This is a genomic window from Enterobacter sp. UPMP2060, assembly GCF_053709655.1.
This window is the reverse complement of sequence record NZ_JBSKJQ010000001.1, coordinates 1-112,245: the sequence shown is the minus strand read 5'-3', so window position 1 is coordinate 112,245 and position 112,245 is coordinate 1. Positions and strand designations below refer to the sequence as shown.

General features: G+C 57.2%; 114 protein-coding genes and 1 pseudogene (1 of these 115 only partly in view). 71 read left to right on the top strand and 44 right to left on the bottom strand.

The window, feature by feature from the left end; translation table 11 throughout:
* The 6 genes from lnt to rihA all read left to right on the top strand — a co-directional run.
* A protein-coding gene (gene lnt / locus ACWKXN_RS00575; RefSeq protein ID WP_039261266.1) for an apolipoprotein N-acyltransferase crosses the window boundary here: on the top strand, positions 1-1,178 show its 3' portion. Its footprint begins 361 nt before the window's first position; only the last 1,178 of its 1,539 coding nucleotides appear in the window; its start codon lies beyond the left edge, outside the window; the stop codon is at positions 1,176-1,178.
* 352 nt (positions 1,179-1,530) lie between these two features.
* On the top strand, positions 1,531-2,436 hold the full coding sequence (locus ACWKXN_RS00570) for an amino acid ABC transporter substrate-binding protein (RefSeq protein ID WP_008501049.1): 906 nt from the start codon (positions 1,531-1,533) through the stop codon (positions 2,434-2,436).
* Positions 2,437-2,591: 155 nt separating this feature from the next.
* The gene (locus tag ACWKXN_RS00565) at positions 2,592-3,332 is read left to right on the top strand and encodes an amino acid ABC transporter permease (protein ID WP_023310756.1); all 741 of its coding nucleotides are present in this window, start codon (positions 2,592-2,594) and stop codon (positions 3,330-3,332) included.
* Entirely contained in the window at positions 3,332-4,006 is a 675-nt protein-coding gene (gene gltK, locus ACWKXN_RS00560; protein WP_014883002.1) for a glutamate/aspartate ABC transporter permease GltK, read from the top strand. The genes ACWKXN_RS00565 and gltK overlap by 1 nt, the downstream gene beginning before the upstream one ends.
* A complete protein-coding gene (locus ACWKXN_RS00555; protein ID WP_014883001.1) occupies positions 4,006-4,731 on the top strand; it encodes an amino acid ABC transporter ATP-binding protein in 726 nt (241 codons plus the stop codon). The genes gltK and ACWKXN_RS00555 overlap by 1 nt, the downstream gene beginning before the upstream one ends.
* Positions 4,732-4,851: 120 nt before the next feature.
* Complete coding sequence (rihA, locus tag ACWKXN_RS00550) at positions 4,852-5,793, top strand: pyrimidine-specific ribonucleoside hydrolase RihA (RefSeq protein WP_454543179.1); 942 nt, start codon at positions 4,852-4,854, stop codon at positions 5,791-5,793.
* Between the two features lie 56 nt (positions 5,794-5,849).
* On the opposite strand, the gene ACWKXN_RS00545 is transcribed toward rihA, so the two are convergent.
* Positions 5,850-6,332, bottom strand: coding sequence for a zinc ribbon-containing protein (locus tag ACWKXN_RS00545; RefSeq protein ID WP_032661386.1), 483 nt, complete (start codon positions 6,330-6,332; stop codon positions 5,850-5,852).
* 214 nt (positions 6,333-6,546) lie between these two features.
* Between ACWKXN_RS00545 and leuS the strand changes: the two genes are divergently transcribed.
* The 14 genes from leuS to lipA all read left to right on the top strand — a co-directional run bounded on the left by leuS (position 6,547) and on the right by lipA (position 21,510).
* Positions 6,547-9,129: a leucine--tRNA ligase gene (gene leuS / locus ACWKXN_RS00540; RefSeq protein WP_454543178.1), complete on the top strand. Its 2,583-nt coding sequence runs from the start codon at positions 6,547-6,549 to the stop codon at positions 9,127-9,129.
* Between the two features lie 14 nt (positions 9,130-9,143).
* Positions 9,144-9,713 (top strand): LPS assembly lipoprotein LptE, encoded by a 570-nt coding sequence (lptE, locus tag ACWKXN_RS00535; protein ID WP_039261260.1) that lies wholly within the window; start codon positions 9,144-9,146, stop codon positions 9,711-9,713.
* Positions 9,713-10,744, top strand: coding sequence for a DNA polymerase III subunit delta (gene holA / locus ACWKXN_RS00530; protein ID WP_064673642.1), 1,032 nt, complete (start codon positions 9,713-9,715; stop codon positions 10,742-10,744). The genes lptE and holA overlap by 1 nt, the downstream gene beginning before the upstream one ends.
* Complete coding sequence (nadD, locus tag ACWKXN_RS00525) at positions 10,737-11,402, top strand: nicotinate-nucleotide adenylyltransferase (protein ID WP_454543177.1); 666 nt, start codon at positions 10,737-10,739, stop codon at positions 11,400-11,402. Before holA ends, nadD begins: the two co-directional genes overlap by 8 nt.
* Before the next feature lie 269 nt (positions 11,403-11,671).
* Positions 11,672-11,989: a ribosome silencing factor gene (gene rsfS / locus ACWKXN_RS00520; RefSeq protein WP_023334893.1), complete on the top strand. Its 318-nt coding sequence runs from the start codon at positions 11,672-11,674 to the stop codon at positions 11,987-11,989.
* Between the two features lie 3 nt (positions 11,990-11,992).
* Positions 11,993-12,460 carry a 23S rRNA (pseudouridine(1915)-N(3))-methyltransferase RlmH gene (gene rlmH / locus ACWKXN_RS00515; protein ID WP_023310748.1) on the top strand — a complete coding sequence of 156 codons (468 nt, stop codon included), beginning with the start codon at positions 11,993-11,995 and terminating at the stop codon, positions 12,458-12,460.
* Between the two features lie 28 nt (positions 12,461-12,488).
* Positions 12,489-14,390: a peptidoglycan DD-transpeptidase MrdA gene (gene mrdA, locus ACWKXN_RS00510; protein ID WP_032638848.1), complete on the top strand. Its 1,902-nt coding sequence runs from the start codon at positions 12,489-12,491 to the stop codon at positions 14,388-14,390.
* Positions 14,391-14,392: 2 nt separating this feature from the next.
* Positions 14,393-15,505, top strand: coding sequence for a peptidoglycan glycosyltransferase MrdB (mrdB, locus tag ACWKXN_RS00505; RefSeq protein ID WP_023310746.1), 1,113 nt, complete (start codon positions 14,393-14,395; stop codon positions 15,503-15,505).
* A gap of 16 nt (positions 15,506-15,521) precedes the next feature.
* Positions 15,522-16,634 (top strand): endolytic peptidoglycan transglycosylase RlpA, encoded by a 1,113-nt coding sequence (gene rlpA, locus ACWKXN_RS00500; RefSeq protein WP_143347388.1) that lies wholly within the window; start codon positions 15,522-15,524, stop codon positions 16,632-16,634.
* Between the two features lie 139 nt (positions 16,635-16,773).
* The gene (dacA, locus tag ACWKXN_RS00495) at positions 16,774-17,985 is read left to right on the top strand and encodes a D-alanyl-D-alanine carboxypeptidase DacA (RefSeq protein WP_032638844.1); all 1,212 of its coding nucleotides are present in this window, start codon (positions 16,774-16,776) and stop codon (positions 17,983-17,985) included.
* Between the two features lie 106 nt (positions 17,986-18,091).
* The gene (ybeD, locus tag ACWKXN_RS00490) at positions 18,092-18,355 is read left to right on the top strand and encodes a DUF493 family protein YbeD (protein ID WP_006177135.1); all 264 of its coding nucleotides are present in this window, start codon (positions 18,092-18,094) and stop codon (positions 18,353-18,355) included.
* A 95-nt stretch (positions 18,356-18,450) separates the two neighbouring features.
* Positions 18,451-19,092, top strand: coding sequence for a lipoyl(octanoyl) transferase LipB (lipB, locus tag ACWKXN_RS00485; protein WP_033144925.1), 642 nt, complete (start codon positions 18,451-18,453; stop codon positions 19,090-19,092).
* 291 nt (positions 19,093-19,383) lie between these two features.
* A complete protein-coding gene (locus tag ACWKXN_RS00480; protein WP_032665064.1) occupies positions 19,384-20,337 on the top strand; it encodes a YbeF family transcriptional regulator in 954 nt (317 codons plus the stop codon).
* A 207-nt stretch (positions 20,338-20,544) separates the two neighbouring features.
* Entirely contained in the window at positions 20,545-21,510 is a 966-nt protein-coding gene (lipA, locus tag ACWKXN_RS00475; RefSeq protein ID WP_013097595.1) for a lipoyl synthase, read from the top strand.
* Positions 21,511-21,591: 81 nt separating this feature from the next.
* Here the strand turns inward: lipA and tatE are convergent, their stop codons facing one another.
* The gene (gene tatE / locus ACWKXN_RS00470; protein WP_023310742.1) at positions 21,592-21,795 is read right to left on the bottom strand and encodes a twin-arginine translocase subunit TatE; all 204 of its coding nucleotides are present in this window, start codon (positions 21,793-21,795) and stop codon (positions 21,592-21,594) included.
* Between the two features lie 125 nt (positions 21,796-21,920).
* Positions 21,921-22,709 (bottom strand): deaminated glutathione amidase, encoded by a 789-nt coding sequence (locus ACWKXN_RS00465; RefSeq protein WP_048980745.1) that lies wholly within the window; start codon positions 22,707-22,709, stop codon positions 21,921-21,923.
* Between the two features lie 67 nt (positions 22,710-22,776).
* Between ACWKXN_RS00465 and crcB the strand changes: the two genes are divergently transcribed.
* Positions 22,777-23,160: a fluoride efflux transporter CrcB gene (crcB, locus tag ACWKXN_RS00460; protein WP_033144922.1), complete on the top strand. Its 384-nt coding sequence runs from the start codon at positions 22,777-22,779 to the stop codon at positions 23,158-23,160.
* Between the two features lie 219 nt (positions 23,161-23,379).
* Here the strand turns inward: crcB and cspE are convergent, their stop codons facing one another.
* Both cspE and pagP read right to left on the bottom strand, forming a co-directional pair.
* A complete protein-coding gene (gene cspE, locus ACWKXN_RS00455; RefSeq protein WP_002439184.1) occupies positions 23,380-23,589 on the bottom strand; it encodes a transcription antiterminator/RNA stability regulator CspE in 210 nt (69 codons plus the stop codon).
* A 190-nt stretch (positions 23,590-23,779) separates the two neighbouring features.
* Positions 23,780-24,397: a lipid IV(A) palmitoyltransferase PagP gene (pagP, locus tag ACWKXN_RS00450; protein WP_454543176.1), complete on the bottom strand. Its 618-nt coding sequence runs from the start codon at positions 24,395-24,397 to the stop codon at positions 23,780-23,782.
* A gap of 392 nt (positions 24,398-24,789) precedes the next feature.
* Between pagP and dcuC the strand changes: the two genes are divergently transcribed.
* Positions 24,790-26,157, top strand: a complete 1,368-nt coding sequence (dcuC, locus tag ACWKXN_RS00445; RefSeq protein WP_023310737.1) for an anaerobic C4-dicarboxylate transporter DcuC — start codon at positions 24,790-24,792, stop codon at positions 26,155-26,157.
* Between the two features lie 94 nt (positions 26,158-26,251).
* A complete protein-coding gene (gene rna / locus ACWKXN_RS00440; protein WP_045887730.1) occupies positions 26,252-27,061 on the top strand; it encodes a ribonuclease I in 810 nt (269 codons plus the stop codon).
* On the opposite strand, the gene ACWKXN_RS00435 is transcribed toward rna, so the two are convergent.
* Entirely contained in the window at positions 27,055-27,672 is a 618-nt protein-coding gene (locus tag ACWKXN_RS00435) for a flavin reductase family protein (RefSeq protein WP_454543175.1), read from the bottom strand. The two genes, rna and ACWKXN_RS00435, sit on opposite strands and share 7 nt — an antisense overlap.
* A 267-nt stretch (positions 27,673-27,939) precedes the next feature.
* On the opposite strand from ACWKXN_RS00435, the gene rnk reads away from it, so the two are divergent.
* Together rnk and yldA are read left to right on the top strand one after the other, a co-directional pair.
* A complete protein-coding gene (gene rnk, locus ACWKXN_RS00430) occupies positions 27,940-28,350 on the top strand; it encodes a nucleoside diphosphate kinase regulator (RefSeq protein WP_033144918.1) in 411 nt (136 codons plus the stop codon).
* Between the two features lie 139 nt (positions 28,351-28,489).
* Positions 28,490-28,579: a small membrane protein YldA gene (gene yldA, locus ACWKXN_RS00425; RefSeq protein ID WP_272481390.1), complete on the top strand. Its 90-nt coding sequence runs from the start codon at positions 28,490-28,492 to the stop codon at positions 28,577-28,579.
* Positions 28,580-28,587: 8 nt separating this feature from the next.
* Here the strand turns inward: yldA and ACWKXN_RS00420 are convergent, their stop codons facing one another.
* On the bottom strand, positions 28,588-29,826 hold the full coding sequence (locus tag ACWKXN_RS00420) for a zinc-dependent alcohol dehydrogenase (protein WP_032661072.1): 1,239 nt from the start codon (positions 29,824-29,826) through the stop codon (positions 28,588-28,590).
* 180 nt (positions 29,827-30,006) lie between these two features.
* On the opposite strand from ACWKXN_RS00420, the gene uspG reads away from it, so the two are divergent.
* Entirely contained in the window at positions 30,007-30,435 is a 429-nt protein-coding gene (gene uspG / locus ACWKXN_RS00415; RefSeq protein ID WP_023310731.1) for a universal stress protein UspG, read from the top strand.
* 60 nt (positions 30,436-30,495) lie between these two features.
* Here uspG and ahpF read toward each other — a convergent pair whose 3' ends face one another.
* Both ahpF and ahpC read right to left on the bottom strand, forming a co-directional pair.
* Positions 30,496-32,061, bottom strand: a complete 1,566-nt coding sequence (ahpF, locus tag ACWKXN_RS00410; protein WP_048980748.1) for an alkyl hydroperoxide reductase subunit F — start codon at positions 32,059-32,061, stop codon at positions 30,496-30,498.
* A gap of 127 nt (positions 32,062-32,188) precedes the next feature.
* Entirely contained in the window at positions 32,189-32,752 is a 564-nt protein-coding gene (gene ahpC, locus ACWKXN_RS00405) for an alkyl hydroperoxide reductase subunit C (protein ID WP_008501015.1), read from the bottom strand.
* 622 nt (positions 32,753-33,374) lie between these two features.
* Between ahpC and citR the strand changes: the two genes are divergently transcribed.
* From citR to ACWKXN_RS00390, 3 genes are all read left to right on the top strand, one after another.
* Positions 33,375-34,274, top strand: coding sequence for a DNA-binding transcriptional repressor CitR (gene citR, locus ACWKXN_RS00400; RefSeq protein ID WP_454543174.1), 900 nt, complete (start codon positions 33,375-33,377; stop codon positions 34,272-34,274).
* A gap of 172 nt (positions 34,275-34,446) precedes the next feature.
* The gene (locus ACWKXN_RS00395; protein ID WP_454543173.1) at positions 34,447-35,670 is read left to right on the top strand and encodes a phosphoadenosine phosphosulfate reductase; all 1,224 of its coding nucleotides are present in this window, start codon (positions 34,447-34,449) and stop codon (positions 35,668-35,670) included.
* Complete coding sequence (locus ACWKXN_RS00390) at positions 35,655-36,281, top strand: IbrB-like domain-containing protein (RefSeq protein WP_454543172.1); 627 nt, start codon at positions 35,655-35,657, stop codon at positions 36,279-36,281. The genes ACWKXN_RS00395 and ACWKXN_RS00390 overlap by 16 nt, the downstream gene beginning before the upstream one ends.
* On the opposite strand, the gene ACWKXN_RS00385 is transcribed toward ACWKXN_RS00390, so the two are convergent.
* Entirely contained in the window at positions 36,282-37,442 is a 1,161-nt protein-coding gene (locus ACWKXN_RS00385) for a pyridoxal phosphate-dependent aminotransferase (RefSeq protein ID WP_454543171.1), read from the bottom strand.
* 122 nt (positions 37,443-37,564) lie between these two features.
* On the opposite strand from ACWKXN_RS00385, the gene ACWKXN_RS00380 reads away from it, so the two are divergent.
* From ACWKXN_RS00380 to ACWKXN_RS00370, 3 genes are read left to right on the top strand one after another with little or no spacing between them, the layout of a single operon-like run.
* Entirely contained in the window at positions 37,565-38,179 is a 615-nt protein-coding gene (locus tag ACWKXN_RS00380) for a methylthioribulose 1-phosphate dehydratase (protein WP_033144913.1), read from the top strand.
* Positions 38,176-38,865, top strand: coding sequence for an acireductone synthase (gene mtnC, locus ACWKXN_RS00375; protein WP_454543170.1), 690 nt, complete (start codon positions 38,176-38,178; stop codon positions 38,863-38,865). The genes ACWKXN_RS00380 and mtnC overlap by 4 nt, the downstream gene beginning before the upstream one ends.
* On the top strand, positions 38,862-39,404 hold the full coding sequence (locus ACWKXN_RS00370; protein WP_248233878.1) for a 1,2-dihydroxy-3-keto-5-methylthiopentene dioxygenase: 543 nt from the start codon (positions 38,862-38,864) through the stop codon (positions 39,402-39,404). Before mtnC ends, ACWKXN_RS00370 begins: the two co-directional genes overlap by 4 nt.
* A gap of 96 nt (positions 39,405-39,500) precedes the next feature.
* Here the strand turns inward: ACWKXN_RS00370 and ACWKXN_RS00365 are convergent, their stop codons facing one another.
* Together ACWKXN_RS00365 and mtnA are read right to left on the bottom strand one after the other, a co-directional pair.
* On the bottom strand, positions 39,501-39,971 hold the full coding sequence (locus tag ACWKXN_RS00365) for an SRPBCC family protein (protein ID WP_033144910.1): 471 nt from the start codon (positions 39,969-39,971) through the stop codon (positions 39,501-39,503).
* Positions 39,972-40,013: 42 nt separating this feature from the next.
* Positions 40,014-41,030 (bottom strand): S-methyl-5-thioribose-1-phosphate isomerase, encoded by a 1,017-nt coding sequence (mtnA, locus tag ACWKXN_RS00360; protein WP_048975890.1) that lies wholly within the window; start codon positions 41,028-41,030, stop codon positions 40,014-40,016.
* A gap of 104 nt (positions 41,031-41,134) precedes the next feature.
* Between mtnA and mtnK the strand changes: the two genes are divergently transcribed.
* Entirely contained in the window at positions 41,135-42,334 is a 1,200-nt protein-coding gene (gene mtnK, locus ACWKXN_RS00355; RefSeq protein WP_033144908.1) for an S-methyl-5-thioribose kinase, read from the top strand.
* Between the two features lie 62 nt (positions 42,335-42,396).
* Here the strand turns inward: mtnK and ACWKXN_RS00350 are convergent, their stop codons facing one another.
* The 4 genes from ACWKXN_RS00350 to ACWKXN_RS00335 form a co-directional block, all read right to left on the bottom strand.
* Positions 42,397-43,638, bottom strand: a complete 1,242-nt coding sequence (locus tag ACWKXN_RS00350) for an LVIVD repeat-containing protein (protein ID WP_033144907.1) — start codon at positions 43,636-43,638, stop codon at positions 42,397-42,399.
* Positions 43,639-43,727: 89 nt separating this feature from the next.
* Positions 43,728-44,792 (bottom strand): sugar ABC transporter substrate-binding protein, encoded by a 1,065-nt coding sequence (locus tag ACWKXN_RS00345; protein WP_023310718.1) that lies wholly within the window; start codon positions 44,790-44,792, stop codon positions 43,728-43,730.
* Positions 44,793-44,812: 20 nt separating this feature from the next.
* Positions 44,813-45,808: an ABC transporter permease gene (locus ACWKXN_RS00340; protein ID WP_023334863.1), complete on the bottom strand. Its 996-nt coding sequence runs from the start codon at positions 45,806-45,808 to the stop codon at positions 44,813-44,815.
* A complete protein-coding gene (locus tag ACWKXN_RS00335) occupies positions 45,805-47,307 on the bottom strand; it encodes a sugar ABC transporter ATP-binding protein (protein WP_454543169.1) in 1,503 nt (500 codons plus the stop codon). The genes ACWKXN_RS00340 and ACWKXN_RS00335 overlap by 4 nt, the downstream gene beginning before the upstream one ends.
* A gap of 159 nt (positions 47,308-47,466) precedes the next feature.
* On the opposite strand from ACWKXN_RS00335, the gene ACWKXN_RS00330 reads away from it, so the two are divergent.
* From ACWKXN_RS00330 to ACWKXN_RS00315, 4 genes are all read left to right on the top strand, one after another.
* Positions 47,467-48,555 carry an oxidoreductase gene (locus tag ACWKXN_RS00330; RefSeq protein WP_454543168.1) on the top strand — a complete coding sequence of 363 codons (1,089 nt, stop codon included), beginning with the start codon at positions 47,467-47,469 and terminating at the stop codon, positions 48,553-48,555.
* A gap of 57 nt (positions 48,556-48,612) precedes the next feature.
* Positions 48,613-49,356 carry an SDR family NAD(P)-dependent oxidoreductase gene (locus tag ACWKXN_RS00325; protein WP_032661029.1) on the top strand — a complete coding sequence of 248 codons (744 nt, stop codon included), beginning with the start codon at positions 48,613-48,615 and terminating at the stop codon, positions 49,354-49,356.
* A 183-nt stretch (positions 49,357-49,539) separates the two neighbouring features.
* The gene (locus ACWKXN_RS00320; protein WP_182072401.1) at positions 49,540-49,845 is read left to right on the top strand and encodes a type II toxin-antitoxin system RelE family toxin; all 306 of its coding nucleotides are present in this window, start codon (positions 49,540-49,542) and stop codon (positions 49,843-49,845) included.
* Positions 49,817-50,221, top strand: coding sequence for a helix-turn-helix domain-containing protein (locus ACWKXN_RS00315; protein ID WP_029740113.1), 405 nt, complete (start codon positions 49,817-49,819; stop codon positions 50,219-50,221). Before ACWKXN_RS00320 ends, ACWKXN_RS00315 begins: the two co-directional genes overlap by 29 nt.
* Here the strand turns inward: ACWKXN_RS00315 and ACWKXN_RS00310 are convergent.
* From ACWKXN_RS00310 to entC, 7 genes are all read right to left on the bottom strand, one after another.
* Positions 50,218-50,415, bottom strand: coding sequence for a YbdD/YjiX family protein (locus tag ACWKXN_RS00310; RefSeq protein WP_006809671.1), 198 nt, complete (start codon positions 50,413-50,415; stop codon positions 50,218-50,220). The two genes, ACWKXN_RS00315 and ACWKXN_RS00310, sit on opposite strands and share 4 nt — an antisense overlap.
* Before the next feature lie 96 nt (positions 50,416-50,511).
* Positions 50,512-52,617 (bottom strand): pyruvate/proton symporter CstA, encoded by a 2,106-nt coding sequence (gene cstA / locus ACWKXN_RS00305; RefSeq protein ID WP_048975902.1) that lies wholly within the window; start codon positions 52,615-52,617, stop codon positions 50,512-50,514.
* 149 nt (positions 52,618-52,766) lie between these two features.
* Positions 52,767-53,180 (bottom strand): proofreading thioesterase EntH, encoded by a 414-nt coding sequence (gene entH / locus ACWKXN_RS00300; protein ID WP_023310710.1) that lies wholly within the window; start codon positions 53,178-53,180, stop codon positions 52,767-52,769.
* A gap of 1 nt (position 53,181) precedes the next feature.
* Complete coding sequence (entA, locus tag ACWKXN_RS00295; protein WP_033144899.1) at positions 53,182-53,937, bottom strand: 2,3-dihydro-2,3-dihydroxybenzoate dehydrogenase EntA; 756 nt, start codon at positions 53,935-53,937, stop codon at positions 53,182-53,184.
* Positions 53,934-54,788, bottom strand: coding sequence for an isochorismatase (locus ACWKXN_RS00290; RefSeq protein WP_182072397.1), 855 nt, complete (start codon positions 54,786-54,788; stop codon positions 53,934-53,936). The genes entA and ACWKXN_RS00290 overlap by 4 nt, the downstream gene beginning before the upstream one ends.
* A 10-nt stretch (positions 54,789-54,798) precedes the next feature.
* Entirely contained in the window at positions 54,799-56,409 is a 1,611-nt protein-coding gene (gene entE / locus ACWKXN_RS00285; protein WP_047061321.1) for a (2,3-dihydroxybenzoyl)adenylate synthase EntE, read from the bottom strand.
* Between the two features lie 9 nt (positions 56,410-56,418).
* Complete coding sequence (gene entC / locus ACWKXN_RS00280; protein WP_182931620.1) at positions 56,419-57,594, bottom strand: isochorismate synthase EntC; 1,176 nt, start codon at positions 57,592-57,594, stop codon at positions 56,419-56,421.
* 188 nt (positions 57,595-57,782) lie between these two features.
* On the opposite strand from entC, the gene fepB reads away from it, so the two are divergent.
* Positions 57,783-58,742, top strand: coding sequence for a Fe2+-enterobactin ABC transporter substrate-binding protein (gene fepB, locus ACWKXN_RS00275; protein WP_454543167.1), 960 nt, complete (start codon positions 57,783-57,785; stop codon positions 58,740-58,742).
* A gap of 83 nt (positions 58,743-58,825) precedes the next feature.
* Here the strand turns inward: fepB and entS are convergent, their stop codons facing one another.
* The gene (gene entS, locus ACWKXN_RS00270; RefSeq protein ID WP_454543166.1) at positions 58,826-60,061 is read right to left on the bottom strand and encodes an enterobactin transporter EntS; all 1,236 of its coding nucleotides are present in this window, start codon (positions 60,059-60,061) and stop codon (positions 58,826-58,828) included.
* 108 nt (positions 60,062-60,169) lie between these two features.
* On the opposite strand from entS, the gene fepD reads away from it, so the two are divergent.
* From fepD to fepC, 3 genes are read left to right on the top strand one after another with little or no spacing between them, the layout of a single operon-like run.
* Positions 60,170-61,174: a Fe(3+)-siderophore ABC transporter permease gene (fepD, locus tag ACWKXN_RS00265; protein WP_454543165.1), complete on the top strand. Its 1,005-nt coding sequence runs from the start codon at positions 60,170-60,172 to the stop codon at positions 61,172-61,174.
* Positions 61,174-62,163 carry an iron-enterobactin ABC transporter permease gene (fepG, locus tag ACWKXN_RS00260; protein ID WP_454543437.1) on the top strand — a complete coding sequence of 330 codons (990 nt, stop codon included), beginning with the start codon at positions 61,174-61,176 and terminating at the stop codon, positions 62,161-62,163. Before fepD ends, fepG begins: the two co-directional genes overlap by 1 nt.
* Positions 62,160-62,960, top strand: a complete 801-nt coding sequence (gene fepC, locus ACWKXN_RS00255) for an iron-enterobactin ABC transporter ATP-binding protein (RefSeq protein ID WP_048980776.1) — start codon at positions 62,160-62,162, stop codon at positions 62,958-62,960. The genes fepG and fepC overlap by 4 nt, the downstream gene beginning before the upstream one ends.
* An 88-nt stretch (positions 62,961-63,048) precedes the next feature.
* Here the strand turns inward: fepC and entF are convergent, their stop codons facing one another.
* The 3 genes from entF to fes are packed head-to-tail and all read right to left on the bottom strand — an operon-like array spanning position 63,049 to position 68,325.
* Positions 63,049-66,906, bottom strand: a complete 3,858-nt coding sequence (gene entF / locus ACWKXN_RS00250; protein ID WP_454543164.1) for an enterobactin non-ribosomal peptide synthetase EntF — start codon at positions 66,904-66,906, stop codon at positions 63,049-63,051.
* Positions 66,903-67,115 carry an MbtH family protein gene (locus ACWKXN_RS00245; RefSeq protein ID WP_048980779.1) on the bottom strand — a complete coding sequence of 71 codons (213 nt, stop codon included), beginning with the start codon at positions 67,113-67,115 and terminating at the stop codon, positions 66,903-66,905. The genes entF and ACWKXN_RS00245 overlap by 4 nt, the downstream gene beginning before the upstream one ends.
* 10 nt (positions 67,116-67,125) lie before the next feature.
* Positions 67,126-68,325 (bottom strand): enterochelin esterase, encoded by a 1,200-nt coding sequence (fes, locus tag ACWKXN_RS00240; protein ID WP_454543163.1) that lies wholly within the window; start codon positions 68,323-68,325, stop codon positions 67,126-67,128.
* Positions 68,326-68,471: 146 nt separating this feature from the next.
* Between fes and ACWKXN_RS00235 the strand changes: the two genes are divergently transcribed.
* The 5 genes from ACWKXN_RS00235 to ACWKXN_RS00215 all read left to right on the top strand — a co-directional run bounded on the left by ACWKXN_RS00235 (position 68,472) and on the right by ACWKXN_RS00215 (position 73,016).
* Positions 68,472-70,712, top strand: a complete 2,241-nt coding sequence (locus tag ACWKXN_RS00235) for a TonB-dependent siderophore receptor (RefSeq protein WP_320709064.1) — start codon at positions 68,472-68,474, stop codon at positions 70,710-70,712.
* 81 nt (positions 70,713-70,793) lie between these two features.
* Entirely contained in the window at positions 70,794-71,444 is a 651-nt protein-coding gene (gene entD / locus ACWKXN_RS00230) for an enterobactin synthase subunit EntD (RefSeq protein WP_331396036.1), read from the top strand.
* A 158-nt stretch (positions 71,445-71,602) separates the two neighbouring features.
* Positions 71,603-72,163 (top strand): type IV secretion protein Rhs, encoded by a 561-nt coding sequence (locus ACWKXN_RS00225; RefSeq protein WP_094934415.1) that lies wholly within the window; start codon positions 71,603-71,605, stop codon positions 72,161-72,163.
* Positions 72,160-72,513 carry a putative T6SS immunity periplasmic lipoprotein gene (locus tag ACWKXN_RS00220; RefSeq protein ID WP_211437731.1) on the top strand — a complete coding sequence of 118 codons (354 nt, stop codon included), beginning with the start codon at positions 72,160-72,162 and terminating at the stop codon, positions 72,511-72,513. Before ACWKXN_RS00225 ends, ACWKXN_RS00220 begins: the two co-directional genes overlap by 4 nt.
* A gap of 2 nt (positions 72,514-72,515) precedes the next feature.
* The gene (locus ACWKXN_RS00215; protein WP_094934417.1) at positions 72,516-73,016 is read left to right on the top strand and encodes an Hcp family type VI secretion system effector; all 501 of its coding nucleotides are present in this window, start codon (positions 72,516-72,518) and stop codon (positions 73,014-73,016) included.
* Between the two features lie 84 nt (positions 73,017-73,100).
* Here ACWKXN_RS00215 and ACWKXN_RS00210 read toward each other — a convergent pair whose 3' ends face one another.
* Positions 73,101-73,556 carry a SymE family type I addiction module toxin gene (locus ACWKXN_RS00210; protein ID WP_075203913.1) on the bottom strand — a complete coding sequence of 152 codons (456 nt, stop codon included), beginning with the start codon at positions 73,554-73,556 and terminating at the stop codon, positions 73,101-73,103.
* A gap of 895 nt (positions 73,557-74,451) precedes the next feature.
* Complete coding sequence (gene betT / locus ACWKXN_RS00205; RefSeq protein WP_029741651.1) at positions 74,452-76,485, bottom strand: choline BCCT transporter BetT; 2,034 nt, start codon at positions 76,483-76,485, stop codon at positions 74,452-74,454.
* Positions 76,486-76,613: 128 nt separating this feature from the next.
* Between betT and betI the strand changes: the two genes are divergently transcribed.
* The 3 genes from betI to betA are packed head-to-tail and all read left to right on the top strand — an operon-like array spanning position 76,614 to position 80,365.
* Positions 76,614-77,201, top strand: coding sequence for a transcriptional regulator BetI (gene betI / locus ACWKXN_RS00200; protein WP_032662864.1), 588 nt, complete (start codon positions 76,614-76,616; stop codon positions 77,199-77,201).
* A gap of 13 nt (positions 77,202-77,214) precedes the next feature.
* Entirely contained in the window at positions 77,215-78,687 is a 1,473-nt protein-coding gene (gene betB, locus ACWKXN_RS00195) for a betaine-aldehyde dehydrogenase (RefSeq protein WP_033144883.1), read from the top strand.
* Between the two features lie 13 nt (positions 78,688-78,700).
* A complete protein-coding gene (gene betA, locus ACWKXN_RS00190) occupies positions 78,701-80,365 on the top strand; it encodes a choline dehydrogenase (RefSeq protein ID WP_454543162.1) in 1,665 nt (554 codons plus the stop codon).
* Between the two features lie 88 nt (positions 80,366-80,453).
* On the opposite strand, the gene ACWKXN_RS00185 is transcribed toward betA, so the two are convergent.
* A complete protein-coding gene (locus tag ACWKXN_RS00185; RefSeq protein ID WP_454543161.1) occupies positions 80,454-81,581 on the bottom strand; it encodes a T6SS immunity protein Tli4 family protein in 1,128 nt (375 codons plus the stop codon).
* Positions 81,578-83,107 carry a lipase family alpha/beta hydrolase gene (locus tag ACWKXN_RS00180; RefSeq protein ID WP_454543160.1) on the bottom strand — a complete coding sequence of 510 codons (1,530 nt, stop codon included), beginning with the start codon at positions 83,105-83,107 and terminating at the stop codon, positions 81,578-81,580. The genes ACWKXN_RS00185 and ACWKXN_RS00180 overlap by 4 nt, the downstream gene beginning before the upstream one ends.
* Positions 83,108-83,307: 200 nt before the next feature.
* Between ACWKXN_RS00180 and ACWKXN_RS00175 the strand changes: the two genes are divergently transcribed.
* The 5 genes from ACWKXN_RS00175 to ACWKXN_RS00155 all read left to right on the top strand — a co-directional run bounded on the left by ACWKXN_RS00175 (position 83,308) and on the right by ACWKXN_RS00155 (position 87,857).
* On the top strand, positions 83,308-83,871 hold the full coding sequence (locus ACWKXN_RS00175) for a fasciclin domain-containing protein (protein WP_454543436.1): 564 nt from the start codon (positions 83,308-83,310) through the stop codon (positions 83,869-83,871).
* A 43-nt stretch (positions 83,872-83,914) separates the two neighbouring features.
* Positions 83,915-84,469 (top strand): RNA polymerase sigma factor, encoded by a 555-nt coding sequence (locus ACWKXN_RS00170; protein ID WP_454543159.1) that lies wholly within the window; start codon positions 83,915-83,917, stop codon positions 84,467-84,469.
* The gene (locus ACWKXN_RS00165; protein ID WP_454543158.1) at positions 84,466-85,113 is read left to right on the top strand and encodes an anti-sigma factor; all 648 of its coding nucleotides are present in this window, start codon (positions 84,466-84,468) and stop codon (positions 85,111-85,113) included. Before ACWKXN_RS00170 ends, ACWKXN_RS00165 begins: the two co-directional genes overlap by 4 nt.
* A 275-nt stretch (positions 85,114-85,388) precedes the next feature.
* Positions 85,389-86,129, top strand: coding sequence for an SDR family oxidoreductase (locus ACWKXN_RS00160; protein WP_033144879.1), 741 nt, complete (start codon positions 85,389-85,391; stop codon positions 86,127-86,129).
* 33 nt (positions 86,130-86,162) lie between these two features.
* A complete protein-coding gene (locus tag ACWKXN_RS00155; RefSeq protein ID WP_454543157.1) occupies positions 86,163-87,857 on the top strand; it encodes a thiamine pyrophosphate-binding protein in 1,695 nt (564 codons plus the stop codon).
* 33 nt (positions 87,858-87,890) lie between these two features.
* On the opposite strand, the gene ACWKXN_RS00150 is transcribed toward ACWKXN_RS00155, so the two are convergent.
* Complete coding sequence (locus ACWKXN_RS00150) at positions 87,891-88,589, bottom strand: GNAT family N-acetyltransferase (protein ID WP_039264051.1); 699 nt, start codon at positions 88,587-88,589, stop codon at positions 87,891-87,893.
* A gap of 201 nt (positions 88,590-88,790) precedes the next feature.
* On the opposite strand from ACWKXN_RS00150, the gene ACWKXN_RS00145 reads away from it, so the two are divergent.
* The 5 genes from ACWKXN_RS00145 (at position 88,791) to ACWKXN_RS00125 (ending at position 93,871) form a co-directional block, all read left to right on the top strand.
* Positions 88,791-90,359 (top strand): ABC transporter substrate-binding protein, encoded by a 1,569-nt coding sequence (locus ACWKXN_RS00145; protein WP_454543156.1) that lies wholly within the window; start codon positions 88,791-88,793, stop codon positions 90,357-90,359.
* A 145-nt stretch (positions 90,360-90,504) separates the two neighbouring features.
* Positions 90,505-91,518 carry an ABC transporter permease gene (locus tag ACWKXN_RS00140; RefSeq protein ID WP_033144875.1) on the top strand — a complete coding sequence of 338 codons (1,014 nt, stop codon included), beginning with the start codon at positions 90,505-90,507 and terminating at the stop codon, positions 91,516-91,518.
* Positions 91,518-92,351 (top strand): ABC transporter permease, encoded by an 834-nt coding sequence (locus tag ACWKXN_RS00135; RefSeq protein WP_096149769.1) that lies wholly within the window; start codon positions 91,518-91,520, stop codon positions 92,349-92,351. Before ACWKXN_RS00140 ends, ACWKXN_RS00135 begins: the two co-directional genes overlap by 1 nt.
* Positions 92,344-93,180, top strand: coding sequence for an ABC transporter ATP-binding protein (locus tag ACWKXN_RS00130; RefSeq protein WP_454543155.1), 837 nt, complete (start codon positions 92,344-92,346; stop codon positions 93,178-93,180). Before ACWKXN_RS00135 ends, ACWKXN_RS00130 begins: the two co-directional genes overlap by 8 nt.
* A complete protein-coding gene (locus ACWKXN_RS00125) occupies positions 93,167-93,871 on the top strand; it encodes an ABC transporter ATP-binding protein (RefSeq protein ID WP_447754117.1) in 705 nt (234 codons plus the stop codon). Before ACWKXN_RS00130 ends, ACWKXN_RS00125 begins: the two co-directional genes overlap by 14 nt.
* Before the next feature lie 71 nt (positions 93,872-93,942).
* Here the strand turns inward: ACWKXN_RS00125 and ACWKXN_RS00120 are convergent, their stop codons facing one another.
* The 4 genes from ACWKXN_RS00120 to budA form a co-directional block, all read right to left on the bottom strand.
* Positions 93,943-94,416 (bottom strand): cold-shock protein, encoded by a 474-nt coding sequence (locus ACWKXN_RS00120; RefSeq protein WP_023310683.1) that lies wholly within the window; start codon positions 94,414-94,416, stop codon positions 93,943-93,945.
* Positions 94,417-94,672: 256 nt separating this feature from the next.
* Entirely contained in the window at positions 94,673-95,443 is a 771-nt protein-coding gene (locus tag ACWKXN_RS00115) for a (S)-acetoin forming diacetyl reductase (RefSeq protein ID WP_024906954.1), read from the bottom strand.
* A gap of 20 nt (positions 95,444-95,463) precedes the next feature.
* Positions 95,464-97,185 (bottom strand): acetolactate synthase AlsS, encoded by a 1,722-nt coding sequence (alsS, locus tag ACWKXN_RS00110; protein WP_198922085.1) that lies wholly within the window; start codon positions 97,183-97,185, stop codon positions 95,464-95,466.
* Positions 97,157-97,936 (bottom strand): acetolactate decarboxylase, encoded by a 780-nt coding sequence (budA, locus tag ACWKXN_RS00105; RefSeq protein WP_196354725.1) that lies wholly within the window; start codon positions 97,934-97,936, stop codon positions 97,157-97,159. The genes alsS and budA overlap by 29 nt, the downstream gene beginning before the upstream one ends.
* A 105-nt stretch (positions 97,937-98,041) precedes the next feature.
* On the opposite strand from budA, the gene ACWKXN_RS00100 reads away from it, so the two are divergent.
* Both ACWKXN_RS00100 and ACWKXN_RS00095 read left to right on the top strand, forming a co-directional pair.
* A complete protein-coding gene (locus ACWKXN_RS00100) occupies positions 98,042-98,923 on the top strand; it encodes a LysR family transcriptional regulator (RefSeq protein WP_038417608.1) in 882 nt (293 codons plus the stop codon).
* A 248-nt stretch (positions 98,924-99,171) separates the two neighbouring features.
* Positions 99,172-99,438, top strand: coding sequence for a hypothetical protein (locus ACWKXN_RS00095; protein ID WP_446490044.1), 267 nt, complete (start codon positions 99,172-99,174; stop codon positions 99,436-99,438).
* A gap of 81 nt (positions 99,439-99,519) precedes the next feature.
* Here the strand turns inward: ACWKXN_RS00095 and gstA are convergent, their stop codons facing one another.
* The gene (gene gstA / locus ACWKXN_RS00090; protein WP_454543154.1) at positions 99,520-100,125 is read right to left on the bottom strand and encodes a glutathione transferase GstA; all 606 of its coding nucleotides are present in this window, start codon (positions 100,123-100,125) and stop codon (positions 99,520-99,522) included.
* A gap of 109 nt (positions 100,126-100,234) precedes the next feature.
* Between gstA and ACWKXN_RS00085 the strand changes: the two genes are divergently transcribed.
* The 3 genes from ACWKXN_RS00085 to ACWKXN_RS00075 all read left to right on the top strand — a co-directional run bounded on the left by ACWKXN_RS00085 (position 100,235) and on the right by ACWKXN_RS00075 (position 102,335).
* Positions 100,235-101,119 carry a LysR family transcriptional regulator gene (locus ACWKXN_RS00085; RefSeq protein ID WP_033144866.1) on the top strand — a complete coding sequence of 295 codons (885 nt, stop codon included), beginning with the start codon at positions 100,235-100,237 and terminating at the stop codon, positions 101,117-101,119.
* A gap of 291 nt (positions 101,120-101,410) precedes the next feature.
* Entirely contained in the window at positions 101,411-101,866 is a 456-nt protein-coding gene (locus ACWKXN_RS00080) for a hypothetical protein (RefSeq protein WP_240609207.1), read from the top strand.
* Between the two features lie 169 nt (positions 101,867-102,035).
* Positions 102,036-102,335 carry a hypothetical protein gene (locus ACWKXN_RS00075; RefSeq protein WP_240609208.1) on the top strand — a complete coding sequence of 100 codons (300 nt, stop codon included), beginning with the start codon at positions 102,036-102,038 and terminating at the stop codon, positions 102,333-102,335.
* Positions 102,336-102,444: 109 nt separating this feature from the next.
* Here the strand turns inward: ACWKXN_RS00075 and ACWKXN_RS00070 are convergent, their stop codons facing one another.
* Together ACWKXN_RS00070 and ACWKXN_RS00065 are read right to left on the bottom strand one after the other, a co-directional pair.
* Positions 102,445-102,777, bottom strand: a complete 333-nt coding sequence (locus ACWKXN_RS00070) for a DUF6678 family protein (protein ID WP_340674080.1) — start codon at positions 102,775-102,777, stop codon at positions 102,445-102,447.
* Positions 102,778-102,863: 86 nt separating this feature from the next.
* Positions 102,864-103,439, bottom strand: a complete 576-nt coding sequence (locus tag ACWKXN_RS00065; protein WP_240609210.1) for a hypothetical protein — start codon at positions 103,437-103,439, stop codon at positions 102,864-102,866.
* A 332-nt stretch (positions 103,440-103,771) separates the two neighbouring features.
* Between ACWKXN_RS00065 and ACWKXN_RS00060 the strand changes: the two are divergent.
* The 5 genes and pseudogenes from ACWKXN_RS00060 (at position 103,772) to ACWKXN_RS00040 (ending at position 106,110) form a co-directional block, all read left to right on the top strand.
* Positions 103,772-104,082: pseudogene (locus ACWKXN_RS00060) on the top strand (type II toxin-antitoxin system HigB family toxin).
* Positions 104,079-104,498, top strand: coding sequence for a helix-turn-helix domain-containing protein (locus ACWKXN_RS00055; protein WP_320709050.1), 420 nt, complete (start codon positions 104,079-104,081; stop codon positions 104,496-104,498). The pseudogene ACWKXN_RS00060 and the gene ACWKXN_RS00055 overlap by 4 nt, the downstream one beginning before the upstream one ends.
* A gap of 69 nt (positions 104,499-104,567) precedes the next feature.
* Complete coding sequence (locus ACWKXN_RS00050; RefSeq protein ID WP_454543153.1) at positions 104,568-104,978, top strand: Imm63 family immunity protein; 411 nt, start codon at positions 104,568-104,570, stop codon at positions 104,976-104,978.
* 111 nt (positions 104,979-105,089) lie between these two features.
* The gene (locus tag ACWKXN_RS00045; RefSeq protein ID WP_454543152.1) at positions 105,090-105,683 is read left to right on the top strand and encodes a hypothetical protein; all 594 of its coding nucleotides are present in this window, start codon (positions 105,090-105,092) and stop codon (positions 105,681-105,683) included.
* 1 nt (position 105,684) lies between these two features.
* On the top strand, positions 105,685-106,110 hold the full coding sequence (locus tag ACWKXN_RS00040; RefSeq protein WP_048978891.1) for a VOC family protein: 426 nt from the start codon (positions 105,685-105,687) through the stop codon (positions 106,108-106,110).
* A 16-nt stretch (positions 106,111-106,126) separates the two neighbouring features.
* Here the strand turns inward: ACWKXN_RS00040 and ACWKXN_RS00035 are convergent, their stop codons facing one another.
* The 3 genes from ACWKXN_RS00035 to ACWKXN_RS00025 are packed head-to-tail and all read right to left on the bottom strand — an operon-like array spanning position 106,127 to position 109,177.
* A complete protein-coding gene (locus ACWKXN_RS00035; protein WP_334753984.1) occupies positions 106,127-106,990 on the bottom strand; it encodes an HlyD family secretion protein in 864 nt (287 codons plus the stop codon).
* A complete protein-coding gene (locus ACWKXN_RS00030; RefSeq protein ID WP_033144858.1) occupies positions 106,987-107,202 on the bottom strand; it encodes a DUF1656 domain-containing protein in 216 nt (71 codons plus the stop codon). Before ACWKXN_RS00030 ends, ACWKXN_RS00035 begins: the two co-directional genes overlap by 4 nt.
* Positions 107,195-109,177, bottom strand: coding sequence for an FUSC family protein (locus ACWKXN_RS00025; RefSeq protein ID WP_454543151.1), 1,983 nt, complete (start codon positions 109,175-109,177; stop codon positions 107,195-107,197). Before ACWKXN_RS00025 ends, ACWKXN_RS00030 begins: the two co-directional genes overlap by 8 nt.
* A 76-nt stretch (positions 109,178-109,253) precedes the next feature.
* Between ACWKXN_RS00025 and ACWKXN_RS00020 the strand changes: the two genes are divergently transcribed.
* Positions 109,254-110,048 carry an AraC family transcriptional regulator gene (locus ACWKXN_RS00020; protein ID WP_454543150.1) on the top strand — a complete coding sequence of 265 codons (795 nt, stop codon included), beginning with the start codon at positions 109,254-109,256 and terminating at the stop codon, positions 110,046-110,048.
* On the opposite strand, the gene ACWKXN_RS00015 is transcribed toward ACWKXN_RS00020, so the two are convergent.
* Positions 110,045-110,935: an oxidoreductase gene (locus tag ACWKXN_RS00015; protein WP_454543149.1), complete on the bottom strand. Its 891-nt coding sequence runs from the start codon at positions 110,933-110,935 to the stop codon at positions 110,045-110,047. The genes ACWKXN_RS00020 and ACWKXN_RS00015 overlap by 4 nt on opposite strands.
* A 105-nt stretch (positions 110,936-111,040) precedes the next feature.
* Between ACWKXN_RS00015 and ACWKXN_RS00010 the strand changes: the two genes are divergently transcribed.
* Positions 111,041-112,162 (top strand): YbdK family carboxylate-amine ligase, encoded by a 1,122-nt coding sequence (locus tag ACWKXN_RS00010; protein ID WP_029741715.1) that lies wholly within the window; start codon positions 111,041-111,043, stop codon positions 112,160-112,162.
* Here the strand turns inward: ACWKXN_RS00010 and ACWKXN_RS00005 are convergent.
* A partial coding sequence (locus tag ACWKXN_RS00005) for a hypothetical protein (protein ID WP_454543435.1) occupies positions 112,092-112,245 on the bottom strand: 154 nt, incomplete at its 5' end. The two genes, ACWKXN_RS00010 and ACWKXN_RS00005, sit on opposite strands and share 71 nt — an antisense overlap.

Genomic DNA, 112,245 nt, shown 5'->3' with positions numbered 1-112,245 from the left:
GGCTGCGCGTCGCCATTGCCGCGCCGGTGGTCTGGCAGATAACCGAGTTCCTGCGCGGCTGGGTGCTGACGGGCTTCCCGTGGCTGCAGTTCGGCTACAGCCAGATTGACGGCCCCCTGAAGGGTCTGGCGCCGGTAATGGGCGTTGAGGCCATCAACTTCCTGCTGATGGTGGTCAGCGGCCTGCTGGTCCTGGCGCTGGTCCAGCGCTGCTGGAAACCGCTGGCTGTGGCGCTGGTGCTGTTTGCCCTGCCCTTCCCGCTGCGTTATATCCAGTGGTTCACGCCCGAGCCAGAGCGCGCCATGCAGGTTTCCATGGTGCAGGGGAATATTCCGCAGTCTATGAAGTGGGATGAGAAAGAGCTGCTGAATACGCTGAAGATCTACGCCAACGCCACCGAAGAGGTGATGGGTAAATCCCAGCTGATTATCTGGCCGGAATCTGCGATCCCCGATCTGGAAATTAACCAGCAGCCGTTCCTCAACATGATGAACGACCTGCTGCTGGCGCGCGGCAGCACGCTGATCACCGGGATTGTCGATGCGCGTCTGAATCAGCAGAACCGCTACGACACCTACAACAGCATCATTACGCTCGGGAAAGATAGCGAGTACAGCTACCACTCCACTGACCGGTACAACAAGAACCACCTGGTGCCGTTTGGTGAATTTGTCCCGCTGGAGTCGATTCTGCGCCCGCTGGCCCCGTTCTTTGACCTGCCGATGTCCTCTTTCAGCCGCGGCCCGTACGTACAGCCTCAGCTGCACGCGCACGGCCTGGCCCTGACGGCGGCCATCTGCTACGAAATCATTCTCGGCGAGCAGGTACGCGATAACTTCCGCCCGGATACTGACTATCTGCTGACCATCTCCAACGACGCCTGGTTTGGTAAGTCAATCGGCCCGTGGCAGCACTTCCAGATGGCACGTATGCGCTCTCTGGAGCTGGCGCGTCCGCTGCTGCGCAGCACCAACAACGGCATCACCGCCGTGATTGGTCCGCAGGGCGAGATTCAGGCGATGATCCCGCAGTTTACCCGTGAGGTACTGACCACTAAAGTCACGCCAACCACCGGGCTGACGCCATACGCGCGCACCGGCAACTGGCCGCTGTGGATACTGACCGTGCTGTTCGGCTTTGGCGCGGTGCTGATGAGCCTGCGTCAGCGTCGGAAATAACCTTCCCTTCTGTTGCCGGGTGGCGTAGCCGCCACCCGACAATTTTCTCCAGAGTCCCATCCTGGCACGCCTATTGCTTTGTTTATTCAGGTAAACGCAGTTTGGCTTAACGTGCAACTTTGTCGCACCAGCGTAGATCATCGGCAGCACCGAAACGGTGCAACGGGAGATATTTGCCTCTGAATGGTGCGGCGCGCTTCGCAAAAATAAACAATAACGCAGCAAAATCTTTACATTAAGCCAGACTAAATGTTAACAAGCTTGCATAACACTGCACTCGCACTGCGCGAGATATAACAACATCACAATGGGTATCAATGCGTCGCTGGCGCTGATAAAAAAGGAGTTGGGTATGCAATTACGTAAACTGGCCACAGCAATGCTGGTTATGGGAATGTCTGCAGGCGTGGTTCACGCTGAAGATGCTCCGGCAGCAGGCAGCACTCTCGACAAGATTGCCAAAAACGGCGTCATCGTGGTCGGCCACCGTGAATCTTCAGTCCCGTTCTCTTACTACGACAACACGCAAAAAGTCGTGGGCTATTCACAGGATTACTCCAACGCCATCGTTGAAGCTGTGAAGAAAAAGCTGAACAAACCTGACCTGCAGGTGAAGCTGATCCCAATCACTTCACAGAACCGTATTCCACTGCTGCAAAACGGCACCTTTGACTTCGAGTGTGGCTCCACCACCAACAACCTCGAGCGTCAGAAACAGGCTGCCTTCTCTGACACCATCTTTGTCGTGGGCACTCGTCTGCTGACGAAGAAAGGCGGCGAGATCAAAGACTTCGCTGACCTGAAAGGCAAAGCGGTTGTTGTGACCTCCGGTACCACGTCAGAAGTGCTGCTGCATAAGCTGAACGACGAGAAGAAAATGGATATGCGCATCATCAGCGCGAAAGACCATGGCGACTCCTTCCGTACCCTGGAAAGCGGTCGTGCCGTCGCGTTTATGATGGATGACGCCCTGCTGGCGGGCGAACGTGCGAAAGCGAAGAAACCAGACAACTGGGATATCGTCGGTACCGCGCAGTCCAAAGAAGCCTACGGCTGTATGCTGCGTAAAGACGATCCGCAGTTCAAAAAGCTGATCGATGACACCATCGCTCAGGTGCAGACCTCCGGCGAAGCGGAAAAATGGTTCGACAAATGGTTCAAGAACCCGATTCCACCAAAAAACCTGAACATGAATTTTGAACTGTCTGACGACATGAAAGCGCTGTTCAAATCTCCAAATGACAAGGCTCTTAACTAATTAGAACAACAGGGGCGGGATCTCCTGCCCTCTCGATTGTCGGGAAGCATGGACAGACTATACGTTGAGTGGTCGTTCCCCACTCAGCGCGAAAAATGAGCTTCTCACCAATCTTCGAGGGTAGCGCTGCTACCCTTTTTTTTCTGGAGTTTATTATGTCAATAGACTGGAACTGGGGCATATTCCTGCAACAAGCCCCGTTCGGCAACACCACCTATCTTGGCTGGCTGTGGAGCGGCTTTCAGGTCACCGTGGCACTATCGATAACGGCGTGGATTATCGCGTTTCTTGTCGGTTCTCTGTTCGGTATTCTGCGCACCGTCCCTAACCGTTTTCTTTCAACGCTTGGCACCCTGTATGTGGAACTGTTCCGTAACGTTCCGCTGATCGTGCAATTCTTTACCTGGTATCTGGTCATCCCGGAACTGCTGCCGGAAAATATTGGCATGTGGTTCAAGTCGGAACTGGATCCGAACGTGCAGTTCTTTGTCTCCTCCATGATGTGTCTGGGGCTGTTTACCGCTGCGCGCGTTTGCGAGCAGGTGCGTGCCGCCATTCAGTCATTGCCGCGCGGACAAAAAAACGCGGGCCTGGCAATGGGCCTGACGCTGCCCCAAACCTACCGCTACGTGCTGCTGCCTAACGCCTACCGCGTTATCGTTCCACCGATGACCTCCGAGATGATGAACCTGGTGAAAAACTCGGCCATCGCCTCGACTATCGGCCTGGTCGACATGGCCGCGCAGGCGGGCAAGCTGCTGGATTATTCCGCTCACGCGTGGGAATCCTTCACCGCGATCACGCTCGCGTATGTTCTGATTAACGCTTTCATCATGCTGGTGATGAACCTGGTTGAACGCAAAATCCGCCTGCCGGGTAATCTGGGGGGCAAATAATGTACGAATTTGACTGGAGTTCTATCGTTCCATCCATGCCTTACCTGCTTGATGGCCTGGTGATTACCTTAAAAATCACCGTTATTGCCATCATCATTGGTATCGTCTGGGGCACCCTACTGGCCGTTATGCGCCTGTCGAGCTTTAAGCCGCTCGCCTGGTTTGCGACCGCCTACGTTAACGTGTTCCGCTCCATCCCGCTGGTGATGGTGCTGCTGTGGTTTTACCTGATTGTGCCCGGCTTCCTGCAGAACGTGCTGGGGCTGTCGCCGAAAACCGATATCCGTCTGATCTCCGCCATGGTGGCGTTCTCAATGTTCGAGGCCGCTTACTACTCGGAGATTATCCGAGCGGGCATTCAGAGTATCTCCCGCGGGCAATCCAGCGCCGCGCTGGCGCTGGGGATGACGCACTGGCAGTCCATGCAGCTCATTATTCTGCCGCAGGCGTTTCGCGCCATGGTTCCGCTCCTGCTGACCCAGGGCATCGTGCTGTTCCAGGATACCTCGCTGGTCTACGTTCTGAGTCTGGCAGACTTCTTCCGTACCGCGTCAACCATCGGTGAACGTGATGGTACGCAGGTCGAGATGGTGCTCTTTGCGGGTGCGGTCTATTTTGTGATTAGTTTAAGCGCGTCGCTGTTGGTCAGCTGGCTGAAGAAAAGGACGGTATAATGATTTCCCTGAAAAATGTTTCTAAATGGTATGGGCACTTTCAGGTGCTGACCGACTGCTCCACCGAAGTCAAAAAAGGCGACGTGGTGGTGGTATGCGGGCCGTCCGGCTCCGGTAAATCGACGCTGATTAAAACCGTCAACGGACTGGAGCCGGTGCAGCAGGGTGAGATCGTTGTCAACGGCACCAAAGTCAACGATAAGAAAACCAACCTCGCCCAGCTTCGCTCTCACGTTGGCATGGTGTTCCAGCACTTTGAGCTGTTCCCTCACCTCTCCATTATTGAGAACCTGACGCTGGCGCAGGTAAAAGTGCTGAAGCGTGATAAAAAAGCGTCGCGCGAGAAAGGTCTGAAGCTCCTGGAACGCGTTGGGCTTTCGGCGCATGCCGATAAGTTCCCGGCACAGCTTTCTGGCGGCCAACAGCAGCGTGTGGCGATCGCCCGCGCGCTGTGTATGGATCCGGTGGCAATGCTGTTTGATGAGCCAACGTCGGCGCTCGATCCAGAGATGATCAACGAAGTGCTGGACGTAATGGTCGAACTGGCGCACGAAGGGATGACCATGATGGTGGTGACCCACGAAATGGGCTTTGCCCGTAAAGTGGCCAACCGCGTAATCTTTATGGACGAAGGGAAAATTGTCGAAGACTCACCGAAAGAAGAGTTCTTCGCTAACCCGAAATCAGAGCGTGCGAAAGATTTCCTCGCGAAAATCCTGCACTAATCTTCCCGGTGCGCAATCTGCGGATTGCGCACTGCTTCACGCTTTCACTCAGTTCCTCTCGTCGGCGTCACATTGCAGCGTTAACCTTGTCACAAAATAACGCTACGTATGGAGAACGCTATGGCACAGCCTATTATTCTCGATTGCGATCCGGGTCATGACGACGCGATCGCGCTCGTCCTCGCTCTTGCCTCCCCTGAACTCGAGGTAAAAGCCGTCACCTCGTCCGCCGGAAACCAGACGCCGGACAAAACCCTGCGCAACGTGCTGCGCATGCTCACGCTGCTCAAACGCATCGACATTCCTGTCGCCGGCGGGGCCGTGAAGCCGCTGATGCGCGAGCTGATTATTGCCGACAACGTTCATGGTGAAAGCGGGCTGGACGGTCCGGCACTGCCGGAGCCGGGTTTCACGCCGCAAAACTGTACCGCCGTGGAGCTGATGGCGAAGGTTCTACGTGAGAGTGCAGAACCGGTAACGCTGGTGGCAACCGGACCGCAAACCAACGTTGCGCTGCTGCTGAACAGCCATCCTGAGCTGCATAATAAAATTGCCCGAATTGTGATTATGGGCGGGGCCATGGGGCTGGGGAACTGGACGCCTGCGGCGGAGTTCAACATCTTTGTCGACCCGGAAGCCGCAGAAATTGTCTTCCAGTCCGGCTTACCGATTGTAATGGCGGGACTGGACGTTACCCACCGCGCGCAGATTATGGCGGACGATATTGAGCGATTCCGCTCCGTGGGAAATACGGTTGCGACAACCGTGGCCGAGCTGCTCGACTTCTTTATGGAGTATCACAAAGCCGAGAAGTGGGGCTTCCACGGCGCGCCGCTGCATGACCCGTGCACCATTGCCTGGCTACTGAAGCCGGAGATGTTCACTACGGTGGACAGATGGGTTGGTGTTGAGACGCAGGGAAAATACACCCAGGGAATGACGGTGGTGGATTACTACTCGCTGACGGGGAATAAACCGAATACCACGGTGATGGTGGACATCGATCGCGAGGCGTTTGTGGATTTGCTGGCGGAGAGGCTGGCTTACTTTAGTGCGGCCTGATGCCCTCCCCCCACCCCTCTCCCACTGGGAGAGGGAGCAGAGAGTTTTGCTTTTATTTAGGGCTCAAACGGCCGACGCTGGAACTGATCGTGGCCGCATTTCGGACACAGCGGCAGGACATCCGGCGTATATACCGCAATATGATGGTGGCAATTCTCACATACCAGATTTCCCAAGCCGACCACCTCACCACTGTGATACACACCGTGATGGTTCAAATCCTGAAAGACCTCGCGCCACTCCAGCTGCGTTTTATCCGTGATGTCGGCCAGCTCTTGCCACAGGCTCTCTTTAATCACCCGCATAAAAACGCTGTCCGTGACCTCCTCCTGGCTCTCCTGGTAGCTGCGCGCGAACTCTTCCAGATCGCGACGCACGGCGCGCGTCACCTCTTCCACTTCGGTTCGCGTTAACTCACCCGTTTGCGTCACGCGGGCACGCGCCTGCTCCACCAGCGCGTCGATATCTCGCTCGCCGTTACGCAGCCGTTCCGTCAGTGTCGCCACCAGTTCGCGGTAAAATTGAGCAACCTTGTTCATCATTTTGCCTCCCGGGTAAGTAACTATTTCTAATAATAGACCTTATTTCATCGCCGCTTTGTCAGGTGAAGCACAGACCCGGTAAATTCCTGCAAAGCGCATTTGTGCGAAAGGCTGTTTTGACGCGGGCGTTTGGGCTATGCTATGCGGATCTGAATTACCACATCCATTGGCTACATTTGTAGCTGTATTGAAAACAGGACCACTGGCTGCCATGCAAGAGCAATACCGCCCGGAAGAGATAGAATCAAAAGTCCAGCAACACTGGGACGAGAAGCGCACCTTTGAAGTAACCGAAGACGAGAGCAAAGAGAAGTATTACTGCCTGTCGATGCTTCCCTATCCTTCTGGTCGACTACACATGGGCCATGTGCGTAACTACACCATCGGCGATGTGATTGCACGCTACCAGCGCATGCTGGGCAAAAACGTTCTGCAGCCTATCGGCTGGGATGCGTTCGGTCTGCCTGCGGAAGGCGCGGCGGTCAAAAACAACACCGCACCGGCACCGTGGACGTACGACAACATCGCGTACATGAAAAACCAGCTCAAAATGCTGGGCTTTGGCTATGACTGGAGCCGCGAGCTGGCAACCTGTACTCCGGAATACTATCGCTGGGAGCAGAAGTTCTTCACCGAGCTGTACAAAAAAGGCCTGGTATATAAGAAGACCTCTGCCGTTAACTGGTGTCCGAACGACCAGACCGTTCTCGCGAACGAACAGGTTATCGACGGCTGCTGCTGGCGCTGTGACACCAAAGTTGAGCGTAAAGAGATCCCACAGTGGTTTATCAAAATCACCGCTTACGCTGATGAGCTGCTGAACGATCTGGATAACCTCGACCACTGGCCAGATACCGTTAAGACCATGCAGCGCAACTGGATCGGCCGTTCTGAAGGCGTGGAGATTACCTTCAACGTTGAGAACTACGACCAGACCCTGACTGTCTACACCACCCGTCCGGACACCTTCATGGGCGCGACCTACCTGGCCGTGGCCGCAGGTCACCCGCTGGCGCAGAAAGCGGCAGAGAACAACCCGGAGCTGGCCACCTTCATCGACGAGTGCCGCAACACCAAAGTGGCCGAAGCCGACATGGCGACGATGGAGAAAAAAGGCGTCGCGACAGGCTTCTATGCGAAGCATCCGCTGACTGGCGAAGCGATTCCTGTCTGGGCAGCGAACTTCGTGCTGATGGAGTACGGTACAGGCGCGGTAATGGCCGTTCCGGGACACGATCAGCGCGACTACGAGTTTGCCACCAAATACAGCCTGCCGATTAAAGCCGTTATTCTGGCCGCAGATGGTTCTGAACCCGATCTGTCCGAACAAGCGCTGACCGAAAAAGGCACTCTGTTCAACTCTGGTGAATTCAGCGGCCTGAGCTTCGAAGAGGGCTTCAACGCCATCGCCGATAAGCTGGCCTCTCTGGGCGTGGGCGAGCGTAAAGTTAACTTCCGTCTGCGCGACTGGGGCGTGTCCCGTCAGCGTTACTGGGGCGCGCCAATCCCAATGGTAACGCTGGAAGATGGCACCGTGATGCCAACGCCGGAAGATCAGCTCCCGGTGATCCTGCCGGAAGACGTGGTCATGGACGGTATCACCAGCCCGATCAAAGCCGATCCTGAGTGGGCAAAAACCACCGTCAACGGTCAGCCTGCGCTGCGTGAAACCGACACCTTTGACACCTTTATGGAGTCATCCTGGTACTATGCGCGCTACACCTGCCCGCAGTATCAGGACGGTATGCTCGATTCCGATGCGGCAAACTACTGGCTGCCGGTTGATATCTATATCGGCGGCATCGAACACGCCATCATGCACCTGCTCTACTTCCGCTTCTTCCACAAACTGATGCGCGATGCAGGCATGGTGAACTCTGACGAACCAGCAAAACAGCTGCTGTGTCAGGGCATGGTACTGGCAGATGCGTTCTATTACGTCGGTGCTAACGGCGAACGTAACTGGGTTTCTCCGGTTGATGCGATCGTCGAGCGCGACGAGAAGGGCCGTATCGTTAAGGCGAAAGATGCCGAAGGTCATGAACTGGTCTATACCGGCATGAGCAAGATGTCTAAGTCGAAAAACAACGGCATCGATCCGCAGGTAATGGTTGAGCGTTACGGTGCGGACACCGTGCGTCTGTTCATGATGTTTGCCTCTCCGGCCGACATGACCCTGGAATGGCAGGAGTCCGGCGTGGAAGGGGCGAACCGCTTCCTGAAACGCGTCTGGAAACTGGTTTACGAACACACTGCACTGGGCGATGCCCCGGCGCTGAACGCCGCCGCACTGACTGAAGATCAGCAGGCGCTGCGTCGCGATGTTCATAAAACGATTGCGAAAGTGACCGATGATATTGGTCGTCGTCAGACCTTCAATACCGCAATTGCGGCTATTATGGAACTGATGAACAAGCTGGCGAAAGCCCCGCAGGACGGTGAGCAGGATCGTGCCTTAATGCGTGAAGCGCTGCTGGCCGTCGTTCGCATGCTGAACCCGTTCACTCCGCACGTCAGCTTCACCCTGTGGCAGGAGCTGAAAGGCGAAGGCGATATTGACAACGCGCCGTGGCCGCAGGCTGACGAAACCGCGATGGTGGAAAACACGACGCTGGTTGTGGTCCAGGTAAACGGCAAAGTCCGCGGTAAAATTACCGTGGCGGTCGATGCAACCGAAGAACAGGTTCGCGAGCGCGCGGGCCAGGAACCTCTGGTCGCAAAATATCTTGAGGGCGTTACCGTACGTAAAGTGATCTACGTACCGGGTAAACTGCTCAATCTGGTCGTTGGCTAAGCGCGGGAGGAAACGTGCGACAACTGGCAACAATACTCTTATCACTGGCGGTGCTTGTTACCGCTGGCTGTGGCTGGCACCTGCGCAATACCACGGCGGTGCCTGCTGAGATGAAAACGATGATTTTCGACTCATCGGATCCGAATGGTCCACTCAGCCGGGCAGTTCGTAATCAGCTGCGTCTGAACGGCGTTGAGCTTGTTGAGAAACAAACGCTGCGCCAGGATGTACCGTCTCTGCGTATCATCGGAGGAGGTCTGTCGAGAGATACGGCCTCAATCTTCCAGGACGGTCGTACAGCTGAATATCAGATGGTGCTGACGGTCAACGCAGCGGTCCTGATCCCGGGTAAAGACATCTATCCGATCAGCACGAAAGTGTTCCGTTCGTTCTTCGATAACCCGCAGACGGCGTTGGCAAAAGATGCCGAACAACAGATTATCATCAACGAAATGTACGACAAGGCGGCGGAACAGCTGATCCGTAAACTGCCAGGTATTGCAGCGTCTACCCGACAAGGCTCTGACATTGTTGAAAAACCGGTTGCTGGCACGCTTCCTGCTGCTAACTCTCTGGGTAAATGATGATCAGGCTGTATCCTGAACAACTCCGCGCGCAGCTCAAAGAAGGGCTGCGCGCGGCGTATCTGCTTCTTGGAAACGATCCGTTATTGCTTCAGGAAAGCCTGGATGCCGTGCGGCATGAAGCCGCCTCTCAGGGCTTCGATGAACACCACACCGTCCAGCTGGATAACAACACCGACTGGAATGCCCTCTTCTCACTCTGTCAGGCGATGAGCCTTTTTGCGTCGCGCCAGACAATTCAGATCCTGCTGCCGGAGAACGGCCCTAACGCGGCCATCAATGAACAGCTGGCCACGCTGGTCAGCCTGCTTCACAGCGATCTGCTGCTGATTGTGCGCGGCAACAAGCTCACCAAAGCGCAGGAAAATGCGGCGTGGTTCACCCAACTCGCAGCCCACGCGGTGCAGGTCACCTGTCAGACGCCTGAACAGGCGCATCTGCCCAAATGGGTGGCAGCGAGAGCGAAGCAGAACAACCTTCAGCTGGATGATGCGGCGAACCAACTGCTCTGCTACTGCTATGAAGGTAACCTGCTGGCCCTGGCGCAGGCGCTGGACAGACTCTCCCTGCTCTGGCCGGATGGCAAGCTGACCTTGCCGCGCGTCGAGCAGGCCGTTAACGACGCGGCGCACTTCACGCCGTTCCACTGGGTGGACGCGCTGCTGTCGGCGAAAAGCAAACGCGCCCTGCATATTCTGCAACAGCTGCGTCTCGAAGGGAGCGAACCGGTTATTCTGCTGCGTACGCTGCAACGCGAATTGCTGCTGCTGATTACGCTCAAGCGTCAGTCTGCCCATACGCCGCTGCGTTCGCTGTTTGATAAACACCGCGTGTGGCAAAATCGCCGGGCTTTGATCACCGAGGCCGTCAACCGCCTGAGTCATGAACAGCTTCGTCAGGCAGTACAGCTTCTGATGCGCGCTGAGCTCACGTTAAAGCAAGATTATGGCCAGTCGGTCTGGGCGGAGCTGGAAAGTCTTTCTCTCCTGCTCTGCCACAAGGCGCTGGCAGACGTTTTTATTGATGGATAGCATGCATTCTTTACAGGCCTTATATGGCGGCACCTTCGACCCGGTACATTACGGGCACCTGAAGCCGGTTGAAATTCTGGCAAATCTGATCGGCCTTCAGCGCGTCACCATCATGCCCAACAATGTCCCGCCCCATCGTCCACAACCCGAGGCGACCAGCGAGCAGCGAAAAGAGATGCTTGCCCTTGCCATCGCAGATAAACCGCTATTCCGACTTGACGAGCGTGAGCTGCGTCGCGACACGCCCTCCTGGACGTCTCACACGCTTCAGGAGTGGCGCGCCGAACAAGGGCCAGACCAGCCGCTTGCCTTTATCATCGGCCAGGATTCTCTGCTGAATTTCCCTACGTGGCATCAGTATGAAACCATCCTGGAGAACAGCCACCTGCTCGTCTGCCGCCGTCCCGGCTATCCGCTGACCATGCGCGAAGAGCAGTACCAGCAGTGGCTGGAAGACCACCTCACCGATAATGTTGAAGATCTTCACAACCAGCCTGCCGGGAAGATCTATCTGGCGGAAACGCCGTGGTTTGATATCTCTGCAACCCTCATTCGCGAGCGTTTACAGCAGGGTTTAGCGTGTGACGATCTGCTGCCGACCCCGGTGCTGGCCTATATCCATGCGCACGGTTTGTATCAGAAAAGCGCAGATGAATAGCCGGAGAGCATAAAAAGCGGCTTATTGTTTATCCCGCCTTGACAGGGTAAGCCATACTGTTATTCTCCGCTGCCAGACTTTCCCGCCGATCATTGCTTTACAGAAATTGTTTTACAAAAATGGCAATGCAATCTCAGGCGGAGGGTGGGATGATACCCGCCTTCAAAAGCCCGGCCGGAGACATTTGTCCCGACGCAGGCGTGAGTTCAGGTATACTGTCTGGCTACGAATTCAAAGTTTTACAATCTCATTCACCCCAGGGGGAAAACTTGCAGGGTAAAGCACTCCAGGATTTTGTTATTGACAAAATTGATGACCTGAAAGGTCAGGACATCATCGCTATCGACGTTAAGGGTAAATCCAGTATTACCGACTGCATGATCATCTGCACCGGTACATCGACGCGTCATGTTGTTTCAATTGCCGATCACGTGGTTCAGGAATCGCGTGCAGCAGGGCTGTTGCCGCTGGGTGTTGAAGGTGAAGCGACGGCTGACTGGGTGGTAGTCGACCTCGGCGATGTGATTGTCCACGTCATGCAGGACGAGAGCCGTCGCCTGTATGAGCTGGAAAAACTCTGGGGTTAATGCGTGAAGTTACAGCTGGTCGCCGTCGGCACCAAAATGCCGGACTGGGTACAAACCGGTTTTACTGAATATCTGCGTCGTTTTCCAAAAGACATGCCGTTCGAGCTGGTGGAAATTCCCGCCGGGAAGCGCGGCAAGAACGCTGATATCAAACGTATTCTCGATAAAGAGGGCGAACTGATGCTGGCTGCCGCTGGCAAAAACCGCATCGTCACCCTCGATATTCCAGGTAAACCCTGGGATACGCCGCAGCTGGCACAAGAACTGGAGCGCTGGAAGCAGGATGGCCGTGACGTCAGTCTGTTGATTGGCGGACCAGAAGGGTTATCCCCTGCCTGCAAAGCAGCGGCTGAACAAAGTTGGTCCCTCTCCGCGCTGACGCTTCCCCACCCGCTCGTTCGGGTACTGGTGGCAGAAAGCCTGTATCGCGCGTGGAGCATTACTACCAACCACCCCTATCACCGCGAGTAATGACTGACCAGGGTAGATTAAGCAGCGGATGAAACTACAGAATTCTTTTCGCGACTATACGGCTGAGTCCGCGCTGTTTGTGCGCCGGGCGCTGGTCGCCTTTACCGGGATTTTGCTGCTTACCGGCGTGCTGATCGCCAACCTCTATAATCTGCAAATTGTCCGCTTTACCGACTACCAGACGCGTTCAAACGAAAACCGCATTAAGCTGGTGCCTATCGCACCCAGCCGCGGCATTATTTACGATCGTAACGGCACCCCGCTGGCGTTGAACCGCACCATCTATCAAATCGAGATGATGCCGGAAAAAGTCGATAATGTTCAGGATACGCTGGAAGCGCTGAAAAGCGTTGTCGACCTTAACGATGACGATATCGCGGCGTTTAAAAAAGAGCGCGCCCGCTCTCACCGCTTCACCTCGATTCCGGTTAAAACCAATCTTACGGAAGTCCAGGTGGCCCGCTTTGCGGTGAATCAGTACCGCTTCCCCGGCGTGGAAGTGAAGGGATATAAGCGTCGCTACTATCCCTACGGCTCCGCGCTGACGCATGTGATTGGCTACGTTTCCAAGATTAATGACAAAGACGTCGACCGCCTTGATAAAGACGGCAAGCTGGCCAACTACGCTGCAACGCACGATATCGGTAAGCTTGGGATCGAACGTTACTACGAAGACGTTCTGCACGGGCAAACCGGCTATGAAGAGGTTGAGGTTAACAACCGAGGCCGCGTGATCCGTCAGCTAAAAGAAGTGCCGCCTCAGGCGGGGCATGACGTCTATCTGACGCTCGACCTCAAGCTTCAGCAGTATATCGAAACCCTGCTGGCGGGCAGCCGTGCAGCCGTTGTGGTCACCGATCCTCGTACCGGCGGCATCCTGGCAATGGTCTCCATGCCTAGCTATGACCCGAACCTCTTTGTTGACGGCATTTCCAGTAAAGACTATTCCGGTCTGCTGAATGACCCGAACACGCCGCTGGTGAACCGCGCGACACAAGGGGTTTACCCGCCAGCATCAACGGTTAAACCGTACGTGGCGGTCTCTGCGCTGAGTGCCGGCGTCATCAACCGTAATACCAGCCTGTTTGACCCGGGCTGGTGGCAGCTGCCGGGTTCAGATAAGCGCTATCGTGACTGGAAAAAATGGGGCCACGGTCATCTGAACGTCACCAAATCGCTGGAGGAATCTGCGGATACCTTCTTCTATCAGGTGGCGTATGACATGGGTATCGATCGCCTGTCAGAGTGGATGAGCAAATTCGGCTACGGGCATTACACCGGCGTGGACCTTTCAGAAGAACGTTCTGGCAACATGCCAACGCGTGAATGGAAGCTGAAGCGCTTTAAAAAACCGTGGTATCAGGGTGACACCATTCCGGTAGGTATCGGTCAGGGCTACTGGACGGCAACGCCGCTTCAGATGAACAAGGCCATGATGATCCTCATCAATGACGGCGTGGTAAAAGTGCCGCATCTGCTACAGAGCACGGTTGAAGACGGCAAAAAAGTACCGTGGAACCAGCCGCACGAGGCCCCGGTGGGTGACATCCATTCCGGCTTCTGGGAAATTGCGAAAGACGGTATGTACGGCGTGGCAAACCGCCCGAACGGTACCGCGCATAAATACTTCGCCGGTACGCCGTACAAAGTAGCCGCTAAATCCGGTACTGCGCAGGTATTTGGTCTGAAAGCCAACGAAACCTATAACGCGCACCGCATTGCTGAACGTCTTCGTGACCATAAGCTGATGACGGCGTTTGCCCCTTATGATAACCCGCAGGTCGCGGTGGCGATGATTCTGGAGAACGGCGGTGCCGGGCCAGCAGTAGGTACCATCATGCGCCAGATCCTTGACCACATTATGCTGGGTGATAACAACACCGAACTGCCGGCTGAAAACCCGGCCGCCGCTGCGGCGGAGGACCAATAATCATGACGGATAATCCAAATAAAAAATCGCTGTGGGATAAAATCCACATCGACCCAGCCATGCTGCTGATCCTGCTGGCTCTGCTGGTGTACAGCGCCCTGGTTATCTGGAGCGCCAGCGGCCAGGACATCGGCATGATGGAGCGCAAAATCGGCCAGATCGCCATGGGTCTGATCATCATGGTGGTGATGGCGCAAATCCCGCCGCGCGTCTACGAAGGCTGGGCGCCCTATCTCTACATCTTCTGTATTATTTTGCTGGTTGCGGTAGATGCGTTTGGCGCCATTTCAAAAGGGGCGCAGCGCTGGCTGGATCTGGGCGTTGTCCGCTTCCAGCCCTCGGAAATTGCCAAAATCGCCGTTCCATTGATGGTGGCACGCTTTATCAACCGCGACGTCTGTCCGCCGTCGCTGAAAAACACCGCCATCGCGCTGGTGCTGATTTTCCTGCCGACGCTGCTGGTTGCGGCGCAGCCTGACCTTGGCACCTCAATTCTTATCGCCCTTTCCGGCCTGTTTGTCCTTTTCCTGTCGGGACTGAGCTGGCGCCTGATTGGTATCGCGGTGGTGCTGATTGCAGCGTTCATTCCTATCCTCTGGTTCTTCCTGATGCATGATTACCAGCGCCAGCGCGTCATGATGCTGCTCGATCCGGAAACCGATCCGCTGGGCGCGGGCTATCATATTATTCAGTCCAAGATTGCGATTGGCTCCGGCGGCCTGCGCGGTAAAGGCTGGCTGCACGGCACGCAGTCACAGCTGGAATTTTTACCGGAACGCCACACCGACTTTATCTTCGCCGTACTGGCGGAAGAGCTGGGGCTGGTTGGCATCTTAATATTGCTGGCGCTGTACGTACTGCTGATCATGCGGGGATTGTGGATTGCAGCACGCGCGCAAACCACTTTTGGTCGCGTCATGGCTGGCGGGTTGATGCTGATTTTATTCGTTTATGTCTTCGTAAATATTGGTATGGTGAGTGGTATTCTGCCGGTGGTAGGCGTACCGCTGCCGCTGGTGAGTTACGGAGGCTCGGCACTGATCGTGTTGATGGCCGGGTTTGGTATCGTGATGTCGATCCATACCCACAGAAAAATGTTGTCAAAAAGCGTATAAAAATAAGGGGATCGGAATGCGTAAGCAGTGGCTGGGGATCTGCATCGCGGCAAGTTTACTTGCGGCCTGCACAAGTGATGATGGTCAGCAACAGGCAACCGTCGCGCCGCCGCAGCCTGCGGTGTGTAATGGCCCGATCGTTGAAATCAGCGGTGCCGATCCCGTTTATGAACCGCTGAATGCCAGTGCCAATCAGGATTACCAGCGCGACGGCAAAAGCTATAAAATTGTTCAGGATCCTTCCCGTTTCAGTCAGGCGGGCTTTGCCGCCATTTATGATGCCGAGCCGGGCAGTAACCTGACGGCTTCCGGGGAAGCGTTCGACCCAATGCAGCTAACGGCAGCACACCCGACGCTGCCGATCCCGAGCTACGCTCGTATCACCAACCTGGCGAATGGCCGTATGATCGTCGTGCGTATCAACGACCGTGGTCCTTACGGGAATGACCGGGTGATTTCCCTCTCGCGCGCGTCTGCCGATCGCCTGAACACCTCAAACAACACCAAAGTCCGTATTGACCCGATTATCGTCGCACAGGATGGTTCGCTCTCCGGGCCGGGTACCGCGTGTACGACGGTGGCAAAACAGACCTATGCCCTTCCTGACCGCCCAAATCTTGACGGCGGAATGGGAAGCGTCTCGTCTCCGGCAGAGCCTGCTCAGCCGGGGGGAGAAATACGCCCGATCAGCAATGACACGCTGCAAAGCGAGGATTCTACCGGCGCGCCGGTAAAGAGTAGTGGCTTTCTTGGCGCACCGACGACCTTAGCCTCGGGCGTGCTGGAAGGCAGTGAGCCGACTCCAGCCCCTGCTCCCGTTGCGGCACCAGTAACCCAGCCGGCTCCCGTAACGGCGCCTGCAGCCACGCAAAGTGCGGTGGTAGCGGCTCCAGCAGCGGCCAGCGGCAGCTATGTGGTTCAGGTAGGCGCAGTGAGCGATCAGGCCCGGGCCAGGCAGTATCAACAGCGTCTGAGCCAGCAGTTTGGCGTACCGGGACGCGTTGAGCAGAACGGCGCGGTCTGGCGCATTCAGATGGGGCCGTTTGCCAGCAAATCGCAGGCCGCGTCCCTGCAGCAGCGTCTGCAGAATGAAGCTCAACTTCAGTCATTTATCGCTGTTGCGAAATAATTAACCGGCGGTATCCGAATTGTCAGTTAGTGTAAAACACATTCACAAACTCATGCTTAAAGTCGGATGCCTGCCTGAATAGCATTTGCTATAGTAAGGCACTTTTTTTAATTCCATCACGGATGTCGTAGTTCTGACCATGAAGACCACTTTTTCTGCTCGTTTTGTGCAGCGCATGGCGCTGACCACGGCCCTTTGCGCTGCTGCGCTCTCTGCAGCTCACGCCGATGACCTGAATATCAAGACCATGATCCCTGGCGTTCCGCAAATCGACGCGGAATCCTACATCCTGATCGATTACAACTCTGGCAAAGTGCTGGCAGAACAGAATGCCGATGCCCGCCGTGACCCGGCCAGTCTGACCAAAATGATGACCAGCTACGTTATCGGCCAGGCGATGAAAGCAGGTAAATTCAAAGAATCGGATCTGGTCACCATCGGTAACGATGCGTGGGCAACCGGGAACCCTGTTTTCAAAGGTTCCTCTCTGATGTTCCTGAAGCCGGGTATGCAGGTTCCTGTTTCCCAGCTGATTCGCGGTATCAACCTGCAGTCTGGTAACGATGCCTGCGTGGCGATGGCCGACTTCGCCGCCGGTAGCCAGGATGCCTTCGTGGGCCTGATGAACAGCTACGTTAACGCGCTGGGTCTGAAAAACAGCCATTTCCAGACCGTACACGGACTGGACGCAGACGGTCAGTACAGCTCCGCACGTGACATGGCCCTGATTGGTCAGGCGCTGATCCGCGATGTACCGAATGAATACTCTATCTATAAAGAGAAAGAGTTCACCTTCAACGGTATTCGTCAGACCAACCGTAACGGCCTGCTGTGGGATAACAGCCTGAACGTTGACGGCATCAAAACTGGCCACACCGATAAAGCGGGCTACAACCTGGTGGCCTCTGCCACTGAAGGTCAGATGCGTCTGATCTCTGCCGTGATGGGCGGCCGTACCTTTAAAGGTCGTGAAACAGAAAGCAAGAAACTGCTGACCTGGGGCTTCCGCTTCTTCGAAACCGTGAACCCACTGAAAGCAGGGAAAGAGTTTGCGTCTGAACCCGTCTGGTTCGGCGACAACGACCGTGCTTCACTCGGCGTTGATAAAGATCTCTACCTGACCATTCCACGCGGTCGCATGAAGGATCTGAAAGCCAGCTACGTGCTGAACAGCACCGAGCTGCATGCCCCGCTGCAGAAAAACCAGGTTGTGGGTACGATCAACTTCCAGCTGGATGGAAAAACGATCGATCAGCGTCCGCTGGTTGTCCTGCAAGAAATTCCTGAAGGCAATTTCTTCGGCAAAATCATTGATTACATTAAATTGATGTTCCACCACTGGTTTGGTTAAAAATTGAACACTTGAAAGTGTGATTTTGATCCCCATATACTAAGTATCCTGATAACTCCCACCTGACGTGGGAGTTATTATTTTTTGACGTTACGCCGGAGCTGACATGAAAACCAAACTTAACGAACTGCTTGAATTCCCAACCTCATTTACCTACAAAGTAATGGGTCTGGCGAAACCTGAGCTGGTTGATCAGGTGGTTGAAGTGGTACAGCGCCATGCGCCGGGTGACTACTCTCCGTCAGTAAAACCAAGCAGCAAGGGCAACTACCACTCGGTTTCTATTACCATCACTGCGACACACATTGAGCAGGTGGAAACGCTGTACGAAGAGCTCGGCAATATCGAAATTGTTCGTATGGTGCTGTAGTCCCTTTGCGGTTACCCGGTTTGCCGGGTAACCCCTCTCCCCCGCTGTGATATACTCCCCCACACCTTTTGTCCCTCGTCTTCGGAGACGCAGTTTTGTATCAGGATAAAATTCTGGTCCGTCACCTCGGGCTGCAACCTTATGAGCCTGTCTCCCAGGCTATGCATGACTTCACCGATTCACGCGATGACAGCACCCCAGATGAGATCTGGCTGGTCGAACACCTGCCGGTATTTACGCAGGGCCAGGCGGGTAAAGCAGAGCATTTGTTAATGACGGGAGATATCCCGGTTATTCAGAGCGATCGCGGCGGTCAGGTCACTTATCATGGGCCCGGTCAGCAGGTGATGTACGTCCTGCTCAATCTGAAGCGCAGAAAGCTGGGCGTGCGTGAACTGGTTACCTTACTGGAACAAACTGTCGTCAACACGCTGGCGGAATATGGTATTGACGCGCATCCACGCGCCGATGCGCCGGGCGTCTACGTTGGGGAAATGAAGATCTGCTCACTAGGGCTGCGTATTCGTAAAGGCTGCTCATTCCATGGCCTGGCCTTGAATATTAATATGGACCTTGCGCCTTTCCAGCGCATTAACCCCTGCGGCTACGCCGGCATGGAAATGACGCAAATGCGTCAGTGGGTTGAAACCGCTACGCCAGAACATATTCGTCCCGTGCTTTTAAAGCAGATGTTAGCGCTACTTAACAATCCCCCATACGAATATATCCCTGCTTAATACATCATACAACATGGCTCGATAATTTGGCGGGCCACTGTTTATTTACAGCTTTTGCACTTTACAATAATCCACAGATTCTATATTTTCGAAGCGCCCGAATATTACCGCCACATATTATTTAGCCTCCAGCAAGCATGGCAAACACGGCATAAGTAAGGTGAGCAATTATCACACAACCGTTTGCCCTTGATAAACAAGTGAAACAAAACCAACACTTTACGAATCTCTACAAGCATAATAAATAAATTCAACTATCATTCATATTGTGAATGTATACGGAGTGAAAGCGTGGAGTATAATAATTTACCAGCCAAACGACTGAATGAACCCGGTGGCGAAGACAAGCCGCAAATTTTTCGGACTTTACGTAATATTGATCTCAATTTACTGACTATTTTTGAGGCGGTATATGTCCATAAGGGTATCGTTAACGCTGCGAAAATTCTTAATCTCACGCCATCAGCAATAAGCCAGTCAATCCAAAAGCTTCGCGCTATATTTCCTGACCCATTATTTATCCGCAAGGGCCAGGGGGTAACGCCGACGGCTTATGCCACGCATCTCCACGAGTACATCAGCCAGGGGCTGGAGTCGATTCTGGGCGCACTGGATTTAACCGGGAGCTATGATAAGCAGCGAACCATCACCATCGGCTGTTCCCCTTCTGTCGGGGTGCTGGTGATGCCAGCGATCTTCCAGGCCGTAAAAGAGCATGCTCCGCAGCTCCTGCTTCGCAATGTGCCTCTCAATGAACCTGACATTCAGCTTGCCCAGTTCCAGACGGACCTGATTATTGAAAGCGGCAGCTTCAGTGCAAGAGCGCTGGGGCAAAATGTGCTTTATGCGGATAACCTGGTACTGGTTTGCCGCCAGCAGCATCCTGCTCTTAGCGAGCCGTTAACCATCGAAAACCTGCGCAACTACGACCACTCGTCTTTCATGACCGAAGGGCAATCTAATCATGCGCTTCGTCAGCGTATTGATGAAATTTTCCCGGAACGTCAGATCAGCTTCAGCAGTTACAATATGTTTACCACCGCATCCCTGATCGGCAGCAGCGATATGCTGTGCGTTATGCCATCACGCCTGTACAGCCTGCTACAAAAATGCTGGCCGCTGGAAAGCATCCCGCTCAGCCAGCTTAATGCGGAATCTATCGAGATTTCACTGCATTACAACAAGCTGAGTTTGCGCGATCCGGTCCTGGAAAACGTCATCCGCATCATCCGTCAGGCCTTCTGACAGGTTTAGCCAGCACAAGCCCCTGCAACTCGCAGGGCAAAAGGCACAAAACAACAACTATTTTACAAATTGGCGATCTGGCAGGCTGCTTTAACGACCGTTTCAATGATATACTGCCTGTCGTTCGTTCAAAAATAGTTGATAAATACAACATTCCCTTGAATTGAAACGCTTTCCTTCGATATTCGCAACTGGAACACGCACGCTATGAGTAAACCCATTGTGATGGAACGCGGTGTTAAATACCGCGATGCCGATAAAATGGCCCTTATCCCGGTTAAAAACGTGGCTACAGAGCGCGAGGCGCTGTTAAGAAAACCGGAATGGATGAAAATCAAACTTCCGGCCGACTCTTCGCGTATCCAGGGGATCAAAGCGGCGATGCGCAAGAATGGTCTTCACTCCGTCTGTGAAGAAGCCTCTTGTCCGAACCTTGCTGAATGTTTCAATCACGGTACCGCGACGTTTATGATTCTGGGTGCTATCTGTACCCGCCGCTGCCCGTTCTGCGATGTTGCTCATGGCCGTCCAGTCGCGCCTGATGCTAACGAACCCCAGAAACTGGCGCAGACCATCGCTGACATGGCGCTGCGTTATGTGGTTATCACATCCGTTGACCGTGACGACCTGCGTGATGGTGGTGCTCAGCACTTCGCCGACTGTATTACGGCCATTCGCGAGAAAAGCCCTAACATCAAAATCGAGACGCTGGTGCCTGACTTCCGCGGCCGTATGGACCGCGCGCTGGATATCCTGACCGCGACGCCGCCAGATGTGTTTAACCACAACCTGGAGAACGTGCCGCGTCTTTACCGTCAGGTGCGTCCGGGCGCTGACTATAACTGGTCCCTGAAACTGCTTGAGCGTTTCAAAGAAGCGCATCCGCATATTCCGACCAAGTCTGGTCTGATGGTGGGTCTGGGTGAAACCAATGATGAAATCATCGAGGTGATGCGCGATCTTCGCCGCCACGGTGTGACCATGCTGACCCTGGGACAGTATCTGCAGCCAAGCCGTCACCACCTGCCGGTTCAGCGCTACGTGAGCCCGGACGAGTTCGATGAAATGAAAGCCGAAGCGATGGCGATGGGCTTCACCCACGCTGCCTGCGGCCCATTCGTTCGCTCCTCATACCATGCCGATATGCAGGCTAAAGGCGAAGAAGTTAAATAATGCTGTAATATTCATTTACAGTAATACAAAAAAACCGGCCTCATGAGCCGGTTTTTTTTCGCAAGCCCTGAGGCGTTGCTGTCACTCTTTGTGAGAAAGCTTGTCTGCCGGGACGTCATCCTCGGCGCTTTTCTTCGCCGCTGCATCATCATCGTTCATCGCTTTCTTAAAGCCTTTGATGGCAGCCCCCAGGTCACCACCCAGCGTGCGTAACTTCTTGGTACCAAACAGCAGGACGACCAGTGCGGCAACCACCAGCAGTTTGGTAATACTAATCTCACCCATAGATACCTTCTTTACTTAAAACAGGCTGCATTCAGCGCCAAAACCTGACTGTATTAACGGTCATTTAGCGCGTGCACACAATAGCAATCTGTAACAAGGTGAATCAAGCATTGTTGAAAAAAACATCACAATAATTGCGGTGGCGCAAATCGACGATTACGAAGAACGGGTAATTGCTGACGCGCAAGCGCGATTCTTTCTGAGTTTATCTCCGCCACCAGCACATGCGGGGCTTCAGCGGCGGCGGCGATCGTCACCCCCAGCGGATCAACCACCCTGCTTTGCCCTATGTTTTTCGTGCCACATTCCCCTGCGGCAACGACATAGCAGGTTGTATCCAGCGCGCGTGCCGCAAGCAGCGTTGCCCAGTGATGCTCTTTTAACGGCCCTTTGACCCACGCGGCAGGCAGTACCAGTACGTCCGCCCCCTGCAGCGCCAGATGGAGCGCCAGCTCGGGAAAACGCAGGTCATAGCAGGTCATCAGTCCAATCTTAAATCCGTCAATCTCCAGCAGCGGTGGGATATTGTCTCCGGGGTCAACGCGTCGCGACTCCTGGATGCTGAACGCATCATAGAGGTGAAGCTTGGCGTAACGTGCCACGATAGCCCCGTCACGAATCGCCACGAGCGTATTCACCGCGCGACCCGGCGTGGAGGGAACATGGATCGTTAAGATCGTCGTCATCGTATTGCCCGCGCTCTGGGCAAGCAGCTGCTGCACAAATTCGCCGTCCAGCGGCTGCGCGGACTTCACGGATAAATCCGGGTCGTTATCATCTCTGGCCAGCAGCGCCTCAGGGAGAACCAACAGCGACGCGCCTTTCTGCCGGGCCTGCATCATCAGGTTGACGCATGTTCTCGCATTTTCACGCCAGTCAGGCGTGACCACAAATTGCCCTACCGCTACATACATATTTGTCCCCTCATCATAAACGGCGTTAAACTCGCTACTCTTACACATCAAATAGCAGGTATTTAGCGTGTTACAACTACTTTTAGCCGTTTTTATTGGTGGGGGAACGGGTAGCGTTGCGCGATGGTTTCTGAGTATGCGGTTTAACCCCCTGCATCAGGCGATTCCTATGGGGACACTTGCCGCAAACCTGATTGGTGCCTTTATCATTGGTATGGGGCTGGCCTGGTTTAACCGAATGACGCACATTGACCCAATGTGGAAGGTGTTGATTACCACCGGATTCTGCGGCGGTTTGACCACCTTCTCAACCTTTTCTGCGGAGACGGTTTTTCTCTTTCAGGAAGGCCGTATCGGCTGGGCGCTGATGAATGTGGCGATCAATATGCTCGGCTCCTTTGCGATGACGGGGATCGCATTTTGGCTATTTTCTTCCGCAAGCGCGCATTAACAGCCGAACCGTTAATGTTGGCTTAATTTTTCTCTGTCACTCTGAATGTAATACTGAACGAGGGTGACAGAATGAAACAGAGTCTGATGAGCGCAGGAATGGTGTTGTTGAGCGTGCTGATCGTTGCCAGCTTCCTGAAAATGTATCTGCTTGGCTGATTCAAAACGAAAAAAACCCGCTCAGTGAGCGGGTTTTGAAATTCTTGCTGACGCGTCTGAATTACAGAGCGATTACGTTAGCAGCAGAAGGGCCTTTGGCACCGTTAGTGATTTCGAACTCTACACGCTGACCTTCAGCCAGAGTTTTGAAACCATTAGACTGGATTGCAGAGAAGTGTACGAACACGTCTTTGCTGCCATCTTCAGGAGTAATGAAACCGAATCCTTTGGACTCATTAAACCACTTAACGTTACCTTTAATCTTAGACATCAAAATTACCTTTACATTAAAAAACGACACAAATGCTGTGTCGGTTATCAGTACATCAATTGTGGGACCTTTTGTCCAGCGGATCTTTGATAAAAAGTGACTAAAGTCGCGTTAATTTTCACTGACAGATTTTTATCGCTTATGAATCAACGCCTGCGCGTTTTTTCACCAGCATGTAACGTTTTGTCAGTTAAAACTGAAAACGCATCCAGGCGAAGTAAACGTTACCGTTGTTGTACGTACCCGGAATGTAGGTCATCTGGAACGTTGCGGGGCCATAGCCAATAGAGGCCAAAGGCAGCAGCACCGGGATTGGAATGTATTTCCAGTTGTCACGTGCAGTAACCCCGGCGGTATAGCCCAAACCGACGTGGAAGTTCTCGTCCGCTAGCGGGCGGCAGGTTTTTTCCCAACCATACCCCCCAATCGGCTCCCATTTATTAAACGAGTCTTTGAAGGCCATCAGATAGATGCCATGCCAGTTTCCCTTTTCATCCCAGCGCGACTGGCCAAAACCCGCGCCCCACGGACGCTCGTTGTATTTATCGGTTTTCTCTTTGTCATAAGCAAAACGCGCATGCCACGTTATTGCCGGGACATAGAGATCATAATGTTCAGGTGCCGTCCATGTCTGGGAAACATTATCCGTAAAGGTTGAGAACCAGCCTTTATCCGTCGCGTTGCCTTCTGCCTGAGCAACAGAACAAAACGTTAACTGCCCAAAAATAAACAACAAAATAGAGAAAAATGTATTACGTACAATCACAATGCAATTACCATTCTTAGTATTCGAGGCAAAGTTTACCATAAAGTAGTTGAATCAAAGCTTAACGACATCGGCGTTATTCCTAATTATTCAGCTTCTTTTCGGGAATATTCTTAAGGAAAGGCGGCGATGCGTTCAAAATAAACCTACAAGGGGTGTGACTTTACCCATTTAATGTTCTGAATCAGTGACATGTAAAACCACACAAAACATTAACAATTTGTTATCATTAGTAGGACATGTTGCGCTATTTCTGACGGTCAAGGCCCTCATGACATAAATGTATGGGCCATGGCAAAAAGACGGTTGTTCTGTTCTTTAGTCGTCTGTTTATTGATTTTAATCAGCAAGAACAGGCCAATTATTCGGCACATTTTCATCCTTCTTTTTTTTGATTTTTTGTGCTCCATTGCAGCAGAGATACAGGGGAAATCATGCTTACGTTATTCGAACTCCTTATTGGAGTCGTCGTCATTGTCGGCGTCGCACGCTACATCATTAAAGGCTACTCGGCCACGGGCGTATTATTTGTCGGCGGTCTAACGCTGCTGATTATCAGCGCAATAATGGGGCACCAGGTGTTACCTGCCAGCGCGACCAGCACCGGTTACACGGCTACAGATATTGTTGAATACATTAAAATATTGCTCATGAGCCGCGGCGGTGACCTGGGTATGATGATCATGATGCTGTGCGGTTTTGCAGCCTACATGACCCATATTGGCGCCAACGACATGGTCGTTAAGCTTGCCTCTAAACCCCTGCAATACATCAACTCGCCGTATCTGCTAATGGTCGCCGCCTATTTCCTCGCCTGCCTGATGTCACTGGCCGTTTCGTCGGCTACCGGGCTTGGCGTACTGCTCATGGCGACGCTGTTCCCGGTCATGGTGAACGTCGGTATCAGCCGTGGCGCGGCCGCGGCAATTTGCGCGTCTCCGGCAGCGATTATTCTCTCCCCGACCTCCGGCGACGTTGTGCTGGCGGCAAAGGCGGCGGAGATGTCACTCATCGACTTCGCCTTTAAAACCACGTTACCGATCTCAATTGTTGCCATCGTGGGCATGGGGATCGCGCATTTCTTCTGGCAGCGCTATCTCGATAAGAAAGAAAACATCAGCCATGAAATGATGGACGTGAGTGAAATCACCACGACCGCTCCCGCGTTCTATGCCATTCTGCCGTTCACCCCGATCGTCGGAGTGCTGATTTTTGACGGAAAATGGGGTCCACAGCTGCACATCATCACCATTCTGGTTATCTGCATGCTGCTGGCCGCCGTGCTGGAGTTTGTGCGCGGTTTTAACACGCAAAAAGTCTTCTCGGGTCTGGAAGTTGCGTATCGCGGTATGGCGGATGCCTTCGCTGGCGTGGTGATCCTGCTGGTTGCAGCGGGCGTTTTTGCCCAGGGTCTGAGCACGATCGGCTTTATCCAGAGCCTGATTTCTATCGCCACCTCGTTCGGCTCCGCCAGTATTATCCTGATGCTGGTTCTGGTGGTGCTCACCATGCTGGCGGCAATGACCACCGGTTCCGGTAATGCACCTTTCTACGCTTTCGTTGAGATGATCCCGAAACTGGCTCACTCCTCCGGTATTAACCCGGCCTACCTTTCCATTCCCATGCTGCAGGCGTCAAACCTGGGCCGTACCATTTCACCGGTGTCGGGTGTGGTCGTCGCCGTTGCCGGGATGGCGAAAATCTCGCCATTCGAAGTCGTCAAACGCACCTCAGTGCCCGTTATAGTTGGTCTGATTATCGTGATTATCGCCACGGAAGTGCTGGTACCCGGCGCAGCCTAAGCTAAATTAGGGATATCCAAAAAGCGCCTGCGGGCGCTTTTTGTGCTTTAATAACTTCCAGAAATTAATCGTGCTCATTCGATCAGGAAATCATATGTTCAGGAAGGATATCGTCATCCCGTCTGGCGCAATCGCGCTTGCTCTCTGTCTCTTCTCCGCACAGGCGGAACCGCTGAAGGCAACACAGTATGGCGATTTCGATCGCTATGTGCTGGCTCTGTCCTGGCAAACCGGGTTTTGCCAGAGCATGGTCGAACGCAACCGCAATGAACCTGACGAATGTCGCCTGCAAAAAGAGCGCGATAATAAAGCCGATTTTCTGACCGTCCACGGGCTATGGCCTGGCCTGCCAAAATCCATTGCCGCCCGCGGCGTGGATGAACGTCGGTGGATGCGTTTTGGCTGCGCCACGCGCCCCATTCCGAACATGCCGGAAGTAAAGGCTAGCCGCAAATGCGATGCCGCCGAAACCGGACTGTCGCTTTCCGCAGCCGCAAAGCTCAACGACGTGATGCCGGGCGCGGGCGGTAATTCCTGCCTGGAACGTTATGAATATGCCAAACATGGCGTCTGCTTTGGTTTCGATCCGGATGCCTATTTCGGCACGATGGTGCGGATGAATCAGGAAGTTAAAAACAGCGCGGTCGGTAAATTCCTCGCCGATAATTACGGGAAAACCGTCAATCGCAGCGACTTTGACGGTGCAGTTGCCAAAAGCTGGGGAAAAGAAAACATCAAAGCGATTAAGCTCACCTGCAACGGCAATCCGGCGTATCTGACCGAGATGCAGGTTTCGCTGAAGGCGGACACCATTAACAACCCGCTTTCTGCGGCGTCATTTGCCCCGCAGCCACATCCGGGTAACTGCGGAAAACAGTTCGTGATTGATAAAGCCGGCTACTGATCCGCGCCCGGGCGCACCATATCAAACCGGTTTTCATCACTGATGCCATAATACGCCGTCGGCCCTCCCGCACGCAGGATGGGCTGCGCTTTCGCCGTCTGGTAAATCCCCTCTTCCAGCAGCGTTTCGGCAATATGGATACCGACCACCTCCCCCAGCACCAGCCACGTATCGACCGGTGTGCCGTCGGCACCGGTAAGCTGAATGTACTGCGACAGGCGGCACTCAAAGTTCACCGGGCTTTCGGCGACGCGGGGCGCTTTGACCAGCTGGCTCGCCGCTGGTGTTAGCCCGGCAAAGCTGAATTCATCCCGATCGTGCGGAAGCATCGCAGAGGTTTGGTTAATCGCTTGCGCGAGATCGCGCGTCGCCAGGTTCCAGACAAATTCCTTTGTTTCGGTAATATTACGCACGCTGTCCTTCCAGCCGTTGCTGGAAAAGCCGATGATCGGCGGGCGATAGTTAAAGCAGTTAAAGAAGCTATACGGTGCGAGGTTGAGCTGACCGGCCTTGTCGCATGAGGAGATCCAGCCGATCGGACGTGGACCAATAATGGCGTTCAGCGGATCGTGCGGCAGGCCGTGCCCCTGAGACGGTTGGTAGAAGTACATAGTTCTCTCTCGTTGGTGGGCGGACGCGAATTGCGCTTCACGCAACGCCCGGGTTCAGGACACTCAGCGTAACGTATTCTGCCGGGAATGAAGACTGAATAAATTTCAGCGAAAATTCATATGGACCATGAATGTGACCTTCATCACTTCAAACTTGCGCGCTCAGCCAGTATCATCGGGAGAGTTAAACCCTCGCTGCCAGACGGCGAGGGTTTTCTTTTGGATTGGTTTCTGCGTTACGCGCAGCATTAACGACATGGAGTAAAAATGTCCAGACCTACAATTATCATCAACGAGCTCGACGCAGAACGTATCGACAGGCTGCTGGAAAAAGCGGAGTTTGCCTCACTTCCCGTGGCCGACGCCCTGAATGAGGAGCTCGACCGGGCGCAGATGTGCACGCCTGAGACGATGCCGCATGACGTGGTCACCATGAACAGCCAGGTAAAATTCCGCAACCTGACCACCGGTGAAGAGCTGACCCGCACGCTGGTTTACCCGGCTCAGATGACCGACAGCAGCACACAGCTTTCTGTTCTTGCGCCTGTGGGTGCCGCACTGCTGGGCCTGCGCACGGGCGATACCATCCACTGGGAGTTGCCGGGCGGCGCCTCTGCCCATCTTGAAGTGCTGGCGCTGCTCTACCAGCCAGAAGCCGCGGGCGATTACCTGCGTTAACCACTTCTGAACAAGCGCCCACCCGCTTTGCACAGAGGATGCAGCCGCATCCTCTTTCCGTAAATTCACCCCATTTTCTTATATCGCGCAAAAAGCCCTTAATCCACGCTTAATCTGTTTTGGTGCCGTGGGGACGGTCATGAGTGAGATACTGGTTATCACACTTATTTTTCTGATTATTGCGGCGATTATCGTCATGGCCGTGCTTTATCTTGAACGCCACAGCTAGGCGAGTACTTATGCAACCCCACCCGGGAAAGCGTTCACCAGGCCCTTAACTTTTTGCTCTGCGGCCTCGGGCGTTTCTGCGCCAGGGACCAGAATAACCTTCCGGCACTCCTCCTCCCGTTTTTCGAATACCTTATAGGCGCGTTCCGCATCGGCAAGGGGAAGATAATGGGTCACGATCTCTTCCGGGGTAAGCAGCCCTTTTTCGATCAGCGGCAGCAGCTCACCCAGCCAGGCATGGACGTGCGTCTGGCCCATCTTAAACGTCAGACCCTTATCAAAGGCATCGCCAAACAGGAAGCCATGAATAAACCCGGCGTACACGCCGGGTACGCTAACCACGCCACCGCGTCGAACGGCAGCAATGCACTGCCGCAGCGCTTTGCCGCTGCTGCCTTCAATTTTAAGATTGCTGAGGATCGTTTCCGTGGTGCTGCCTTTCGCTTCGAACCCAACCGCATCAATCACGGCGTCAACGCCGCGCTGGCCAGCGGTCTGCTCGATGATTTTTTCCGCCGCGTCGTTATCATCATCAAAGTTGATGGGGATTGCGCCGTAACGCGCCTCGGCAAATCGCAAACGGTACGGGTGGTGATCGATAACAAATATCTGCTCGGCCCCTAACAGCCGCGCGCAGGCAATGGTCAGGAGCCCCACCGGCCCGGCGCCGAAAACCGCAACGCTTGAGCCTTTTTCAATCTGCGCATTTTTTGCCGCCTGCCAGGCCGTGGGCAAAATATCGGACAGGAACAGTGCCTTATCATCAGAGAGGAGTTGCGGGACCTTAAACGGCCCGACGTTGCCTTTTGGCACGCGGACATATTCCGCCTGTCCCCCCGGCACGCCGCCGTAGAGATGGCTGTAGCCAAACAGCGCGGCCGGCGCGGGGATTTGCTTTTTGTTCAGCGCGGCGCCCTGCCCGGCATTGGTATTCTCACAGGCCGCGTATTGCTGCAACCGACAGAAGAAACAGTCCCCACAGGCAATGACAAAGGGGATCACCACGCGATCGCCTTTTTGCAAATTTTTCACCTCTGCGCCGCACTCGACGATTTCCCCCATAAACTCATGGCCAAAAATGTCGCCGTGCTGCACCTTCGGGATCTTTCCGCGATAGAGATGCAAATCGGAGCCGCAGATAGCCGTGGCCGTGACGCGCAGAATGATATCGTCGGGCTGTTCGATAATGGGATCGGGGACATTCTCGACGCGTACATGGTGCGGACCGTGATACGTAAGTGCTTTCATGCGACCTCCGAAAGGTTCCAGGTAAGTGTATAAGGGTAGCTACCCCTGAAGGTCTGCCCCGGAATACGGGCCTTTTGAGATTTATCCTGGCAACTTAAGAAAACTGACGGGGCGCTTACAGAAACCATTTTTATTTTATGGTTGAATGAGTTCAGCGTTTATAAACAAGGAGAAACGGGTATGTATCAGAGAATCATAATGCCGGTTGATGTTTTTGAGATGGAGCTGAGCGACAAAGCCGTACGCCATGCGGAGTTCCTGGCGCAGCAGGACGGTGTTATCCATCTTTTACACGTACTGCCGGGCTCCGCCAGCCTGAGCCTGCACCGCTTTGCCGCCGACGTGCGTCGCTTCGAGGAGCATTTGCAGCATGAAGCGGAAACTCGCCTGCAAACCATGGTCAGCCACTTCAGCATCGACCCTTCGCGCATCAAAACGCACGTCAGATTCGGCAGCGTTCGCGATGCGGTAAACGAACTGGCGAACGAGCTGAAAGCAGACGTGGTGGTCATCGGTTCGCGCAACCCTTCCATTACCACGCATCTGCTGGGCTCTAACGCCTCCAGCGTGATCCGCCACACCCATATACCGGTGATGGTCGTAAGATAAAAAAAGAGGCCACCTTTCGGTGGCCTCTCGCTATTGCAGGTGTAGCCTTACTTTCTTCTGTTATGCGGTTTTGGTGCGAATCAGGTAGTCAAAGGAACTCAGAGACGCCTTCGCCCCTTCGCCCGTGGCGATAATGATCTGTTTGTACGGCACAGTGGTGCAGTCGCCCGCCGCAAACACGCCTTTCACGCTGGTTTCACATTTCGCATCAATGATGATTTCGCCCATGCGGTTGCGCTCAATCGCGCCTTCCAGCCAGGTGGTATTTGGCAGCAGACCAATCTGCACGAAGATCCCTGACAGCTGAACGCTGTGCACGTCGCCGCTCATGCGGTCGCGGTATTCCAGGCCGGTCACTTTGCTGCCGTCGCCCTTCACTTCCGTGGTCTGCGCGTTCAGTACGATGTCGACGTTTTTCAGGCTGCGAACTTTATCCTGCAGAACCTGGTCGGCCTTCATCTCTGGAGCGAACTCCAGAAGGGTAACGTGCTCAACAATCCCCGCCAGGTCGATAGCCGCTTCAACGCCGGAGTTACCGCCGCCGATCACCGCCACGCGTTTACCTTTAAACAGCGGGCCGTCGCAGTGCGGACAGTAGGTCACGCCTTTGGTACGGTACTGATCTTCGCCCGGAACGTTCATGTTGCGCCATTTCGCGCCGGTGGCAATGATAATGCTGCGCGCTTTCAGCACCGCGCCGGACGCGGTTTCAATCTGGTGTAAACCACCCTCGACCGCTGCCGGAACCAGCTTGCTGGCGCTCTGGCTGTCAATCACGTCCACGTCGTAGTCGCTGACGTGCGCCTTCAGCGCCCCCGCCAGCTTCTGGCCTTCGGTCTTCGGCACGGAGATGTAGTTTTCGATGTCCACAGTATCGAGCACCTGGCCGCCAAAACGTTCGCCCATCAGGCCGGTACGAATACCTTTACGCGCAGAGTACACCGCTGCCGCCGCGCCCGCAGGGCCGGAACCGACGATAAGCACGTCGTAAGCATCGCGTTTGTTCAGCTCTTCCGCCGCACGTTTTTCAGCACCGGTATCCACTTTGGCAACGATTTCAGTCAGCGTCATGCGGCCCTGGCCGAACTCTTTGCCGTTCATGTAGACCGCCGGAACGCCCATCACGTTGCGATCGGTGATTTCATTCTGGAAGGTACCGCCGTCAATCGCCGTGTGCTTGATGCGCGGGTTCAGAACCGACATCAGGTTAAGCGCCTGTACCACGTCCGGGCAGTTGTGGCAGGAGAGCGAGTAATAGGTTTCAAATTCGAAATCACCGTCGATATCGCGGATCTGCTCCAGCAGCGCCTGCGCTTCTTTTGACGGATGACCACCGGTCCACAGCAGCGCCAGCACCAGTGAGGTAAATTCGTGACCCAGCGGCGAGCCGGCAAAGCGCGGTCCCTGGTCGGAGCCTGGGTTGGTAATCAGGAAAGAGGGCTTACGGACCGGCAGCGCGTTGTCTTCTTTGAAGGTCACTTTCGGCGACAGCTCGGCGATCTCCGCCAGCAGTTCCTTGATTTCTGCCGATTTGGCGCTGTCGTCCAGCGTAGCAATCAGCTCAACGGGTTTGGTCAGTTTCTCAAGGTAGGCCTTGAGCTGGGTTTTCATGTTAGTGTCGAGCATTGTTCTTCCCTCTCTTAAGACGTCATCATGCAAGCTGCCTTATACGGGCGGCCTGAATGCAACTTGCATCATGGTGCTGGAATGAAATGGGCGCGGGTGCGCCCATTGATTACCGAATGGGCAAAACTTAGATTTTACCAACCAGATCTAAGGATGGAGCCAGCGTCGCTTCGCCTTCTTTCCATTTCGCCGGGCATACTTCGCCTGGGTGAGAAGCCACGTACTGAGCAGCTTTCACTTTACGCAGCAGGTCAGAAGCATCACGGCCGATACCTTCAGCGGTAACTTCGATAGCCTGGATAATGCCCTGCGGGTCAACAACGAAGGTGGCGCGGTCAGCCAGGCCTTCATCTTCACGCATGTTGTCGAAGTTACGGGTCAGGGCGCCAGTCGGGTCGCCGATCATCGCGTATTTGATTTTCGCGATGGTTTCGGAGCTGCTGTGCCATGCTTTGTGGGTGAAGTGGGTATCGGTAGAGACGGAGTAAACGTCTACGCCCAGCTTCTGCAGTTCATCGTAATGGTCTGCAACGTCACCCAGTTCAGTCGGGCAAACGAAGGTAAAGTCAGCCGGATAGAAGAAGAAGACGCTCCAGCGGCCTTCGGTATCTTTCTCGGTAACTTCGATGAACTCACCGTTTTTGAACGCCTGGTTTTTGAAAGGTTTAATTTTGGTGTTAATCAAAGACATCTGTACTTCCTCCGTGTTTTCGTTGAGGTGTAAGGTAACCAACTTTATTCATCGGGGCTAATGCGTATGCTTTATCAAATCAATCAGCCAAACCTTACAACGTCGACAAGACAACAAGGTGAACCTTTTACAGGAAAGCCTGAAAGTAAAAAGGCCGCCTCAACGGGCGGCCCTGATACCTGAATTCCCCGCAGGTACATTCAGTGCCAGCCGAAACTGGCGTTGCGTTGCGCTCTACAACCCTTTATATCAAGGCGGTAACAGCCGTTTGATTACACCACCCGCGCAGGGATTGAGCAATCCATAAGAGAGGCATTCCTGCCTATGGCTGTGATAGGTTGTGCCGAACATCATTACGGTGCGTTATAAATTTATTTTTATTATAAAACTATCGCAATATATAAATGACAGTTGTCATTTAAAATGATTACTCCCTTTCTTAAGATAAAATTATCTTAATCGCTTTTGAAGCGCTATTTCAATAATCTGCCACCGTGATATATTAAGATGATTTAATTTAAAACTAAGAGAGCTAACCGAAAGAGTTATAAATGGTTAGCCTTAAACTATTGTTATCAGTTATATGATAACCACAGCAAACGCAGTACCCTCAGGACGAAACATGGCAAACCTGTATGACCTTAAAAAATTCGATCTTAATCTGTTAGTCATTTTCGAGTGCATTTACCAGCACCTTAGTATCAGTAAAGCCGCCGAGACGCTGTATATCACACCCTCTGCCGTGAGCCAGTCACTGCAGCGTCTGAGAGGACAACTCAACGATCCTCTGTTTATCCGTTCCGGTAAAGGGATCACGCCCACGACCGTCGGCGTCAATCTGCATCATCATCTGGAACAGAACCTGAACCAGCTGGAGCAGACTATCAATATCATGCACAGCAGCGGGTTGAAGAAGAACTTTGTCATTTATTGCCCGCATTTTATGAGTACGAAAGCAACGCTTGACCCTATAAAACTGCTGATGGAAAACCATAACTATTCAATTGAATTACATGATATTTTTCTTTCTTCTGATTCAGCAGAAGATCTCTTAGCCTACAGAAGAGCCGACCTGATATTTTCGTTTTCTTCTTCTAGCAATCATTCTGTCGCCTGTAGCCTCTACCATAAACTTCCTTTCGTACTCGTTTGTCGGGAGGGCCATCCCCGTCTCAGTGAAAATCCCACTCGTGAAGAGATTCTGAATGAAAACTTCACCGCCTACCTGAACGATGAAAACAGCTTCAAAGACTATCAGGAAAAGGCCGAAAACCTGTTAACCGAGAGAAATATCGTCTATCGTAGCGACTCTTTTATATCCCTTCTGTCGGTGATAGGTTCGTCCGACCTCATAGGATTAGTGCCCGCACCGGCCTTCGAACAATATGGGCCAGCCCTCAACCTGCGAAAAGTGGAAACTGACATTCAATTCCCCAGCATTGATATCTACATGATGTACAATCGTTCCGCGCTCAATAGCTCGGCATTCGCGAGTTTTATTGAAGAAATATCCTTACCGTGAGATATGGCTGTGGTTCTCGCACAAAATGGGAACCACACCGTTAAAACATACACCACCGTTATATAATTACGCGGCATAACCGTTACATATCCAATTAATTATTGACTGATATAATCCTCTCATTAATATTGACGCTACAGCCAGGTATTTATTCCTCAGGATGAGAATAAGCATGTCAATTTATAAATACCCTTTAGACCAGGATGTTCTTACTGCTGCTCGGGAGCGAATAAAATGGACGCTCGAAAACTTACCCAGAATCTGTGTTTCTTTTTCAGGAGGTAAAGACTCCACCGTCATGCTGCATCTGGTTGCCCGGCAGGCGCGACTGATGAACATCAAAATAGATGTGCTCTTTATCGACTGGGAAGCGCAGTTTTCCCATACCATTACCCATGTGGAACATATGCGCGAGTTGTACAGCGATGTCATCGACCATTTCTGGTGGGTCGCGCTCCCCCTGACAACGCAAAATTCACTGTCGCAATTCCAGCCGGAATGGCAATGCTGGGAACCCGGCACCCAATGGGTCCGCCAGCCTCCTGACGATGCGATAACCGATCCCGCTTTTTTTCCCTTCTACCAGCCAGGCATGACGTTTGAAACCTTTGTCCGCGGTTTCTCCGACTGGTTCTCTCGCAATCGCCCGGCGGCGGTACTGATTGGCATCCGCGCCGATGAGTCATACAACCGTTTTCTGGCTGTCGCGTCGGCGCGTAAACAGCGGTTTGCCGACGATAAACCCTGGACAACCGTCGCACCGGGAGGACATGCCTGGTATATCTACCCTCTCTACGACTGGAAAACCGCCGATATATGGACCTGGTTCGCCAAATCAGGGGGTTGCTATAACCCACTCTATGACCTGATGTTTCAGGCCGGCGTGCCGCTACGCTACATGCGGATTTGTGAACCCTTTGGTCCGGAACAGCGCCAGGGATTATGGCTCTACCACGTTGTTGAGCCCGATCGCTGGGCGGCCATGTGTGAGCGCGTGAGCGGTGCGCGCAGCGGGGGGATGTACGCCGGACACGATAACCATTTTTATGGTCACCGAAAAATTCTGAAACCCGAACACCTGTGCTGGCGCGAATATGCCATGCTGCTCCTCGACAGCATGCCGCAAAATACGGCTGAGCATTACCGCAATAAAATCGCCATTTATCTGCACTGGTATCAGAAGAGAGGCACAGAGGAGATTCCCGATACGCAGGACGGTGATATCGGTGCCAAAGATGTTCCCTCATGGCGCCGTATTTGTAAGGTTCTCCTGAATAACGACTACTGGTGCAGGGCGCTATCGTTCAGCCCAAATAAACCCAAACATTATCAGCGCTACAGCGACAGAGTGAAGGCGAAACGCAAGGAGTGGGGCATATTATGCGACAAAAACTAATCAACGAGATGGAAACGTACCTTCAGTCACTTCCCGAAGAGGAACGCATTAACGCCATAAATGCTTTTCGTGAAGCGATCCATAAACACAGTCCGTTTCGTGCGCAACCGATAGACTGCGTCCTCTGGATCAGACAGGACGCTATTACCGCTAACGACTACAACCCCAATAATGTTGCCCCGCCAGAAAAACGGCTGCTCAGTAAGTCGCTGGAACTCGATGGATTCACCCAACCTATCGTTGTGACAGAAAGTGAACCGCAACACTATGAAATTGTGGATGGTTTTCATCGCCATGAAATCGGTACAAATCGGGTGGCACTGAAGCACCAGCTCAAGGGTTATCTCCCTGTGACCCTCCTGCGCCAGGACCGACAGGATAAACATGACCGTATGGCTGCCACTATTCGTCACAACCGGGCGCGGGGTCGACACCAGATTAACGCTATGTCGGAGATCGTTCGCGAGCTGGTGCAGCTTGGCTGGAATGACGAGAGAATAAGCAAGGAGCTGGGAATGGACGGCGATGAAGTCTTGCGCCTCAAGCAAATCAACGGTCTGCTGGAGCTGTTTGCAGACCGTCGTTACTCAGAAGCCTGGACGGTGAAATAATCAGAGCGTGTTCAGGCGCTCTGCCGCCGCCAGCAGCGTCGATTCCTGCTTCGCAAAGCAAAGACGAATCAGCTTATGCGGGAAGGGATCGGCGCAGAATACAGACAGCGGAATGGCGGCCACGCCCACCTCTTTCGTCAGCCACTGGCAGAAACTCACGTCGTCCAGATCCGATATCGCGCTGTAGTCGGCGAGCAGGAAATAGGTCCCTTCTGAGGGCAAAATTTCCAGGCGACTTTTGCTGAGCGCCGTCACAAACAGATCCCGACGTTCACGATAGAAGTGCGGCAGCTCGCGATAGTGCTCCGGCTCGGCGCGCAGCATATCCGCCAGCGCCAGCTGAGCCGGCGTGTTCACGGCAAAGGTCAGGTACTGGTGCACCTTGCGCAGCTCGGCGCTGATAGCCGCCGGTGCGACGCAGTAGCCCACTTTCCAGCCGGTCATATGGTAAGTCTTACCGAATGACGAGACGGCGATAGCACGCTCGCGAAGCTGCGGATGGGCCAGCACGCTGGCGTGTCCTTCTTCTGCAAAGCAGATTTGCTCGTAGACTTCATCGCTCAGCACGTAAATTTCACGTTCCGCAATCGCCTGCCACAGCGCGGCGAAATCGGCCTTTTGCCACACCGTCGCCGACGGGTTGTGCGGGGTATTCAGGATCACCAGGCGGGTTTTGTCGCTCAGCAGCGCAGCAAACGCCTGCCAGTCAGGGCGAAAATGCGGCGGCTGGAGCGCCACGCGTTTCACCACGCCGCCGGAGAGTTCAACCGCAGGCGCATAGCTGTCGTAGCTCGGATCAAAGCAGATAACTTCATCGCCCGTACGCACCAGCGCGGTGATGGCCGCATAGAGCGCTTCGGTCGCCCCTGCCGTCACCGTAATATCGCTGTTCGCATCGGGCTGATGGCCGTACAGCTCCGCCGTTTTATCCGCAATGGCTTCCCGCAGCGCCTGCACGCCCGTCATCGGCGCATACTGATTCGCCCCCTGCGCCACGTGGTACGCCAGGCGCTCCTGCAGATAGGTCGGGCCGTCGAAATCCGGGAATCCCTGAGAAAGGTTAATGGCGTTGTGCTGCTGCGCCAGAGCGCTCATCTGCGTAAAGATGGTAGTACCGAGATTGGGAAGTTTACTCTGAGGAATCAATGCGTTATTGCTCATTGTGTCATGCCTGCTTGTAATACTTATGTTGCTGCCACTATAACACGATGTTAGTCTTTGGCAATCAAGACGCTTAGACGTCTAAACCATATGAATATTCCTGGCCGCGAGGGTAAAAGGAAATGACAGACAACCTGCAACTCACACATCTTGTCGACGCCTGCCGCTGGATTGGCGCCAAAGGCTGGGCACCCGCCACCGGGGGCAACATGTCGGTGCGTCAGGACGAGCGCCTCTGCTGGCTCAGCGAATCCGGCAAAGACAAAGGCAGCCTGACAACGGCGGATTTTCTGCAGGTTGAAATCGCCACCAACCGCGCGCCGTCTGGCCGCAGGCCGTCGGCGGAAACCGGTCTTCATACGCTGATTTATCGCCTGTTCCCGGAAGCCAACGCTGTCCTGCACGTTCATACCGTCAACGCCACGGTGCTGTCGCGTCTGGTCAAAGAAGCCGAGCTCAACATCAGCGGCTTTGAGATGCAAAAATCCCTCACCGGGCAGACCACGCATCTGGATACGGTGGCTATCCCGGTCTTCGATAACGACCAGGATATTGACGCCCTCGCCTCCCGAATCGCCCATTACGCACAGGAACGCCCGCTTAATTATGGTTTTCTTCTGCGCGGTCATGGCTTAACCTGCTGGGGACGCGACGTGGCCGAGGCCCGCCGTCATCTGGAAGGACTAGAATTCTTATTTGAATGCGAAATGCGTTTACGACAACTGGAGAGAGTATGATTCGCGCGATTGTGACGGATATTGAAGGGACCACCAGCGATATCCGTTTTGTCCATGACGTTTTGTTCCCCTACGCGCGTGAGCGGCTGGCGGCCTTCGTGACCGCGCAGCAGTACGCCGAGCCGGTCAAATCCATTCTGGACAACCTGCGTGATGAAATCGGTAACCCGCACGCCAGCGTCAGCGAGCTTATCGACGCCCTGTTTGCCTTTATGGATGAAGACCGCAAATCCACGGCGCTCAAAGCCCTGCAGGGGATCATCTGGCATGACTGCTACGTGAACGGCGACTTTACCGGCCACCTCTACCCGGACGTACTGCCTGCGCTGGAAAAGTGGAAAGCGCAAGGGATTGATCTCTATGTTTATTCCTCTGGCTCCGTCGCCGCGCAGAAACTGTTATTTGGCTACAGCGACGAAGGTGATATTACTCATCTGTTCAGCGGCTATTTTGATACCCACATCGGCGCCAAGCGCGAGGTGCAGTCCTATCAGAACATTGCGGCACAAACGGGCATCGCCCCGTCGCAGATCCTGTTCCTGTCCGATATTCATCAGGAGCTGGACGCGGCTGAACAGGCAGGTTTTCGCACCCTGCAGCTGATTCGCGGTGATGATGACGGCGCAAGCCATCACCATCAGGTCCACCAGTTTGACGAGATTAATCCGGAGCAGATCCCTTCATGAGCGCATTGACCATTTATTCCGATAAAGACGCCAGTCAACACCAGTGGTACAGCACCGACGCCGCCGAGATCGCCCAACAGCTCAACGCCAAAGGCGTGCGGTTTGAACGCTGGGCGGCGGATCGCGATTTAGGACACGATCCCGCACCTGAAGCCGTGATCGAGGCGTATCAGCATGCGATCGACAAGCTGGTGGCGGAAAAAGGCTACCAAAGCTGGGACGTGATCAGCCTGCGCGCCGACAACCCGCAGAAAGAGGCGCTGCGCGCGAAGTTCCTGAACGAACACACCCACGGCGAAGACGAAGTGCGCTTCTTCGTAGAAGGCGCGGGGCTGTTCTGCCTGCACATTGGCGATGAGGTGTATCAGGTGCTGTGCGAGAAAAACGACCTGATTTCCGTACCCGCGGGCACGCCGCACTGGTTTGATATGGGCTCAGAGCCTAACTTTACCGCCATTCGTATTTTCGATAACCCGGAAGGCTGGGTGGCGCAGTTTACGGGCGATGCCATCGCGGATGCGTATCCACGCCTCGCATAGGTAAAAGCAAAACGGCAGCTAGAGCTGCCGTTTTTAGTGTTTGCTCCCTCTCCCTGTGGGAGAGGGTCGGGGTGAGGGCATCAGGCCGCTCGAGCTTCAACGCTCCAGTCCTTTCACATACCCCACCAGCTGATCCAGCACAATCCCCCACCCTTCGTGGAAGCCCATCTGTTCATGCTGTTCGCGGATTTCCTTCGTCGGATGACGCGCAATCGCCGTGTAGCGGGTCTTGCCCTCGCCCACATCCTCCAGCAGCAGGATCGCCGTCATAAACGGCTTCTCGGCCGGTTTCCAGCCTTCGGTATAGCCGTCGGTAAAGACCAGCTTTTGACCGGGATCGATTTCCAGGAAGACGCCCCGGTTATCCATCCGCTGCCCGTCCACCTCAAACACGGTGTTGAACCGCCCGCCCACGCGGAGATCGAGATCGCATTCGGTCACCTTATGGGGAGCAGGAATGAAGAAGTTTTTGATGTGCTCCGGCGTGGTCCAGCACAGCCACAGCAGGTCGCGCGGTGCATCCACCACGCGCTCCAGTTTTAAGTCTGTTTCAGGATCGAGCGTCACGATATTGTCCTCTCAAGGGAACCCCTTAAAGGATAGCCGGACTCAGGCGAATTTCCCGTTTGCCACCGCTTCCGGCGTGACTACGCCCGTATCCAGCACCCAGCCGCTAATCAGCGAGGCAGGTGTGACGTCAAACGCCGGGTTATAGACCTGCGCGTTTTCCGGCGCCCACTGCACCGCGCCAAAGCTTCCGGCCACGCCCGTCACCTCGCTGGCGGCGCGCTGCTCAATGGGGATCGCGTCCCCGTTCGGGCAGTCCGGATCGAGGGTCGTTTGCGGGGCGGCCACGTAGAACGGAATGCCGTGGAACTTCGCCAGCACCGCCAGGGAATAGGTGCCGATCTTGTTCGCCACGTCCCCGTTGGCGGCAATGCGGTCTGCGCCCACCCACACGGCGTCCACCAGCCCTTTTGCCATCAGGCTGGCGGCCATGGAATCGGTAATCAGCTGATACGGCACGCCCAGCTCGCCAAGCTCCCACGCGGTCAATCTGCCGCCCTGCAGCAGCGGACGGGTTTCATCCACCCAGACGTTGCTGACGTTACCCTCCTGATGCGCGCGGGCAATCACGCCCAATGCGGTGCCAACGCCCGCCGTTGCCAGCCCGCCGGTGTTGCAGTGGGTCAGCAGACGGCTGCCGGGCTTCACCAGCGCGCTGCCGGCTTTGGCAATCGCGTCGCAAAGACGTTTGTCTTCGTCAATCAGGCGCAGCGCTTCGGCCACCAGCGCCGGTACAAAATCTTCCTGCCACAGGGCGAGCTTCATGCGGTCAAGATTGTTCATGAGGTTCACCGCCGTCGGGCGGGAGGCGCGCAGGGTTTCCAGCGCCGCCGCCAGCTCGTCGCGGCTTTTGCCGTTTTCCGCCAGCAGCGCCAGCAGCAGGCTTGCAGAGAGACCAATCAGCGGCGCGCCGCGCACGCGCAGGGCGTGGATATGCCCGACCAGCGCCTCTACCGTCGAGGCATCCAGCCAGCGTTTCTCCTGCGGAAGCGCCTGCTGATCGAGAATAAAGAGCTGATTATCCGCCACCCGCAGGCTGGTCGTCTGTAATGTCTGCATGTCGTTAATTCCCTGTTGCGTTGTTGTAGCACATTGTGTCAGGATGAAATCCAGATGTATAGACGTCTACATGTCTTAATTAGAAAACTCGTGAGGAGCAGGCCATGTCGCAATACCGTACCTTTACCGCTCAGGACGCCGTGGAGTATGCCAGGCAGTTTGGCGGACTTGACGATCCTTCATCGCTGGTAGAGGCGCAGGAAGTAGGCGACGGCAACCTCAATCTGGTATTCAAAATTTTCGACGGCGCGGGCGTGAGCCGCATCGTCGTTAAGCAGGCGCTGCCCTACGTCCGCTGCGTCGGCGAGTCCTGGCCGCTGACGCTGGACCGCGCCCGCCTTGAAGCACAAACCCTGGTCGAGCACTACCAGCACAGCCCGCAGCACACCGTGAAAATCCACCACTTTGACCCGGAGCTGGCGGTGATGGTGATGGAAGATCTCTCCAGCCATCGCATCTGGCGCGGCGAGCTGATTAAAAACATTTACTACCCGCAGGCGGCCCGTCAGCTGGGCGAATACCTCGCGCACGCGCTGTTCCACACCAGCGATTTCTACCTGCACCCGCACGCGAAAAAAGCGCAGGTGGCGAAATTCATCAACCCGGAGATGTGCGAGATCACCGAAGATCTGTTCTTCAACGATCCGTACCAGATCCACGAACGCAACAGCTACCCGGCCGAGCTGGAAAATGACGTCGCGGCCCTGCGCGACGACGCGCAGCTTAAAATTGCCGTAGCTTCCCTGAAGCACCGCTTCTTCTCGCACGCCGAAGCGCTCCTGCACGGCGATATTCACAGCGGCTCGATTTTTGTGGCCGACGGCAGCCTGAAGGCCATCGACGCCGAGTTCGGCTACTTTGGCCCGATTGGCTTTGACGTCGGTACCGCCATCGGCAACCTGCTGCTGAATTTCTGCGGCCTGCCGGGGCATCTGGGCATTCGCGATGCCGCCGCCGCGCGCGAGCAGCGCCTGACCGATATTCAGGAACTGTGGAACACCTTCGCGGAACGCTTCCAGGCGCTGGCAAACGAGAAAACGCGCGACGCCGCGCTCGGCGCGCCGGGCTATGCCTCCGCGTTCCTGAAAAAGGTCTGGCATGATGCCATCGGCTTCTGCGGCACCGAGCTCATTCGCCGCAGCGTCGGGCTTTCCCACGTCGCGGATATCGACACCATCCAGGACGAGGCGATGCGCCACGAGTGCCTGCGCCACGCGATAACGCTCGGTAAAGCGCTGATTGTCATTGCCGACCGCATCGACAGCGCCGAAGATCTGGTGGCACGAGTGCGACAGTACAGCTGATTACATTTGTTTTTCTCCCTCTCCTTGTGGGAGAGGGCCGGGGTGAGGGCATCAAACCGCACTTACCCCAAATACTCAATCACCGACAGCCCGCCGTTATAATCCGTGCTGTAAATTATCCCCTGCGCATCCACAAACACGTCGCACGACTGGATCACCTGCGGGCGATTCGGCCGCGTGTCCATCATTCTCTCCGGCGCGGCGGGCACCAGCGCACCGGTTTCCACCGGTCGATACGGATTGGAAATGTCATATGCACGCACCCCCGCGTTCTGATACGTCGCAAAAATCAGCGTCGAGCTGACAAAGCTCCCCGGCCGGTTCTCGTGCAGGTTATGCGGGCCAAAATGCGCCCCTTTCGCCACGTAGTCGGTTTCATCCGGCTGCGGGAAGGTCGAGATGCTGACCGGGTTCGACGGCTCGCGGATATCAAACAGCCAGATCAGCTTTTCGCCGTCCTCCTGGTTATCCAGCACCGCTTCGTCCAGCACCACCAGCAAATCGCGGTCCGGCAGCGGCAGCGCGGTGTGCGTCCCGCCGCCAAACGGCGGGCTCCAGTTGCGGTGGCTAATCAGCTTCGGCCGGGTGCGGTCCTTCACGTCCAGCAGCGTCAGGCCGCCGTCGCGCCAGCTGCCGTAGGCGGTATCGCCCGCGATAATCGCGTGATGCAGCGCGTAGCGTTTCCCTTCCGGCCAGTTCGGCTTCTCCCCTTCGGCCTGGTTCATCCCCGGCAGCCACCAGCGCCCCGCCACTTCAGGCTTACGCGGATCGGCCAGATCGATGGTCAGGAAGATGTAGTCGGTAAAGCCGTCGATCAGCGCTGACACATACGCCCAGCGGCCGCCGACGTACCAGATGCGGTGGATGCCGATGCCGCTCAGCGACAGAAAGCCGATTTCGCGCGGCCTGTCGGGCGTGGAGATATCAAACACCCGCAGCCCGGCGCTCCAGCCTTTGTCCTGCACGTCGCTGACGGTCTCCCCCACCTGGCGGGTGTAGTAGACCTTCTCGTCGGCAAAGCGGGCATCGGCAAACAGATCCCGGGCGTTAATCACCAGCAGCAGGTCGTCATGCGCCTGCAGGTGCACGTTCCAGGTGCCGGGCGGCGCGGGCACGTAGCCCGCCGCTTTCGGGTTTTTCGGGTCGCGCACGTCGACAATCGAAAAGCCCTGCGACACCATATGGCCGATATAGGCGAAACCGCGATGCACCATCAGCTGCACGCCGTCCGGGCGACCGCCCTGATCGCTATGGCCAATCAGCCGCATATTGCGGCTGTATTCTGGAAGGGGTACTTGCGTCACCGTTAGCTCCTTTGGGTTTTCCCCCTCTCCCTGTGGGAGAGGGCCGGGATGAGGGCATCAGGCCGCACCTGACGCCACCCGGCCTGGTTTTATTTATTCTTCGCTTCCAGCGTCGCAAACCACGGCGCGATAAAATCTTCCGTCTGGCCCCAGCCCGGAATGATTTTCCCCAGAGACGCCACGTTCACCGGGCCCGGCTGGGCGGTCAGCAGCGCCTGAGGAATGGCCGCCGCTTTGAAATCGTAGGTCGCAGGCGTGGCTTCCCCGGCAATCTTGTTCGCCACCAGACGCACATTCGTCGCGCCAATCAGCTTCGGATCCACCGCCACGCTCACCTTCCACGCGCTGCCCGGCTCGCGCATCAGCTGCAGATCCTGGTTAGAGATGTCGATGCTGTAGAGCTTAATCTCGGTGCGGCCGTTCTCTTTCAGCGCCTTATACGCGCCCTGGCTGAAGGCGTCCCAGGTTCCCCAGATGGCGTCGATTTTGCCTTTCGGGTATTTCGCCAGGATCGCCCCCACCTTGTTGGCGGTATCCCCCTGCACGTCAGAGGACACGGCGCCGATAGACTCCAGCTCTTTGATGTCCGGATACTGCTTTTGCAGCTCTTTATAGGCCGCCTGACGACGCTCCATCGGCGGGAAGCCCGCCACCCACAGCTTGACGATATTGGCCTTGCCGTTGAAATCTTTCGCCAGCTGGCCGAAGGAGAGGTTCGTCAGGGAGGCATCGTCCTGCTGGGTGACGGTCACGCCAGGGATCTCGCCGTTAACGGCGGTATCAAAGACGGAGACTTTGATACCGGCATCCACCGCTTTCTTCACCAGCGCGGTGGAGTACGGATCGCGCCCCTGAGAGAGAATAATCCCGTCGTACTTCTGGCTGATGGCCTGGTTCACAAAGTCCTGGAATTTGGCGTCGTCCCCGTTGCTTAAAAAGGTGCTGACCTTAAAGCCGAGCTTCTTCCCTTCCTGAATTGCGCCAGCAATAAACTGCGTGGTGTTGTCATCTGAGCCGAGGTTACGGATCACCGCGATGCGGATCGGGCCGTCATGGTTCGCAATGGCTGCCGGAAGCGGCGCGGGCGTGGCCGCGAAGCCTGGCAGAGCCGTGAGCAACCCAAGTGCCACCAAAGAGAGTGCAATCTTTTTCATTTTTTTATCCCGTTGTGTTGTCAGCGTTTTTGTATGTAGGTAATCGCCAGCGCTACCGCGAGCACCAGCCCTTTTATAATGTCCATGGCGTAATACGGCACGGAGAGCATCACCAGCCCGTTCGACAGCACGCCGAGAATGACCGCCCCAACCAGGGTTCCCAGCGCGTTCGGCTTGCCGGATCCGGCCAGCGAGAAGCCAATCCACGCCGCCGCCACCGCATCCATCAGGTATCCGCCGCCCGCATTCACCTGCGACGAGCCGATGCGTGAAGCCAGCAAAATCCCTCCCAGACCCGCCAGCAGCGAGGCAATCACGTAGGCCGCCACCTTGTAGCGCGTGGTGCGAATGCCGGAGAGGCGCGCCGCTTCGGGGTTGCCGCCGATGGCATACATGCGTCGGCCATGCGTAGTGAGCGACAGGCCCAGCTGCGCCAGCACGGTCACCACCAGCATGACGATCACGATGGTCGGCACCTGCCCCAGCAGGCTGAACGCCGCCGGAATGGTCCCTTCCGCCATGTCGCCGCTCGGCAGCACCATGTTCTCGGTAATCGACCCGCCGTAGCTGTAGGTCATCGCCACGCCCTGGATCACAAACAGGCTGGCAAGCGTCGCCAGCATGTCCGGAATACGCAGGATGACGATCAGGAAGGCGTTAAACAGACCCACCAGCGTGCAGAGCGCGAGGGTGATCAGAATCGACTCGGTGGTGCCAAAACCGTGCCAGACGAAAAGCGAAATCACCAGCGCGTTCGCCAGCGAGGCGGTGGATCCCACGGAGAGATCGAACCCGCCGATGGTCAACGAGATCGACACGCCAATGGCAATCACCGTCACGATGGCAATCGAGCGCAGAATGTTGATGATGTTGTTCGGATCGAGGAAGCTGTCCGACGCCAGGCCAAAGACGGCCACCAGCGCGACGACGGTTAACAGCATGCCCCACCTGTAGAGAAAATCGAAAATCTGCTGGCGGCCAGACGCCGCCGCGTTCACTGAAAGGGCCTTGCTCACGGCGCCGTTCCTCCGGTTGAATAATAAAGTAGTGTCTCTTCGCGGGCCTCGGCCCCGGCGATTTCCGCCACGATGCGCCCGTCCCACAGCACGCAGATGCGGTCGCACAGCCCGACCAGTTCGGCAAATTCGCCCGAGGCGTAAATCACCCCTTTGCCCTCGCGCGCCAGGCCGTCAATCAGCTGGAACAGATCGGTTTTGGCCTTCACGTCCACGCCTTTGGTCGGCTCGTCGAATATCAGCACGCTGGCGTCATTGCGCAGCCATTTACCGATGGCGACCTTCTGCTGGTTGCCGCCGGAGAGACGGCGCAGCACCTGCCCCGGCCCACGCGCGCGCACGCCGACGCGGGCGATGACCTCTTCCGCCCAGCGCCACGCCTGACGATGGCCAAACAGGCTCCAGCGCGAAAAGCTGTTATCGGCGCACACGGCGAGGTTCATGCTCACCGGCTCGTCGATAAAAATACCCTCTTTCCGCCGCTCCTCCGGCACCAGCGCCAGACCGCGCAGCACGGAGTCGGCCGGGTCGCGCGGCTGCCAGGATTGATGATTCAGCTCACCGCGCGTCACGCGGCTTTTGCTGGCGCCAAACAGCGCCTTGCAGAGTTCGGTTTTTCCCGCCCCCGCCAGCCCGGCAATCCCGAGAATTTCGCCTTTGCGCAGGTGCAGGGAGATATCTTTCAGCAGCGCGTCGTCGTGAAGCCCCTCAACGCGTAACAGCGTTTCGTCGCCGTGCGGCGGCCGCGCGGGCGGATAGATATCGCTCAGCACGTGGCCGAGCATCTTCTCGACGATCGCTTCGCCGCTAAGATCGGCCATCGGGCCGGACTCGATCAGCTTGCCGTCGCGCAGCACCGTCAGGGTGTCGCAGATGGCCTTCAGCTCGTGAATGCGGTGGGAGATAAATACCACGCCGATGCCCTGCTGCTTTAAGCGTCTCACTACCTCAAACAGGCGCTCGCTCTCATGCGCGTCCAGCGGCGCGGTGGGTTCATCAAGAATCAAAAAACGGCAGTGATGGGACAGCGCCCGCGCCAGCAAAATCTGCTGCTTTTCGGCCAGCGAACAGCCGTCGATGGAACGGCGAACGTCCAGCGTCACGTCGAGCTGCGCCAGCGCCTGTCTCGCCTGCTGGCGGATCGCGCGCCAGCTGAAGCGATGCCCCGGCTGCGCCAGCTGGTCGAGCATGATGTTCTCGGCGATGCTTAACCCCGGGATCAGCGCCACGTCCACTTCCTGCTGCACAAGGTGGATCCCCAGCCGTTTGGCATCGAGCGGTTCGCGGATGCTCACCGGCTGGTTGTTGATGCTGATCTCGCCCTCATAGTGGTCGTGCGTCCCGCACAGCACCGCCATCAGGGTCGATTTTCCCGCGCCGTTGGCACCGGTCAGCGCGTGTACGGATCCGCCGGTTAAGGTGAAATTCACGCGCGACAGCGCCTGAAAGCCGGAAAAGGCCAGGCTGATACCGCGCATCTCAAGGCGACTGGAAACCATCCGCGTAAATCCTTCATTACTCTTCTGATTTATCGAATTTTTCACAGCTCTGGTTGACTGACAACGACGGAAAAGGCATAAGTTAAAGCGAAATATTATTAGCCATCCGGATGTCCAGACATAACATCGGGTTAGCGCTTCCGCAAAAAGGACACCATCATGAGCAACACCGATATCCGCGTCGTGCCTGGCCCGGCGAACTACTTCTCTCATCCCGGAAGCCTTGCGCAGCTGGATAACTTCTTTACCCCGCAGCAGCTCTCCCGCGCGGTGTGGATTTACGGCGAGCGCGCTATCGAAGGCGCGCGCCCTTTCCTGCCCGAGAGCTTTAACGCGCCGGGAGCGAAACGCCTGCTGTTTAAAGGCCACTGCAGCGAGCGCGACGTCACCCATCTGGTGAATGAATCCGGCAGCGACGCCAGCGTGGTGATTGGCGTCGGCGGCGGCGCGGTGATGGATACCGTCAAGGCCGTGGCGCGCCGCTTAGGGGTACCGTTTGTGGGCATCCCCACCATTGCCGCCACCTGTGCGGCGTGGACCCCGCTCTCCGTCTGGTATAACGATGCCGGTCAGGCGCTGCATTTTGAGATCTTCGACGACGCCAACTTCCTGGTGCTGGTGGAGCCGCAGATCGTCCTTAACGCTCCGGCGGAGTATCTGCTGGCGGGCATCGGCGATACGCTGGCGAAGTGGTACGAAGCGGTGGTATTGGCACCTGAGCCTGAGAACCTGCCACTGACGGTGCGGCTGGGCATCAACGGCGCGCTGGCGATCCGCGACGTGCTGCTGGCGCGCAGCGAAGAGGCGCTGGCCGACCAGCAGCGCGGCGAACAGACGCAGGCGTTCCGGGATGTGGTGGATGCAATCATCGCCGGCGGCGGGATGGTCGGCGGCCTGGGCGAACGCTATACGCGCGTGGCGGCGGCGCATGCGGTACACAACGGCTTAACCGTGCTGCCGCAGACGGAGAAATACCTGCACGGCACCAAGGTGGCCTACGGCATTCTGGTGCAGAGCGCCCTGCTCGGCCAGGACGACGTGCTGGCGCAGCTGGTCGCGGCGTACCAGCGTTTTAACCTGCCGACCACGCTTCGCGAGCTGGACGTCGACATCACTAACCGCGACGAGCTGGATAAGGTCATTGCCCACACCCTGCGCCCGGTGGAGTCGATTCACTATTTACCTGTTACGTTAACGCCTGACGTTCTGCGCGCCGCGTTTGAGAAAGTGGAATCCTTCAGCCGTTAATCGCGCCGACAGGCTATACCTAATGATGATTCTTACCACTCTCGTAACGAGGTCATCATGCAGATCGATTTAACAGGTAAAAAGGCGCTGGTTACCGGTGCCAGCCGCGGATTGGGTCGTGCGATTGCCCTGTCGCTGGCGCGCGCCGGTGCGGATGTGATTATTACGTATGAAAAATCTGCCGATAAAGCCCAGGCGGTCGCCGATGAGATTAAGGCGCTGGGGCGCCACAGCGAAGCCGTGCAGGCCGACAGCGCCAGCGCGCAGGCGATTCAGGATGCCGTCACCCATGCGGCGCGTTCTCTTGGCGGGCTGGACATTCTGGTCAACAACGCCGGGATCGCGCGCGGCGGTCCGCTGGAGTCCATGACGCTGGCGGACATTGACGCCCTTATCAACGTCAACATTCGCGGCGTGGTGATCGCCATTCAGGAAGCGCTGGTGCACATGTCAGACGGCGGGCGCATTATCAACATCGGCAGCTGTCTGGCAAACCGCGTGGCGCAGCCGGGCATTGCCGTTTACTCGATGACCAAATCGGCGCTGAATTCCCTCACCCGCGGGCTGGCCCGTGATTTAGGGCCGCGCGGCATTACCGTTAACCTGGTACATCCCGGGCCCACCAACAGCGATATGAACCCGGAAGACGGGGAACAGGCTGACTCTCAGCGTCAGCTTATTGCTTTGGGTCATTACGGTCAGCCGGAAGACGTCGCGGCGGCGGTCACGTTTCTTGCCAGTCCGGCGGCCGGGCAGATCTCCGGTACCGGCCTGGACGTGGACGGCGGTTTGAACGCCTGATCGCAATCTCACTGCAAGCCTCTGTCGTCCGACAGAGGCGTTTCCGAGCGCCCTCGACGGTTTGCGTTTTGCCGCTTTCTCCGGTTATTTCCCCGCTCTACAGTACCCCATTAGAAATTCGGAATTTATCTAATAGCCTTATTATTTCCTTATACTTTGTGTGGGCGTACAGTGGAGGTACGGATGAAGATTGTCTGGTCCAATGGTGCAAAAAAGGCATTTTCCAGAATTGACGAGCGGTATCAGCGTCGAATTGAGGTAAAGCTCTCCGAGCTGGATGACCGCTCGGCTCCCCGGCCCGATATCAAAAAAATATCGACAACAGAAAATCATTTCCGGCTTCGCGTAGGCGATTACCGCATCGTCTATACGCTTCGGGACGATCCCGATGACCATTGTTATGTTTTGGCCGTCAAGCGCAGAACTTCAAAGACTTACCTGCATGAGGAGAGTGCCAACTATGGCTGTACAGCTAATCAAGGACGATAACGGGAAAACGCAGTACGTCGTTATTCCCTATCACGAATATTTTCGTATGCTCTTACAGATGGCAGAAATTGACGACGAAACCGACGACGATCTGGAGGATATTGAAGTCGAACACGATAGTCTGGATGACGTGGAATTGCCGGGAGAAGTATGCAGCATCATGACCTGGCAGAACGTCAGCCTGCAGGCCGCGTGGCGTATCCTGCGCGGCATGTCCCAGCAGGAGGTGGCTGAGAAACTCGGCATCACCCAGTCCGCCGTGTCACAGCTGGAAGCGCTGGACTCCCGTCCGCAAAAGCGCACCCGCGAAAAGCTGGCTGCTATCTACGGCTGCAAGCAGGAACAGATAAGCCTCTATCTACCGAAAGAGGGTTAACAGCACTTCGCCCCGCCCTTGCCGCCGTAGCGGGCATCCTGGCGGTCGCGGAAAAATTCTTCGTAGGTCATGGGCGTCTGGTCCGGATGGTTGACGCGCATATGCTCGACGTAGTTGTCGTAGTCCGGCACGCCAATCATCATTTTGGCGGCCTGGCCCAGGTATTTACCTGCTTTGGAAAGGGTGTCGAACATAATCAGTTTCTCGTTTGTTTCCTGCCCTCTCCCGGAGGGAGAGGGCGGAGAAGAAATGTAGGCCGGGTAAGGCGAAGCCGCCACCCGGCACAAAGGCTAGTGCGCCCCTTTCGCCTGGGTCACAATCTCTTCCAGGTTTTCAGGCATCGGCTCGTACGGCGTCTCTTTCGCCGTTGGCTGATCGTTTTTCAACGCCGCCAGCGCGGTCTTGAGAGAATACAACGCCAGCACCACGACCACCACCATAAAGAAGATTGTCAGCCCGGCATCCAGACGGTTGTTAAACACCAACTGGGACAGCTGCGACTCGGTGTACTGCGCCGGGATCTTACCGCTGTCGATCATCGCCTGGAACTTGTTGGCGATCGCCAGGAAGCCCACCTTGTTGTCCGGGCTAAAGGCTTTCTGCCAGCCCGCCGTCAGAGTACAGATCAGCAGCCAGGCGGTTGGCACCAGTGCCACCCAGGCGTAACGCTGTCGCTTCATCTTGAACAGCACCACCGCGCAGAGCATCAGCGCCATGCCCGCCAGCATCTGGTTGGCGATACCAAACAGCGGCCACAGGGTGTTAATCCCGCCGAGCGGATCGACCACGCCCTGGTGCAGGAAGTAGCCCCACGCCAGCACGCACAGCGCCGTCGCCAGCAGGTTAGCCGGGAGCGAATCGGTACGCTTCAGGTTCGGGGAGATCACCCCCAGCAGGTCCTGCAGCATAAAGCGCGCCGCACGGGTTCCTGCATCCACCGCCGTCAGGATAAACAGCGCCTCGAACAGGATGGCGAAGTGATACCAGAACGACACGTCCATCAGCCCGCCCAGCGCGCCGTGAAGAATATACGCCATGCCGACCGCCAGCGTCGGCGCCCCGCCCGCACGGGAGATAATCGACTGCTCGCCCACTTCACTGGCGATGCTCGTCAACGTATCAGGGGTAATCGCAAAGCCCCAGCCGCTCACCACCTGCGCGGCGGACGCCACCACGTCAACGGTGCCAGCCGGTGCCAGTACCGCCATCGGGCTGTTCATCGCGAAGTACACGCCCGGGTCGATGATACAGGCCGAGACCAGCGCCATGATGGCGACAAAGGATTCCATCAGCATGCCGCCGTAGCCGATCAGGCAGGCCTGATTTTCATTCGCCAGCATCTTCGGCGTGGTTCCGGATGCGATCAGCGCGTGGAAGCCCGACACCGCGCCGCAGGCGATGGTGATAAACAGGAACGGGAACAGGTTACCGGTCCAGACCGGGCCGGTACCGTCGATGAATTTGGTTAACGCAGGCATGGTCAGGGTCGGACGCATAATCAGAATGCCAATCGCCAGCCCGACGATGGTGCCGATTTTCAGGAACGTAGAGAGATAGTCACGCGGAGCCAGCAGCAGCCATACCGGCAGCACCGCCGCCACAAAGCCGTAGCCCACCAGCATCCAGGTCAGCTGGACGCCGGTAAAGTCGAAGAACGGCGCCCAGGTCGGGCTTTCCGCCACCCAGCCGCCGGAGATAATGGCGAACACCAGGAATACCAGGCCAATTACCGACACCTCACCAATGCGGCCCGGGCGCAGGTAGCGAATATAAATCCCCATAAACAGCGCCAGCGGAATGGTGAAGGCAACGGTATAGGTTCCCCACGGGCTGTGGGTCAGCGCTTTCACCACGATCATCGCCAGCACCGCGAGGATGATCACCATGATCATAAAGGTCGCCACCAGCGCAATTACCCCGGCGGTTGCCCCCATCTCCTCTTTCACCAGCTCACCCAGCGAACGCCCGTCGCGGCGGGTCGAGACGAACAGCACCATAAAGTCCTGCACCGCGCCCGCCAGCACCACGCCCGCGAGGATCCAGATCATCCCCGGCAGGTAGCCCATCTGCGCCGCCAGCACCGGCCCCACCAGCGGACCCGCTCCGGCAATCGCCGCAAAATGGTGACCGAACAGCACTTTTTTGTCGGTCGGCACGTAGTCCAGCCCGTCGTTATGGCGGACGGCAGGCGTCATACGCGTCGCGTCAACGCCCAGAACGTTCTTCGCGATATAGCGGCCATAAAAACGGTACGCGATCAGATAAATGCAGACGGAAGCGACAACGATCCAGAGCGCATTGATCTGTTCCCCCCGGTTGAGGGCGATATAGCCCAGGGCAAAGGCTCCCACAACGGAGAGCCCTGCCCATGTAAGGTATTTCCCTGAGTTGTTCATAGTTGTTGTCCGTTGTTGTGAAACAGTGAGATGTTACATTTTGTTTCTAGAACAACCGGAAAAATTTAACAACTTTGAAACGCAATAATGCGTGGTCAAACCAGAGATTTACACCACAGTGTTAAGCCGATCACTTTGATCTGCCTGGCTTAGCCCAACACCATCGTGCTCAACCGACAGGTACAGCACCGCCGCCCCTGCTCGTCGAATACCACAATCTCCCAGCTCTGGCTCGACCGCCCCAGATGCAGCGGCTGGCAAACGCCGCGCACTTTGCCGTGAGAGACCGCACGATGGTGCGTGGCGTTAAGCTCCGTCCCCACCACGCTCTGACCGTCGCGGGTCATCAGAAAGCCGGCCATCGACCCCAGGGTTTCCGCCAGCGCCGCCGACGCGCCGCCGTGCAGCAGGCCAAACGGCTGATGGGTACGCGCATCCACCGGCATCTCCGCTTCCAGCGTGTCGTCGCCGAGGCGGGTATAGACGATACCGAGATGCGCCACCAGCGTATTCAGGCTGGTCGCGTTCAGCTCCTCGAGCGGTAAATGACGTTTCCAGATCATCTTACGCCCCCAGCGTGGAGCCGCCGTCCACCACGATATCCTGCAGGGTGATATGGCTGGCGGCATCGGAAGCAAGGAACAGCACCGTGCTGGCTATCTCCTGCGGGCGAGCGATTTTGCCCAGCGGAATGCCGAGCTTGAACTGCTCGCCAAAGCCGCGAATACGCTGCTGCTCCGCGTCGTCGCTTTTCCACAGGGTGCGCTGCATATCGGTATCCGTTGAGCCCGGCGACACCAGGTTACAGCGCACGCCGCTGCCCGCCAGCTCCAGCCCGACGGTCAGGGCCAGGCTTTTCAGCGCCGCCTTCGACGCGCCGTAGGCGCTCATGCCGATGCGCGGCGCGTGCGCCGCGTCGGACGCCACGGTGACTATCGCCCCGCCCTGCTGGCGGCGGAACTGGCCCATCGTCTGCTGGAACAGGTTGAACGCGCCGCCGACGTTGACCGCGAAGGTCTGCTGCCAGTCCTCCTGCGAAAGCTGGTCCGTCGCCCCCATGCGCAGAATGCCCGCCGCGTTGACCAGCACGTCCAGCCGTTCAAGCGACGCCAGCGCGCGCCCGCACACTTCATGCACCTGCGCGGCATCCGCCACGTCCAGGGTTTCAGTGGCGAACGGATAATCCCCCAGCGGAAAAGCCAGATCGAAGCCGGTCACCCGTGCGCCCGCCTCCACAAACGCCAGCGCCGTCGCGTAGCCAATCCCCTTACCCGCGCCCGTCACCCAGACGGTTTTACCGGTGAAATCCAGACCCATCACTTCACCTCGCGGGACAGCAGCGCCCACCAGGCGTCGATGGTTGGATTTTTGGCCAGCATCACGAAGTCAATGTCGCCGTGTACTTTGCGCCAGCGGGCGGCCAGCGCCATCATGCGCACCGAGTCCAGGCCGTAGTCGATCAGGTTTTCGTCATCCATCGGCTCGTCGGACTCGTCCAGCAGCGGCAGGATCAGCTCACGCAGCGCGGCTTTGGTCGCCGGAACGGACGGCAGCAGCTCGTCGGTCATCACCACGCGGCCCGAGCGTCCGGCCACGTAGGTGAGCGACATCAGGTGCTCGTCGCGGGTGAAATCCGCCAGCGCGTCGGCGATAAAGAACGGTTTGATGTCGCGCATAAAGGCATCGGTGGCGGTGGTCATACAGCCGATATGGGCGTAAACGCCGGTAATCAGCAGCTGGTTGCGGCCGGTTTCTTTCAGCATCTGCTCCAGCGGCGAGCGGTGAAACGCGCTGTAGCGCCACTTCACCAGCACCGTGTCCGCTTCGTCCGGGGTCAGTTCGCGGACAATGCGCTGCTGCTCCGGCGAGCGGGTCAGGCCCGGCCCCCACATGTCGTTCAGCAGGGCGCGGTCTTCGTCGCTCTGCTCTTTCGGCTGAGCGGTGTAGTACACGGGAATATTGTGCGCTTTGCAGTAAGCGCGCAGTCTGGCGATATTCGCCACCACCTGCTGCATCATCGCGCTGTTTTCGCCCCAGAAGTTCAGGAAATACTCCTGCATATCGTGGATCAACAGCGCGGCACGTTCAGGCTCAAACGCCCAGTTCACTTTACTGGTCGGCAGTTCTGCGGCGGTCGGCAGCGCGTAAGCGGTTAATTTTGGAATGGCCATACTCTGTTCCTCAGCCCCGGGCGCGTTCAGCAAGCCACAGGCGCAACTGTTTCTTATCGACTTTGCCGACCGGCGTCAGCGGGAGCGCATCCACGCTCTCCACGCGGTCCGGCAGCTTGAATTCGGCAACGCCCTGCTCGCGCAGGAAGCGGCGCACCTCGACCGCGCGCAGGGGCTGTTTCACCACCAGATACGCGCAGCTTTTTTCGCCCAGCAGGCTGTCCTCCATGCTCACCAGCGCGGCGTGGATCACCGCCTCGTGGCGCAGCAGCAGGTTTTCAATCTCTTCGGCGGCGATCTTCTCGCCGCCGCGGTTGATCTGATCCTTCTCGCGCCCCTGCACGGTGATGTAGCCCTGCTCGTCGATGGCGATCAGATCGCCAGAGCAGTAAAAGCCGTCGGCGTCAAAGGCGCTGGCGTTGTGTTCCGGGCTGTTGAAATAGCCGCGGAAGGTGTAAGGCCCGCGCGTCATCAGACGCCCGACCTCACCGCGCGGCAGCGGGTTGCCGTGTTCGTCCGCCACCCACACTTCGTCGTCCGGGCACATCGGGCGCCCCTGGGTGTTGATGATGCGCTCCGGCAAGTCGTCGAGCGCGGTGTAGTTCACCAGCCCTTCCGCCATGCCGAACACCTGCTGAAGCTGGCAGCCGATTTCCGCCGGAATGCGCGCCGCGAGCGTGGCGGAGAGGCGTGCGCCACCCACCTGCAGCAGCCTGAGGGATTTAAGCTGCGCGTTGCCCGCGCCGTCGGCAATCGCCTGCAGCCAGAGGCTCACCGCCGGAGGAACCAGCGAGGTGACGTTAATCTGATGCCGTTCAATCAGCGGGAAGCAGAGCGTGGCGCTCGGATCGTTCGCCAGCACCACGCAGCCGCCGGCGGTGAAGACGCCTAACGATCCCGGCGAGCTCATGGCGTAGTTATGCGCCGCGGGCAGCGCGTTCAGATAACGGGTGTGTGCATTGATTCCGCAGATCTCGTTGCTGCGGCGGATGCTGTAGTCGTAGTCGTTATGCGTGCGCGGGATCAGCTTCGGCGTGCCGGTGCTGCCGCCGGAAAGCTGGAAAAACGCCACTTCGTCAGCGGGCGTCGGGTTCGGGATGAAGTTGTCCGCCGGACGCGCAATCGCCGCTTCCAGGGCGTGTTCGCCCTTATCGCCGCGCAGCAGTACAAGGCGTACCGAGCGATGCGCATCCACAAAGGCGTTGAGGAAATCATCGCCCGCAAACAGCGCGTGGTCGCGATCGGCAATCAGCACGGCGGGTTTGATCTGCTCCGCGTAGGCGTTCAGCTCGCTGCGCTGATGGCTAAAGAGCGCGTTAACCGGCGCGACGCCAATTTGCAGCAGCGCGAAGAAGGTGACGTAGAACTCGGCCACGTTACCGAGCTGCACCAGCGCGGTCTCGCCGCGCTGCAGCCCGCGCACCTGAAGAGCGGACGCCAGGTTGTTCACCGCCTGATTAAACGCGCGGTAGGTGATGTGCCGCTCGCCGTCGACAATCGCCACGGCATCGCTTTCAGCGCGATCCGTCAGGATGTGGGTCAGCGGCAGATCCTGCCAGTAGCCTTTTTCGCGGTAGCGGCGGGCGAATTCCTCAGGCCAGCGGGTAAAGGGAATGGTCATGAGCGATCCTTAGTGCAAGCCAAACACGTTGAGCATGGTGGAGAGCTTCACGCCCGTTTCGCGCCATTCGCCCACCGGCGAAGAGGCAGGCACAATGCCCGCGCCGGCAAACAGGCGAACGCTATTTTCGCGAAGACGCGCGCAGCGGATGGTCACCACCCACTCGCCGTTGCCTTCGCTGTCGCACCAGCCGACGATGCCGCCGAACAGCTCGCGGTCGAACGGCTCCAGCTCGGCGATCAGCTCTTTTGCCGCCTCATGCGGGAAGCCGCTCAGCGCCGGGGTCGGGTGCAGCAGGCAGGCCAGAGTCAGGGCGTTTTCGTTCTCGCGCGCGTCACCCTCAACCGGCGTCGCCAGATGCCACAGCGTCGGCGTGGTGATGAGCTGCGGGGAAGACGGCATGCTCAGGTGGTGGCTTCGCGGTGCCAGAATGGCCTTCATCGCCTGGGTTACGAGATCGTGCTCGTGGCGGTCTTTTTCGGAGGCCAGCAGCTTATTGCCCGCTTCGCGATCCAGCACATCGTCCGGCTGACGGCGCGCGGAGCCTGCCAGCGGCAGCGAGCTAAAGTGCGCGCCCTCTTTACGCAGCAGCAGTTCGGGGCTGGCGCCGAGCAGCACGCCGCCGTCTTCCAGCGGCACGTGGAAGTTAAAGCTCGCCGGGTTCTGGGCGATCAGGCGCTCCATCAGCGCACCGCTATCAATGTGTTTGTCGGTCGCGATATCAATCAGACGCGACAGCACCACCTTGTTCACCTGCGGCGTGGCGGTAAGCGACGCGGCGCGCGCGACCATCTCTTCGAACACGGGCTGCGGCGGGATCTCGGTGCGTTGTTCCACCTTCAGCGCCTGCGAGCCGGAAAAATAGCGTGCGGACTGCTGACGTGCCGGACGGGAAAAGGTCTGCCAGCGCTGCGGAATAAACAGAGAAGATGGCTTGCGGGTATCGAACGGAATAGCCCCTACCATCACCGGATGAGCGATACCGTTAGCTTTCGCATTCCGGAAGGCCTGGGCTAATTTTTGCTGAAATTGCCCGGCCGGATCGTCACCGCCGACGGCGGGTTCAGAGAAGCGGGCAAAACAGCCTGAGGTAGTAAAACTGCGGTAAGGCGACATAAAGAAAAAGCTGTCTGATTGCAGCGTGGTCGCGGTGTGCTGAACTTCCTCAGCCAGGGACGTGTCCATATCATCCTCCTCAAAATGATAAAAGAAGCAATAATGATTATCATTTATATTTTCGTCGGCTAACCTAATCCCACATCGCTTCGCTGTCAACCGTCGGAGAAATAACTTATGCGACAAAAGCTTGCATCCCTTCGCATCAACCATGAAAATGAGAAGCATTATCTTCAACAAAAACAGGATGTCGCGCTGTGAAATTCCCTGCCCTATTCCGTAATACCCTGCTTTTATCTGGACTTTTTGTTTTAGGACTTGCCTCAGCCGTTGCCGCCGACTGGCCGCGTCAGGTGACCGACAGCCGTGGCGTTCACACGCTTGAGAGCAAACCGACGCGCATTGTCTCCACCAGCGTGACCTTAACCGGCTCCCTGCTGGCGATTGACGCGCCGGTCGTTGCCAGCGGCGCGACCACGCCGAACAACCGCGTGGCGGATGCACAGGGCTTTTTGCGTCAGTGGGGCGATATTGCGAAACAGCGCAAGGTTGCGCGACTGTACATTGGCGAGCCGAGCGCCGAAGCGGTCGCCGCGCAAATGCCGGATCTGATTTTGATCAGCGCCACCGGCGGGGATTCCGCGCTGGCGCTGTACGATCAGCTCTCCGCCATCGCCCCAACGCTTATCATCAACTACGACGACAAAAGCTGGCAGGAATTGCTGACGCAGCTGGGCAGCCTCACCGGGCAGGAAAAACAGGCCGCAGAGCGCATTGCCGCGTTTGATAAACAGCTCGCGCAGGTGAAACAGCAGATGAAATTGCCGCCGCAGCCGGTGAACGCCATCGTCTACACCGCCGCCGCGCACAGCGCCAACCTGTGGACTGCGGAATCGGCGCAAGGCAAGCTGCTGCACCAGCTGGGCTTTACGCTGGCGGATCTACCCGCCGGGCTGCACACCTCAAAAAGCCAGGGCAAACGCCACGACATCATCCAGCTGGGTGGGGAAAACCTGGCGACGGGGCTGAACGGCGAAGGGCTGTTTGTGTTTGCCGGCGATCGGAAAGACGTGGATGCGATTTACGCCAACCCGCTACTGGCGCATTTGCCGTCGGTGAAAAACAAACGGGTCTGGGCATTGGGAACGGAGACGTTCCGCCTGGATTATTACAGTGCGATGTTGGTGTTGCAGCGTTTAGAAGCAATCTTTGGGTAACAGCTGCGCCCGGTGGCGCTTCGCTTACCGGGCCTACGAGTGCAAAATGTAGGCCGGGTAAGGCGCAGCCGCCACCCGGCAAATCACACCGGAGCACTCTCCTGCCTGAACCGCCGCAATTCCACCAGCGCCACTAACAAAATCACGCCAATAATTGCCAGTACAAACCCGCCGCAGCTCGCCGAGGCCACCGGAGTCATCATCGCCCCCAGCCCGCCGAGGATCGCCGCACCAATCGCATCCCCCGTGACGTTCTGCGCCGTCCACAGACCGTTAATGCGCCCGAGCATCCCTTCCGGCGTCTGGGTCTGGATCAGGGTGTACTGCAAAAGCGAGCTGATGGCGCTCAGCCAGCCGAAAATCACCAGACACAGCACCCCGAGCGCCCACACCGGCATCAGGCTGAAGAAGCCGATGGCGATAAACGAGGCCAGCGTGGCAAGCAGCATAATCAACCCCGGACGCGCGCTCTGCGCCAGGTTGCCGCTGGTCAGCGCCCCGCACGCCGCGCCGAGCGGAATTGCGGCGTAAAGAATGCCAATCTCCGAGGCGCTCATCTGCCACTCTCCCGCCAGCGCCGGGTACAGCACGCGCACGGCGCTCGCCATGGTCAGCAGGCCGCCGAGCAGCGCAATCCCGCCAATCAGCGGGTTGCTGAACAGGAAACGAATCGCGGCCATCATCGATTTCAGCGGATGCTCGCGCGGCTGCGGCGGAGGCGGCAGCAGCGGCAGGCGCAGCAGCGTCAGCGTGGTGATAAAGGTTCCCGCCGCCGCCAGCCCGTAGTTCCACGCCACGTTGCCGGTCGCCAGCAGCAGGCCGCCCACCATCGGCGAAATCACCGAGCCCAGACGCACGGTGAGCATGGTGATCGCCCCCGCCTGCATCAGGTTCTCGCGCCCGACCAGCGCGGGCGTCGCCGCCAGCAGCGCCGTCACGCCCAGCGAGGCGAAAAAGCCGTCCCACAGCCCCAGCGCGTAAATGGCGATCAGCGACGGCTCCGGCAGCATCGCGTTCAGACACAGCCCAATAAAGCCCACGCCGCAGGTGCCGCGCGCCAGCAGGATCAGCTTTTTACGCTCGTAGCGGTCCGCCAGCACGCCGCCGACCATCAGGCCGATGAACATCGCCCCGCCGGTTAAGGTGACGGATAACCCCACCAGCCAGCTGGAGTGCGTCATGGTCTGGATCTGGACCGGCACGGCGACGCCGAGCAGCCCGAGGGACAAAATGGAGATAAAGCGAGCGATAAAAACGGCGCGATACGCCGGGTTCGTTTTAAGCAGGCTGAGATTGAGCAGCCAGGATTTTTGATTCATGACAAAGCCTTGAGTCTATTTCTACCCTTTCCATGGGCGCACATGCTAACATAGCCAAATAAGATAGATAACGATAATCACTATCATTATCAAATCATGGATGTTGCTATGTCGTTTTCCTCTTCTTCGGTGCGCGCCGTTGCCGTGCCCGTTTTATTGCTGCTGTTGATCCTTGCGACTGCACTCAGCCTGCTGGTTGGCGCGAAGCCGCTGCCCGCGTCCGTTATCGTTGATGCGCTCTCCGGCACCTGCCAGAGCGCCGACTGCGTCATCGTGCTCGACGCCCGGCTGCCCCGCACGTTTGCCGGACTGCTGGCCGGAGGCGCGCTCGGCCTTGCCGGCGCCCTGATGCAAACCCTCACCCGTAACCCGCTGGCGGACCCCGGCATTCTCGGCGTTAACTCCGGCGCCAGCTTTGCCATCGTGCTCGGCGCGGCGCTGTTCGGGTTGACCTCGCCCTCCGAACAGCTGGTGATGGCCTTCTGCGGCGCGCTGGCCGCCTCGCTGGTGGTCGCCTTTACCGGCAGCCAGGGCGGCGGGCAGCTGAGTCCGGTCCGCCTGACGCTTGCGGGCGTGGCGCTCGCGGCGGTGCTGGAGGGCTTGTCCAACGGCATCGCCCTGCTCAACCCGGACGTCTACGACCAGCTGCGCTTCTGGCAGGCCGGCTCGCTGGATATCCGCACCCTCGAAACCCTAAAAGTTGTGGCGATCCCGGTCATTATCGCCGCCGCCGTGGCGCTGTTTTTAAGCCGGTCGCTCAACAGCCTGAGCCTCGGCAGCGACACCGCGACCGCCCTCGGCAACCGGGTGGCGCGCACGCAGCTGATTGGTCTGTTCGCCATCACCGTGCTGTGCGGCAGCGCGACCGCCGTGGTCGGTCCGATCGCCTTTATCGGCCTGATGATGCCGCACATGGCGCGCTGGCTGGTGGGAGCGGATCACCGCTGGTCGCTGCCGGTGACGCTGCTGGCAACCCCTGCCCTGCTGCTGTTTGCCGATGTGCTCGGTCGCCTGCTGGTGCCCGGCGAGCTGCGCGTCTCGGTGGTCAGCGCCTTTATAGGCGCGCCGGTGCTGATTTTCCTGGTACGCCGTAAACGCGGAGGTGGCGCATGATGGCCCCGTCCCGTCGTTTACTCACCAGCGTCTCGCTGCTGCTTATCGCCATTATGCTGCTGGCGGTCTGGAGCCTGCGCAGCGGCGCGGTGACGCTCGATTTTGCGCAGGTGCTTAACGCCCTGCTCGGCAGCGCGCCGCGCAATATCACCATGGTGGTGACGGAGTGGCGACTGCCGCGCGTGGCGATGGCGATTCTGGTCGGCGCGGCGCTCGGGGTGAGCGGTGCGATATTCCAGTCGCTGATGCGCAACCCGCTCGGCAGCCCGGACGTGATGGGCCTTAACACCGGGGCCTGGAGCGGCGTGCTGGTGGCGATGGTGCTGTTTGGTCAGCACCTGACGGCCATTACTTTTACGGCGATGGCGGGCGGCATTCTGACGTCATTACTGATCTGGGCGCTGGCCTGGCGCAACGGTATCGACACCTTTCGCCTGATCATCATCGGGATCGGCATCCGCGCCATGCTGATGGCCTTTAACACCTGGCTTTTACTGCAGGCCTCGCTGGAAACCGCGCTCTCCGCCGGGCTGTGGTACGCCGGGTCGCTCAACGGCCTGACGTGGGGCAAAACCTGGCCCGCCGCGCCGCTGATTTTGCTGATGTTTATCGGTGCATTGCTTCTGGTGCGGCGCATGCGTCTGCTGGAGATGGGCGATGACAGCGCCTGCGCGCTGGGCGTGGGCGTCGAGCGCTCGCGCCTGATGCTGATGCTGGTCGCCGTACTGCTGACCGCCGCCTCCACCGCGATTGCCGGGCCAATCTCGTTTATCGCCCTCGTGGCACCGCACATCGCCCGGCGACTTAGCGGCACGGCGCGCTGGGGATTAACCCAGGCGGCGCTGTGCGGCGCGCTGCTGCTACTGGCCGCCGATCTCTGCGCCCAGCGGCTGTTTATGCCTTATCAACTGCCGGTGGGCGTGGTGACCGTCAGCCTCGGCGGGATTTACCTCATCGTCTTGCTCGTTCAGGAGTCACGCAGGAAATGACTGATTCAACCACCCGCTTGCGCGGCGAAAACTTAACCCTCGGCTACGGCAAAAAAATCATTGCCCGTGACTTATCCGTCGCCATTCCGGACGGCCACTTTACGGCAATTATCGGCCCGAACGGCTGCGGCAAATCGACCCTGCTGCGCACCCTGAGCCGCCTGATGACGCCGGCTGAGGGCAGGGTGTTCCTCGACGGGGAGCAGATCCAGCGCTTCGCCAGCAAAGAGGTAGCACGGCGCATCGGTCTACTGGCGCAAAACGCCACCACGCCGGGCGACATCACGGTGCAGGAGCTGGTCTCGCGCGGACGCTATCCGCATCAGCCGCTGTTTACCCGCTGGCGCAAAGAGGATGACGAGGCGGTGAACCGCGCGATGCAGGCGACGGGCATCACCGATCTTGCTCAGCAGAGCGTGGACACCCTCTCCGGCGGGCAGCGTCAGCGGGCGTGGATCGCGATGGTGCTGGCACAGGAAACGTCGATCATGCTGCTGGACGAGCCGACGACCTGGCTCGACATCAGCCATCAGATTGACCTGCTGGAGCTGCTGAGCGAGCTGAACCGCACGCAGGGGTATACCCTGGCGGCGGTGCTGCACGACTTAAACCAGGCGTGTCGCTACGCCACGCATCTGATTGCGCTTCGCGACGGTGAGATTGTGGCGCAGGGCGCGCCGAAAGAGATTGTGACGCCGGATCTGATCGAGCGGATCTACGGCATGCGCTGCATGATTATTGACGATCCGGTGGCGGGTACGCCGCTGGTGGTGCCGCTGGGCAAGCGTGCGGTCTGATGCCCTCACCCCGGCCCTCTCCCACAGGGAGAGGGAGCAAAGCATCCCCTCGCCCCGTTGGGGAGAGGGTTAGGGTGAGGGGAAATCACTACCCCAAAATCTCCCTCAACACCGGCCCTATCTTCTCAAACGCCTGCGGTGAAATGATATCCACGTGGGCGCAGTCCTGGCTGTACACCTCAAGCTCCGCCACCCACGGCGCCCAGGCGACCTGCGGATCCATCGTTCGCGTGCGCTCGGCGACAAACAGCGTCGCTTTGCCGTCAAAGCGCGCGCTGCGCGCCGTGGTGAGCAGCCGCACCGCGTCGGCGTAGTTGCCCTCAATAGCGTTAAACAGCTCGCTGGAGCCCTGCCCCTGCTGGGCGGCGATAAACGCCTGACGCTCGCGCTCGATTTCCGCCAGCACCTCGGGGTCGAGGCCGTTGGCCTCTTTCTCCGACCAGTTCTGGGTTTCCGGCGGCCAGGTGTCCAGCAGGCCGAGGAAGGCCACCGCTTCACCCTGCTCGCGCAGACGGGCGGCAATACCCTGCGCCAGCGTGCCGCCAAGGGAATAGCCGAACAGATAATACGGCCCCTGCGGCTGCTGTTTACGCAGCGTAGCCAGGTGATGCTCAATCACCCCATCCAGATCCGCACGCTGCTGCATTGGACCGTCCGGACGCGGCGACTGAATGCCGACGATGGACCAGCGCGGGCTGAGGTAGCGCGCCAGGACGCTAAACTGCCAGGCAAAGCCGGACGCCGGATGGAAACAGAACAGCGTCGGGCCGTCGCTTTCGCGCAGCGGAAGAAGTGTTTCATACCCCAGTCGCTGCGCCTGCTCGTCGCTCATCTGCGAGTCCAGCAGCGCGCTGAGCTTGCTCACCGTGGAGGCGACCATAATCTGCCCCGGCGTAACCTTGCGCTCGAACTCGCGGCTAAGCTGTGCCGCCAGGCGCATCGCCAGCAGCGAGTGTCCGCCGAGGGCAAAGAAGTCGGCGTCGATGTCGTTGACCTCGCAGCCCAGCAGGGCGGAAAACGCCTGCGCGACGGCGACTTCGGTTTCCGTCTCCGGCGCACGGCCGGAGGATTTACTCGTCAGCTCCGGCAGCGGCAGCGCCTTGCGGTCAAGCTTGCCGTTCGCGCTGAGCGGCAGCGCGCTGATTTGCAGCAGCACCACCGGCACCATGTGCGGCGGCAGCTGTGCTTTTAGTGCTTCCATCAGCGCGTCGCGATCCAGCGGTAAGCCGGATTCGGAAACCACATACCCCACCAGCTGGCGGGCATCGCCGCCGGTGGCTGCCGCCTGGTTGAACACGCAGGCGTGCGCCACGGCCTGGGCCACGTCCGGCAGCGACAGCATCGCCCGGTCGATTTCGCCCAGCTCGATGCGCTGTCCGCGGATTTTTAACTGGTCATCGCTGCGGCCGAGATATTCCACCGCACCGTTGTCCAGCCAGCGGGCAACGTCGCCGGTGCGGTACATCCGCTCGCCCGGGGCGAACGGGTCGGCAATAAAGCGGCTGGCGGTGAGGTCCGGGCGACCCAGATACCCCTGCGCCAGCTGAATCCCGGTGAGATAAAGGTCCCCCGCCACGCCGAACGGCACCGGGCGCATCATCGCATCCAGAATGCGCAGCCCCGTGTTCCACACCGGGAAGCCGATCGGCACGCTGTTGCCTTCCACCGCCGCCAGCTCGGGGCCAAACGCCGGATACCAGCTGACGTCCACCGCCGCTTCGGTTGGGCCATAGAGGTTGTGCAGCGGCGCACGGGTGAGCTGCTCCCACTCGCGGCACAGCTCGGTCGGCAGCGCTTCGCCGCTGCAGAACACCTGCTTAAGCGTCCTGCAGCAGTCGACGTTTTCCGGCGTCAGCGAGGCGACAAACGCCGCCAGCATCGACGGCACGAAGTGGGTAGTAGTCACGCCGTACTGCGCGAAGAAGCTCTGCATCGCCTGCGGGTCGCGGTGCGCGTCCGGCTCGGCCATCACCAGCTTCGCCCCGGAGATAAACGGCCACCAGAACTCCCACACCGACACGTCAAAGCTGCACGGCGTTTTCTGCGCCACCACGTCCGTCGCGTCCAGCGGGTAGTGGTCCTGCATCCACTTCAGGCGGTTAACGATGGCGGTATGGCCGACCATCACCCCTTTCGGACGCCCCGTCGAACCGGAGGTAAAGATGATATACGCCGTCTGCTCCGGCTTCGCCAGGCGCAGCGGTTTTGCATCCGCAGCCGGTAAAAGTGTGTTGTAACTAAATGCACTAATCGGCAGATCGCTAAAGCGCGGAAGCTGCTCGTCGGTGGTAATGAGCAGGGACGGCTTCGCGTCTTCCAGCATCATCCTCAGGCGGTCGTCCGGGTAGCCGGTGTCGAGCGGCAGCCAGGCGGCACCGGCCTCGACGATGCCGTGCAGCGCCAGCGTCAGGAACACCGATCGCGGCAGGGCCACCGCCACGCTGTCGCCCGGCTTCACGCCGCGCGCGCGCAGCAGGTTTGCCAGCGCGACCACCTGCTCGCGCATCTGACGATAGCTGAGCTCAATATGCGCGTCAGCCAGCGCGGGGGCGTCCGGCGTTTTGCTCGCCTGCTCCGCCACCAGATCCGCCAGCGTGGTGGCCGGCAGCGCCAGCCCGGTATCGTTGATGCGCGCCAGCTGCGCGTATTCCTGCTCAGAAACGGTTTCCACGTCGCCGCAGCGCAGGTCCGGATTAGCCGCAAACTGCAGCAGCATCGCGTTCAGGCGCGCGACGTGACGGGAAAGCGTCGCCTCATCGTAACGCTGCTTACTGGCGAGGATCTCAATGCTCAATCCGCCCTGTTCGTCCGGGAACAGCGCCAGCTCAAGGTCGTTCACCTGGCCGGTGGCCAGCGTGTGGGTGATGGCCTCCACGCCGTCGATATCCAGCTGATAATCAAACACCTTCACGTTCAGCACCGGGCCAAACAGGGCTTCTTCGCCTGCGGCACGCCCGCTGTCGCGCACGATCTGCTCGGCGTCGTAGCGCTGGTGGCGGCGCATTTTTTTCAGCTGGTTGGCCAGGCGCAGCGCCAGCTCCGGCAGGCTCTCCTGCGGGTTGATATTCACCGCCAGCGGCAGGACGTTGAGCACCGGCCCGGTCGCGGTCAGCGCGGCGGAGCCCATGCGTCGCATAAAGATAAACCCGGCGGCGTAGTCCAGCCTTCCGGTCAGGCGGCCCAGCCACAGCGCCACCAGCGCAAGGGCCAGATCGGTACGCTGCGCCTGCCCTGCCGCCTGTGCAAGCTGGCTAAAGGCGCGACCGTCGGCGGCGATTTTGAGGCGCAGAATATCGGTAGTAGCGGCGCGTCCCGGCAGCGGCGCGGAAGAGAGCGAGACCGGAGAAGGAAGCTGCCTGCGCTGCTCCGCCCAGAAGGCGCCGTCGCGCTGATACGCCTCGCTGTCGCGATAGCGCTGATACTCTTCCACCACTTCGGCAAATGGCGTAAACGGGGAGTCAGGAGTCGGTTCATCCTTTTTCCACGCGGCGTAAATCGCGGCGATCTGGCGGGTAATGGCCGGGAAGCTGAAGCCATCCACCACCAGATGGTGATAGCGCTGATACCAGTACCAGTGGCTTTCACCCACCTGAATCAGCTGGTGAAACGCCAGCGGCTGACCGCTGTCGACGCGCAGGTTCTGGTGGAGATCGGCCTCCATCAGCGCCACGGCGGCCGCGTGGTCGTCAACGCGAACGATGGACGGATCCTGCAGAACGTAGGTGTCATCCACCCACTGCCACACCTCGCCGTTCTCCTCGGCAAAACGCATCCGCAGGGTATCGGCCTGCATCATGCCTTCAGCGATGGCTTTTGCCAGCAGCGGCGCGTCGATATCGCCTTTCAGCTCGGTGTAGTGCGCCACGCTCCAGGCGTTTGGCAGGGAAGAAAGCTGTTCCGCCATCCAGATACCCGGCTGGGCGGCGACGAGAGGAAGACGGTTCATGCGCTCCCCTCCGCAAAATGGGACGGTTCAAGCGTTCGCCAGTGCCCGGCCAGCCATTGCTGGCACGCCTCCTGAGACTGCGCCTCGCACACCACGCGCCACCCCGCCGGCAGTTCGCACTGCTGCGGCCACAGGCTGTACTGCCCACGGTCGTTTTGCAAAATGGCAAACTGTCCCTGCGGATTATCGAAAGGATTGCTGAATTCCATACAGACTCCGTTATTGAATGAGCGGCTGCCAGAGGGTCATCAGCCCCTGCGTCAGCCCACCGCGCCAGCAAAGCGCATCGTGTCCGCCGTCAACCTGACGCCAGGTAACCTGCTGCTGCGCGTGTAGTTCGGCGTAAATCGCCTGATTGGCATTGAAAATCAGCGGCTCGTTGCGCCCGGCTTCGAGGACGATACGCAGCCCGCTCGCGGTCAGCTCACCGGCTCTGAGCTGTTCGATGAGGCACCCTTCCTGCTGCCCGCCGCGGTGCGGCCACCAGTACGAGCCGGACTGGCTCAGCACGCAGCCAAAACGCTGCGGCCAGTTGAGGCCAGCATAAAGCGAAGAGAGTCCGCCAAAGCTCTGGCCCGCCACCACGGTACGGTCGGCGAGGTCGCTGAAGGGGGCGAGATGTTTTACAAGAGGGAGAAGTTCTTCCTGTACCGCCAGCCAGAAATCGGGGTTACAGGGCAATTCGCGGTTGCGGTGTTCCATATCGATCGCATCGATTAATACGTAGACCGCAGGGGGCAGTTGGCGCCCGGTGGTGAGCGACGTCAGCGCAGGCCAGACGGGCATGCTTTCGGCCCAGAACTGCCCGTCGAGCAGCACCGCCAGCGGGCGCTCGGTGCCGTCGTCCCCGGTGGTAAAAATCCACACGCGGCGACGGTTGTTGAGACGCTCGCTGTTCCACTCAATGCAGACCGGCTGGTGATACTGCGTATCGGGATGGTCCCAGCCGGGCTGAACGGGCGCGTCCGGCATCTCCAGCGCCGAAACGGCATGACCGCGCCCGCCGCGCCAGCTCTGCCGATTCAGCGGGTCGGAAACCGCGTGCGGCAGCAGCCTGCGCCAGCCTTCGCGCAGCGCCATGCGGTCCGGCAGTTCGCCTTCAAACACGGTATCGGCAAAATCGTTTTCATTTACAGAAGGGATAAAACAGTAGCTCCCGCGCCACTCGGGGCTGAATTCGCCCTGCCACTGCCAAACGTCGGTATCAGGAATGCGCTCGAGGGACTGCGGGCGGGCATTTTGATGGTGATCGGTCACGCCGGTAACGTAGAGCCAGACGCGTTTGACCAATGAGGTTTTCTGCGTTCCTGCCGGATCCCGCCACCAGAAGGTGACGCGACACTTCTCCTTCTGACGTTCCCATTCAGGTCCGTTTTTCGACTGCCACCACGCTTCACTTCCGGTTGTTAACGTCGTCACCCTTATAACCCCATGTTTCACAGTCTTTTTTGTTTCAGAGCAAATTTTATTGATAATAATATTGATAACTATTTGCATTTGCAATAGCGTAATGCCCGCGCTGTGGGAAGCGCGCTCATTAAATAACCATAAAAGCGGGACGTACAATGAATAAGAAGATTCACTCTCTGGCCTTGCTGGTCAATTTAGGGATTTATGGTGTCGCGCTGCCCGCCATGGCAGACGACAACACCGCCTCTGCGCAGCACGAAGATACGATGGTGATCACCGCCGCCGAGCAGAATTTACAGGCGCCGGGCGTGTCGACCATCACCGCCGACGAGATCCGCAAAAACCCGCCCGCGCGCGACGTGGCGGAAATCATCCGCACCATGCCGGGCGTTAACCTCACCGGGAACTCCACCAGCGGCCAGCGCGGAAACAACCGTCAGATTGACATTCGCGGCATGGGCCCGGAAAACACCCTGATCCTGATCGACGGCAAGCCGGTCACCAGCCGCAACTCTATTCGTCTGGGCTGGCGCGGCGAGCGTGACACCCGCGGCGATACTGGCTGGGTGCCGCCGGAGATGATCGAGCGTATCGAAGTGATCCGCGGTCCGGCAGCCGCGCGCTACGGCAACGGCGCGGCAGGCGGCGTGGTAAACATCATCACCAAAAAATTCGACGACCAGTGGCACGGCTCCTGGAACACCTACCTGAACGCGCCAGAACATAAGGACGAAGGTTCCACCAGGCGCACCAACTTCAGCCTGAGCGGCCCCCTGGGCGGCGACTTCAGCTTCCGCATGTTCGGTAACCTCGATAAAACCCAGGCCGACGCGTGGGACATCAACCAGGGTCATCAGTCCGATCGTACCGGTGCCTACGCCAACACCCTGCCGGCTGGCCGCGAGGGCGTGGAAAACAAAGACATCAACGGCGTGGTGCGCTGGGACTTCGCGCCCATGCAGTCCCTGGAGTTCGAAGCGGGCTACAGCCGCCAGAACAACCTCTACGCGGGCGACACGCAGAACACCAACAACGACAGCGCGCTGGTGAAGAAGAATTACGGCAAAGAGACTAACCGTATCTACCGCCAGAACTTCGCGGTGACCTGGAACGGCGGCTGGGATAACGGCATCACCACCAGCAGCTGGGCGCAGTACGAACACACCCGCAACTCCCGCCTGGGCGAAGGTCTGGCGGGCGGGACGGAAGGCTTGTTCAGCAGCAATAAATTCACCGACACCGACCTGGCCGACGTGATGCTGCACAGCGAAATCAACCTGCCGATTGATTTCCTCGTCAACCAGAACCTGACGCTGGGCACCGAGTGGAACCAGCAGCGCATGAAGGACTCCACCTCCTTTACGCAAACCCTGCAGGGCGGCACCGTTCCGGGCATGAGCAACGACCGCAGCCCGTACACTTCGGCGGAGATTTTTTCCCTGTTCGCCGAAAACAACATGGAGCTGACCGACAGCACTATGCTGACCCCTGCCCTGCGCTTCGATCACCACACTATCGTCGGCAACAACTGGAGCCCGTCCCTGAACCTGTCGCAAGGTCTGGGCGATGACTTCACGCTGAAGATGGGGATCGCGCGCGCCTATAAAGCGCCGAGCCTGTACCAGACCAACCCGAACTACCTGCTCTACAGCAAAGGCCAGGGCTGCTACGCCAGCTCGGACGGCGTGGGCTGCTACATGATGGGCAACGACGATCTGAAAGCGGAAACCAGCATCAACAAAGAGATTGGTCTGGAGTGGAAACGCGACGGCTGGCTGGCGGGCGTGACCTGGTTCCGCAACGACTATCGCGACAAGATTGAAGCGGGCTACGCGCCGATCGGTCACACCTCTTCCGGTAAAGTGCAGACGGATATCTACCAGTGGGAAAACGTTCCGAAAGCGGTCGTCGAAGGGCTGGAAGGCTCCCTGAACGTGCCGGTCAGCGACACGATCAACTGGACCAACAACATCACCTGGATGCTGCAGAGCAAAAACAAGGAGACCGGCGACCGTCTGTCGATCATTCCGGAGTACACGCTGAACTCGACCCTGAGCTGGCAGGTTCATCAGGACGTGTCGCTCCAGTCGACCTTTACCTGGTACGGCAAGCAGCAGCCGAAGAAGTATAACTACAAAGGTCAGCCGGTGACCGGGTCTGAGAAAGACGAAATCAGTCCGTACAGCATCGTTGGCCTGAGCGCGACCTGGGACATGACCAAAAACGTCAGCCTGACCGGCGGCGTGGATAACGTCTTCGACAAACGCCAGTGGCGCGCGGGTAATGCCCAGACCACGGGCAACGCCACCACCGGTGCGTATATGTACGGTGCGGGAGCGTATACGTATAATGAGCCGGGTCGCACCTGGTACATGAGCGTGAATACGCGTTTCTGATTCAGGCAGTAACTCCCCCCTCTCCCCGTGGGAGAGGGCCGGGGTGAGGGCATCAGGCCGCACAATTCTGAAGGGAAAAACATGCACACAACCCACACCACGTTCATTCTTGCCGGCCACACCGTCCACCACGTCACCTTCGCCCCCACCACCTTCACCGACACCGACCTTCTCTGGCTCCCCCACTACGCTGAACTTTCAAACGCCGGACGCAAACGCAAAGCCGAGCATCTGGCAGGCCGCATCGCCGCCGCGCATGCGCTCGGTGCGATAAATGAACGCGCGATCCCCGGCATCGGCCCCAGCGGCGAACCGCTCTGGCCGGAAGGGGTTTCGGGAAGCATTACTCATAGCGGCACGCAGGCGATGGCGGTTGTCGTCCGTCATCAAGATGCGCTCGTAGGTATTGATTGCGAAGCCATTCTTCCAGACCGGGAAGCCCGCGAAATCCAGGACGGCATCGTTGATGCGCAGGAAGCGATGTACCTGACGCACTCGGGCTACCCTTTTGCGCTGGCGCTGACGCTGGCATTTAGCGCCAAAGAGAGTTTGTTTAAGGCGCTCTTTCCACAGGTGAAAACTTATATAGGTTTTGACTGCGCTCGTATTATGACACTCGATGAAAGAACACTTACGCTGGCCCTGACCCGCCCACAGGCTGAGTTTAAAGAAAATACGCTATTTACAGTTCACTGGTTACTTGATGGTAATCAAGTCATCACTTTGCTGTAACGCGCGTCAGGCATCGAAAATCTTTATTCAGCCACTCTTTCACTTCTTTTATTTCTCGCAATGCGAGAAACACTTTTTAGGAATATATCAATCTTCTTTTCCATTTCTGCAGGAGTAGGATAAAACCCCAATAACCATAAAATTTAAATGGATTTATAATTCCGGTAAATGAACGCATTATTCCCACCTCAGGAACCCCGATTAACCCAGGCGGTATCCGACAACTCACCATCGGTGAGATAGCCCTCGCGAAGACGCTTTACGGTTACAGTATCCATTATCATCTGGTGTGGGTGCACAGGGAAGGTTATCTTCCTTTTAATCTCCAGCCTGTCGATATAGCGATGAGTCCCAATGGTGAAATGTGGTTTAGAGAAGAAACTTATTCACCTGATTTCTCTTTAGAGGACGACTTAGTTAAGAAGCATAGATTTATGCATGAGATGATGCACGTCTGGCAAACACAAAAGGGGATGTTTGTCAGGACCAGAGGATTATTTTCCGGTATTGCTGACTATACTTATAGCTTAGATAAAGTAGATTTATTGCATTATGGGTTAGAGCAGCAAGCATCGATTGTAAGCGATTACTGGTTATTGAAATATTTTGGCCTGGACAAAAATCAGAGTTTACTACAATACCGGGATCTGCATCTTAAAGAAACGCTCTATTACCTCCTGAATAAATATAAAACAGTTTTAAAAGGATTTCCCGGATGAAAAAACTGCTGGTTATTATTGCTATGTGTATTTCAATTACCGGTTGTCCTGGTGGTAAACGAGCCCCCAAAACACGACTAACTTTTATTAACGGCAATTATATTTGTTTCAGCATAAATAAAAATGACATTTTGAAATATTATACAATTTATTCAAGCAAAGCCCATCAGATAAGCATAGTGACGGGATCCGGATACGGTGATTTCAACGCTTCCTATCCTGATACTTGTATGAATATTAAATGGGAGCATGAACATACTTACGTAATTCACTACGGCTTAAATGGCAAAGAATATGTACATCAGTTCGATATCGATAAAAATGGCAAGCTAATAAATTTAGGAGAATGATAATGTCACTACCCGCTTACCTATTTCTCTACGATGAGCACGGAATGCTCATACAGGGCGACTGTATGATGCCAGGTCGAGAAGGTGCTATAGAAATCATGAACAGCAGTTACGGCATAAAACAAGCCGTCGATAGCCATACCGGAAATATGACCGGAACAAGACAGCATGGTCCGGTTACTCTGCATAAGCAATTAGATAAAGTGAGTCCTTATCTTGCTGTTGTCGCTTGCGAAGGAAGACGCCTGCAAAAAGCAATTATCAAATATTATGAAATTGTTGAAGCGGGAGCGGAAACAGAGATCTACACCATCACACTTGATAGCGTGGTAATTTCATCTCTGGATTTCACGCATGTATACTATCCGGGCAGCTCTGCGCCTAATATGCATGAAGTGGTAGGCTTACGATTCCGTGGTATTCAATGGAATTATCTCAAGGGCAATATTATTTATGATGATTTATGGATGAAACCTGCGCAGAAAGAAAAAACTAGAGCATAACTATCCTGATTAATCTAATAAAATACTAATATATGTGGTTGCTCAAAGCGCGATCCTGGCATTCCCAGGATCGCCTCGTGATGTTTACCGCTCCCCTTTTCCACTTTCGTTCACTGGCAAATCCCCCGTATCAATTAAGGCTCCCGGAAACGTCTCCAGCCACTTCATCATTTTCAGCTTATTTGTATACGTTGCGCTGACGCCTTCCAGACAGCCCCACAGCTCACGGGAATTTTGCGGCGTAATCACAATACAATCCGGCATCACGCGGATCTTCACGGCTATTCCTGCTTTAAACCCTGCGCGGGTTAACCACGCGCCGGTTAACGGCAGATAGTTTCGCTCCATTCGGGTATAAAGTTCAACACAGGCGGAACCCGCCTCTCCTCTTTCATGAAGATACGCAGAGTGAACCGGCTCGTCATGCAACGCCCGGATGCGTTTTTTGCGTAGCTTCTCGCGATTTTCTTGCTGAATCTCTAGATCTGCATTTTCTGTTTGGGCAATAGCCCGCTCTGGCATAGAATTCTTCGCAGCCATAATCAACTCCCTTTTAGTTGTTTGTGGTTAGCGGTATGGAGGTGGTCGCACACCTTTGTACCGCGATTCCTTTTTGTTGCCTTTTTACATATCTTTCCAGATCTCAGTGCTGGGTTAATTTCGGCCATTATACTTCCATGTATAAATACACAGGGAATTAAAATAAGGGGAATTTGATAAATGCGAGGTAACTCGAGGAATAATAATCTTGAGGTGAAAATCTTTTTAAATATTATGTAAATAAATTAGTCAATACAATACCATTCATGAATGATATAGTTAGATGCGTTAAGAGGGCAAAAATCGCCCTCTTGCGTTAGACTAACGATACTTTTGAGAGAAATTAGACTTAACAACACGACTTATGTAGCTATTGAGTCCATGACCAGCATGAGCTAATTGCTGCATCTTTGCCACTACAGCGAGCCCGGGCTTGCTGGTATCGTAAACATATTTCCATCCATCGCTGAAGTGAACAGTGATTGAATCGTTAGTAGTTTCATAAAAAACGACTCCAGAATCGCCACCCTTGTTTGCATAAACTGGCAATTTGTTATCCTCATTTAATTGCAGTAAAATTTACTGCCAGTCAGTTATATGCTTTATGCTAATGATATTTATTGTAGTTGATCGCACTTTCTGTTTTTTAATGCTATAAGCAATAAGCGTTCATTAATTATTCAAAAAGCCCCTTCCGGATAACTATTTAAAAACTCCAATTAATTGTGAGATCCCAAAAAAAAACAAATTCCCGTAAAAAATGAGTTATGCCATCAATATAAATTATTGATATAAATACACCAATACAAACTTTTCACACATTTTCAAAAATAACGGGGCCAAAGTTTAAACACTCAGCCCCCGTTACCTAACCTTTATGATGCTCATCTAGACATCAAACATCCGGGAACATCACGCTATTCCCCGGCGCTTCCCTGTGCAGATGGATAAAGTTCAGGTGCCGTTCATACTGGTCCAGAATGTCCGTAATCACCTGCTCCTTGCTGTAGTCCATCAAATCATTCCCCTGGCTCCCTTCCAGCAGGAAGGTCTCAAGCCGATAGTAGGTCGATTTCCCGCTGCGCGCCCGGTAGGTAAACCCGGGTACTGAATACTGCTGCGGCCAGATCTGATAAACAAAGTTCTGCTCGTCGCCCATGTGCACCAGCAGATCCAGGTGCCCCAGGGTCTCGCCCTCCTCCGGCGGCAGGTTTTTCAGCTCCACGTAGGCTCCACGCAGCTTCAGCTCCTGCGCAACCTCTTCCATTGCCGGGAAGCAGACCGTCTCCATCATCTGTTTGGTGTAGCGCGTGCCCGGGTAGTTCATCAGGCGCGAGAGACGTTTCTTCCAGCTCAGCCTGTCCTGCGCGCCCATCGGACGCGGCGCGGTGTCGCGGCTGGCGCTGACGCGGCGATAGTCTTCCACCTTGAGCGATTTATACAGCCCGGCCATCACGAAGAAGATGACGAAGCTGAACGGCAGGCCCATGATCACCGTGGTGTTCTGCAACGCCGAAATGCCGTTGGTCATCAGCATGCCAAGCGTCAGCAGGCCGATGGCGACGGACCAGAAGATGCGCAGCCAGTTCGGCGCATCGCTGTTGATATCTTTGAGCTTCGAGGTGAAGTTGCCCAGCACCAGCGCGCCGGAATCCGCCGAGGTAACGTAGAACAGCAGGCCGGTAATGGTCGCCACGGAGGCGCTAAAGGTAAACGCCGGGTACTGCGCCAGCAGGCTGTAGAAGCCGCGCTCCGGGTGCGCCATCGCTTCCTGCGCGAAGGTGGCATTGCCGTGGATGATCTCATGCAGCGCGCTGTTGCCGAAAATCGACAGCCACAGCAGGGTAAAGGTGAACGGGATAATCAGCGTGCCCATCACAAACTGGCGGATGGTGCGGCCACGCGAAATACGCGCCAGGAACAGGCCGACAAACGGCGACCACGCGACCCACCACGCCCAGAAGAACAGCGTCCAGTTGTTCATCCACTCCACCGGACGGTCAAAGGCGAAGCTGTTCAGCGTCATGCCCATAAAGCGGTTTACGTAGTCGCCCACGTTGAGCACTAGGGCATTGAGCAGGAACGAGGTATCGCCCATAAACAGCACGAACAGGATCAGACCCAGCGCCAGCGCCACGTTCAGCTCGGAGAGCACGCGGATGCCTTTATCGACGCCCGACGTCACCGAGATGGTGGCGATAATGACGGAGAGCGCAATCAGCGCCGCTTTGGCCGCCATCGAATCCGGGATATCAAACAGCACGCTCAGCCCGTAGTTGAGCTGCACCACGCCAATCCCGAGCGTCGTCGCGATACCAAAAATGGTGCCGATCACCGCCGCGATATCGACGCTGTGGCCAATCGGCCCGTTAATCTTTTTACCGAAGATCGGGTACAGCGCGGAGCGGATGGTGAGAGGCAAATTATAACGATAGCTAAAGTATCCGAGCGCCATGCCCATCAGAGCGTACATCGACCAGCCCGTCAGGCCGTAGTGGAACAGCGTCCAGACCATCGCCTGGCGCGCGGCCTCCATCGTCTGCCCCGCCCCTTCCGGCGGCTGCATATACTGCGTGACCGGTTCGGCCACGGAGAAGAACATCAGGTCAATGCCGATGCCGGCGGCAAACAGCATCGCGGCCCAGCTCAGCAGGCTGAACTCGGGCTTGGACTGCTCAGGTCCGAGCTTCACGGAACCAAAGCGCGAGCAGGCAATGCAGACGACGAAGACGATATAGAGCGTCGCGGCCAGCAGATAGTACCAGCCGAAGGTCTTCGACACCCAGTTCAGGGTGCGCCCAATCCACTCGGCAGAAAAATCACGAAAGAAGATGGTCGTCAGGGAAAACAACAAAATCAGCCCGGCGGACGTATAAAAAACGACCGGGTTGATTTTGTCTTTTTCTCTGTCTTGTGAAAGGTCTGTCATCCAGTATCCCCACTTTTTTTGTAACTATTGAAATCCAAATCCGCAACAATTAAGACACATTTTATATTGAACGTCCAATCAAAAACCGCTTTAATGTATTACCAACGCTGATGAATGGAGTGGCAAAAATGCCCAAAGTGGGGATGCAGCCGATCCGGCGCAGGCAGCTTATCGACGCCACGCTGGAAGCAATAAATGAAGTGGGAATGCACGACGCGACGATCGCGCAGATCGCCCGTCGGGCGGGCGTTTCCACGGGGATCATCAGTCACTACTTCAAAGACAAAAACGGTCTGCTGGAAGCGACCATGCGCGACATTACCGGCCAGCTGCGCGACGCGGTTTTGAGCCGCTTACGCGCCCTGCCGGACGGCAGCGCGGAGCAGCGCCTGCAGGCGATTGTCGGCGGCAATTTTGATGAAACCCAGACCAGCGGCGCGGCAATGAAGGCCTGGCTGGCCTTCTGGGCAAGCAGCATGCATCAGCCAATGCTCTACCGCCTGCAGCAGGTGAGCAGCCGTCGTTTATTGTCAAACCTGGTGTACGAGTTCCGCCGCGAGCTGCCGCGAGAACAGGCCGAAGAGGCGGGCTACGGCCTGGCGGCCCTGATCGACGGGCTGTGGCTGCGCGCCGCGCTGAGCGGCAAGCCGCTGGATAAAACCCTGGCGCAGTCGCTCACCAGCCACTTCATCAGCCAGCATTTACCGACCGAATAACCGAGGAGAATTTATGTCCCGAATGGCAGAACAGCAGCTTTATATCAATGGTGGTTATACCTCCGCCACCAGCGGTCGCACCTTCGAGACCATCAACCCGGCCAACGGTGAAGTTCTGGCGAGCGTACAGGCCGCCGGACGCGAAGACGTCGACCGCGCCGTCGAAAGCGCAAAACGCGGGCAAAAAATCTGGGCGGCGATGACCGCCATGGAGCGCTCGCGCGTTCTGCGTCGCGCCGTCGATATCCTGCGCGAGCGCAACGATGAGCTGGCGAAGCTGGAAACCCTCGACACCGGTAAAGCGTATTCCGAAACCTCCACCGTCGACATCGTCACCGGCGCGGACGTGCTGGAGTACTACGCCGGGCTGATCCCGGCGCTGGAAGGCAGCCAGATCCCGCTGCGTGAGACCTCATTCGTCTACACCCGCCGCGAGCCGCTGGGCGTGGTGGCGGGCATCGGGGCGTGGAACTACCCGATCCAGATCGCCCTCTGGAAATCCGCTCCGGCGCTGGCGGCGGGCAACGCGATGATCTTCAAGCCTAGCGAGGTGACGCCGCTCACCGCCCTGAAGCTTGCGGAGATCTACACCGAAGCGGGCCTGCCGGACGGCGTATTTAACGTCCTGCCGGGCGTAGGCGCGGAGACCGGCCAGTACCTCACCGAGCATCCGGGCATCGCCAAAGTCTCCTTCACCGGCGGCGTCGCCAGCGGCAAGAAGGTGATGGCCAACTCGGCGGCCTCGTCCCTGAAAGAGGTGACGATGGAGCTGGGCGGCAAATCCCCGCTGATTATTTTCGACGACGCCGATCTGGATCTCGCGGCGGACATCGCCATGATGGCGAACTTCTTCAGCTCCGGCCAGGTGTGCACCAACGGTACCCGCGTGTTCATACCCGCGAAATTCAAGGCCGCGTTTGAGCAGAAAATCGTTGAGCGCGTGGGCCGCATCCGCGCGGGCGATCTGTTCGATGAACGCACCAACTTTGGGCCGATGGTCAGCTTCCCGCACCGCGACAGCGTGCTGCGCTACATCGCCAAAGGCAAAGAGGAAGGTGCGCGCGTGCTGTGCGGCGGCGACGCGCTGAAGGGCGAAGGTTTTGACAACGGCGCGTGGGTCGCCCCGACCGTGTTCACCGACTGCACCGACGAGATGACCATCGTGCGCGAAGAGATCTTCGGCCCGGTGATGTCCATCCTCACCTATGAAAGTGAAGAAGAAGCGATCCGCCGCGCCAACGACACCGACTACGGCCTGGCGGCGGGCATCGTCACTGCCGACCTGAACCGTGCGCACGGCGCCATTCATCAGCTCGAAGCGGGCATCTGCTGGATCAACACCTGGGGTGAATCCGCCGCAGAGATGCCGGTCGGCGGCTACAAACACTCCGGCATTGGCCGCGAGAACGGCGTGATGACGCTGCAGAGCTACACCCAGGTGAAGTCCATCCAGGTTGAGATGGGTAAATTCCAGTCCATATTTTAACCGGGAGGTTTATTTGCAATTTGACTACATCATTATCGGGGCCGGCTCTGCCGGCAACGTACTGGCAACGCGACTGACTGAAGATCCGAATACCACCGTTCTGCTGCTTGAGGCAGGCGGGCCGGACTACCGCTTTGACTTCCGCACCCAAATGCCCGCCGCGCTGGCGTTCCCGCTGCAGGGCAAGCGCTACAACTGGGCGTATGAAACCGAGCCAGAGCCGTACATGAACAACCGCCGCATGGAGTGCGGACGCGGCAAAGGTCTGGGCGGCTCGTCGCTGATCAACGGCATGTGCTACATCCGCGGTAACGCGATGGACCTCGACCACTGGGCCAAAGAGCCGGGTCTGGAGCACTGGAGCTACCTCAACTGCCTGCCCTACTACCGCAAGGCGGAGACGCGCGACGTGGGGCCGAACGACTACCACGGCGGCGACGGTCCGGTGAGCGTCACCACCTCTAAGCCGGGCGTGAACCCGCTGTTTGAGGCGATGGTGGAAGCGGGCGTGCAGGCGGGCTACCCGCGCACCGACGATCTCAACGGCTATCAGCAGGAAGGCTTCGGCCCGATGGACCGCACGGTCACGCCGCAGGGCCGACGCGCCAGCACCGCGCGCGGCTATCTTGACCAGGCCAAAAAGCGCCCGAACCTGACCATCCGCACTCACGCCATGACCGATCGCATTATCTTTGACGGAAAACGCGCGGTAGGCGTCGAGTGGCTGGAAGGCGAAAGCACCATCCCGTCCAGAGCGACGGCGAATAAAGAGGTGCTGCTGTGTGCGGGCGCGATTGCCTCCCCGCAGATCCTCCAGCGCTCCGGCGTGGGCAACGCGGAGCTGCTGAAGCAGTTCGATATTCCGCTGGTGCACGACCTGCCCGGCGTGGGCGAAAACCTGCAGGATCACCTGGAGATGTACCTCCAGTACGAATGCAAAGAGCCGGTCTCCCTCTACCCTGCCCTGCAGTGGTGGAACCAGCCGAAGATTGGCGCCGAGTGGCTGTTTGGCGGCACCGGCGTGGGCGCGAGCAACCACTTCGAAGCGGGCGGTTTTATCCGCAGCCGCGAAGAGTTCGAGTGCCCGAACATTCAGTACCACTTCCTGCCGGTAGCGATTAACTACAACGGCTCGAACGCGGTTAAAGAGCACGGCTTCCAGTGCCACGTTGGCTCCATGCGCTCCCCGAGCCGCGGGCACGTGCGCATCAAGTCGCGCGATCCGCACCAGCATCCGGCGATCCTGTTCAACTATATGTCTCACGAGCAGGACTGGCAGGAGTTCCGCGACGCTATCCGCATCACCCGCGAGATCATGCACCAGCCCGCGCTGGACAAATATCGCGGTCGCGAAATCAGCCCGGGCGTCGAATGCCAGACCGACGAGCAGCTGGACGAATTCGTGCGTAACCACGCCGAAACCGCCTTCCACCCGTGCGGCACCTGCAAGATGGGTTACGACGAGATGGCGGTGGTCGACGGCGAAGGCCGCGTTCACGGGCTGGAAGGGCTGCGCGTGGTGGATGCGTCGATCATGCCGCAGATCATCACCGGCAACCTGAACGCCACCACTATTATGATTGGCGAGAAGATTGCCGACGCCATTCGCGGGCGCGAGCCGCTGGCGAAGAGCACGGCGGCGTATTATGTGGCGAACGGGGCGCCGGTAAGACGCTAAGTTTCGCCCGCCTACGTTTCAACGATGATTAAAACCTCAGTTTCATAGACAAAAATCCCCGGACGTCGCCGCCGGGGATTTGTACCAGTCAGAACGCATTGTCCCTGAGACGAAATGAACGGGTAATGCGATCCCAGATCGCCACAAACTCAGCTTCGCTATAGGCTGATGGGGGAGCAGTGTCGCTTCCTTCGGGTGGGATTTCGTTGCTGAGTGTCAGATCAAGACTGGGATGCATGAAGTCTGCATTTGTCTCATTCGCTACGGCTGTAAACATGAGCTGCGCTGAGGGATTATCGGATGATCTTTTTGGTGGGGCGGTAATCAGCCATTCATTGCCCGTGAAACCGGCAATCTGCGCTTCCCCCTTACGTAATGTGCGTCCATTAATGCTGTTGATATAAGACTGAATTTCCCCGGTTCGCTCCAGCATGGTGGTGCTTTCTTTCAGAGCATTATTGCTCCAGACGATAAAAGAAAATACCGAACTGTGCGGATAAATAAAGGTGATGTCTTCCTTTGGTTTACCGTTCCCGTCGCGGATAAACCCTTCTGAAATACAGGTGCCCGGCTGTGTCGGGATTTCATCATTTTTTCGCCCGCTCAGACGGGACATTAAGTCCTGTAGCTCTGCTAGTTTCTGAGGTTTGTTATTAATATGGCCAGGACTGACACCAGCATTGATAAAATCCTCCTTATCTTGTTGATATTTAGGATTTGATAAATCGATAATATCCTGACTGAGGATAAACGCTACCCCATCTATATACAGGTGCCCTTCCAGAGTGCGGCCATATCCTCCTTCACTCCCATTTCTATTCCGGTCAAAGATCACCGCATTCTCATTGATCCGGTACACCTGCTTTAAGAAAGGCTGATCCACTTTCCTCACTGTATGCCCGTTCAGCAACTCCTGCTCTCGTAGCCGGATACGATGTTCAAATGCCGGGCGATAAAATCGCTTGCTGCTGATGCTGATCTCATTGATTTTGGCATCTTCGGTCCGGGTGTTTTCAAAAGAGGTCGGAACCTCAAACACATAGCGCCCCACGCACTGGGCTTTAGTGTAGGCAAACAGGGTATCAACCATACGTTTTTCCTTAGCGGTCAATTCTGGTGGCGTATGAACAAACGTCACAAAGTTGTGAATATAGAATCCTGCCGCCAGCAACAGCATCGCCAGCGGAATAAGCAGGGGAAACGGGAATTTTTTCATGGTGCCGGCACCTGCTGCACGATTTTTACCACCGAGCGGACCGTGAACATCAGGGCGTCGGACAGGTCGCTGTAAACTGAACGGGAGCGATCCACAGGATCAACGGCATAGGCCCCTTCATGGTCAACATTGGTCGCCAGCACCCCAAAAATTCTGGGGGACCTGGTCCGGATCGCCTTTACTGGCACCGTGCCATCGCCGGGCGTTCCTGCGGAAATCAACTCAAAGGTTGTTCCTGCATCATACCGATATGTCGGTGACGATGGCTCTGGATAGCCCATCACCGGCACAGGCCGCAGAGCAGGCCGTTCTTTCCACGTCAGAAAAGCATCAGACTTATTGTCTGCACTCGCACCATAAAACAGCCAGGTCTGCGGGTGGTATTTGCCATTCAGTTTCTCAATGAATTCTTTAACTGGATTCTTTATCCGGTAAACAAAATCTTGCCACTCACTATTCGTATCCCCCAGCAGCAAATCCTTATCACATAGCCGCCACCAGTCCGTTTTGTTCAGGTATATTTCCGTGTACGGATCGCTCTTTGGTAGAGACTGTTGCGTATCGCCGCTCTCGATTTTCAGCCAGCCAGGACCGTAAGCCTTGCCCGGCAGCAGTTGTAACGGGCCGGGAGACTGGGCCAACACCGGCATCAGCTTCTCGGCACTGTCCCCGATAATTATCCCGGTAATTCCCCGTTCGCCGATTTTCATCCGTCGATAAGCTGCTGGCGAGCCAAGGTCCGGCATCACCCCGTTGACAATCCCCAGAATCTTGCTCTGACCGTTCATGTTTTCTGAATAATGTCGGGCAACCAGGCCTCCCATCGAATGGGTGACCAGAATGACTTTGTCCACCGCCAGACGACCGTGATATAACCCCAGAACCTTGCTGATATATTGGCCAAGCAACGCCGCCGAATCAGCATTCGACTGTAGCCAGTTATAGCCAAAAACGTGAAGCGGGTATAAAAAGTGGTGCCCGTGCGCCGCTTCTTCTTCCGTCAGCACCTGCTCTGCAGGTTCGTCACCGATCCTGACACCGGTAAAACGCTGCCGCGCCGTTTGTAATTGCGCTTCACGGAAATAATTATCTAACAGGATATCGTCGTCACTGAGCAGGTACTGTAACCGGTCAAGCGCCTCGCCGTAGCTCATGTAAAACGCACTCCCCCAGCCCCGCACACACCGGGATGGGAACTTTTTACCGTCAGCCCCCTCATTGAAGATATTCCCGCTGTCATCAACAAATGTTGTTTTTGGGTCAAGAAGCTGTTTTCTTTTCTCCGGGCCTGCCAACGGCCATTTTTTTAGTGATTCAAAGCTGTACTCCCAGACTTTGTTCTCTTTGTTCTTTAAATTAGATCCCATCACTCCTGGAATGAAAATAACCGGAATGATTTTGTGCGGCGGCATAAGGCAAACCGCCACGTAATTATTTTCTTTTGGCTGGGAGGTCAATTCATAATGAAACCGTCCATTGTCGTCCCAGATGGGCCGATGATAAGCACGATTTTCAGAGTCATCCATGAGTTAAGTTCCTGATATTGTAGATCCAGAAGGGCATTAGCGCATAAAATCCGCGAACAGAACTTAACCAAAATCAACTTTCAAATTCACTTTGCCACTCCCTTCCCAAAATATTTTCATCCTCCTGCATCCAGTTTCCCACCTGCCCTCGTATGTGAGTATGTGAGCAACGCCTTTGCTCCTTAATCCGAGGATAAATGATGAAAAAGCTACTCAGTGTTGCATTCGTATCCAGCGCTTTACTCTTCTGTGCAGGCGCATCAGCGGCCATGACGTCTGGCTCCGTGATGGTGGGTGGAGCGGAAATGTTCCCGAGCAAAAACATTGTTGAAAACGCCGTGAATTCTAAAGATCACACCACGCTGGTGGCGGCGGTTAAAGCGGCCGGGCTGGTGGATACGCTGCAGAGCAAAGGGCCCTTCACCGTTTTTGCGCCCACCGATGCGGCGTTTGCAAAATTGCCTGCGGGTACGGTCGACAATCTGGTGAAGCCGGAAAATAAAGCGCTGCTCACCAGTATCCTGACCTATCACGTGGTTGAGGGTAATTACGATATGAAAGCGCTGGAGCAGAAAATTAAACAGGGCGGCGGCCACGCGGAGCTGAAAACCGTTAACGGTCAACCGCTGTGGATCATGAGTAACGGCCCGCACAATATTCAGCTCAAGGATGGTAAAGGTAACGTGGCGAATATCAGCACCTATGACGTCCATCAGAAAAATGGCGTGATCGATGTGATTGATACCGTCCTGATGCCTAAGTAGTTGTCTATACTTCGGAAGTGTGACGTTGCCTTCCGGGAAAAACATGGATAACGCGTTGGCTCAACAGCAGTTGAAATTAATGCAGGCGGTCGCAAACGGCGATCGCCGCGCATTTGAACAGCTTTACCGACTCACTTCACCGCATCTGTTTGCCGTCGCGCTGCGCATGCTGCGCCATCGCGCCTGGGCAGAAGAGATCCTTCACGACTGTTTTGTCACCGTCTGGAGTAAAGCCGACACCTATAACGCCGCCCTGAGCTCTCCGATGACCTGGCTTACGCATATTGTTCGCAACCGCTGTATTGACTGGCTGCGCAGCGGGCAAACCCGCGCTGCCGCCCGCGAGGAGTCGTATTCCGAAGAGAGTCTGCTTAGCGAAAACGATGAGCAAAACAACTGGTACGACGACGCGCAGGCAGCACGGCTCAGGCATTGTCTGGATCATCTAAGTCAGGAACAGCGCCAGAGCATTACGCTCGCCTACTATCAGGGCATGTCCCACAGCGACATTGCCGACTGGCTCCAGCAGCCCGTGGGCTCGGTAAAAAGCTGGATCCGCCGCGCGATGGATCATCTTCGGGAGTGCGTGGGCCTATGAATGACAGCGAAAAACGCGATGACATGCTGGCTGCGGAATATGCCCTCGGCACTCTGCGCGGAGGGGCGCGGCTTCAGTTCCAGAAAAGGCTCACCGCGGAGCCCCGCCTGACAGCGCGCGTCGCGTACTGGCAGGAAATGTTTAGCACGCTCGACAGTCATCTCGCGCCCGTTCACCCACCCGAGACGGTGTGGAAGAGGATCGCCCTCGATCTGCCACCGAAAAAGCCTTTGCGCCAAAGCCGGCCCTATCTCGGCTGGATGGTCGCGGCCGGCCTCGCCGCCGTTACCGTCGTGACCTGGTATTCCACCCGAACGCCGGAACTCGCACCGCTGATGGTGCTCAACGATGCCCAACAGCACGGGCAATGGATCGTCAGTGCGGACAGCCGCCGCCAGTATCTGAGCATCACCCCTCTCAGACCGAACGCTATTGCGGCGCAAAACAGCCTGCAGCTTTGGCTTATTCCTGCCGGTAAGGCCCCGATATCCCTTGGGCTGCTGCAACGTGATATACCGACTCATGTTGCCCTCAGGAACAACACCCTTACCCCTGACGCGATGATAGCCATAAGCCTCGAGCCCGAAGGTGGGTCACCCACCGGTCAACCCACCGGCCCCGTGCTGTACAGCGGCAAGATTTAATCCCCCGGCCTTGTTCGCAGGGCCGCAGGGGTCACCAAATTTTATTCTGTTCATATGATTGTTACATATAAGAATTAAATATTAAGCTTGCAATTAATTTAATTATTAAAAAACGTCATTGACATTTTCTTCCGCACTCCATTAAGTTTTAAGCGAGCATTATTTCATTCCAGATACAGAATATATCAAAAACGAGCGTTTAAGAATTTTTCATAATTCTTAAACCGCTCCCTTATTTTTATTTATTTTGAGTCACACAACAGTGAGATAAGATCATGAATAATAGTGCAAACAAAGTTGTTGTTATCACCGGTGCCAGCAGCGGTATTGGTGAGGCCATTGCCCTTCATCTGGCAAATAAACCTTTTTCTCTGGTTCTGGTTGCCCGTCGTCTGGAGAGAATTAACGCCCTGGTAGATCGCATTATTCAGCAGGGCGGCCAGGCGATTGCCGTGAAGGCGGACGTGACCCGACAGGAGGAGGTTCAGCGCGCGATTGACGCTGCCGTTGCCGCATACCAGCGCGTCGACGTGCTGATCAACAACGCGGGCTTTATGGCGATTGCCCCCCTCAGCGAGCTGAAAACCGACGAGTGGGACCGGATGATCGATACCAATATTAAAGGCGTGCTGTACGGTATCGCAGCGGCATTTCCGGTATTCCAGCGCCAGGGGAGCGGACACTTTATTAACGTGGCCTCCGTGGCGGGTATCAAGGTCCTTGCCCCCGGCGGCGTGGTGTACAGCGCCACGAAATTCGCCGTCCGCGCCCTGAGTGAAGGCTTACGTCAGGAAGCGGGGAAAACCGTTCGGACGACCCTTATTTCCCCCGGCGCCGTTGAAAGCGAGCTGCAGTTTGGCAGCTCTGATGCCCCGAGCAAACAGTTCCTGCATGAATTTTATAAGCAGGCTATTCCGGCAGAGTCGATTGCCAGAGCCGTATTATTTGCTATCGAACAGCCTGGCGACGTTGATGTAAATGAAATAATTGTCCGTCCTACGCAGGAAGAATTTTAGCATGAGTTAAATAACGCTGAACGAGGTGTCATTATGATTAAATCATTAACGTCCCTGTCAGAATTAAATATGCGATCGGGTGCCGATATTCTCCTTGAAGTGCTGGAGAGTGAAGGTGTGGAATATATTTTTGGCAACCCCGGCACCACCGAACTTCCGCTCATTGATGCCCTTCTTCGCCATGAAAATATTCACTATATTCTGGCACTCCAGGAGAGCAGCGTGGTCGCCATTGCCGACGGCTACGCGAAAGCCTCCGGCAAGACCGGTTTTATCAATTTGCATACCGCCAGCGGTCTTGGGCACGGGATGGGGAATCTCATTAACTCGCGGATCATGAAAACGCCGCTGGTTGTCACCGTCGGGCAGCAGGATACCCGTCACTACGTGCGCGACCCGCTCCTGTATGATGACATAGTCTCCATTGGATCGCCGGTGGTGAAATGGGCGCAGGAGGTCACCAGCGCCGACCAGCTCCCGGTTCTTGTGCGCCGGGCCTTTCATGCCGCCAGCTACCCTCCCGCGGGTCCGGTGCTGCTATCCCTGCCAATGAACGTCATGGAAGAGCTCAGCGACGCCGGGATACAAACGGCCTCTAAAGTGAACTACCACACCGTGGCGGGCTCTCTGGACGAGCTGGCGCAGGCGCTAAGCGAAGTCACCCCCGGCAGGATCATGATTGTGGCGGGGGATGAAGTTCACTCCAGCGGCTCGACGCAGGAGATTGTCCAGCTTGCTGAAGCGCTAGGCGCCCACGTCTACGGCTCCTCCTGGCCGTTGAATTTGCCCTTCCCCACGCAGCACGCGCTCTGGCGAGGGAATATGCCCACCACCGCAAAGGAAATCGCCAGCGTCGTTAATGCCTACGATGCGGTGTTTATCATCGGCGGCAGAAGCCTGATTACCATTTTGTATAGCGAGGGCGAGGCCATTCCGGAAACCTGCGCGGTGTATCAGCTCTCGGCGGATATGAACGAGCTGGGACGCACCTACGCCACTCGCCTCTCGGTGATGGGGGATATCACACTCTCCCTGAAGGAACTGTTGCCGAAGCTTGAGCAGCGCCGGGTGGCAAGCAAATTGACGCATCAGCGGCTGCTCAAAGCGGCACGCGCCGAACGTGAAAAAGAGTGGCAACTGCAGGAAGAGCGTCTGGCAGCCGAGCGGCTGCGCCCGGCGATTTCGCCGATGGTCGCGGCCTACGAGGTGATAAAGTCCGTTCCGCCGGGCATAACGATTGTCGACGAGGCGATTGCAACGGCCAGACACGTTCGCCGGTTTATCTCCGACCAGCAGCACCCGCGCTACTACTTTATGCGCGGCGGCGGTCTGGGCTGGGGAATGCCTGCAGCAGTAGGTCACTCGCTGGGGCTGGGGCGCGAGCCGGTTGTGTGTCTGGTTGGCGACGGCGCCTCCCTGTACTCGCCGCAGGCGCTCTGGACGGCGGCGCACGAAAATCTGCCCGTCACCTTTATCGTGATGAATAACCTGGAGTACAACATCCTGAAAAACTTCATGAAAGGACAGCCGGGCTACAGTTCGACAAAGCTGGGTCGCTTTATCGGGATGGATCTGATTAACCCGCGAATTGATTTCCAGTCGCTGGGCGCCGCGATGGGTATCCGCTGCTGCCGGGTGACCCAGGCCGCGGATATCGCCACGGCGGTGACGCAAGGGCTACAGTCCGGAAAAACCAATTTGATTGAAATTGCCATTTCCGCAGATTGATCGACCGTTTCAGATGTACCCTACATAAAACACTTATAACCGAAACGCCTCAAGCCGCTTAATCTGCCGCCCTTCTCCGTCAAAATTCTCCGCCGCCAGCCAGGCGCGCAGTTCGGCATCGCGCTGCGGCCACTCGCCGTCAATAATAGAAAGCATATCGCTGTCGCGGTTGCGCCCTTTGCGCACCAGCTTCTGGCGCAGGCGTCCTTCCCAGACAAATCCCAGCCGCTCCGCCGCATTTCGTGACGCAACGTTCATGGAATCGCACTTCCACTCGACGCGCCGGTAGCCGTGCTCAAACGCATTTTTCAGCAGCAGCCACACCGTTTCGGTGCCCATCCGGGTTCCTTTCATCCTGCGCGACCAGGTCACGTGCCCGATCTCCACTGATCCCAGCAGCCGCTCGTTAGCCATATAGCTCACCAGCCCCACCGCGCGTTCGGTGCGTAAATCAATGACGGCAAACGGCACCAGCTCATCGTCCATCACCTTACCCACGATCCAGTGCGCGGTGGCTTCCACGCTCGCTGGCTGCGTGCTGGCAAGCCACGTCCAGTCGCTGTCGTCGCCCAGCGCGTAGGCCTCATAGAGATCGGCCGCGTGGCGATCGGCATCCAGCGGCTCCAGGCGGCAATACTGGCCGAACAGCGGCGTGCGGGTTAATACGCGCGCGCCTCTCCAGTCTGGAACGATATCGTTAACGGTTTGACCATGTTGATTGATTTCGGGCACGGCGGTGACTCCCTGAAAGGTAAGGAGTTTGTTATAGCAGGTTAAAAAGCGGGCGAAAAGCAGCGTATTTTAATAGCCCGAGCGCATGCGATATTCCTGGAAGGCATAAGCAAAGCTGAATTTCGACTTTGCGTAATGTCAGAGTCGCCCTAACGTAGCGGAGCATAAAACAATCACAATATATTCTTCTCAGGGATCGCTATGACGAAAAAACTGTTGCCGTTACTGGTGCTGGCTGCGCTCTCAGGCGCTGTCCACGCCGCTACTCCGCCCAACACGCTGGTTGTTGCCCAGGGGCTGGATGACATCGTGAGCCTCGACCCGGCCGAAGCCAACGAGCTTTCCAGCATCCAGACCGTGCCGAGCCTGTATCAGCGTCTGGTACAGCCGGACCGCGATAACCCGGAAAAAATCACCCCGATTCTGGCAGAAAGCTGGGAAGCGGACGCGGCAGCCAAAACCCTGACGATTAAGCTTAAGCCCGATGCCAGATTCGCCTCCGGTAACCCGCTGCGCCCGGAAGACGTGATTTTCTCGTACACCCGCGCCGTGACGCTCAACAAATCCCCGGCCTTTATCCTCAACGTGCTGGGCTGGGACGCGAGCAACATCGCCAGCCAGCTGAAAAAGGTGGACGACCATACCCTCCAGCTTCACTGGACGGCGGACGTTAGCCCGTCGGTGGCGCTGAATATTCTCTCAACGCCGATTGCCTCCATCGTCGATGAAAAGCAGGTTGCGGCGAACGTGAAGGATAACGACTTCGGCAACGCCTGGCTGAAAATGCACTCGGCGGGCAGCGGCGCGTTCAAAATGCGCGTCTATCAGCCGCATCAGGCCATCGTGCTGGAAGCTAACGAATCAGCGCCCGGCGGCGCGCCGAAGCTCAAAAGCATCATCATTAAAAACGTCCCCGATCCGGCTTCACGCCGCCTGCTGATCCAGCAGGGTGATGCGGACGTGGCGCGCGATCTCGGTGCAGACCAGATAAGTGCCCTGGACGGCAAGCCGGGCGTGAAGGTGCTGAGCATTCCGACCGCCGAGCAAAATTACCTGGTGTTTAACACCGGCAACAGCGCCAACCCGCTGCTGAACAACCCGGCGTTCTGGGAAGCCTCGCGCTGGCTGGTGGATTATGAAGGCATCACCAAAAATCTGCTGAAAGGCCAGTACTTTGTTCATCAGAGCTTCCTGCCGGTCGGCCTGCCGGGCGCGCTGGAAGACAACCCGTTTACGTTTGACCCGGCAAAAGCGAAAGCCATTCTCGCCAAAGCGGGCATTAAAGACGCGCACTTTACGCTGGACGTGGAGAACAAGCCGCCGTTTATCACCATCGCCCAGTCGATGCAGGCGAGCTTTGCTCAGGGCGGCGTGAAGGTCGATCTGCTGCCTGCCGCCGGGAGCCAGGTCTATGCCCGCGTGCGCGCAAAGCAGCATCAGGCGGCGATCCGTCTGTGGATCCCGGACTACTTCGACGCGCACTCAAACGCCAGCGCCTTTGCGTGGAACGACGGCAAATCCAGCACCGTGGCCGGACTTAACGGCTGGAAAATTCCGGAGCTGAACAAAGCCACGCTGGCGGCGGTAGCCGAGCCGGATCCGGCCAAGCGTCTGGATCTCTACAAGAAGATGCAGGAACAGCTGCAGCAGAATTCGCCGTACGTGTTCGTCGATCAGGGGAAAACCCAGATCGTGGTGCGCGATAACGTGAAGGGGTATCAGCAGGGGCTGAACGCGGATATGGTCTGGTACGATCGCGTCACGAAGTAGCCCTTCTCCCTCTCCCGTGGGAGAGGGTTGGGGTGAGGGGTGAGGGCAACATCGCGCAACAGAGCCGCCTGTTCCCCCTCACCCCCGCCCTCTCCCACAGGGAGAGGGGGTCGTCCGTGCATATTTTCAGGATAACGATTTACCCATGCCACATCTTTCCACCCGCGTGCTCCAGGGGCTGCTGACCCTGCTGCTCACGCTCCTCGGGCTGCTGCTCGTCACGTTTGCGCTCTCGGCGTTTTCACCGGTCGATCGCGTGCTGCAGATCGTGGGCGATCACGCCAGCCAGTCAACCTACGATCAGGTTCGCCACCAGCTTGGGCTGGATCGGCCTCTGCCCGTGCAGTTCTGGCACTACCTGCAAAACCTTGCCCACGGGGATTTAGGCACCGCCAGCGCCACCGGGCAGCCGGTGCTGCAGGATCTGCTGCACGCGTTTCCCGCCACGCTGGAGCTGGCGACTTTGGCGTTAATCATCGGCGCCGTGCTCGGCGTGATTGCCGGGGTGCTGTGCGCCCGCTACGCCGGTTCGCCGCTCGATCTCGCCATCAGAACGCTCACCCTGCTCGGCAACTCGGTACCGATTTTCTGGCTCGGCCTGCTGATGCTGGCCCTGTTCTACGCGAAGCTGCAGTGGAGCGCGGGTCCCGGCAGGCTGGATGATATCTGGCAGTTCACCGTCGAGCCGCGTACCGGCTTTGCGCTGGTGGATACCTGGCTTTCCGGCGATCGCGAGGCGTTCCGCAACGCCCTCAGCCACCTGGTGCTGCCGGTGCTGCTGCTGGCCTATTACTCGCTGGCGAGCATCACGCGCCTGACGCGTTCCGCCTGCCTGAGCGAAATGAACAAAGAGTACATCCTGCTTGCCCGCGCCAAGGGCGCCGGGGAGATGACCATCCTGCTGCGCCACGTGCTGCCGAACATTCGCGGTACCCTGCTGACGGTAATCGCCCTCGCCTACACCAGCATGCTGGAAGGCGCGGTACTGACCGAAACCGTCTTCTCCTGGCCGGGGATCGGGCGCTACCTCACCACCGCTCTGTTCGCCGGAGACACCACCGCCGTCATGGGCGGCACGCTGCTGATTGGCGTCTGCTTTGTGCTGATCAATAACCTTACCGACCTGCTCGTGCGGGCGACCGATCCCAGGGTGCGCTGATGCCGTTTTATCTTTTCTTACGCCGCCTGCGCCGCTCCCCTGCCGCGTTTTGCGGGCTGGCTGCTATCGCGCTGCTGGTGGCTATCGCCCTGTTCGCGCCGTGGCTCGCGCCGCTTGACCCGAACTGGCAGGACGCCGCCGCGCGCCTGCAGGCACCGAACAGCCAGCACTGGCTGGGCACCGACAGCTACGGGCGCGACCTGCTTTCGCGCCTGATTTACGGCACCCGTCCGGCGCTCGGGCTGGTGGCATTAGTTACCGTAATCACCCTGCCCGCCGGGCTGCTGGTGGGGATTTTGTCCGGCTACTACGGCGGCTGGCTGGAGCGCATCCTGATGCGTTTTACCGACGTGGTAATGTCGATGCCGCGCCTGATCCTCGCCTTCGCGTTTGTGGCGATGCTTGGCCCGGGACTGGTCAACGGCGCGCTGGCGCTGGCCTTAACCACCTGGCCCGCCTACGCTCGGCAGGCGCGGAGCGAGATCCAGCGGCTGCGCCACAGCGATTATCTGGCCGCCGCCGAGATGATGGGCATTCGCGGCCCGCGCCTGCTGGTCGGCCATATCCTGCCCCTGTGCCTGCCGTCCGCGATTGTGCGGCTGGCGCTGGATCTGGCGGGGATTATTCTGGCAGCCGCCGGTCTGGGCTTCCTCGGCCTTGGCGCGCGTCCGCCGATGGCCGAATGGGGCGCGATGATCGCTGACGGCATGCAGGTGATTTTCGACCAGTGGTGGATTGCCGCCATTCCGGGCGGCGCGATTCTGTTTGCCAGCCTGGCCTTTAACCTGCTGGGCGATGGCCTGCGCGACGTACTGGAGCCACAGCATGACTGAACAACGCGTCATCGTCGATGCGCTGAATATCGACTACCCCGCCGCGCGCGTGGTCAACAACCTGAGCTTCACGCTAGGCAACGAGCGGCTGGCGCTGGTGGGGGAATCCGGCTCGGGCAAATCAATGTCCGCCCGCGCCCTGATGGGGCTGGTGCGTAAGCCCGGCATCGTGAGCGCGAACCGGCTTAACGTGCTCGGCAACGACCTGCTGACCCTGAGCACCCGCCGCTGGCAGGCGCTGCGCGGCAACGGGATTGCGATGGTCCTGCAGGACCCGCGCTACGCGCTGAATCCGGCGAAAAACGTCGCCGCTCAGCTCGATGAAGCGCTGACCCTGCACCAGCGCCTGCCCCGCGCCGAGCGCCTGGCGCGCATTCACGACATTATCCGCGCCGTCGGACTCAACGAACACGTCCTCCAGCGCTATCCCGGCGAACTCTCCGGGGGCATGGGCCAGCGGGTGATGATCGCGATTGCGCTGATCAACAACCCGCAGGTGCTGATTGCCGATGAACCCACCTCCGCGCTGGACGCCCGCCTGCGCAACCAGATCCTCGAACTGCTGGTGCAGCAGAGCGAAGAGCGCCAGATGGCGATGCTGTTAATCAGCCACGATCTGCCGCTGGTGGCGGAGCACTGTGACCGCGTGCTGGTGATGTATCAGGGCGAGAAGGTCGACGAGATGGCGGCGAACCGGCTTCCGCAGGCGACGCACCCGTATACGCGAACCCTGTGGACCTGCCGACCCAATGCGCAAACGTTCGGCCAGATGCTGCCGACGCTGGACCGCACGCAGCCGTGGAAGGAGGCCGATAATGGCGCTCGTTGAGGTTAAGGATCTCCAGGTGAGATTCGGAGAGAAAACGGCGGTGTCCGCCGCCAGCTTTGGCATCGAGAAAGGTGAAACCTTCAGCCTGATCGGCGAATCCGGCTGCGGGAAATCGACTATTCTGCGCGTGCTGGCGGGATTGCAGCGCGAGTGGAACGGCCGTATTTCGATCCTGGGAGACGCACTACGGCCAGGACGGCGTTTTGAAGGCGAGCTTCGCCGCAACGTGCAAATGGTGTTTCAGGATCCGTGGGCGTCTCTGCATCCAAACCACACCGTTGCGCGCACCCTGTCGGAGCCGTTAAACATCCACGGCGAAACGCGGATTGCCGAAAAGGTAGCGGATGCGCTGCAGCAGGTGGGGCTTTCCGCCGACGCGGGCAAGCGTTATCCGCACCAGCTTTCCGGCGGGCAGCGTCAGCGCGTGGCCATTGCCCGCGCGCTGCTGCTGCGCCCGCAGCTTCTGCTGCTGGACGAGCCGACTTCGGCGCTGGATATGTCCGTGCAGGCGGAAATTTTGAACCTGCTCAACAGCCTGAAGGCCGAGCACGGCATGACCTACCTGCTGGTGAGCCACGACGCGGACGTGATTGCCCATATGTCCGACCGGGCGGCATTTATGGCGCACGGGGAGATCCAGAAGGTGTTTGACCGTGAGGCGATGTTACGGGGCGAGCACAGGATGGGGTAAGCCGCGTGGCGGCGAGCGCCGCGCGGGTTTTCCAGGCCGGGTAAGGCGTCGCCGCCACCCGGCAAAAAAAATCACTTCAGCAGCTTCACCGTGGCGTCGATGTCGATCTCATCTTCGGTGAAGATCAGCGTCGTGTTCTGGAAGGTGGTGATCGCCAGCTTCTTCACCGTGCGCATTTCGCCCGGCTTTTTCTCGGATTTCGGCTTGATGCTGTTCATCAGCAGCCCCACCGACAGCACCGCGTTCTCTTTGTCGATTTTGGTATCAGCCGGCTCTTCTTCGTTAAACACCACGAAGGATTTGATGGAGGAGAGCTTCACGCGCTCGCCGGCAATAAAGAGATGTTTGCTTTCGGGGATCACCTTCACCGCGTAGGCGGAAAGGCCTTTGTTGTTGGTGGTTGGCTCAAAGGTCACCGCGGCATCTTTCTTAATCAGATCGGGGTTCGCGACCTTAATCACATGAAAATAGCGGTTGTCGCCGTTTTCATCTTTGATAAATCCAAAGCCTTTATCTTTAAACCACGTTGTGATTGTACCGTTCATCGCTGTTACCGCCTGTCAGATCGTAATGACTAAAGTTTTGCAGCGCGCAGTGTAATGCACAATGACGGAGGAGACAAAAAAAAGCCCCTGCACGGGTGCAGGGGAAAACTCATGTCAGAGCTTTTACCCTAAATAATTCGAGTTGCATGAAGGCGGCGACGCAGCGAATCCCCGGGAGCGTACATCAGTACGTGACTGGGGTGAGCGAGGAAAGCCAACGCACAGGCAACTTGAAGTATGACGGGTATATTAGTATTTAGTTGAACACCATCCCTCCATCGATTAAGAGCGACTGGCCGGTCATGTAGTCGGAATCCGGGCCTGCCAGGTATGAGACGCAGGCGGCGACATCTTCCGGCTCGGACAGGCGGCCAAGCGTAATGCGTTTGGCAAAGGTTTCAGTCCCGTAGCCGAGCGGTTTACCCGCCGCCTCGGAGACCTGACGGTCGATTTCCGCCCACATCGGCGTTTTGACGATGCCAGGACAGTAGGCGTTAACGGTGATCCCCAGCGGCGCGAGATCCCGTGCCGCGGTCTGGGTTAAGCCGCGCACCGCGAACTTGCTGGAACTGTAGACCGCCAGTTCCGGGTTGCCGGTGTGTCCCGCCTGGGAGCAGGCGTTGATGATCTTGCCGCCGTGTCCCTCTTTGCGGAAGGCGTCAATCGCGGCCTGGATCCCCCAGATCACCCCTTTCACGTTGATGTTGTAGACCTTGTCGACAATGTCCGGCGTGATGGATTCGATAGGGGTAGACGGCGCAATCCCGGCGTTATTCACGATCACGTTAAAGCCGCCCAGCGCGGTGCGCGCTTTCTCCACCGCCGCAAATACCTGTTCGCGGTCAGAGACATCGACCTTCACGGCGACGGCGTTGCCGCCGTTACGGATGATTTCATCGGCGACGGCTCTTGCCGTCTCAACGTTATAGTCGGCGATGGCGACGGCAAAGCCGTCTTTCACCAGGCGAAGCGCGATCGCTTTACCAATCCCCTGGCCTGAGCCTGTTACGAGAGCAACTTTTTGCATTTCTCTGTCCTTATATTGAGTCACAAAATCTGGCTGAGATGGAGCTGGCCCATCAGCAGCGGGTTATCGCTGTAGTCGACGGGAATGGCCACCACGGCCGGGCCATCCACATCCATCGCCGCACGCAGCGTCGGCTCAAGCGCCTCGGCGCTCTCCACGGCAAAGCCTTTCGCACCGAAGGCGTCGGCATACGCTTTGAAATCGACCGGGCCGAACTCCACGCCGGAAAGGCGCTGATATTTTTTCTCTTCCTGAATCGCCACCATGTTGTAGGCGTTATCCACCCAGATGATGTGCAGCACGTTGGCGTTGAGGCGCACCGCGGTTTCCAGCTCCATGCTCGACTGCAGGAAGCCGCCGTCGCCGGAGACTGAAACCACCTTGCGGCCCGGGTTCACCAGCCACGCGCCAATCGCCCACGGCAGGGCAACGCCCATGGTCTGCTGACCGTTGGAGATCATCACCTGACGCGCCCGGAAGCTGTAGAGATAGCGGGCGATCCAGATGTGGAAGCTGCCCATGTCGACGGTGAGCGTCACGTCGTTGTTCACAATGTCCTGCATGGCGCGCACGATGCGCAGCGGGTGCAGGGCAAACTGGTTGAGCGAGGCGCCGCGGCGGTCGAGGAGATCGCGCTGATGCTGGCGATCGACCAGAATTTCGGAGGCACGCTGGCTCAGCTCGAGCTTACGATCGATCCGGTTAGCGAGCAGGTTCAGCGTCTCGGCGATGTCCCCCACCAGCTCCAGATCCGGGACGTAGTTACGCTCTTCATAGGCGGGCAGCACGTCGATATGCACCAGCGTCGCGTCACCGCTGTTCCACATGGACGGCTCGTACTCCACCGGGCTGTAGCCGATGCAGATAATCAGGTCCGCCAGATGCAGCAGCCGGTCGCCCGCCTGGTTATTGAACAGGCCGACGCGTCCGGCAAAGCGGGTGAAGTGCTCCTGGTTTACCGCCCCGGCGGCCTGATAGGTGCTGGTGACCGGAATGCGGCTTTTCTCCAGCAGCTTGCGCAGCGCGGCGCTGTTCGCGGGCTGGCTGGCCATCAGGCCGAGTAAAATGACCGGATTTTTGGCGTTTTCGATAAGCTTCGCCACGTCGTTAATCGCTGACTCCGGTGCCGGGCCCATCAGCGCGGGGCCGCTGGCGGGTAAAATCGCCCCCGTCGCGGGCTGGTCGACAATATCCTGCGGCAGGCTGACGAACGCGCCCCCCGGCCTGCCGTGCTCGGCGGCGCGAAACGCGTTCGATACCACCTCGGCAATCGCGTCTGGCGAACTGACCTCCACGGCGTATTTAGTGACAGGGCTGAACATGGCGACGGTGTCCATACTCTGGTGCACCAGCTTGGCTTTATCCGCCCGCTTCACCGCCCCGCCCAACGCCACCACCGGGTCGCCTTCGCTGTTGGCGGTGGCGATGCCGGTGATCAGGTTAGAACAGCCCGGCCCGGAGGTGACCAGCGCCACCCCGGCCTTGCCGGTCAGCCGCCCTACCGCCGCCGCCATAAACGCCGCGTTGGCTTCGTGGCGTACCGGAATGATCTCGATGGAGGAGTCCAGCAGGGAGTCAAAGACCTTGTCGATTTTCGCACCCGGGATCCCGAACACCTGCTTCACGCCCTGCGCTTCCAGCTGGCCGACAACCATATCGGCGCCGTGCGCCCACTGACGTGACTGTTTCTCACTGTTCACGGTAGTTCTCCTGTTAGTTTTCGACGGAACGGATCGCTGCATCAAGATTGCTGGGGTGAAGGTTGGCCTGTAAGAACGCGCTGTCGGCGGGCAGGTCAATCATCAGCTTGTGAATTTCACCGAAGGTGAGCACGCCGCTCTCCAGCTGGTAGTCGAGCAGATGGCCCCCGCCCTGACGGTCGTCGGTGATGAAATGCTCGTGATAGCCGGCCACGTTAATGCCCTGCATATGCTGCGGCGTGCGGAACCCGACCAGCACCCCTTCGCGCTGGTTAAAGCGGAACACCGGCTGGTCGTCCAGCACGTCGGTCATCGCGCGGTACGGCGGCTTCTGGCGCGGTACCGTGCGGGTATGGGCGTGGCGGAAATTGCCGTCAATGCGCAGCGCGCAGAACAGGTTGTCGGAGGGGATCTGCTGGTCGATGACGTCGTGGATCTGCTGACGGCTGACCGGCGCATCGAAGGTTTTGCGGTACTGCGGCTGGAACCAGGTCATCACCGCGAACGGCGTTTTCTGTTCTGGCTTCGCGGCCCGGGCGCTGCCGTCGGCGCGCAGCTGGTACACCTGGCTGCTGAAGGCAATCATTTCACCGTCCAGCTCGTTGAAGGTGCCCAGACCAAAATCACCGTGTGCCAGCAAATCGGCGATGGTGGTCTCTCCTTCGTACACGCCGCTTAGCAGGGCGCTCATTAGCGATGTCTGATAGATCACGCTGTCAGGATGCTTGGCGGAGAACCCCCGCAGGGTCTCGCACAGGCTGGCCTCACAGTCGCAGGCAGATGAATGCATCATCGTGCTCGTCCTCTTCAACTTTATTTAGAAAGGTTAAATAAATGTTGACCCGATTCAGCAGAGAGTTCCAATATAGAAACCATGCTGGTTTGAGACGTTTTAGATATGGAACTTCGTTATCTGCGGTATTTTGTCGCGGTTGCACGCGAGCGACACTTCACCAGGGCGGCCGAAGCGCTGGGTATTTCACAGCCTCCTCTGAGTCAGCAGATCAAACGGCTCGAAGAGGAAGTGGGCACGCCGCTGTTCAGACGCCTGACGCGGGGCGTGGAGCTGACCGAGGCGGGAGAAGCCTTCTACGAGGACGCCTGCAAAATTCTGGCGCTGAGCGATGCTGCGCTGGAAAAAGCCCGCGGCATCGCGCGCGGGCTGAACGGCAACCTGTCGATTGGCATCACCAGCTCCGACGCTTTTCATCCCAAAATTTTCGCGCTGATCCGCCAGTTTCAGGTGCAGAACATGGCGGTGCAGGTTCACCAGGTGGAAGCCAATATGTCGTCGCTGACGACGATGCTGGCGGAGGGTGAACTGGATATCGCCTTCGTGCGCCTGCCGTGCGAGAGCAGCAAGGCGTTCGAGTTAAAAATCCTCGACCGGGAGCCGATGGTGGTGGCGCTGCATCGCGATCATCCGCTGGCGGCGTGCGATTCGCTGGCGTTAGAGCAGCTTCGGGATACGCCGGTGGTGCTGTTCCCGCAGGAGGTCGCGCCGGGGCTGTACGAACGGGTTCACGGCTGCTGCGAGCGGGCCGGAATTGACGTGCAGCACGCGCTGCAGTCGTCGCAGCTTTCCTCCTCCCTGAGCATGGTTTCCGCGGGTGGCGGGTTCGCGCTGGTGCCGAAATCCATGGCGGCCATTTCACCGCCGAATGTCACCTATCACGCGCTGAGCTCGCCGGAGCTCTACACCGATATCGCGCTCTGCTGGCGACGCTTTGAACGCTCGCGGACGGTGAAGCGGTTTTTGATGATGATGAGCGAGGGGTGACGGCAATAGAGGGGTTTTGGTTTTTTGTGGGCCGGGTAAGGCGCAGCCGCCACCCGGCAATGCCAGCCTCTGTCGTGCTTAGAACGGTAAAGGTCATGTTGATGCACGCTTCGGTACTACGTTTTCCTGGTAATTGTCTGCCGCAAACCATCTGTTACTCTGGCTGCACTCAAGGGATGACAAGGAAGAGAGATGCTGAATCCATGCTGGCAAGATGCCTTGAAATACCCTGAACAATGGAGGTTTTGATGACTACACGAGTTATTGCATTTTTGCTCATACTCGGCGCATTCGCTGTAAATGCTGCCGATGGCGGTAATGGTGGGGATGGCGGAAACGGTTCTGATGGAGGAAACGGTTCGGATGGCACCGTCTCAGCTCCGGGCCGTGCGGGTTGTCCGGGCGGAACAGAGCCGGACGCGTCGGGAAAATTTTATCTTCCAGGAACAAAACAGCAGTGCAATCCGGGGAAGCAGGATGCCGTGAAAAGCGCCAGGCAATCAGATGCAGAGTGACAGTAAGCTAACGCATCCTGGCTCCACATCCTCACTTGCCTCCTGCTTCAGGCATGAATACCTGCGGTGGAATACGCAGACCTAGACTTTCTCCTCCGCACGTAATGCGGCCTGCACCGCGGGCCGGGCAATGATTTTTTCCCTGTACGCCACTAGCGCGGGCCAGTCGTTGAGTTCAATTGAGAAGAACGTGCACCATCCCAGCACGGTGAAAAGATAGGCGTCTGCTACATTGAAAGACGCTCCCGTCAGATAAACGCTTGTGGAGAGCGTTTCCTGAAGAAAATCGAACCGCCTGAAGAGCTTCTCACGAAAAATCGATTTGGCCTCTTCGGGCAGCACGCGGTTGAAAAGAGGTGCCGATCCCGCGTGTATTTCGCTGGTGATAAAGTTTAGCCATTCCTGAAGCCGCACCCGCTCCCAGCCGTCTGCTCGCGGTGCCAGCCCACTTTCTGGCTTGAGGTCTGCCAGGTACTGCAAAATTGCTGGCCCCTCGGTCAGGATTTTCCCGTCATCCAGCTCAAGCGCAGCGACATAACCTTTGGGGTTGATGGTCAGGAAGTCGCGCCCGTCAGCGGTAAGCTTGCTCCTGTTGTCCACTTTAACCAGTTCAAACTCAATCGCCAGTTCGCGAAGCACGATATGGGGTGAGAGTGAACAGGTGTCCGGGGCGTAATAGAGTTTCATAATCTCTCCGTTAAAGCGGTTGTGTGATTTACATACACTGTGCTTAAAGCCATTCTCACTGTAAAATTAATGATTCATAAAATAGCTATTAGCTGAGCTACTGATATCCATGATGAATCTTTTACACTGGCGCTTGCTGGTTGCAGTGGCCGATGCCAGTAATATTTCCCGTGCCGCTGAAGAGGTAGGCATGACGCAGTCGGGCGCCAGCCAGGCGATCGCTCAGTTAGAGGCCTCATTAGGATTTGCGGTATTCACGCGAGAGCGGCGCCACATCGGCGTAACGTCGCTGGGTGAGCGGGTTGTCAAAGAAGCAAGGAGTATGCTGGCGCGGCTGGATGCCATCCGTGCACTGGCGGATGAGAGCCGGGGGCTGAGCGGCGGGCGTATTCGTCTTGCCAGTTTTCCTTCGGTGACATCCACGTTTTTGCCCGGACTGCTGCGGGATTTTAAGCGCCTGCATCCTGAAATCGAGGTGGTCGTACTGGAAGGTACGGACCAGGAGGTCGAAGAGTGGCTGGCGGCAGATACGGTTGATGTGGGCGTGGTCATGAACCCTGTTCCCGGGCGTGCTGAAGCGATCTTAGGGCAGGATGCATGGGTCGCGGTGTTGCCAGCCAGTCACCGTCAGGCTCGTTATGCACGTACGCGCGGCATCACCCTTGAGGAACTGGCAGACCAGCCCTTCGTGCTCGCAACCGGCGCTTGCGCCGTCAATGGAAAAAGCCTGATGGAACAGGCTGGCTTGCAGCTGTCTGACGTGCGGGTGACCGTCCGCGACTGGATCAGCGCCTGCCTGCTGGTACGCGAAGGCATGGGCGTCGCGCTTATACCTGAATCCGCGCTGCCGGGTGAATTACGCGGTTTGTGCGTCGTGCCCGTGACGCCTTCGCTGTGCCGGGAGTTTGGGCTGGTTTGTTCGCAGGCTGGCAAATCCTCCCGCGCGACGCAGGCGTTATTAGAAGGATTGCTCAAAATGAAAAGGTCTGCGTGAAGGAGTAACCGTGGTTCACACTGTGCCCGGCGGCGCTGCGCTTGCGCGGGCCTACGGTTCATGTCGCGGGTTGGTTGGCGGTTTTGCAGGCCGGGTAAGCCGTAGCCGCCATCCGGCAGTGCCCTTCTGGAAGCCGCCTCGCAAACTTTCAAGCAACCTTATGTAATTCAGGGTGATCCCTTTTCATCCCTTCCCCGTGGTCGTAAAGTGCCTGCGTTACGGCACATCCGTAACCGGGCGTAGGAACCCGTTAGCATAACATGACGTTTTTTTGGACAAAGAGGATGCTAAATGGCGACTACCCCTGGATTTTCTTACGCGCTCTCTGAGGAAAGCGCAGTTCATCACCTCATCAACACTTCAATTTCCGATTCTGCGGATCTCTTCGAACTGGCCGATGCCTGCACTGCGTATGTCAGCGTGCTGGTGGAAACTGACGACGCGGTGACATTTGACACGCTCTGTAAGAGATTGCTGGCTGCGCTTAAGCGACTGCGGGAGTGCTGTGACTCGGAACTTCCGCCGTACCTGGTTGAACAGTTGATTACTGGTGAAAAGATAACCTCGTGTGTACCGGACTGCTGGCAGGAGACGACGCTGCAGGTGGATTATGCCGTAGCGTTAACGCTGGCGGTGATGGGCGGGACACTGCCTGCGAGCGTGGCGAAAGAACTCACCGGGCTGCTGCATGATATGGTCTGGTTGCTGGCAGAGTTTGTGAAGGAGCCTTATATCACGGCGCACTGAGTTTGGTGACTGAAGGCCGGAATTCTGCGAGGTAAGAAGCAGGATTTCGACCTTACGCTAACGTTGAATGTCTGTTAAGAGCGAGAAACGGACATAATTGTAAAAAGCATGGTGTCGGATTACAGTGAGGACATTGATTGATAAGTAAGTCGAATCAAAGCTGTAGCCAATGAAACAAAAACTTCGCAAACGTAACCAGGACTGGATTTCAAGGCAATTGCAACGTGCGCACAAAGAGGAAATGCCGTTAAGTTTCTTTATTAACTTTCCCTCAATACGAGCAAGTTTGTGTAATGGTGAGCGCCTTAAACGGCGTGGTCGTCTCAAGCCGGACTGGGGTCGCGCGTTGTTTCATCAAGGATGGGGAGAAGTGCCTATGGTTGGGCCACAAGGCTCAGTGTATTGGTTTAACGGGTTTGATAAGGAACAATTACCTGTAGAATGGTTGCCACTGTGGGAAGATCTCTGATTGTATAGAATTTGATCTAATAGCTTTCAGGGTAACGCCTCAACCACGCATAAGACAGCGAGGAGTAGAGGCCAATTCTACGTAAAGATTACAGTATTCCTGTTGGCCATTAAACGATATTGTTTAGTGAAAGATAACCTACATCGCTGACCGAATCTGCGTATCCCCAAATCCTATAACCGGTTGAGGTCTCCATTCCAGGGAGATGAATAGCACGAAGAATAGTACCTACCGTGGTATGCTGTTCAACCGTGTTGGTAAAAATATCAAGATACCGTATTTCCAAATAGCCACCTTCACTGAAATGGTAAAACCACTCGCCATCAAGTGCGGATTCATAGCCATTGAGAAGAGTGACTTTCCATAAGGGAGGTGATTCCATGCTAACCATTGCGACGCGGATCTCATTCCATTTTGTATTATTCATGCAGCTATAAAGCATTCGAACCTCCCAAGGTCTGCTTCAGAAAGAATAACACGCCCTGGATAACAACGTCAGCGCCTGGCACTTTGCAGTTATGAGATTGCCTATACTGCTCGGACCAGAACCCCGGCCCAATCAGAGCTACAGAGAACACGATAGAAAGGTTTCACGCGGCATTTCACAAAATCAAGAATTTCTGCTTCGCTCATCGCTGAGGCCCTAGAGGGGTAGCCAGGCCCCCAATCATCATAGAGATCATCGTATATGCGATAAAACTGCCAGCAGATGTTGCTGAGGATACGAGTACCCGGAGATGAGTGAAACGCAGGGATTTGATGCAGCCGTAACTCTAATTCTTTAGAAGTCTCGGCATGCATCAGAAACCAAGCTTTGATCCTTAGCCACGTCATTGCACTAGCGTTAATGTTAGGCATAACGATGTTTTGTTCAAGCATATATGCACAAAGGTAGCGCTCAATTTCATCTGAATCAGGACGTTTATCTAAATTGAGGGAGGCTAAAATTAACAATGATTCAGAACTTTTGCCGTAGAGTAGCTCTCTTTCTGCCCACTCAATGATCATCTTGTCATAATCATCGACGCGATAAGCCTCGAAAGATTCACCAAACGTTTTCAAACAAAGAATTTCGTGAAGGTCAAGTTTGTATTTATTTTCCATAACGTATTTCAATCCTTGTTGTTAAGAGGGGCAAGTGGATGGCTTCGTTGAGACGATCCGGTGCAAATTGAGCGTACCCCATTACCATCTTAATATCAGCATTAACATCCTTGCAAAACTACCGTTCCGCTACTAAAGAGTCTCCGGCACTCCAACTTCCGCTGCTGGCACAAAGCGGACATTTTTTCACAGTCACCTCATACAGTGTTCACACTCATTAAATGACCGCCGTCAGCACGAGCATTTGAAAACTGTACTCCATCAATATTTCCATATTATCAACCCACCAACTATCACCTATTATATTTCCAATATGGAAACAAGGGGCAAGGATGCACGTAGTCTCAAGAGCGCCTTTCGACACGGCTACCAGACAATTTCCTAATCAAGCACAAGCCCTGGACGATCTTTACCGAGTACTAAAGAGGAACACTACCCGTCACCGGACGATATGCGAAAGCGATTCCCCAGCCTGGACAGGATGAAATACCGCGTGAAATGGTGGGTCATTGATGTGGGTGGCGGGCATTTAAGAGTGATGTTTTTTGCTGATTTTGAGCGAGGAAAGATTTTCATCAAACACATCAGCACACACGCAGAATATGACAAGCTCACGGACCTCTACCGGAGAACGAAAGAATGAATTATGCAACAGCCATCAAAGCGGCAAACGATCTGACAAACGCGCTCCCTTTCCTGGGCTCAAGCCCGTCGCGGCATGATTACGAGGATGCGCTGGCGTTGGTGGAGTATCTGGTCGAACACGAACCCGATAGCCCGCTGGTAGATATGCTCACCGCAAAAATCGATAAGTACGAAAACGAGTCTCCGGAGTTTGCGGAATTTAACGCGCGTGTTGCCCGCATTCCGTCAGGCGTTGCGTTATTGCGAACGCTGATGGATCAATACCAACTCACTCAGAGCGACTTCGAGAACGAAATTGGCAAGAAGTCTCTGGTGAGTCGAATCCTTAATGGACAGCGCACGTTAACGCTGGATCATATGCGTGCGCTGGCGAAGCGTTTTAATTTGCCGGTGAGTGCGTTTGTGGGGAAGTGATCGAGAGCAGGCGCTTTGTACCCAATCCGCGATAATGCGTCGTTTACATACAAGAACAAAGAGCTGTTAATGAAAACAATTGAAGAACTACGAAACGAGCTTCTAAAAATAGGTGAGCTATTAGGCGGAGGTACAAGGCCAAATCATTACTTCTTTATCCCTGACCAACCCGATGGGGCTGCAACTCCCTATCTTGAAATTCATGGCAAAGAATATCATTTTATCGTCAGTGAAAGAGGCCTTGAGCTACAGCGAAAAGTAACGCTCAGTGACGATGAAATTCTGTATTGGTTTGTGGAGAGTGCCGTGGCGGGGATGGCCTCAACCTATGCAGCAAGCCATTCATCTGAACGAGAATTTAGAGAGGTTTATTTCAGAAGGCAATACAGTTTAATGCTCTCTATCAAACCTGAATGGGCAACAAGAAAGCGCAAAGAAATCACTGAGCTCCTCCATTCGCAAAGAAGCGAACGTGGTTAACCCAACCGGCTCGTTACATTTACTTCCCTGTTGCCCTCTCTTTTCCTGGTAATTGCCTGCAACACACCATCTGTTACTCTGGCAGGACGCAAGGGATGACAAGGAAGAGAGATGCTTAACCCAGGATTCGTTACCCGCAAAGCGCTTGCTCAGTGGAAGGATGTTCCCGCTTTTCTCCCCCAGTTCCAGTTTCATGAAAAACACCTGACGGTCATTCACACTAGCCGCCCTGAAAATATTCTGCCGATGATTGCCAGCTTTGACGTCCGGCAAGATGCCGTGATTCAGCGGTTAATGTCATTGCGTCAAATACCGCAAAAATTTCTGCGCAACCAGAAGCCACAGTCGATCGGCAACTTTGGTTTGCACAGTTTTACCCTTTTGAAGAACTCTGCATCTGAGCTCTGCTATGGCTTAAGAGGGCAATTCTGGCGTACCGATTTCGGTCTTGAAAACGTGCCGGATGCCAGTGCTTTTAAGACCCCAGCCGAGCCGGGCAGCGCGAAACTGTTGCTGCGCTACAAGGTAACGGAGCTGGCGCCCGGCAAACATGAGCTCTCTACGGAAACATTCATCTATTGTCCGGACAGACGCACTCGACTAAAAATGTCGGCTTACTGGCTGATAATACGGGCGGGAAGCGGCTGGATCCGTAAAAGGACGCTGAAGGCTGTTAAATCGAATATTGAAGGACGGGAGTCATAAGATGCTGGCTTATATCACAATAGGTACAAACAACTTTCAGCGCTCCGTGAATTTTTATGACGCAGTTTTTAACGTTCTGGGCTATTCACGTCTGCCGGCATGGACTGAAAGCTGGGCAATGTGGGGAGATGAAAATAATCCCGGCGAGGGGTTCAGCTTCTGTCTTTGTCCTCCTTTTGACCAGCAGCCCGCGACGGCGGGAAACGGGACAATGTTCGCATTCAGTGCAGATAACGCGGATCTTGTCAGACGGTTCCATGCAGCTGGCCTCCTTGCGGGAGGAACGGATGAAGGCGAGCCTGGTACGCGAAGCGCGTACGGCCCCGACTTTTATGTTGCCTATCTACGCGATCCTGACGGGCATAAGCTCGCATGCGTTTATCAGCATTACTCTTCTGAAGCCAACAAGTTTGTAGACAAGGAATAGTCGCTTCAATCCTTATCTACCGCCCCACCGCCACGCTCGCCGACAGCCCTGCCACCAGCTCAACGCCCTGCGGCAACCTGTCGATATGAATGCGCACCGGCACGCGCTGCGCCAGGCGCACCCAGCTAAAGGTGGGCTCGACGTCGGGCAGGCCCAGCCCGCCCGCCTCATCGTTGCTGTCCCCGATCCCATGCCCGATGCTCTCCACATGGCCCGTGATGACCGACTCGTAACCCATCAGCACCACCTGCGCGGCATCCCCGACGCGAATATGGCGCAGCTTGGTCTCCTCAAAGTACCCCACCACCCAGAAGCTGTGGGCATCAACAATGGCGACCTTCGTCTCCCCCGCCGTCGCGTAGTCTCCGGGGCGAAGCCGCAGGTGCGTGACGTACCCCGAGACCGGCGCGCGCACGGTGGCGTGCGCCAGATTCAGCTCTGCCAGATCCAGCGCGGCCAGCGCGCCGTGATAATTGGCCGCCGCGACGTTCGCCGCGCTGCCGGTTTGCTGTAAATCCTCGCTCGAGATGGCGTTTTTAATCAGCGTGCGTCGGTGGGCCGCGTCCTGGCGCATCAGCATCTCATGGCGTTTCGACTCGACGTCCGCCTGCGCGCTGACCACCGCCAGCTTAAGCCAGCGCGGATCGATGGTGTAAAGCACATCGCCCCGGTTCACCCACTGATTGTCCCGCACGGCCACGCTGATGACCGGCCCGGAGACGTCCGGCGCAATCTGCACCACGTCCGCCCGCACGCGGCCGTCGCGGGTCCACGGCGTTTGTGCGTAGTGTTTCCACATCATAAACGCCAGAAGCGAGGCCGCCGCGGCCGCGCTTAAGGTCAGCGCATAGCGAGCCAGTAAAGAGAGCAGTGATTTCATGACAATAACCCCAACGCGGTCAGACCCTGCATCAGCAGGAAAAAGGTGACAATCCAGGTTGAAACATCCATCAGCGGGCGAAACGGCAAGCGCCGGTAGAGCCTGCTGAGCGAGAAAAGCGCGACGAGGCCCAGCGTGCAGACCAGCGCCGCGAGGGCGACCATCAGCAGCCCCGGAATAAAAACCCCGCCGATATTGAGATCGTTAACCATTGTCTGGCCCCCGTAATGCACAGTGCAGATCCACCAGCCTGAAGACAAACTGCCGCGCGTGTTCATCTGCCGCAGGCAGTTGGCTCTCGATAATAGCGGCAATGCGTTCGCGTAAGGCGTTGCGTTCCGCGGCGTTTATCCGATGAAAAAGCGCGTCAACCTCCCTGCCGGGCGGTGCGCCACTGCGGCGTAAATGCATAACCGCGAGCCCCAGACGCAGCGCGTGCAACAGCCGATCGAGCGCCTGCTCCGGCGCGCGCGCGCTGCGCGGCAGGCGCGGCAGCAACAGGGCGGTCCGGTCCATCATCAGGTTGATCCAGTGCGTTTCATCAACCCGCAGCGTGCCCTTCACGCTGCGGCGAATGTCGCGCTGGCAGAGGTTCAGCAGACGCGCGATGGCGCCGTCCGCCTGCACGGTTTGCAGCAGGCTCATGCTGACGACGGCAAAGCCGGTCGCGGCAAAGAGCGCGATGGCGGTGTTGGCCGCGACGGCGAAGTCTCCGCTGTAGTGCGCACCCAGCTCGCACAGAATGGGCAGCGTCAGGGTGATGCCCATCGCCATAAACGTGGTGGGCGGGCGCGCCTGAAGCGACCCGGCCAGCAGATACGCCGGGGCAAGCACCGCCACCAGCACCGGAAAATCACTTACCTGCGGCAGCAGCGCAAAGCTGTAGAACAGGCTAATGACCACGCCCCAGAATGAGCCAATGATGTATTTCACGATATGCGGCGCCGGGGTGTCGAAGCTGCCAAACAGCGTGCAGCAGACGCCGAGTATCGAAACCGCCGTACCGCCATCCGCCCACGCCGAGAAGATCCAGACCAGACAGCCGCTCAGGATGATAGCGAAAGCCCCCAGCGCCGTGCGGGCGGCTGTTAGGGGATCGCGGTGGAAAACGTATCCTTTCGCCGCGCGGGTTTGCACCTCCCCAAACACGGGTTTTGCACGGTGGATGGCCCCGGAAAGACGTTCGCACTGCTGCAGAAGCGCGATCGCCTCCGAGAGGTAGCGGATAAAACTGACCTGCAGCGCGTCGTCAAACGTCTGCGCCTGCGCGGCATACCGATCGATGAGAAGCGCACAGCGGAGCCGCAGCGACTCTGCCGTACTGCCGGCATCAGCGCCTTCAGCGGTAAGCCAGGCCTGAACGTCGCCCATCAACGCCTGCACGTCGGCGGGCAGGGTTCCGCTCGCTGGCAGGCGATCGTGCAGTTCACAGTTGACGATAACCAGCCGCGCCAGCCGGTCGTGGATCGCTTTTCTGGCCTGCCGCACCGGGGCTGAAAGGGCAAAATCGTACGGAATATGGTGGCTGATGCCCTGCAGGAACTGCAGCGCCAGGGCCAGATGCAGAGGGCCGGAAGCCGCGTCAGGTTTGCCTGATAGGGTGTCCGCCACCCGCCCGCGCGCGGCCTGTAGCGTCTGGGATAATTTAGCGTTGAACTGGCCCGATACGCGCGCGGGCAGCACGTAGCGGTGGATCAGCGCCGCGCAGAAAATCCCAATCGAGATCTCCTGCACGCGGACGATGGCGACGTTAAAAATGCCGCCGGGATCGGACACCGCAGGAAAACCAATCAGGCTCGCGGTGTAGCCCGCCAGCACAAACGCGTAAGCCCGGGGCGTGCGTTCCAGCAGGGAGAGCCACAGGCAGAAAGCGATCCAGCCCGTCAGCACCACGCTGCACAGGACTGGCGTATTTGCGAAGGCAGGCACAATCACAACGGTCGCGCTGGCACCCGCCACGGTACCGGCCAGCCGGTAGAGGCTTCTGCTCAGCGATGCGCCGACCGACGTCTGCGACACGATGTAAACCGTAATAATGGCCCACGAGGGGCGTTCGAGGCCGATCGACAGCGCAATGTAATAAGCCAGCATCGCCGCGGCAAAGCTCTTCGCAGAGTAGATCAGCGCGCCCGCATCGTTTCCCAGCGCGGCAGGGATGTGCACGGGATGAGAGAAAATGTTTTTCATGCCGGGATTATTACCGGCTTGCAGACCCGCTTAAATACTCTATTCTGTCAAAAAATACCTAAATGCTGCCAGAAACGTGAATCCTCAACCCGCTACTACGCTGTATGACCCCGACTCTACCGCCAGCCCGGCGGTGGCGCGTCATCTGGACTTCGTGGACTACGCCGCGGAAGTGCCGCTGCATACCCACCGCAAGGGCCAGCTGATTATTGCCCGATACGGTGCGGTCAGCTGTTACGCGGAAAATGACATCTGGATCGTGCCGCCGGACTGCGCCGTCTGGATCCCCGGCGGGATCCCGCACAGCGCCAGGGCGACCTGGAACGCGCATCTTAACTATCTGTTTATTGAGCCCGGCGCGGCGGCGCTGCCGGAAAGATGCTGCACGCTGGCGATCTCGCCGCTGATTAAGGAGCTGGTCGATCGTCTGACGCGCGAAGGCGTGGATTATCCCCCCGACGGCCACGTCGCCAGATTGACCCGGGTCACGCTTGACGAGCTCGCCAGCATGCCGCAGCAGAAGCTAAGCCTGCCGGTCTCAACCGATCTGAAAATTCGCGCCATGGCGGACGCGCTGGTTAGCCGCCCTGATGACAGAAGCACGCTGAAGGACTGGGCGAAACGGCTCGCCCTCAGCGAGCGATCGTTTGCCCGCCTGATGCAGCGCGAGACCGGGCTGAGCTTCGGGCGATGGCGTCAGCAGCTGCATTTGATTATTGCCCTGCGGGAGCTGGCCAGCGGCGTGCCCGTCCAGAACGTGGCGGCAACGCTCGGGTATGAATCGGTGAATGCGTTTATCACCATGTTCCGCAAAGCGATGGGCAGCACGCCCGCCAACTACTTTGCCGAACGGAAAAACAGCGGCCGTTAGCCCGGCCCCTCGCTCCCCGCCGCCAGCAGCGGCACCACCACGTCGCTGATGGGCACCGCAATCCCGTGCTTGCGGCCGTAGCGCTGGATCACGCCGTTGCGGATATCCCACTCCATCGGGCGATTGGCCTGACGGTCGGCCAGGATCGAGGTGCCCAGGTCTTCAGGCGCACGCTGAAAGTTTGCCAGGATCTCCTGCGCCACGTCATCGTCCAGCTTCGCCCCTTCGGCGCGGGCGACGGTAAGCCCCTCGCGCAGGTAGGCCAGCGCAAGATCGCTGATATCCTCGCGCCTGAACATCCCGGCGCGGCGGTTAGAAAGCACCATCAGCCCGGCGACCGCGTTTTGCAGCAGCTTGCGCCAGGCGACGGAGGCGAAATCTGTCGAGAGCTCAACCGCGCAGCGCGTACCGCGAAGCGCCTCCACCACCCGCTGCGCCTGCGGCACGTCCGGCAGGGTCAGGCGCGGTTTGGCGCGCAGCCAGACGGAGGCATCCGGCTCGCGCTGGGCCGGGAACCAGACCACCGACGGCAGCACCGTCGCGCCGTTAACCCACGGCTCAAGCTGGGCTTTTTGCTCCACGCCGTTTTGCAGGGCGCAGACCACGGTGTTTTCATCGCACAGCGCGCGCAGCCACCCGGCGCTGTCGGCGTTCTGGGTAGTTTTCACTGCGATGAAAACCAGAGCCACTGGCTGCCTGATGACGGCCGGATCGGTTAATACCGGACCGGGCACCACGGTTTCACCCTCGTCGTGGCGCAGGCGTAATTCCGCGTGCGCGGTGCGCCCGCACAGCAGCGGCGTGCGGCCAACGTCATGCAGCACCGCGGCGATGGTGGTACCAATTGCGCCAGGCCCAATCAGCGCAATCACTGGATTGTCAGACATGGTTAACTCCCCTTTTCGCTAAGCCTGCTAACAGTTATACCACCCTGAAAAGTGAGCGCCACGTCGTTGTCTATACTCAACACACTACAGACAACGGAGTGCGCCATGCCTTTACCCGATTTTAAGTCCTCTGAACCTTTCACCCTCGGCATCGAACTCGAACTGCAGGTGGTTAACCCGCCGGGCTACGATCTGAGCCAGGACTCCTCCGCGCTCATCGCCGCCGTCAAAGACGACATCAAAGGCGGCGAGGTCAAACACGACATCACCGAAAGCATGCTCGAAATCGCCACCGGCGTATGCCAGAACATCGACCAGGCGGCGGCGCAGTTCTCGGTGATGCAGCAGAGCATCCTGCGCGCGGCGGCGGAGCAGCATATCCAGATCTGCGGCGGCGGGACGCACCCGTTCCAGAAGTGGCAGCGGCAGGAGGTGTGCGACGACGAGCGCTATAACGTCACGCTGGAGCGCTTTGGCTACCTGATTTTGCAGGCGACGGTGTTCGGCCAGCACGTGCACGTCGGCTGCCGGACCGGGGACGACGCGATTTACCTGCTGCACGGCCTGTCGCGATTCGTGCCGCACTTTATCGCCCTGGCGGCGGCCTCGCCGTACATGCAGGGCACGGACACGAAGTTCTCCTCGTCGCGGCTCAACATCTTCTCGGGATTTCCGGATAACGGCCAGATGCCGTGGGTCAACAGCTGGCAGGAGTTCGAGGGGCTGTTCCGCCGCCTGAGTTCGACCAGCATGATCGACAGCATTAAGGATCTGCACTGGGATATTCGCCCCAGCCCGCACTTCGGCACCGTCGAGGTGCGGGTGATGGATACGCCGCTGACGCTCGGCCACGCCATTAACATCGCCGGGCTTATTCAGGCGACGTCGCACTGGCTGCTGACCGCGCGGCCCTATAAGCATCAGGAAAAAGATTTTCTGCTGTACCGCTTTAACCGTTTTCAGGCCTGTCGCTACGGGCTGGAGGGGATCCTGACGGACGTGCATACCGGCGAGCACAAAACCGTGGCGGAAGACATTGCGTGGCTGCTGGAGCAGGTTGCGCCGTCGGCCGAGAAGCTCGGCGCGACGAGCGCAATCAATGAAATTGCCCTGCTGTTGAAGCAGGGCAAGAGCGAGGCGCAGCGCATGCGGGAGTTTATCGCCGACGGCGGCTCGCTGATTTCTCTGGTTCAGAAGCACTGCGAGCTGTGGGCGACGAGTCCGTAAGGCCGTGGCCCCACTCGCGCAGGCGCTGGAACAGCACGAACAGCGCGGGGATAAACACAATCCCCACCACGGTCGCCACCAGC

Excerpts from the sequence above, each read along its gene's own strand:
- ACWKXN_RS00570 (WP_008501049.1), top strand. The coding sequence starts at position 1,531 with ATGCAATTACGTAAACTGGCCACAGCAATGCTGGTTATGGGAATGTCT.
- ACWKXN_RS00565 (WP_023310756.1), top strand. The coding sequence starts at position 2,592 with ATGTCAATAGACTGGAACTGGGGCATATTCCTGCAACAAGCCCCGTTC.
- gltK (WP_014883002.1), top strand. The coding sequence starts at position 3,332 with ATGTACGAATTTGACTGGAGTTCTATCGTTCCATCCATGCCTTACCTG.
- ACWKXN_RS00555 (WP_014883001.1), top strand. The coding sequence starts at position 4,006 with ATGATTTCCCTGAAAAATGTTTCTAAATGGTATGGGCACTTTCAGGTG.
- rihA (WP_454543179.1), top strand. The coding sequence starts at position 4,852 with ATGGCACAGCCTATTATTCTCGATTGCGATCCGGGTCATGACGACGCG.
- ACWKXN_RS00545 (WP_032661386.1), bottom strand. The coding sequence starts at position 6,332 with ATGAACAAGGTTGCTCAATTTTACCGCGAACTGGTGGCGACACTGACG.
- leuS (WP_454543178.1), top strand. The coding sequence starts at position 6,547 with ATGCAAGAGCAATACCGCCCGGAAGAGATAGAATCAAAAGTCCAGCAA.
- holA (WP_064673642.1), top strand. The coding sequence starts at position 9,713 with ATGATCAGGCTGTATCCTGAACAACTCCGCGCGCAGCTCAAAGAAGGG.
- nadD (WP_454543177.1), top strand. The coding sequence starts at position 10,737 with ATGGATAGCATGCATTCTTTACAGGCCTTATATGGCGGCACCTTCGAC.
- mrdA (WP_032638848.1), top strand. The coding sequence starts at position 12,489 with ATGAAACTACAGAATTCTTTTCGCGACTATACGGCTGAGTCCGCGCTG.
- mrdB (WP_023310746.1), top strand. The coding sequence starts at position 14,393 with ATGACGGATAATCCAAATAAAAAATCGCTGTGGGATAAAATCCACATC.
- rlpA (WP_143347388.1), top strand. The coding sequence starts at position 15,522 with ATGCGTAAGCAGTGGCTGGGGATCTGCATCGCGGCAAGTTTACTTGCG.
- dacA (WP_032638844.1), top strand. The coding sequence starts at position 16,774 with ATGAAGACCACTTTTTCTGCTCGTTTTGTGCAGCGCATGGCGCTGACC.
- ybeD (WP_006177135.1), top strand. The coding sequence starts at position 18,092 with ATGAAAACCAAACTTAACGAACTGCTTGAATTCCCAACCTCATTTACC.
- lipA (WP_013097595.1), top strand. The coding sequence starts at position 20,545 with ATGAGTAAACCCATTGTGATGGAACGCGGTGTTAAATACCGCGATGCC.
- tatE (WP_023310742.1), bottom strand. The coding sequence starts at position 21,795 with ATGGGTGAGATTAGTATTACCAAACTGCTGGTGGTTGCCGCACTGGTC.
- ACWKXN_RS00465 (WP_048980745.1), bottom strand. The coding sequence starts at position 22,709 with ATGTATGTAGCGGTAGGGCAATTTGTGGTCACGCCTGACTGGCGTGAA.
- cspE (WP_002439184.1), bottom strand. The coding sequence starts at position 23,589 with ATGTCTAAGATTAAAGGTAACGTTAAGTGGTTTAATGAGTCCAAAGGA.
- pagP (WP_454543176.1), bottom strand. The coding sequence starts at position 24,397 with ATGGTAAACTTTGCCTCGAATACTAAGAATGGTAATTGCATTGTGATT.
- dcuC (WP_023310737.1), top strand. The coding sequence starts at position 24,790 with ATGCTTACGTTATTCGAACTCCTTATTGGAGTCGTCGTCATTGTCGGC.
- rna (WP_045887730.1), top strand. The coding sequence starts at position 26,252 with ATGTTCAGGAAGGATATCGTCATCCCGTCTGGCGCAATCGCGCTTGCT.
- ACWKXN_RS00435 (WP_454543175.1), bottom strand. The coding sequence starts at position 27,672 with ATGTACTTCTACCAACCGTCTCAGGGGCACGGCCTGCCGCACGATCCG.
- rnk (WP_033144918.1), top strand. The coding sequence starts at position 27,940 with ATGTCCAGACCTACAATTATCATCAACGAGCTCGACGCAGAACGTATC.
- yldA (WP_272481390.1), top strand. The coding sequence starts at position 28,490 with ATGAGTGAGATACTGGTTATCACACTTATTTTTCTGATTATTGCGGCG.
- ACWKXN_RS00420 (WP_032661072.1), bottom strand. The coding sequence starts at position 29,826 with ATGAAAGCACTTACGTATCACGGTCCGCACCATGTACGCGTCGAGAAT.
- uspG (WP_023310731.1), top strand. The coding sequence starts at position 30,007 with ATGTATCAGAGAATCATAATGCCGGTTGATGTTTTTGAGATGGAGCTG.
- ahpF (WP_048980748.1), bottom strand. The coding sequence starts at position 32,061 with ATGCTCGACACTAACATGAAAACCCAGCTCAAGGCCTACCTTGAGAAA.
- ahpC (WP_008501015.1), bottom strand. The coding sequence starts at position 32,752 with ATGTCTTTGATTAACACCAAAATTAAACCTTTCAAAAACCAGGCGTTC.
- citR (WP_454543174.1), top strand. The coding sequence starts at position 33,375 with ATGGCAAACCTGTATGACCTTAAAAAATTCGATCTTAATCTGTTAGTC.
- ACWKXN_RS00395 (WP_454543173.1), top strand. The coding sequence starts at position 34,447 with ATGTCAATTTATAAATACCCTTTAGACCAGGATGTTCTTACTGCTGCT.
- ACWKXN_RS00390 (WP_454543172.1), top strand. The coding sequence starts at position 35,655 with ATGCGACAAAAACTAATCAACGAGATGGAAACGTACCTTCAGTCACTT.
- ACWKXN_RS00385 (WP_454543171.1), bottom strand. The coding sequence starts at position 37,442 with ATGAGCAATAACGCATTGATTCCTCAGAGTAAACTTCCCAATCTCGGT.
- ACWKXN_RS00380 (WP_033144913.1), top strand. The coding sequence starts at position 37,565 with ATGACAGACAACCTGCAACTCACACATCTTGTCGACGCCTGCCGCTGG.
- mtnC (WP_454543170.1), top strand. The coding sequence starts at position 38,176 with ATGATTCGCGCGATTGTGACGGATATTGAAGGGACCACCAGCGATATC.
- ACWKXN_RS00370 (WP_248233878.1), top strand. The coding sequence starts at position 38,862 with ATGAGCGCATTGACCATTTATTCCGATAAAGACGCCAGTCAACACCAG.
- mtnA (WP_048975890.1), bottom strand. The coding sequence starts at position 41,030 with ATGCAGACATTACAGACGACCAGCCTGCGGGTGGCGGATAATCAGCTC.
- mtnK (WP_033144908.1), top strand. The coding sequence starts at position 41,135 with ATGTCGCAATACCGTACCTTTACCGCTCAGGACGCCGTGGAGTATGCC.
- ACWKXN_RS00345 (WP_023310718.1), bottom strand. The coding sequence starts at position 44,792 with ATGAAAAAGATTGCACTCTCTTTGGTGGCACTTGGGTTGCTCACGGCT.
- ACWKXN_RS00335 (WP_454543169.1), bottom strand. The coding sequence starts at position 47,307 with ATGGTTTCCAGTCGCCTTGAGATGCGCGGTATCAGCCTGGCCTTTTCC.
- ACWKXN_RS00330 (WP_454543168.1), top strand. The coding sequence starts at position 47,467 with ATGAGCAACACCGATATCCGCGTCGTGCCTGGCCCGGCGAACTACTTC.
- ACWKXN_RS00325 (WP_032661029.1), top strand. The coding sequence starts at position 48,613 with ATGCAGATCGATTTAACAGGTAAAAAGGCGCTGGTTACCGGTGCCAGC.
- ACWKXN_RS00320 (WP_182072401.1), top strand. The coding sequence starts at position 49,540 with ATGAAGATTGTCTGGTCCAATGGTGCAAAAAAGGCATTTTCCAGAATT.
- ACWKXN_RS00315 (WP_029740113.1), top strand. The coding sequence starts at position 49,817 with ATGGCTGTACAGCTAATCAAGGACGATAACGGGAAAACGCAGTACGTC.
- ACWKXN_RS00310 (WP_006809671.1), bottom strand. The coding sequence starts at position 50,415 with ATGTTCGACACCCTTTCCAAAGCAGGTAAATACCTGGGCCAGGCCGCC.
- cstA (WP_048975902.1), bottom strand. The coding sequence starts at position 52,617 with ATGAACAACTCAGGGAAATACCTTACATGGGCAGGGCTCTCCGTTGTG.
- entH (WP_023310710.1), bottom strand. The coding sequence starts at position 53,180 with ATGATCTGGAAACGTCATTTACCGCTCGAGGAGCTGAACGCGACCAGC.
- ACWKXN_RS00290 (WP_182072397.1), bottom strand. The coding sequence starts at position 54,788 with ATGGCCATTCCAAAATTAACCGCTTACGCGCTGCCGACCGCCGCAGAA.
- entE (WP_047061321.1), bottom strand. The coding sequence starts at position 56,409 with ATGACCATTCCCTTTACCCGCTGGCCTGAGGAATTCGCCCGCCGCTAC.
- entC (WP_182931620.1), bottom strand. The coding sequence starts at position 57,594 with ATGGACACGTCCCTGGCTGAGGAAGTTCAGCACACCGCGACCACGCTG.
- entS (WP_454543166.1), bottom strand. The coding sequence starts at position 60,061 with ATGAATCAAAAATCCTGGCTGCTCAATCTCAGCCTGCTTAAAACGAAC.
- fepD (WP_454543165.1), top strand. The coding sequence starts at position 60,170 with ATGTCGTTTTCCTCTTCTTCGGTGCGCGCCGTTGCCGTGCCCGTTTTA.
- fepG (WP_454543437.1), top strand. The coding sequence starts at position 61,174 with ATGGCCCCGTCCCGTCGTTTACTCACCAGCGTCTCGCTGCTGCTTATC.
- fepC (WP_048980776.1), top strand. The coding sequence starts at position 62,160 with ATGACTGATTCAACCACCCGCTTGCGCGGCGAAAACTTAACCCTCGGC.
- entF (WP_454543164.1), bottom strand. The coding sequence starts at position 66,906 with ATGAACCGTCTTCCTCTCGTCGCCGCCCAGCCGGGTATCTGGATGGCG.
- ACWKXN_RS00245 (WP_048980779.1), bottom strand. The coding sequence starts at position 67,115 with ATGGAATTCAGCAATCCTTTCGATAATCCGCAGGGACAGTTTGCCATT.
- ACWKXN_RS00235 (WP_320709064.1), top strand. The coding sequence starts at position 68,472 with ATGAATAAGAAGATTCACTCTCTGGCCTTGCTGGTCAATTTAGGGATT.
- entD (WP_331396036.1), top strand. The coding sequence starts at position 70,794 with ATGCACACAACCCACACCACGTTCATTCTTGCCGGCCACACCGTCCAC.
- ACWKXN_RS00220 (WP_211437731.1), top strand. The coding sequence starts at position 72,160 with ATGAAAAAACTGCTGGTTATTATTGCTATGTGTATTTCAATTACCGGT.
- ACWKXN_RS00215 (WP_094934417.1), top strand. The coding sequence starts at position 72,516 with ATGTCACTACCCGCTTACCTATTTCTCTACGATGAGCACGGAATGCTC.
- ACWKXN_RS00210 (WP_075203913.1), bottom strand. The coding sequence starts at position 73,556 with ATGGCTGCGAAGAATTCTATGCCAGAGCGGGCTATTGCCCAAACAGAA.
- betT (WP_029741651.1), bottom strand. The coding sequence starts at position 76,485 with ATGACAGACCTTTCACAAGACAGAGAAAAAGACAAAATCAACCCGGTC.
- betI (WP_032662864.1), top strand. The coding sequence starts at position 76,614 with ATGCCCAAAGTGGGGATGCAGCCGATCCGGCGCAGGCAGCTTATCGAC.
- betB (WP_033144883.1), top strand. The coding sequence starts at position 77,215 with ATGTCCCGAATGGCAGAACAGCAGCTTTATATCAATGGTGGTTATACC.
- ACWKXN_RS00185 (WP_454543161.1), bottom strand. The coding sequence starts at position 81,581 with ATGAAAAAATTCCCGTTTCCCCTGCTTATTCCGCTGGCGATGCTGTTG.
- ACWKXN_RS00180 (WP_454543160.1), bottom strand. The coding sequence starts at position 83,107 with ATGGATGACTCTGAAAATCGTGCTTATCATCGGCCCATCTGGGACGAC.
- ACWKXN_RS00175 (WP_454543436.1), top strand. The coding sequence starts at position 83,308 with ATGAAAAAGCTACTCAGTGTTGCATTCGTATCCAGCGCTTTACTCTTC.
- ACWKXN_RS00170 (WP_454543159.1), top strand. The coding sequence starts at position 83,915 with ATGGATAACGCGTTGGCTCAACAGCAGTTGAAATTAATGCAGGCGGTC.
- ACWKXN_RS00165 (WP_454543158.1), top strand. The coding sequence starts at position 84,466 with ATGAATGACAGCGAAAAACGCGATGACATGCTGGCTGCGGAATATGCC.
- ACWKXN_RS00160 (WP_033144879.1), top strand. The coding sequence starts at position 85,389 with ATGAATAATAGTGCAAACAAAGTTGTTGTTATCACCGGTGCCAGCAGC.
- ACWKXN_RS00155 (WP_454543157.1), top strand. The coding sequence starts at position 86,163 with ATGATTAAATCATTAACGTCCCTGTCAGAATTAAATATGCGATCGGGT.
- ACWKXN_RS00145 (WP_454543156.1), top strand. The coding sequence starts at position 88,791 with ATGACGAAAAAACTGTTGCCGTTACTGGTGCTGGCTGCGCTCTCAGGC.
- ACWKXN_RS00140 (WP_033144875.1), top strand. The coding sequence starts at position 90,505 with ATGCCACATCTTTCCACCCGCGTGCTCCAGGGGCTGCTGACCCTGCTG.
- ACWKXN_RS00135 (WP_096149769.1), top strand. The coding sequence starts at position 91,518 with ATGCCGTTTTATCTTTTCTTACGCCGCCTGCGCCGCTCCCCTGCCGCG.
- ACWKXN_RS00130 (WP_454543155.1), top strand. The coding sequence starts at position 92,344 with ATGACTGAACAACGCGTCATCGTCGATGCGCTGAATATCGACTACCCC.
- ACWKXN_RS00125 (WP_447754117.1), top strand. The coding sequence starts at position 93,167 with ATGGCGCTCGTTGAGGTTAAGGATCTCCAGGTGAGATTCGGAGAGAAA.
- ACWKXN_RS00120 (WP_023310683.1), bottom strand. The coding sequence starts at position 94,416 with ATGAACGGTACAATCACAACGTGGTTTAAAGATAAAGGCTTTGGATTT.
- ACWKXN_RS00115 (WP_024906954.1), bottom strand. The coding sequence starts at position 95,443 with ATGCAAAAAGTTGCTCTCGTAACAGGCTCAGGCCAGGGGATTGGTAAA.
- alsS (WP_198922085.1), bottom strand. The coding sequence starts at position 97,185 with ATGCAGCGATCCGTTCCGTCGAAAACTAACAGGAGAACTACCGTGAAC.
- budA (WP_196354725.1), bottom strand. The coding sequence starts at position 97,936 with ATGATGCATTCATCTGCCTGCGACTGTGAGGCCAGCCTGTGCGAGACC.
- ACWKXN_RS00100 (WP_038417608.1), top strand. The coding sequence starts at position 98,042 with ATGGAACTTCGTTATCTGCGGTATTTTGTCGCGGTTGCACGCGAGCGA.
- ACWKXN_RS00095 (WP_446490044.1), top strand. The coding sequence starts at position 99,172 with ATGACTACACGAGTTATTGCATTTTTGCTCATACTCGGCGCATTCGCT.
- gstA (WP_454543154.1), bottom strand. The coding sequence starts at position 100,125 with ATGAAACTCTATTACGCCCCGGACACCTGTTCACTCTCACCCCATATC.
- ACWKXN_RS00085 (WP_033144866.1), top strand. The coding sequence starts at position 100,235 with ATGATGAATCTTTTACACTGGCGCTTGCTGGTTGCAGTGGCCGATGCC.
- ACWKXN_RS00080 (WP_240609207.1), top strand. The coding sequence starts at position 101,411 with ATGGCGACTACCCCTGGATTTTCTTACGCGCTCTCTGAGGAAAGCGCA.
- ACWKXN_RS00075 (WP_240609208.1), top strand. The coding sequence starts at position 102,036 with ATGAAACAAAAACTTCGCAAACGTAACCAGGACTGGATTTCAAGGCAA.
- ACWKXN_RS00070 (WP_340674080.1), bottom strand. The coding sequence starts at position 102,777 with ATGCTTTATAGCTGCATGAATAATACAAAATGGAATGAGATCCGCGTC.
- ACWKXN_RS00065 (WP_240609210.1), bottom strand. The coding sequence starts at position 103,439 with ATGGAAAATAAATACAAACTTGACCTTCACGAAATTCTTTGTTTGAAA.
- ACWKXN_RS00055 (WP_320709050.1), top strand. The coding sequence starts at position 104,079 with ATGAATTATGCAACAGCCATCAAAGCGGCAAACGATCTGACAAACGCG.
- ACWKXN_RS00050 (WP_454543153.1), top strand. The coding sequence starts at position 104,568 with ATGAAAACAATTGAAGAACTACGAAACGAGCTTCTAAAAATAGGTGAG.
- ACWKXN_RS00045 (WP_454543152.1), top strand. The coding sequence starts at position 105,090 with ATGCTTAACCCAGGATTCGTTACCCGCAAAGCGCTTGCTCAGTGGAAG.
- ACWKXN_RS00040 (WP_048978891.1), top strand. The coding sequence starts at position 105,685 with ATGCTGGCTTATATCACAATAGGTACAAACAACTTTCAGCGCTCCGTG.
- ACWKXN_RS00035 (WP_334753984.1), bottom strand. The coding sequence starts at position 106,990 with ATGAAATCACTGCTCTCTTTACTGGCTCGCTATGCGCTGACCTTAAGC.
- ACWKXN_RS00030 (WP_033144858.1), bottom strand. The coding sequence starts at position 107,202 with ATGGTTAACGATCTCAATATCGGCGGGGTTTTTATTCCGGGGCTGCTG.
- ACWKXN_RS00025 (WP_454543151.1), bottom strand. The coding sequence starts at position 109,177 with ATGAAAAACATTTTCTCTCATCCCGTGCACATCCCTGCCGCGCTGGGA.
- ACWKXN_RS00015 (WP_454543149.1), bottom strand. The coding sequence starts at position 110,935 with ATGTCTGACAATCCAGTGATTGCGCTGATTGGGCCTGGCGCAATTGGT.
- ACWKXN_RS00010 (WP_029741715.1), top strand. The coding sequence starts at position 111,041 with ATGCCTTTACCCGATTTTAAGTCCTCTGAACCTTTCACCCTCGGCATC.